Raw genomic sequence first — 115,343 nt, forward strand, 5'->3', positions numbered from 1 at the left:
CTGATGGCGCTGCTCACGATTCTTTCGACGCTCTACGCGGGCACGGCGTGGTACTACATCGACCTCGCCGAGAACCCACTCGACATCGTTCAAGCCCTCCCCTTTACCCTCGCCATCCTGGGCGTACTCGGCGTTCACGAGTTCGGCCACTACATCATGAGCCGGTACCACGACGTGGACGCGAGTCTTCCGTACTTCATCCCGTTCCCGACGCTCATCGGGACCATGGGCGCAGTCATCCGGATGCGCGGGCGGATGCCAGACCGCAAGGCGCTGTTCGACATCGGCGTTGCTGGCCCGCTCGCTGGCCTCGTCGCTGCGGTCGTCGTTACCGTCATCGGCCTGTTCATGGACCCCGTCGTCGCCCCCGCCCACGTTCTGAACGACCCGGGCGCGGTGCAGGTGCGGTTCAACAACCCAATCCTCCTCGAGTGGATTGCCGCCGCCGTTGGCCAGCCACTGGAGTACGCGGACCCCGCGAAGTCCGTGAATCCCGTCGTGATGGGCGGGTGGGTCGGCTTCTTCGTCACCTTCTTGAACCTGCTCCCAGTTGGGCAACTGGACGGCGGCCACCTCGTGCGCTCGATGCTCGGTGAACGCCAGGAGACGCTCGCGGCGTTCGTCCCCGCAGTCCTCTTCGGCCTCGCGGGCTATCTCTACTACTTCCAGGACGCCTCGAACGCCGCCGGCATCTGGTTCTTCTGGGGGCTGTTCGCGATGGGAATTGCCTACGCCGGGCCGGCCCAGCCGGTCCACGACGACCCGATGGACGCAAAGCGCATCGCTGTCGGCATCCTGACCTTCGTGCTCGGCATCCTCTGTTTCACGCCGATTCCAATCGAGTTCCTGAGCTAATCCGGGCCGCCGTGGGTGTACCCCCGGTCAGGAAGCGAGTCTCCATCCATCTCGACGCCCTTTTCAGTGACTTCGCCGATGCGAGTCAGCGGGTCTGGACACGCGGCGACGGCCGCCTCCCACGACGCTTCGGGAACCGTCAGAAGTAACTCGAAATCTTCGCCGAAAAAGAGGCTCAGTTCGCGTCGGTCTGCCGCGTCCGCGGCGAGTTCGGAGACGGCGGCCGTGACGGGTATCGACGCCTCTTCGACGGTGAATCCACAGTCACTCGCTTCTGCGAGTTGGTGTAGCGAGCGTGCGAGGCCGTCGCTCACATCCATCATGGCCGACGCGTGAGGCGCGAGCGCGACGCCCGCGGCCACGCGCGGCGTGAACTGGAACAGGTCGTTCGCCCGCGTCACGTCGTCCTGTTCGAACAGCCTGAGTGCGGCGGCTGACTGACCGAGTGCGCCCGTGACGGCCACCACGTCGCCGGGTTCTGCACCCGACCGCAACACGGGTGTGTCCGTCTCGCCGAGCGCCGTCGTCGCCACGGTGAACTCGGTGTGGGTGTCGAGGTCGCCGCCGACGTACTCCGCGCCGACCGCCTCGCACACGTCGCTCGCGCCCGAGAGAAAGTCATCGAGTTCGGCCGCGTCGAAGGCGGGAGCGGCGTAGACCGCGACGGCGGCCGTCGCCTGTGCGCCCATCCCGGCAACGTCTGAGAGCGACGCGCCGACGGCGCGCCACCCGGCGGTGTAGCGGGTCGTCCCCTCGGGGAAGTCCGTCCGCTCGTGCAGCATGTCGGTGGTGATGACCTGTCCGTCCACGACCGCGGCGTCGTCGCCCGCGGCCGCGAGCGTCGCTTCGATGCGCGAAAGGGCGGCCCGCTCGTCCATACCGAGTGCTTTCCCGCGAACCGAGAAAAAGGCGCGTGGTCCGCGTGTAGTCGGAGGGTTGAAGCGCCCCACCGCCGTTCGTGTCACCACATGGGCCTCGACGCCGACGTTCGAACGATTGCACTCGGATTTTTGAGCGCCATCGTCGTCCTCGCCGTCGTGTTCTGGCTCGTCGGCATCGACGCCATCCTCGCTGCACTCTCGACGGCGAACCCGCCGATTCTCGTCGGCGTGCTCGTCTCCGGGGCCGTCTGGATCGTCGCGTGGGGACTCGCCCTCTGGACCGTCGTGACGGTGTTGAACGGCCCGATGAACGCGTTTCACGGCGTGATGCTCTACTCGGCGGCTATCTTCGCCAACAACATCACGCCCTTCGGACAGGCCGGTGGCGAACCGTTCAGCGCGCTCCTCATCTCGCGGACGACCAAGACGAACTACGAGACGGGTCTCGCGGCCATCGCCAGCGTAGACGCCCTCAATTTCGTCCCCTCCATCGGCCTCGGCCTCGTCGCCGTGGGCTACTTTCTGACCACGGCGACGGTCGGCGGTCGCCTCGAAATCGCCGTCACGGCCGTGGGCGTCCTCGCCGTCGCGGTCCCGGTGGCTGGCTTCCTCCTCTGGCAGAAGCGCGACGCAGTCAAGCGCCGGGCTGTGGGCGCGCTCACGCCGACGGCGCGGGTCATCGCTCGGGTGCTCCCTCGCGTCAAGCCGCCCGAACGCGAGAGCGTCATCCGGCGTATCGACACCTTCTTCGCCTCGCTCGAGCGCGTCGCCGCGAGTCGGCGGACGATGGCGCAGGCGCTTGGCTTCTCCGCGCTCGGCTGGCTCGCGCTCGCTACGTCGCTGTGGTTCGCGCTGCTCTCGCTCGGCCACGCCGTGCCCTATCCGGTCGTGTTGCTCGTCATTCCGCTCGGGAGCGTCGCGAGCATCACGCCGCTGCCTGGCGGCCTCGGCGGTGTGGAGGCGGTTCTCGTCGGTTTGCTCGTCCCGGTCACGAGCCTCGACCCGGCGACGGCGGGTGCGGCGGTCATCCTCCACCGCCTCGGGACGTACTGGCTGCCAACGGCGCTCGGCGGCGGGGTGGCGGCAGTCATCGCCAACCGGACGTGAAACAGTGAATTTAAACCTCGTGCGACGGAAGGCGTAGCCATGCCAACGCTCTATGACGTGCCGGCAGATGCGCTCATCGAGGCGCTCGCCGAACGTCTTGCCGACGAGATCGAGGAGCCCGAGTGGGCCGCCCTCGTGAAGACAGGTGCCGACCGAGAACTGCCACCAGAGCAGGACGACTTCTGGTACCTCCGCGCCGCGAGCCTCATGCGCAAGGTCGCCACGGACGGCCCCGTCGGCGTCGACCGCCTCAGCACGGCCTACGGCCAGTCGAAGAAGGGCTCGAACCGCTATCAGGTCGCTCCCGCGCACAAGGGATCGGGCAGCAAGAAGGTCATCCGCACCATCCTCCAGCAGTTAGAGGAGGCGGGCTACGTCGGCACCGAGGGTAGCGCCGGGCGCATCGTGACCGCAGAGGGTCGCAGCCTCCTCGACTCCGTCGCGGGCGACGTCATGGAAGAGTTAGACCGCCCCGACCTCGAACGCTACGCCTGAGACCGTCTGCCGGCGTTCTCCGGTCGAGCACGTGTGACGTGCCTCCGTAATTGTTTTGCCGACCAATCTGTAAGTGACAGCCATGAGTGGCGCACCGGACGAAGACGAACTCGAGGAACTTCGACGCAAGAAGATGCAGCAACTGCAGGAACAACAGGACCAGGGCGGGCAAAACGAAGCCGCCCAGGAGGCTCAGCGCCAGCAGGCTGAGGCCCAGAAGAACGCGATGCTCCGGCAGTACCTGACCGACGGCGCGCGAAAGCGCCTGAACTCCGTGCGGATGTCGAAGCCGGATTTCGCAGATCAGGTCGAACAACAGATTCTCGCGCTCGCCCAGAGTGGCCGCCTCGGCGGACGCATCGATGAAGACCAGATGAAGAACCTGCTGCGCGAACTCAAGCCGGACTCCAAAGACTTCAACATCCGCCGTCGGTGATGGAGGCTGGATTGTTGTTCAGCGGGGGGAAAGACTCCTCGCTCGCCGCGCTCATTTTAGACGAGTTCTACGACGTCACCCTCGTGAGTGCCCACTTCGAGGTGACAGACGCGTGGAAACACGCGCGCAAGACAGCCGAGGCGCTCGGCTTCGACTTCGAGCCCGTGGCCATAGACCAGGAGATCGCCAAGACTGCGGTGGCCCAGATGGTCGACGACGGCTTCCCGCGAAACGGCATCCAGCAGGTCCACAGCCACGCGCTGGAAACCGTCGCGGCGATGGAGTTCGACGCCATCGCGGACGGGACGCGCCGCGACGACCGCGTGCCGAGCGTCTCGCGCGCGCAGGCTCAGAGCCTCGAAGACCGCCACGATGTAGACTACCTCGCGCCGCTCACCGGCATCGGCCGCCGGGCGGTGGACAAGATGGTCGCCCAGACGCTCGAAATCGAGAGCGGGCCGAGCGAGGAGATTCGGAAGGGGGACTACGAGGAGGATTTGCGCGCGCTGATGGTCGAAGCCCACGGCGCGGAGATGGTCGGGAGGGTGTTCCCCGACCACACCCAGACGCGCGTCGTCGCCCGCCGCTGAATCACGCTTTTTCGAGTTTTACCCGGTAGTACGCGTCTCGCTCCCAGCACGTCCCGAGCTCCCACGGCGTCCCGATGAGCGTCTCGCGGAGGCGCGCTCGGCTGAGATAGCAAAAGTGGAGGGACCGCCCTACCAGTCGCTCAATCTCGCCGTCGTCGGTTTCTCGCTCGTACTCGACGTGGAAGACGCGCTGACAGACCCCTTCGCGGGGGTCGGGCCGGTAGCCAAAGCAGTCTTCGGGGGTGAGGTGGGTCGGGTCGTAACCGTCAACGACGGCGACTCCATCCTCGTCCGTCACCCGCGCGAGGTCGCCGAGGAAGGCTGAGACGCCGGCGGGCGACCCCGCGAGTCCGAGTTGCGTGCCGTTCACGAGCGCCGCGTCGAAGGCGTCGCGAGGGAACTCGAGGGCGAACATGTCCATGACACGGACGTCGCCGACGCCACGCTCGCGGGCCGTCTCGACCGCACCCAAACTCGCGTCGATTCCCACGACGTCGCGACCCCTCTCCTCCAACCACGTCGCGTACTGGCCGATGCCACAGCCTACGTCGAGGACGCTCCCCTGGAGCGCGGCGAGCGCCTCGCGCACGTCGTCGTCGAGGTCGTCCATCGGGTGGAAGTAGTTCTCGGCGATGTGCGCCGAGGCCACCTCGGGACCGTCTCGGTAGAGACAGTCACCCCTGAGGCCGCCGTGGTGGAAATCGAGCATCGCCTGGCCGAGCGCATCGCCAGAAGCCATACCGTGATAGAAGCAGCCATATGTAATAAATTCGCTACGATACGCTATCACGTCGCATGCTCCTCCCGCACGAACGAAAGGGTTCAAGCGACCCCTCCACCAACGGGCGGGCATGTACGACCGCATCAAGGGCTTTCGGGACTTCTATCCCGACGAGATGCAGGCCTATCGCGCCACCTTCGACACGCTCGAAGCCACGGCGCAGGGCTACGGCTTTCGTGAAATCGGCACCCCGGCACTCGAACGCACGCAGATGTACGTGGACAAGTCCGGCGAGGAAATCGTCGAGGAACTCTACAGCTTCGAAGACAAGGGCGGCCGTGACATCGCGCTCACCCCCGAACTGACGCCGACCGTCGCGCGGATGGTCGTCGCCAAACAGCAGGAACTCGCGAAGCCAATCAAATGGTTCTCGACCCGGCCGTTCTGGCGCTACGAGCAGGTCCAGCAGGGTCGCTTCCGCGAGTTCTACCAGACCAACATCGACATCTTTGGCTCCGCGGAACCGGAGGCCGACGCAGAGGTCATCGCCACCGCCGCGGACGCGCTCACCAACCTCGGCCTCGAAAACGAGGACTTCGAGTTCCGCGTCTCCCACCGCGACATCCTCGGCGGCCTGCTCGAATCGTTCGACACGGACGTTGACACCGAAGAAGCCATCCGCACGGTGGACAAGAGCGACAAAATCAGCCACGCCGAGTACATGGACCTCCTCGTCGCCGCTGGCCTCACCCGTGAACAGGCCGAGCAGTTCGACGACCTGCTCGCGGTCGACCCGGACGAACTGGACGACCTCATCGAGTTCGCCGGAACCGACCGCGTCGAGGAAGCCGTCACGAACCTCCAGAACGTCCTCGACGCCGCAGAAGACTTCGGCGCACGCCAGTACTGCACGCTCTCGCTCGAAACCGCCCGCGGCCTCGACTACTACACGGGCGTCGTCTTCGAGTGCTTCGACTCGACGGGCGAGGTCAGCCGTGCCGTCTTCGGCGGCGGGCGCTACGACGACCTCATCGAAGGCTTCGGCGGCCAGTCAACGCCCGCCGTCGGGTTCGCCGTCGGTGACGCCACGCTCTCGCTCCTGCTCCAGCGCGCCGGTGTCTGGCCGGACGAGGAACTCTCGACGGACTATTACATCCTGCAAGTCGGCGACACCCGCAAAGAGGCCGCCCGAATCGCCCGCGGCCTCCGCGAGCGGGGCCACGTCGTCGAATCCGACGTGTCCGGGCGCAGTTTCGGCGCACAGATGGGCTACGCCGACTCCATCAACGCGGAGACCGTCGTCATCGTCGGCGAACAGGACCTCGCGAACGACGAGGTCACGCTGAAGGACATGAAATCCGGCGACCAGGTGCAGGTCCCAGTAGATGGGTTTCCTGAGGAGTACGACCGACCGACGGTCGCCGACTTCGAATAACTCTCTCTGTCGTTCTCGCGGTTAGAAATCGACAGACAGCGGGCGTTCGCTGGAACAGCCACCACGAACATTTATGTAGGGAAGCGAAGAAGTCTCAGTCACATGTGTCGAACTGAACACACAGTGACGCTCAACCGTGAGCCCGGCGCGGCTCACGGCTGGGTTCCGCGAAAGCTGCATCGACGCTGATTCTACCGTAGTCTTGACTGTACACACGCCCGCATTCGAGCGGAGTGGCGACGCTCTCGGAGGTGAGTCCCGTGCGTCGGAGTAAGACACTCCTCTTCACGCGTAGAGACACTGACACCCGTGAGTGGGACAACGAGACGGTGCAACTCACACTCCGCGCTGGCCTCGTCCGGCAGTTCGGTGGCGGCCTGTACGGATTTACGCCTACCGGAGAACGAGTTCGCCAGCACCTCATCGACCGCATCCACGCGGCGATGACGGCAATTGGCGGACAGGCCATCTCACTGCCCCAACTCCAGTACCGAGACATCTGGGAGCGAAGCGGGCGCTGGGCGAACTTCGAGGACGAGATGTTCACGCTCCAGAACCGCGACGGGCAGGACATGTGCCTTGCACCTTCGCACGAGGAAGGTGTCGTCCACCTCTGTGAGGGGTTCGTCAGGTCGTACGAGGACCTGCCCCTGCTCCTCTATCAGATTTCGACCAAGCACCGGGACGACCACCCCCGAAACGGCCTGCTTCGGACGAAGGAGTTCACGATGAAGGACGCCTACAGCCTCCATGCCTCCCACGAGTCACTCGACGAGTGGTATGACCGCGTGCAGGCGGCCTACTGCTCGCTGTTCGAGGGCCTCGGCATCGATTTCGTCGTCGCCAGTGCCGACAACAGCGTGATGGGCGGGAACGATTCAGAGGAGTTCATCGCGCCTGTCGAGTCAGGAACCGTCGAACTCGTCTACTGTGAGACGACCGACTGTCGCTTCGGAATCACCGACGAATCTCCCCGGAACGACCTGACTGCTGGCAATTCGTGCCCTACCTGTGGGAACGAACTCATCGAGGGCGAAGGCATCGAAATCGGCCACGTGTTCAAACTGGGCACCCGCTACGCAGACGCGATGGATTTCACCATCGACGTGGCAAACGGGTCGAAGCAGTCGGTCGTCATGGGGAGCTATGGCATCGGCGTGGAGCGCCTCATCCACACGCTCCTCGCCCAGCGCAGCGACGAGGCTGGTTGTCGGTGGCCCGCTGAGACAATGGCTCCCTACGCTGTCTCGATAATCCCCCTCCAATACGAGGGAGAAATTCGAGAGGCCGCAGACCGGTTGCACGAGGAGTTGGGAGTCTCGGACACAATCCTGTTCGACGACGACCGGCAGTCCATCGGCGAGCGATTCACCGAGAGCGACCTACTTGGGATTCCCCTGAAGGTGGTCCTTGGAAACCACTTCCTCGAAACTGGGGAGGTCGAACTCGAAACGCGTGACGGTGACAAAGCGTTCGTCGAACTCGACGAGGTGACGGGGCTCCGTGGGTAACGCTCGCTCGTCGAAACTGACACGCTTTTACTTTTCTCGCCCAATGTGCGAGCAATGCGCGCGTTCCGGGTGGCCTACGACGGCAAGCAATACAGAGGCTTCCAGCGCCAGCCACACGGACAGACGGTCGAAGACACGATTATCGAGAGCCTCCGAAAAATCGGGGCGTTCCCTGAAGACGACCCACTCCCACCGCAGTTCACAGCCTCGGGGCGGACCGATAAGGGCGTCTCTGCGCTCGGCCAGACGGTCGCGCTCGAGTGTCCCGACTGGCTCACACCACGGGCGTTCAACGGCGAGTTGCCGGGATCGATTCGAGCGTGGGCGATGGCCAAAGCGCCCGAGGGCTTTCACGCTACCCACCACGCCAAACGCCGCCACTACACCTACCACCTCTATGAGCCGGTGGTGAGCCGCGAGGACGTCGCTGCGGTGCTCGACTCGCTCTCTGGAACCCACGACTACCACAACTTCACGCCCGATTCTCGCAACACAGAGCGCGTCGTGGACGCCGCCGTTTCCCGGGACGGGAACTACCTCGTCTTCGAGATATCCTCGGACGGGTTTCCCCGTCATTTCGTCCGACGATTCGTCTCGCTGGCGCACGAAGTCGTGACGGGACGGCGACCGCGGTCGTTCGTCGACCGAGCACTTTCAGACGAGGTGCTGTCGGGTGGTGACGGCCTCCGCCCCGCGCCGCCCGAACCACTCGTGTTGCGCCACGTCGAGTATCCTCAGTTCGACTTTTCGGTAGACGAGGAGGCGCGAGAGAGTGCCTACCGTGTGTTTTCCGAGCGGTCGCGGTACCATCAGACGGCAACGCGGGTTGCAGACCAACTCCGCCACGGCATGGATGGCTAGCGAAAAACGTCCGAAGGCTTACTTCCCTCTCCGTGTAAGGGGAAGCCATGAGTTCGGTTCCCGAACGAAGCGAAATTTCTGCAGAGCATAAGTGGGACCTCGACAGTCTCTACGCCTCGGTCGACGAGTGGGAGACGGCCTACGAGGAAGCCGAATCCCAAATCGAGGACTTAGAAGAGTACGAAGGACAGGTCACCGACGACGCCGAAACGCTACTCTCGATTCTCCAGCTAGAGGAGGCGGTGATGCGCCGGGTTTCGAACGTCGCCTCCTACGCCCGAATGCGCCGGGACGAGGACACCCGCGACCAAGATGCACAGGCGCTCCTTGGAAAGGCTCAAACGCTCGTCTCGAAGGCGTCAAGCGCCTCAAGTTACATCGAACCTGAACTCCAGCAGTCCACTCGCGACCAGCTCCAGGCGTTCGTTGAGACCGAACCCGAGCTCGCGACCTACGAGCACTACTTCGACGAAGTGCTGCGGATGAAACCCCACACCCGGTCTGCGGAAGTCGAGAACCTGCTCGCCGAACTCGGCGAGGTGACCGGCGCGTCCGGTGAAATCTACAACATGCTCACCAACGCGGACCTCACCTTCCCGTCGGTCGACCACGACGGCGAGGAGGTCACCATCACCCAGAGCAACTTCACCAAACTCCAGCAAGAGCAGGACCGCGACCTGCGCCGGAAGGTGTACGAGACGTTCTACGGCGAGTGGGAGACCATCCGGAACGCGGTGGGGTCCTCGTACAAGAACAGCGTGAAGGCGGACGTGAAGCTCTCTCGGGCACGCAACTACGACTCCGCGCGCGAGGCCGCCCTCGACTCCGCGAACATCCCGGTCGACGTTTACGACAACCTCCTCTCTGTCGTCCGCGACAACCTCGACTTGCTCCACCAGCACGCAGAACTCAAGCGCGACAGCCTCGGCGTGGACGACCTCCAGATGTGGGACATCTACATGCCGATGGTCAACTCAGAATCCCCGGAGATCCCGTACGAGGACGCCCGCGAGTACATCGTCGAGGCGGTGGCTCCGCTCGGTGAGGACTACCAGAACCGCCTCGCGCGCGGACTAGATTCGCGCTGGGTCGACGTCTACGAGAACAAGGGCAAGCAGTCGGGTGCGTACTCCGGCGGAACCTACGACTCCCAGCCGTTCATCCTGATGAACTATCAGGACGACCTGTCGAGCCTGTTCACGCTCGCTCACGAACTCGGCCACTCGCTGCACTCAGAGTACACGAGCGACACCCAGCCGTACGTCTACAGCGGCTACGAAATCTTCGTCGCGGAGGTGGCGAGTACGGTCAACGAATCGCTACTCACCCACCACCTGCTGGAGACGGTCGAAGACGAGAACCTCCGGCGACACATCCTGAACGAGTACTTAGAACGGTTCCGCTCGACGCTGTATCGCCAGACGATGTTCGCGGACTTCGAACACCAGACCCACCAGTTGGTCGAGAACGGCGAACCGCTCACGCCGGACCGACTGGACGGCCTCTATCGCGACCTGAAAAAGGAGTTTTACGAACCGGCCGTCGTGGACGACCACATCGCCCGCGAGTGGATGCGCATCCCCCACTTCTATCGCGCGTTCTACGTCTACCAGTACTCGACGGGCATCAGCGCGGCCGTCGCGCTCACCGAGGACATCTTAGAGCGGGGCGAACCCGCCGCGAATGACTACATCGAGTTCTTGCGCGGTGGCTCTTCGACGTACCCACTCGAACTCCTCCGTGGGGCGGGCGTGGACATGGCCTCGCCGGAACCAGTCGAATCTGCCCTGTCCGTGTACGGTCAGTATCTCGACGAGTTCGCGCAGTTGCAGTAGCTGGCGCTCGAATTTTTATTCTCACCTATTACCAGTATCCTTTCACAGCAAGTGTTGCCGAAATCGACCGCGACCCAAAAGCACTTCTAAGGGTGGGTACTTAGTCGGCGTTGTCTGATGTCACGCAGCCCCTCTCTCCCTGACAGGCCGCGGCTCGACCTGGACAGCGATCTGTCCGATGACGAGCGCCTCGCGGTCTTAGAAGAACACTTCGCGGAGATCCTGCAGGTGAACCGCGAGCTCGGCAACCAACTCGAAAAGACCCAGAACCACGGTGAGAAACTTCGCGAGGACGTTTCGCGACTCGAACGGGAAAACGAGACGCTCAAGACGGCCTCGCTGTACCTCGCCACCATCGAGGACCTTACCGACGAGGGCGTCGTCATCAAACAGCACGGCAACAACCAGGAGGTGTTCGTGGAGGTCTCCCAGCAACTGAAAGACCGCCTCGAAGCCGGTGACCGCGTCGCGATAAACGACTCCTTCGGAATCCAGACGCGCCTCGAACAGGAGACCGACGCCCGCGCACAGGCGATGGAGGTCACGGCCAACCCACAGGTGTCCTATGAGGACATCGGCGGCATCGATGACCAAATTCGCGAGGTGCGCGAGACGGTCGAACTGCCGCTGCTCGACCCCGGCCAGTTCGAAGAAGTCGGCATCCAGCCACCCGGCGGCGTCCTGCTCTACGGCCCACCAGGCACGGGCAAGACGATGCTCGCGAAGGCCGTCGCGAACCAGACCGACGCTACCTTCATCAAGATGGCTGGCTCCGAACTCGTCCAGAAGTTCATCGGCGAGGGCTCCCGGCTCGTCCGCGACCTATTCAAACTCGCAGAGGAAAAAGAGCCAGCGGTCATCTTCATCGACGAAATCGACGCCGTCGCGAGCAAGCGCACCGACTCGAAGACGTCGGGTGACGCTGAAGTTCAGCGGACCATGATGCAGTTGCTCTCTGAGATGGACGGCTTCGACGACCGCGGGGACATCCGCATCATCGCGGCGACCAACCGCTACGACATGCTCGACAGCGCTATCTTGCGCCCGGGCCGGTTCGACCGCCTCATCGAAGTGCCCGAACCGAACGAGGAGGGTCGCCTGCAAATCCTCCAGATTCACACGCGCCGGATGAATCTCGTAGAGGAAATCGACTTCGAGACGCTCGCCGCCGAAACTGAGGGATTCAGCGGCGCGGAGATAGAGAGCCTCTCGACGGAGGCCGGCATGTTCGCGCTGCGTGACGAGCGAACGGAAGTTCGGATGGCCGACTTCGTGGACGCCCTCGACAAACTCACGTCTGACGACGACCCCGTCGGCCAGCCAGTCGCGTTCTACTGAAGCGGAATCGTAACCGCTTACCCCGGTTCGCTGTTTTCCACACCTATGAGCACCATCCGCGTCGTCTGGGGGAGCGGGCGCGCGCCAACGCCCATGGCCTCGTTCGACGCCGCCCTCAAGGCGGCGAATATCCACAACTACAACCTCGTCACCGTCTCTTCAGTGATTCCAGACGACGTGACGGTCGAAGCCGTCGGTACGGCCCCCGACCTCGGTCCCGTCGGCAACCGCCTGACCGTTGTCGAGGGGATGGCAACCGTCTCCCCTGGCGCAGACGAATCCGCGGCGGCCGCCCTCGCGTGGGCGCAGACCCTCTCCGGAAAAGGCATTTTCTACGAAGCGTCGGGAACCGACCCCGAAGACGTTCGCGCCCGCGTCGAGACCGGACTCGAGGCTGGAAAAGCGCTTCGCGACTGGGACTTTGGCGAGTCGCACGTCCGTGTCGAGGCGGCCGAAGCGGACCCCGAGGAGTACGTCACGGCGCTCGTCGTGGCCGCCTACGGCCAGAGCGACCCCATCGTGTGAGAAACTCGCAAGCCGTCGGAGGGTTTTTACCTGCGTAGTCGTAACTGCTGGTAGCTTTTATGTATGGAAACACCCCGTATGCGGGCAACGACAGCACCGACCGGGCGGCGCAACCCCCAGCGCTCACGCCCGACCAGCGCCGGGAACTCAGGCGGGGCGTCGTCGGTGTCGCCGCGCGAACGCGGGAGTTCCTCCCAGACGAGTACGTCATCGGCACGGAACTGACCGCGGGCATGGATGGGACCCCCCACGCCTTCGTTGCGGTTCACCCGCCGATTGGCTCGCCCGTGAGCGCCGGCATCGCCCCCGACGACGGTGACTTCGAGCGCGAAGAGGGCATTATCAGCGCCGAAGACCGCGAGGAAGTCGCTCGCAGTCTCGCCGCACAGGCGGCGCTGCAGGTAAAGCAGTCACTCGATTCCGACGTCGACGCCACCGCCCGCTAGGTCACGGGGTCGGGCGGATTGTAGAACAGTACGTAGCCCATCGCCGCGAGCACGGGCAGCGAGCCGAGAACGACCGAGAAGTGCATCGGGACGGCGAACGCCCAGCCGGCGACGAACCCGACGAGGAGACCGACCGGTATCACCACGAACACGGCGTCGTAAGCCGTCTTGCCCGGCCAGTGGGCCACCACCAACTGGAGGAGGCGGTGAACCGGTCGCTTCAGTACCATCGTATTGGCGAAAACGAACGTATTCCCTTTAACGGTGGTGGCCTGTCGCGGCGTTATTTGCCCCAGAACGGGTCGCGCTTTCGGTGCTTCTGCAGGTACATGCTGAGCGCCTCGCGTTCGTCGGCTGGAATGTCTTCCTTCAGTTCCTGCTCTAAAATCTTCGCGTGCTTCTCGGGGAGCTCGGCCCAGAGCGTGTCGCCTTCGTCGATTTGGCGGCCAACGGTCGGGCCGTCGATGGCGACGCTCACGCGGGTTCCGGCGCGGGCTTCGTCCACGTCCTCACCCTGTTCTTGAATCCCTTTGACCATGCCGACGCGCTTGGGTTCTGCACCCTCGAAATCCACGACGGGCGTGTTGCGCTTGAGCGTTCCAGAGAGGACTTCGACGCCCACCACCGCGGGGTTCGACTGGCGGAAGACGTGGTCCTGGAGAATCTGGAAGCGGGCGGGGCGACGAATCTTGTCGAGCACCGCGGTCTGCTGGGCGCGTTTGATTTCGTCTACGTGTTCCTCGTAGTCGTCGATGAGCTGGTAGATGACGTCGGATTCGAAGATTTTCACGCCGGATTCCTCGGCGCGGCGCTCGGCGTCGTCTAAGACGCCAACGTTGAACGCGAGGACGACCTGATTTAGTTCCTCGTCGGCGGTGGAGGCGACGGAGATGTCGCGGGGAGCCACATCGCCGACTTCGGCGCGCATGATTGGCACTTCGGCTTCCTTCAGCGCGCTCGCAATCGCTTCGAGGCTGCCGAGGGTGTCCGCCTTCACGACCACGCCGTCGTCCGCGGTGTGGACGTCGATTTCGGAGAGTTCGGCCTCGACTTCCTCGATGACCTCCGCGACCGGGCGGTCGCGGACGACGCGCACGGGCGCGCCGGCCATCGCGTCGTCTAAGTCGGGGGCGGCGATTTTGATACCCGCCGCCGCCGTCACTTCGTCGAAACGGTCGAAGCGTTTCTCCGTACGAATCTCTGCGAGCGGACGCGGCTTGAGCAGCGCGCGCACGTCGGTCACGATAGGGTCGTTCTTCCCGCCGACGACGATGGTGTCGCCCTCGCGGACAGAGCCGTTGTAGAGCACCACGTCGAGGGTTGCGCCGAAGCCGCGTTCCTCTTTGACTTCGAGAACCGTCCCTGCGCCGGGGCCGGTCACGTCGATTTCCATGGCCTCCTTCATGTACCGCTGGGAGAGGCCCATGAGGACGGTCAGGAGGTCCGCCATCCCCTCGCCGGTGAGCGCGGAGACGGGGACGACGCCGATGTTCTTCTGGAAGTTCTGGACGCGCCAGTAGAAGTCGGCGGAGAAGCCGGCGTCGCTCATGTTGCCGATGACCTCGTAGAGTTTCTCTTCGAGTTTCCGGCGCGCGCGGTCGGATTGCTTGTCGAAGGTTTCCTGGACGGCGGTGTCCGGTTGGGGGTTCCAGCCGGGGGTTGTGTCGATTTTGTTCGCAGCGACGATGAACGGCGTCTGCGTGCGTTTGAGGATGTCGATAGCTTCGAGCGTCTGTGGCTGGAAGCCGTCGTTTACGTCTACGACGAGGACGGCGATGTCAGCGAGTGCCCCGCCCCGCGAGCGCAGGGTCGAAAACGAGTGGTGACCGGGCGTGTCGATGAACAGCAGGCCCGGCAGGTCGAAGTCGTCTGGGTCGACGAGGTCGCCAGCGATTTCGGAGATGACGTCGAGGGGGACGGCCGTCGCCCCGATGTGCTGAGTAATTGCGCCGGCTTCGCCCTCGATGACGGCGGAGCCGCGAATCTTGTCGAGCAGACTGGTCTTGCCGTGGTCGACGTGGCCGAGGACGGCGACGATGGGGGTCCGCAGTGAGTGTGTATCTGGTGTGTTATTGTCCGACATGAAATCCACCCGTAACAAAGGTTCTTACCTAGACCAGCAATTCTCGGCTTAAAAGTCTTTCAAAAGGCTCTATTGGCTATTCGACCACTTCGAGGATCGCTTCCATGCCGAAACTGCGGTGGGGCGCACAGTAGTACTCGTACGTGCCGGGCACGTCGAACGTGAACGTGAACTCGTCGCCCGACTGATACGTGGTTCCGTTGCCGCCGGGGGTCCCCTCCCAACTCGCCCCATCTGGCTGGGAATTCGGCCGTACGTTGTGACCCGACGAATCGAATGTGAAGGTCACCTCGCCACCGGCCTGCACGGATGCCCGCGTCGGCGAAAAGCGAAGGTTGCCGCCCGGCCCGACGGTGATTGTGATGGCCGACTGAACCGGCGTCGTCTGCTGGGTCGTGGTCTCCGCTGCCGTGGTGGTCGCCTGAGTCGTCTGTTGAGTCGTCGTTTCCGCTGCCGTGGTGGTCGTCTGCGTCGTGGCTTGGGTTGTCGTTTCCGCCGCGGTGGTGGTGTCCTGTGTCGTCGTCCCATCGTCGCCACCGCCCGTACAACCGGTCAGCAGTCCGAGTGTTCCGACCGCGAGGCCATGTTTCAGTAGCGTTCGTCTGTCCATAGGGTGAAATACGTGATGGCGAGGTATCAATTTTCGCTGGTCATGCGGCCGACGGATGTCAGACATCCCCGTGCCGTTTATATGAGTTGACTCAGAACTGGTGGGTATGCCCGAAATACTCGCCGAGAATCTCTCGGGGAAGGCCGTCATGGGGTCAGACGGTGCTGAAATCGGGATGCTTTACAACATCACGATGGACCTCAAGACGGGGTCGCTGAACGACCTCATCGTCGAACCGACCGAACAGACCAACACGCGAAACGTCGACTTCAGCGTAGACGACAGCGGGCGGTTCAAAGTGCCCGTAAACCGCGTTCAGGCAGTGAAAGACCACATCGTCATCCGTCGGTAATGCACGTTCTCGACACGTCGGCCTTTATCAACGAGTACCACACGCAAGCCAAGAAAGCGTCCATCCCCCTCGTCCGCGAGGAACTGGAGGGCGAACACGCGTTCCGTTTCGACGCGATGGAAGGCGCCGGGATGTACATCCACATCCCCGACGACCAATCGGTCGAAACCGTCGAACGCGCCGCCCGCCAGTCGGGTGACTTAGCGGAACTCTCCGCTACTGACATACGCCTCATCGCGGCGGCCTACGAACTGGAAGGCACGCTCGTCACAGACGACTACGCGATGCAGAACGTCGCAGAGCGTCTCGAAGTCACCGTCGAGGTCATCGCTCAGGACGGCATCGAAGAGCAGCGAAACTGGAAGTTCCAGTGTCAGGGCTGTGGGCGCGTCTTCGACGAGAACAAAGAGCGCTGTCCCATCTGCGGGACGGGACTCACACGGAAGAACCCAGGCCGGGCCTAATCGAGCGACTGTAGGCCCGCTTCTACCAACTGCCGGAGCACCTCTGCTTCTGTGAGCCCGTACTCAGCAGACAGTTCCGACACCCGCGCTGCCTGCTGGTCCTCACAGAGAAACGAGTAACGGTGCATGCGCAATGCTACCGCGCTCGAATATTTATACTTCAGTCAGACGGCCGTCACACCGGACTGCCGGCGAGTTGGACGTACAACTGGGCGAACTGAACGGCGTTGAACGTGCCGTGGATGAGGATGGGGACGACGAGGTTCTTCGTCCGGCGGTAGGTCTCTCCGAGCAACAACGAGAGGATGAAGATGACCGCGAGGGTCGTGACCGTCGAAGCGGGGTTCGTCGCGCTGTAGTACTGGGGGATGTGGATGAGGGCGAAGATGATGCTCGCGACGATGACGGCCGCTTTCTCCGAGAAACTGTCGTAGAGCGACTTCTGGACGATGTTTCGGAACACGAGTTCCTCACCCGGGCCGATGACGAGCCACGAGAGCGGAATCAGGACGAGCAACAGCGTCGGGTTCCCCTCTCTGGCTTGCTGTTCGATGCTGCTCTCTGCCCCGGAGAGACCGACCGACTCGAGGATGAGACCGATGACGATGGCCGCCCCGTAGAGGGCGACGATGCCGCCCACCGCGTACGCGAGGTCGCGGCGAGAGGGCCGCCGAATGTCGATGTAGTCGAGGCCGATGTCGCGAATCTTCAGGTAGGCAATCGCCGAGAGGGCGAGTCCGAGGCCGAAGAAGGTGGTGAACACGCCAAACTGGATGGCGAAGCCTGCATCCGCGACGATGGATGCCGGAATGACCGAGAGCGCCATCCCGACGAGGAAGCTGATGAGACCGACCGCCGCGGCCGTCGAGACGTCCTGGACCATTCGCACGAGGTGTTTGGTGGAGACGCCCGCGCCGTCTGCCGCGGCCGCGCCGACCGAGACGAGACCCGCAATCGCCGCGATGGGGAGGCCGCGGCCCACGTCCGGGGTCGGCACGCCGGCCGTCGCTGGCGCGAGGAGGGCGTAGGCGGCTACGCCGACCACGGCGAAACTGGCGGTGCCGGCGAGGGGAGCGCCCCACGACCGGGGAATCACGTCGTGGCGGCGAAGGAGGAAGGCGAGCAACGCAAGCCCGGCGAGGGCTGCACCGGCGACGCTGCCGACGGTCAGACTGGCGACGGAGACGCCGCTTCCCGTCCACGGGAGGAACGCGGCGGCGAGCGCGACGCCAGCGAGCGCGAGGCCCACGCTGGCCGCAGGGCTCTTTGACATACCGGGAGGTAGGCGGGGACGGCTAAAATCGCTACGGTCTCAGCGAATCCACTTGGTCTCTTTGTCGGCGACGGCCTGCGCTTCTGCGAAGTCGCCACCGCCGAGCAGTCCGCGTGCGGCGCGCTTGCCCCACTCGACGGCAGGTTGGGTGAACGTCTCGACGGAGTAGAGTTCCCCCGCGAGGATGCACGCCGCTTCCATGCTGTAGAGCAGGTCGCCGATGCCCACGGCGTCGACGCGGCCGATTTCGATGCGGACGTTCGGCTGACTCGCGGCGGCGAGGGAGGCTTCCGTCGCGCGAAACTCTGCATCCAGCAGTTCACCGAGCGAATTCCCACTCAGGTAGGCGAGTTCCTCCGCACCGGTCTCTGGAATCTCTCGGTCGTCGCGCTCCTGTGAGCGCACGAGCGTGACGAGTTTGTCGTTCGGGCCGGCCCGATAGAGCTGCAACTGCGAGTGCTGGTCGGTCGCGCCGAGGGCGCGCACCGGCGTCTGGCCCATGCCGTCCTTGCCGAGGCTCTCGGCCCAGAGCTGGGCGAACCACTCGGCGAACGGTTCGAGTGCCTCGGCGTAGGGCACCATCGCGTTGATGTGTGCGCCCCGGAGGTCGAGGGCGTAGGCAATCGCGCCGTAGGCGTAGGCCGGGGAGTCGAACAGCGACCCGGAGAGCGACTCCATCGCTCGCTCGCCGCCTTCGAGAACCGCTTCGATGTCGCCGCCAAGGATGGCCGCGGGCACGAGACCGACCGCAGAAAGCGCAGAGAAGCGACCCGGCACGCCGTCCGGAACCGTGAGCGTCGGCAGGTGGTGGGTGTCCGCGAGGTCACGGAGGGGGCCGGACTCGCCGGTGGTGACAATGGTCTGGTCAGTCCAATCGACGCCCGCGGCCTTCATCGCGTCGCGAACGACGAGGAACGTGGCGAGCGTCTCGGCCGTCGTGCCAGAGCGCGAGACGACGTTCACGGCGGTGGTCGCCAGGTCGAGTTCGTCGAGGACGGCGCTCGTGTGCTCTGGGTCCACGTTATCGAGGACGTAGGCGTTCTCGATGCCGAGTGCCCGGGAGATGGTCGCCGCCCCGAGGGCGCTGCCGCCGATGCCGACGGTGAGCACCGACTCGGCGTCGGTGAGCGGAGCGATGGCATCACGAATCTCCGCGGCGTCCGTCTGCGCGGGGAGGTTGAGCGCCTCATACCCGTGTTCGTGCGTCTCTCTGCCGCGTTCGATTCGCTGGTGGGCGCTCTCGACGCGCTCGTCGAGGCGTTCCAGGGCCACTTCGGTCACGCCCGGTTTCGCGACCGAGGCGAGTGCGTTGCCGACGTCCAGTTGCATAGATGGACGCTCGGGTGGAGGGGTAAAATGATTGGTGTAACGCCGTCGTGCGCTGCAGGTTACAACTTCCGGCAGCCCGACGTGCGAAATTTGGCGCGGACTGTCCGCAGGACCGATATCGCGTCGTTTAATCGGCTCCGCTCCCAACTCCCCGATAATGACAGCCAGTGGGACGACCGACGGTGACGACGCCTACAAGGGCGTGTTCGGCGCGATTCCCTACGCGCTTCGCGCAAGCGATTCACTCCTGTTTCGAACCTACGTCGTCGTCGGGTCGCTCGCCGGGTTGTTGGTGACTATCACCATCACGCTCGCGCTGGTCGTCCTCATCGCCGCGACGTCGAACGTTCCCGGTGGGTCGCTCACCCTCTCGCGGGCGTTCTACGTCGTCATCGGCATTCTGGTGCTCGGACCGCTGCTCGCGCCCATCCTGTTCGTCGCCCGCCGCCACCGCCGTCGCTTGCCGGTGAGTGCCCGCTACGACACGCTACTCGCTGCCGCCGGCTACCTGTTCCTCCTGTCGTTGTACGTCGGCCTCGTCATCTCCATTCCGGAGTGTTTCGTCCTCGACGGCGAGACGACCTGCCGTAACTCGCCAACGGGCGTGTTCGGTCCGGTCATCAGCGTCCTCTACGCGCTTCCGGCCATCACGAGTCCACTCCCGCCGCTGTTTGCGGCGTTGCTCATCTTTGCTATCCACCGCAAACTCCGGTAAATTTTGTCGAAAACTTAAGTGTGGCCCTCTCTAGCATCCAGCTATGGGCACTGCATTCGACGATCTCGCGTTCCTCGCTGGATCAGCGAATCGGGCCACCGTCCTCCTCTCGTTGTCGAATCAGCCACGCGACCGTCACGAACTCGAAGCCGAGACGGGTGCGTCGCGGGTCACGCTGGGACGCATCCTCGCCGACCTTACAGACAAGGGGTGGGTTCGAAAGCAGGGCCACACGTACGAGGTGACGGGCGTTGGCAAACTCGTCGCCACGGCGTTCGGCACCTTTCTCGAAACGATGGAGACCATCTCGCAGTTGGGACCGATGGCCCCGTGGCTACCGGTTGAGAACTTCGGCTTCGACATCGAGCGCCTCGACGACGCCCTGGTCACCGTTCCAACGACGGCGGACCCGCTCGCCCCCTATCGGCGGGCGGCTCACACGCAGCGAAACGCGTCGTCGCTTTCGGTCCTCACGAACGCCACCGCCCCGCAGAACATCGAGGTCATTTGGCGGCGAACCACCGCTGGCGACCTGAAAATCGAAGCAATCCTCACCGGCGACGTCATCGACACCATCCGCAGCGACGAACAGATGGCCGCCCAGTTTCGCGACATTCTGGCCTCTGGACAGGCAGAGATCCGTCGCTACTCCGGCGACATCCCGTTCATCGTGTCCATCGCCGACGAGACGGTGGACATCGCCATCGCCGACGAAACCGGGATGCCTCGGGGCCTCATTCAGGTCACAGACGACGCAGTTCGGTCGTGGGCCGAACAGACCATCGCCCGATATCGCGACCAATCGGACCCGCTCACGTGCGACGCTTTCTCTGCCTGACCGGCACACGAAACGCAGAAAACGCACCCGCACCTAGCCACGGGCATGAAAAAGACGGGCACGTTTCTCTGCACCCACGCAGAGGCCGACTCGGCAATTCTTCGAGACGTCACCGACGGCCAGGTTCACACGCTCGGGTCAAATCCCGGCGTCGAAGAGGGCGACGCCATCGAGGGTACCCTCGCGCCCGAACCGCCGATGGAGGTTTCGTGGCAACTCGTCTCCGTCGAGCGCCGTTGGCAAATCCCCGTCGAGCGAAGCGACGAATCGCCGACGAAGTTAGAACGCGACCTCGCCGCAGACCAGGAGGTGGGTGGCCTCACGACCCGCGAACGGGCCGGTATTGGCGAGATTCACGTCCTCACGGTCGAACCGGACATGACCGACTCGGTGGTCGAAGATGTCCTCGAAGACGGCGCAACACTCGAACGCGCCGCTCGTCTCGGCGTCAACCGGGTCGAAATTCGCGCCGCATCCGGCGTCGTCGCGGTGCGCTATCTCCCCTGAGGTGCGCCCTCGCTCTGGACGAGCCAGCCACCTTCGATGCCACAGGCCTCGCGCTCCGTGTACTCGATTGTGGTCGTCTCGCCGACGCGCGTGCCGCCGTCTATCGCCTCGATTCTGAGCGGCACGTCGAGTGAACTCCCACAGCACCCCACGTCCACGAACTCCTCGAAAACGTCGCCGACTGCGGGTTCGCCGAGCGTTTTCTTCAGGTAGGCGCGAAACCACGGCGTGTCGAGTTGGTCGCGGCCCCACCCGCTCAGGTCGGCCGGATACGAGATGTTGACCCGCGTTGCGTCGCTCATAGCATCCCCTTTGGGTGCCATTGCCAAGCAACTTGTGGGTTCCCTGCCGTTTCGTTCTCTCACGACAGAAGGATAAGAAGGCTTATTCGACGGGGATTAGGACCCACAGGTATGGTCGAGTTCGAGGTACCGAAGGTCGATTACACCCGGTACTCCAACCGCCAGTTGGCCGCGGTGCCCCTCGGAGTGCTCGCCGTTGCACTCCTCATCATCGCTGGCTGGTTCGTGATGACGGGTGCGCCGGTCACCCCGGGCATCGCGTTCACTGGCGGCACCGAGTTACAGATACAGACTACTGATTCACCCGCCCAGATCGAGGCGACGTTCGACACGCCGGTCGAATCGATTCAGCCGATTCGGTCGAGTGACAACAGCTACATCGTGACGTTCCAGGCGTCCGGCGAGGACACGTCAGCTGGGGCCATCGAGCAACAGGCCCGCGACGCTGGCTACACCGTCCAGTCCTCACAGAGTCGCTCGCCAAGCTTCGGCGCGGAGACCCAGCGCCTCGCGCTCATCGGCATCCTCATCGCGTTTGGTGGCATGAGCGCCATCGTCTTCCTGCTGTTTCGGTCGTTCGTCCCCTCCATCGCCGTCGTTCTCTCTGCATTTTCCGACATCGTCATTCCCATCGCGCTGATGAACATCTTCGGCATCAAACTCTCACTCGGGACGGTCGCCGCGCTGTTGATGCTCATCGGTTACAGCGTGGACTCAGACCTCCTGCTCAACAACCACATCCTGCGCCGCAGCGGTGACTTCTATGAGTCCACCTACCGGGCGATGCGCACGGGTGTGACCATGACGCTCACGTCGCTCGCGGCGATGACCGTCATGACGATTACGGCGTTCCTCTTCGGGATTCCACTGCTCCCGTCTATCGGTATCGTCCTCGTCTTCGGGCTGACCGCTGACCTGATGAACACCTACATGTTAAATCTGAGCCTGCTTCGCTGGTACAAGTTCGAGGGGGTCGCCCGATGAGCGCCCTCCGCGAAAACTGGCGCATCGTCCTGTTGGTCATCTTCGTCGTGCTCTCTGGGGTGGCGCTGTTCGCGCCGACCGGGAGCGCAGACGACGGCGGCCAGGCCGGCACCGCAGACACGGGGCCGACGAACCTCAAGTACGGCCTCGAACTCTCTGGCGGGACGCGGATTCGCGCCCCGCTCGTCGGCATGACCGCAGAGGATGTCGACGTGACGCCCGACAACGATCGCGAGGTGGAAATCGCCGTCGCGAATCAGCTGAACATCTCGCGAACCGACGTTCGCGCCACGCCCCAGACCCGCACCGTTGAGGTGTTCACGGAGAACGTGACCCAAGCACAGTTCGCCCAGGCACTCCAGGCCGCAGGTCTCTCCGCGAGCGAGGAGAACATCCGCGACGGCGTCACCGACGAGACGCGCCAGACGGCTGTCTCTGTCCTCACGGAGAAAATCAACCGCATCGGCCTCTCTGGAGGGTCGGTCCAGCAGGTCCAGACCACCCAGGAGACGTTCATCCTCATCGAGGTGCCAAACCAGAATCGCACCGAGGTGTTGAACCTCATCGGTGACCGCGGGAAGGTCGAAATCGTCGCCGAGTTCCCCACCGACGCGAACGGCACCACCGAGTATCGACAGGTGTCGATGCTGACGCAGGGTGACTTCGCCGAGATCGGCGCGCCACAGGCGGGCCAGGGCAACCAGCCGTCGTACGTCCCCGTGACGCTCACCGACGAAGCGGCGCAGAACTTCTCACAGGGGATGCAGAACTTCGGCTTCACCAGCCAGCAGGGCGTCCAGAGCTGCCGATACAGCGACACGCCTGACGACCCCGGCTACTGTCTCCACACCGTCGTTGACGGCGAAATCGTTTACTCGGCGTCGATGTCCACGGGCCTCGCGGGCACCATCGCGAACGGCGACTTCGTGAAGGACCCCGGCTTCCGGATGACGACGACGAACGCCTCCGACGCCCGCGCGCTGCAGGTCAACCTGCAGGCCGGCGCGCTCCCAACTTCCCTCGACATCGAGGGCGAGGGGACGACGTACTTCCTCGAACCGGCGCTCGCGTCTGAGTTCAAGCTGTTCAGCCTCATCACGGGCATCATCGCCGTGCTCGCCGTCGCCGGGATGACGTATCTGCGCTACGGCGAGGCGAAAATCGCCGCCCCGATGGTCGTGACCGCACTCTCCGAGGTCGTCATCCTGCTCGGGTTCGCCGCGGCGGTCAACCTCGCGCTCGACCTCTCGCACATCGCGGGGCTCATCGCCGTCATCGGTACCGGGGTGGACGACCTGGTCATCATCGCAGACGAGATTAGCCAGTCAGGCGTGACGACGAGTCGCGTCTTCCGCGACCGCTTCCGCAAGGCGTTCTGGGTCATCGGCGCGGCCGCCGTGACCACCATCATCGCCATGAGTCCGCTCGCGGTGCTCAGCCTCGGCGACCTGCAAGGGTTCGCCATCATCACCATCGTCGGCGTGCTCATCGGGGTGCTCGTCACCCGGCCGGCCTACGGTGACGTGCTCCGGAACCTGATGGACATCGACTGATTGGGCGACCGCTTTTTTCGATTCTTACTCGATGCGCTCGTGTTCGAACGCAACACCAGCCGCGAGGCCGAACGACGCGAGGCCAAAGCCGAGTGCCGCTGCGCCGAACGTGGTCACGCCAGCGAACGCGCCGACGCCGTACACTACCGCGATTGCCAGTAGGACAAACCACGAGGTGGTTGGCGGCGGGGAGACGAGAAACACGACTGCAGGAACGAGTGTGGCAACGAGGACGGAGAGGACGGCGTACGCGGACCGATTCATGTCGAACCGTTCACCGCAGCGTCACTTAATTCACCGCAGTCAGTGGCCGCCGGAGACGAGATTCAGACCGACGATACCCACCACAATCAGGCCGATGAAGCCGAGTCGCGCGACGGTCGCGGGCTCGTCGAACAGGTACATCCCGAGAATCGCCGTCCCCACCGCACCGATGCCGGTCCAGACGGCGTAGGCGGTGCCAACGGGGAGGGTTTCGACGGCTTTCGCGAGGAGGACCATGCTGATGACGAGTGCGACGACGGTTCCGGCAGTTGGGAGTGGCTTCGTCAGCCCTTCAGAATAGCCGAGTCCGATGGCCCATGCGACTTCGAAGAGGCCGGCGACGAACAGCAGATTCCAAGACATCGTCTCTGCGTTGGGAGTGCAGACGGCTATAGCTGCTGGAATCAGCGCGTCGTGCCCTGTGAGGGCGACAGCTTCTGTACGGCTTTGAGGCCGCTGTACACCACTGGCGGGGCGACGACCAGCAACACCAGGAGCAGCGCGAAGAACCCCTCGGCACCTGCCTGAAGCGGAATCATACCAGCAAATTCCCGTTCCAGTATGAGTGTCTTGTGGGCGGTTCAGAACTCGGTGAGTCCTGACTGCTCGCGGGCAGCGAGGACATCCTTGCTCGTCTGCCACGAGGCTCGAGCGCACGCGGGGAGTTCGCCATGCTGCGCAACGTATCCTTCGAGGAACGATTTGGTCGTCGGATCGCTTGGATAGCCGCTGCCGACCTCGCCGTACTCTGCAGCAAGTGTCGCGACGTGAGCGTCGCGGGCGACCTTGGCGACGATGCTGGCCGCGCCCACGACGGGGTGATTTTCGTCTGCATTGTGCTCCGCCCGCAGGGTGACATTCTTGTCCAACTTTCCGGCCACCCGACGGGCGAACCGCGCTTCGTCGGTGTCACAGGCGTCCACGATGCCTTCCATATCGTCTTCGAGGATTTGTCGGAGGGCTTGCGCCTGGGCGCGGACGGTAAGGGTGTTCAGGTCCGTCTCGGGGTCGTCAATCTCGTCGACGCGCACCTCCGCGAGGCCAATACTGACTTTTGGCGACGCTCTGAGGGCTTCGTCCAGTTCCTCGCGGCGACCCGGCGTGAGGAACTTCGAGTCTCTGATTCCGGCCGGGAGGTCGCTCTCGTCGGGCACGCTCACGGCGGCGGCGAACATCGAACCGAGGACGGGACCGCGCCCAGCCTCGTCTGCACCAAAGTGCATCGCATGGCCATCAACGCCAGATGGTATAGTATTTTTCGCCGCGATGTCGCGTCAATCCCAAAAAAACCCAGCCACTGCTGCTCACAGGTCGAGGAACGTCCGCGAGAAGGTACCCTCGATGGATTCCGTTCCCGCCTCCGGTTCACTGACGGCGACGTTCGTGTAGGTGACCTCAGCAAGCACGTGGCGCTGGCCGGGTGGGCATTCGAGTGTCGATTCGGGCGGCGAGAGCGTCAACGAGCCGGTGATTTGGCCGTTCCTCCCGGACGTGAACTCACCGGACGCCTCGACCCTGCCGGTCTCCTCGCGCTTGTTCGCCGCACTCGGGTTCTTCCCGCCGCCGTTGATGCAGGCGTACAGTGCCGACGCGTCGGCACTCGCGGTGACCGTCGTCGTCACGTTCTGGCCCAGTCCGGCTATTTTGAAACTCACACGCAGGTCGCCCCGGTTGTCTGGACCGCTCGCGGACGCGCGGATGAAGTGCGGATTGGCGGCCGCGCCGGTCGTCGCGAAGGCGACGCTCGCGAGGAGCGTCGAACCGGTTACTTTGAGCACGGTGCGTCGTGTTGGTGTCACTCGATCTACGGGTGACGTGCTGGCTGTCATACTTCTTCCCCCGCTGGATTCGCCCCTCGGCAGAGCGGGCCCCTCCAGCACTAGTCCGGTTTCGTCCCCACCCGAAAAGTAATGCCTCACCTTTCGTGTCACTGACCGTCGGTGACGCGACTAATTTCAAATTAACCCGATGGTATTCGTTCGGAGGTAGTACTAATTCGACGATACGTTCTGTCCGCCGCTGAATACTGTTCGAATTTGCTGAATTGGCATCGTGCCACGACTTGCGCGTCGGAGGCGGAGAGTGTCACTTCAACCGGTCCGTTAGCACGGACTTATCGGGTGGCTCAGGCGGACGTTCAGTCGAGGAAGAACTCCTCGCGTTCGAATGGTTCGTCCTCGCCTTCGACGGCGACCACATCGAGCGCCGTCACGACGGCGTTCACGCCGAGCAACTCGGTCAGGCTGGGTTCGGTGCGGCCGTCGTCACCGCTCACGAGTTCTTTGATGTAGAGGCCGCCCGCGCCGTGAATGGTGAGGTCGGCGTGGTACTCGTCTACCAGTTCGCCCTCGATGTCGTACACCGTGCGCTCGCGGGTCAGGTTCGCCCGGCGGTGGTCGACGCGTTTTGGGGTGTACTGTTCGATGGTCGCACCTTCGAGTTTCGAAATCGCCGCCTGCAAGTCCTCCACCGTCACGGGATGGGCGAATTTCACGTCCATGCGGTAGGTCTTCGAGGCGTCGTGTTCTTTGACGCGCTCGACCATCTCGTAGGTGCACGCTCGCAGGCCCTCGACTTCGATTTTCCCGTCGGCTTGCTCGTTGATTTCTGCCTCGAGTGCGGCCATGTCCACGTGGCGCACCTTCGGGTTCGAGATTTCCATCACGAACGGGCGGCCCGTCCCGAGCATCAGGGCGTCTACGTCTTCTCGGCCCGCGCCGTGGAAGGTCGTTTCCTCGCCCTCCATCGCCGCGAGGAGGGGCGGGGCGGCGAGTTGTTCGACGCTCTCGGGATAGCGATAGCCCGACCCGGCACAGACGTGACACGGGTCGCCGCGGATGTAGCCCGTCTCGTTGCACTCAGAGCAGGGCCACTTCGTCTGCGGGATGTCGCGTTCGAGTTTGCGATAGCGCCCGTAGACGAACGTCGAGTGGTTGCGCATCTCGACTGCGTCGCCTTCCAAATCGAGCGTGAACATCACGTGCGGGCGGCCGAAATCGACCTCCGTCTCGGTCAGTCGGCCAATACGCTTGCCCACCTCGCGGTTGAACTCGGATTTGAACTGCTCGCCCGCGTCCTCGGGTAGGCCCGCGCTCTCGCGCAGGAGCAGTTCGTTCTCTTCGATGAGTGGTGGGGTGTGCGTGCCGACCTGGTAGGTGTCGAACTCGATGCCTGCGACCGTCTCGGCGGCGCGCTCGGCCCACTCGTCGAACGTCGCACAGAGCCCCTCACACACCCAGCACTCGGAGACAGCGGTCGGTTCGTAGGGTTCGTCGGCTGCCAATGCCACGGCGGTCCGCAGCGCGTTCCCGCGCTGGTCGTTGGTGAGGCCGAAACTCCGGTCGGCGAACACTCGGCCCAGGCAGGAATCGCAGACGGGGCCGTTCTCGATGACCGCTCGCGCATCGTCGAGAATCGTCATTACACCTCCTGGGTCCCCCTCGAATTAACAGTCTTGGTTTTCCCCTCGGCGCGGACCTGCTGGCTGGACAAAGTATTTACCGATCATGTCGAAACGTCAACTATGGCCCTCGCAGACCGCTCCCTCCCGACCACTGCCGCCGTCTGGCTTGGTGCAGTACTCCTGTTCACCGTCCCAGTCGCCTTCGTGCTGGTGCAGAGTGCGCTGCTCATCACCGACGCGTTCGGTGCGCGAGAGGTGCTCGCCGGACCACTCTGGCTCGCCCTTCTCGCGTTCGCCTTCGTGAGCGGGGCGCAGGTCGCGTCGAACATCGCTGGCGTCCAACTCCACGGCACTGCTCACCTCGACCGCGGGAGTCGCGCCCGTCGCCTCGCACGCCACGGACTGTTCGTCCTCGTCGGCCTCGCGACGCTGCTCGTCGTCGGGTCGCTGTTGCTCGGTATCACCACGTGGAGTCTCGCCACCGGTCGCGCCGTCTCGCTCGCGCTGGTCGGCGCAGTCGCGCTCGCATTGCTCTGGGCGCTTCGCCGGAGCCTCTCGGCGTTCACGAAGGGGCTCCGTGAGCCAGTCGGCAAGGATGGCGACTTGCTGCTCTCAACGACGAAAAAATAGGGAGTTCGGGGTCAGACTGTCGAGAGTCTGATTGTCTCGGTGTCGCGCTTGCCTGCTTCGTCTGTCACCCGAAGAGTCAACTCCAGAATGCCACAGTAATCCAGTTCGACGGCTACTGACTCGCCAGTCTTCTCGTACTCGCCATCGCCGTCGATGTCCCACTCGAATGTGGTAATCGCGCCGTTCTCAGACGTTGACTGCTCTCCACTGAGTGTGACCGTTGTCCCCGAGTCAAAGTCCTTGTTCTCTGCATCCTGCGGGTCACTCGTAATCGTCGCAGTAATGTCCTCCTTCTCGGAGAAGTGGTCGACTGGGATGTGTGCCGCGTCTGGTGTCGTCTGGCTCGATTTGAAGACTTCTACCCAGCCTTTGGAGTCGGCGAGGCGGCCGTTTGAAAAGTCGGTGAGCGTCACGTACAGCCGGTCGTCGACGGGCACACAGCGCCCTGCATTCAGGTTGCCGTGGCCTTCAGACACAGCGTAACTCCACTGCTCTTCGCCAGACTCGGCATCGAGGGCGTAGACGGTCGGTATCGCATTCGTCGAGGCAGACGGGTCTTTCGTCTCCTGTTTGGTTCCGACGTATACCGTGTCTTCGGTCGCCGACACCCGCATCGTCGGCCGAGGTGGGATGAAATTTTCGACGTGCGTACTGAACGTCCACTGTTGCTCCCCTGTCTTCGCGTCGAAGGCGTTGAGCGTGTTGTACTCGCCGCCGTTGTTGTACGCACTCACGAAGACCAACCCATCCCCGACAGTCGGGTCGGTATTCGCCGTTGGCTGGCCGCTCTCGCTTTCGACGGTCGTCTCCGCCTCCCAGACGACCGACCCGTCCTCGGGCGAGAGCGCCCACACTTTGTCAGCATCTGCCGTCTCGGCAAACACTTCCGAGATGTACAGCAAGTCTTCTGTGGCGACGATTCCGCCCGATGCTCCGTCTGGTCTGTCGACGGTCCACTGTACGGTTCCATCCGGACTGAGTGCCATGACCTCGTCTCGCGTCGTCGTGTAGAGGGTGTCTCCCGCGAGGACTGGGCTATCGATTCCGGCGTCCTCGCTTGACTTCTTCCATCGCTCGGTGCCAGTTTCCGCGTCGACGGCGTACAGGGAATCCTCCGTGTCTGTGACGGCGTAAACGGCGCCGTCGTGGACGAGCGCTCTTCCATCCCAGTACGCGCCCATCTTGAACTGCCAGTTGATTTCGCCCGTCTCCGCGTCGAGGGCGAACAGTCCACCGACTTCTGGGTCGGGACCCATCTCGTAGGTCGCCTGCTCTGCACACGCAGTCGGGATGTAGAGCGTCCCGTCGTGGAACGTCGGAGCTGCGAACACCTCGCCAATCTCGTCTTCGTGGTCGCGCTTCCACAGTTGCTCGCCGGAGTCGGTGTCGTACGCGGCGATTGCGCCCTTCGAGTTGTTCGGTTCGCTCGTGGACATCGCGAGATACATCGTCCCGTCGACGACAGTCACTCCCGCGGGGTCTCGTGGGAGCCTGTCGGTCCGCCACGCACGATCCGCGTACGGGCTGGGGCCGGCTCCCGTCGTGAAGTTGGTTCCGCCTACAGTGCCATCGCTGATTGGCCAATCGCTTTCACCGTCGTCTGCCGATTCAGCAGCCATCGCGTTCGTGCCGATGAGGCCTGCTGCGCTTGCCGCGCCGATACCTTTGATGAACGTTCGTCTGGAGGGTCGTCGCATGCGACGAACACAACAAACTTCTAACTACTTACTATGCGGAGAATAATATCACAGTTTACGACGCTTCATCCGATTTCATTCCAGAGAAACCGGAAGAAATCGAAGTCGTGTGGGGGGTTTAGCTCACCAGGAGATCGACGCCGTCGGTCGCCGTTTTCCCGGCTTCGTCGGTGACCCGGAGGAAGACGGTGAGTCTCCCACAGTAGTCAAGCGTGATGTCGGTGCTCTCGCCGGTGCGCTCGTACTCGCCATCACCGTCGATGTCCCACTCGAATGTGGAAATCTCGCCGTTCACGGACGTGGATTCTGTGCCGTGGAGCGTGACTGTCGTCCCGGATTCGTGTTCCGTCTCGTTTGCGTCCTCCGGCGTGGTCGTAATCTTCGCGTGTGGTTTGGCTCGCTTTGGACTGTCATCGGCAAGTCGGTGCTCGTCGTCCGGTCTGGACTCACTCGATTCGAGGACTGCGACTGTGCCTTCTTCGCCGTCGGAAACCTGAACGTAGAGTCGGTCGTGGGCGGGGACTGCGGTCCTCACTAGTCGGCCATTCCGCTGTTCGAAGAATCCGTAGCTCCATTTTTCCTCACCCGATTCTGCATCGAGGGCGTATAAGGCGGCTGGACGGGTGTAGGCGACGTCGTCCTTCGTGCGGACGGTGTCGTGGCGACCGCCTGCGTAAACAGTCTCCGCAGTGACCGACGGCGTTCCTACGAGATGGGCTTCGGTCGTGGACTGCCACTGCTCTTCACCTGACTCGGCGGAGAGTGCGTGAATCGCGCTGACCTCGTTATCTCGGTCGTATGACGAGACGTAGACCAGGTCTTCACTCACTGCGGGACTGCTGAGATGGGTCGGTCTGCTGCCGTCGAAGTTGGCTGCTATCTCCGAATCGATTACAACGTCTCCGTCATCGGCTGAGACGCCAAAGACAGATTCTGTTGGCCCACTCCCCCTCTCTTCCTCTGAGAAGAAGAGCATGTCCTCTGTTGCGGCGATGGTACGGGCATCGGCGCTGATTGGGAGTTTTTCGCTCCATATCTCTGTCCCATCAGTTCCCACTTTCGTGAGAATGCCTGGACCTACTGTCCCGCGATAACGGCCGACATACAATGAATCGCCCACCCGTGCGAGTGCGCCTCCATCAACCCCCAATCGCCACTTGACCGTCCCATCAGGATTGAGCGCGTAGAGGCCGCCCGTGTCCTGATAGACGTCGCTCACAGCGTAGATGGTCCCGTCGTGGACGACAGGGCTGCCTTCCCATCGGTAGGTCTTCTCAAATTCCCACTTCGTCTCGCCGGTTTTAGCGTCAATGGCGAGGAAACCACCCTTCTTTGGCTCCATCGTCTCGTCGTCGCCATACTCGTTGTCTGCGGCTTGCGTGTTCACGTAGAGCGTCCCGTCGGCCACGGTCGGTGCACCGCGAATCGAGCCGAGTTTCTCATTTTTGAACCAGATCTGGTCCCCAGTGTTCGCATCGTAGGCGGCGATTTCTCCGTTCGTCTGCGCGGTTGTATCGTCATACGAACCAGCGACGAACAGCATCCCGTCCGCGACGACAGCTGGATGCGGTGCTTCGGAGATACGAGTTGCATCCTCGCCGTAGAAATCGTCGTCACCCGTGGCGTACGGACCGGGACCGCTCCCCGTCGTGAAACTCGTCCGCCCGTCTGTCCCGTAGGCGGTTGGCCAGTCCGTGCCTGTCTCTTCAGGCTCGGCCGCGATCGCGTTAGTTCCGACGAATGCTGCTGCACTTGCAACACCGATACCTTTTATGAACGTCCGTCTGGAGGGTCGTCGCATGTGTTCTTACGCACATTGTCTTATCCCCTTACTATTGAGCGAATAACATCACAATTGTTAACTTTTCATTTCAATTCAGGACTGTTCAACCGGCTACGCAGTCGATTTCGAGAAAAAGGGAGCGTACCTGTGGAGGGAGGGCCTGCGTCAGCGGGGACTTGCTTAGACCGTAGAGAGAGGGATGCTCTTAGTTGCGGTTTGGCCGGCCTCGTCGGTCACCTTCAGCGTCACGTCGAGAACGCCACAGAAGTCGAGTTCGACGTCGATGGTTTCACCACGCTTTTCGAATTCACCATCGGCGTCGATATCCCACTCGAATTCCTCGATTGCACCATTCTTGGAGGTGGACTCAGACCCGTGAAGCGTCACCGTCGCGCCCGAATCGAAGTTTTTCTCTTCTGCATTCGGTGGCTCCGATGTAATCTTCGGCTCCGGTTTCGGGGCTTCTGGCTTCTGTGGCGTGTCGTCGGCCACGCGGTGGCGCTTGCCGGGTTCTGTGTCGCTCGGCTTGAGGACGCCAACGCTCCCTCGGGAGCCCCACGGTGGAATACCCTCGGTCGAAAGCGTGACGTAGAGTCGACCGTCGGCTTGCGCCGCGGCCAGTGCTTTGAGATTATCGAATTGCGGTGCGAACGCGAAGGCCCACTGCTTCTCACCGGATTCAGCATCGAGGGCGAACTGTGTGGCGTTTCTACCCGTTCCGCCCTGTTTCTCTTGGACGGAGATGAAGCGCCCGCCGACGTACACAGTGTCGTCAGTTACCGTCGGTCGGCTAATGTTGTTGGTCGCAGACGGTCGGCTCACGAGTTCGGCTTCGGTGACGTACTGCCACTGCTCCTCACCCGTCGCTACATTGAGTGCGTGGGCTGCACTCACGGTGTTCTCTTCGTCGTAGGAGGTCACGATCACCAGTCCGTTGCCCGTCGCTGGAGCGCTAATTCGATTCGCCGTACTGTCCGCCATGTCCGGAGCGACCTGCGCTTCCCACGCCACGGAGCCGTCGTCCGTCGAGATGGCCCAGACCGTATCTTTGTCACCCGTCAGGTACAGGTGGTCTTCGGTGGCGACGAGTGTGTCTGCGCGAGCGCCCTCTGCGTCGTAGTCGAAGGTCTGTTTGACGGTTCCGTCCGTCCCGACAGCAGCACCTGCGGTGTAGAGCGTCTCTCCGACACGGGCGAGGGTGGACCCTCCACCGCTGATTTGCCATTTTTCAGTGCCGTCTGGATTGAGTGCATAGAGGCTTCCCTCATGGCGATATCCGCCCGACACGGCGTAGACGGTTCCGTCGTGGACGACGGGGCTTCCCTGCCAGTGTTCGCGCTTTTTGAAGGTCCACTTGCGCTCGCCCGTCTTCTTGTCGAAAGCGAGGAGACCGCCCTTGTTCGGTTCGTAATACGACCCGTCGCTCTGTGGTTCGGCCAGCGCAGACTGCGTCGTGACGTACACGGTGTCGTCGGTCACCGTTGGCGGACCGGTGACCCAGCCGATGTCTTCGGTCTCGTACCAGACCATTCCCTCACCGGTCGCGTCGAACGCCACGACTTCTCCGTGGGTTTCGAATGTGTCCTTGTACTGGGTCGTCACGAACACCGCGCCGTCTTTGACGACGGGTGGGTGGGGGTCGTACTGAAGGGACCCGTCTTGGTTCTCGTTGTGGATGTGGAAGTCGAGGGCAGCGTATGGGCCGAGTCCGCTCTCGCTCGTGTAACTCGTCCGGCCGTCGTCGCTGAACGCGGTTGGCCAGTCTGTCCCGCCCGCTGCCGTCTCGGTAGCCATCGCATTGGTCCCGATGAGACCTGCTGCACCTGCTACGCCGATGCCTTTGAGGAGCGTCCGTCTGGAGGTTCGTCGCATACGACCCTACCCACAATTTATCAGCTACTAACTATTGAGCAAATAATATCACAAATGCCGACTTTTTATCTCAGTTCAGGACTGTTCATCCGTCTAATCAGTCGGTTTCGAGAAAAAGAACGTACGAGTGGAGGGAGGGCCGGAGTCAGCGGGGACTTGCTTAGACCGTAGAGAGGGGGATGCTTTCGGTAGCTGTCTGTCCGGCTTCGTCGGTGACGCGGAGCGTCACGTCGAGCACACCACAGTAGTCCAGTTCGACGTCGATGGATTCGCCGGTCTTTTCGAACTCACCGTCGGCGTCGATGTCCCATTCGTAGGACGAAATTGGACCGTTCTCAGAGGTGGATTCAGACCCGTGGAGCGTCACCGTCGCGCCGGAGTCGAAGTCGCGCTCTTCTGCGTTAGGCGGCTGGGTCGTGATTTTTGGTTCCGGTTTCGGCTTCTCCGGTTTCTCGGGTGTGTCGTCTGCGAGTTTGTGTTCACCGGCAGGTGGGGTCTCGCTTGGTTTGACGACACGAACGACTCCGGCTTCGGACCCGTGTGGCGGGTACCCCTCTCCCGAAAGTTGTATGTAGAGACGATCGTTCGCCTGCGCTGCCGTATTGACCGGAGAATAGCCGTATCCTTCTCGGAATCCGAAGCCCCACCGTTTCTCACCGGATTCAGCATCGAACGCGTATTGAGCAGCACCGGGAATCGGGTCTTTGACGCTCGTAATGTGCGTGCCGCCGGCGTACACGGTGTCTTCGGTGACTGTTGGTCTGCTCACCAGTTCTGCTCCAGAAGTGTACTGCCACACCTCTTCACCGTCCTCTACTGAGAGTGCGTGAAGCGCAGATGCGTTATTCCCAATCGAGGTGACGTACACCTTTTTGCCGTCTGTGGCTGGGGCACTGATTCGGTTCGCTCTACTGTCGCCGTTGTCGGGCGCAACCTGTGTCTTCCACACTACAGACCCATCATCGGGAGAGAGCGCCCACACTGTGTCGGAGAACTCGTTGCCTTTGTCGTAATGCGTTACGAAGAGATGCGTTCCGGTCGCGACAAGTGACTCATTATCCGTGTTTTCTGGAAGGGTTTTCGTCCATTTCTTCGTACCGTCAGTGCTGATAGCTGAGAGCGTCTTGTAGTCGAATGTGTAGAGTGTTTCTCCGACGCGGGCGAGAGTATACCCTCCATTCTCGGTACGCCACTTCACCGTACCATCGGGAGTGAGCGCGTAGAGGTGTTCTTTGCTTACCGCGTAAAGGGTGTCGTCATGGAAGATGGGACTTCCCTCCCACCGCGTGCGCTTTTTGAACTTCCACAAGAGGTCGCCAGTTTCGGCGTCGTAGGCACGAAGTCCACCTTTGTTCGGTTCTCGAACTGTATCGTCGCCAGCCTTCGGTCCATCCGGGTTCGTGCAGACGTACAGCGTACCCGCTGCGACAGTTGGCGGTCCTTCGACGAAGCCAATATCTTCGCCCCGATACCAGACCAAACCATCTCCGGTTGCATCGTACGCGGCAATCTCGCCGTGAGTTTCAAACGAAGTCCAATACTGGGTCGTCACGAATAGTGTACCATCATTCACGACGAGCGGAAGCGGGTCGTTTTCCAGCGGTGGACTGGAGCCCCCATCGTCGATCTCGAAATCGAGGGCTGCGTGTGGGCCAAGTCCAGTCGTCGGAGCGTAACTCGTCCGGCCGTCGTCGTGGAACGCCGTCGGCCACTCCACGTCGTTTGCTTCACCTTCGGCAGCGAGCGCGTTCGAACCGAGGAGGGTTGCAGTGCCTGCAATACCGATGCCTTTGAGTAACGTTCGTCTGGAGGGGCGTCGCATACGACCTGATCCACAATATCTCACCTACTTACTATTGAGCAAATAACATCACGTATGTTAACTATTCACCTGAATTTAGGACCGTTCAATCGGCTCTCGTCTGTTGCTTTCGAAAAAGAGAAGAATATGCGAAGGCGGAGGGAGGGCCTGCGTCAGCGGGGACGGGCTTAGACCGTAGAGAGGGAGATGGAGGTCGTCTGTGTCCTGTCGGAGTCGTCGGTCACGCGCAGGGTCATCTCCAGAATCCCACAGTAGTCCAGTTCGACCTCGATGGATTCGCCGGATTTCTCGAATTCACCGTCGGCGTCGATGTCCCATTCGTATGAGACGATTTCACCAGTGGGCGAACTGGAATCTCCGCCTGAGAGGGTGACTGTCGCGCCGGAGTCGAAGTCCAGTTCTTCGGCATTTTCAGGGTCGGAGGTGATGACTGCGCGTACGGGTTCTTCCTCCTTGTACGGCGTGTCGTCGACGAGCGTGTGCGTGGGACCGGGTTCGCTTTCGCTCGATTCGAGAACGTACACCCCACCAATGTATCCGTATGGGGGGAGCTCCGGTTCCATCACCTGAACGTAGAGGTGGCCGTCTGCCACCGTCGTCGTGTTGACGTAGGTGTCGCTTGCAGTCTCGTCGATGCCGTAACTCCACTGCTCGCTCCCGTCTGCGCGGTTCAGCGCGTAAATCGCGGGCCGAGCGTAGACGGTGCCGACGTACGTAGAGCCGTGTTCGAAGTAGCCAGCATCTCGCTCGTACTTCACGGCATCCTCGGTCGGGTACGTACCGCCGACGTAGACCGTGTTGTCGGTGACTGCGGGGGTGCTCATGAGCTGGGCGGCCGTCGTGAACTGCCACTGTTCCTCGCCAGTTTCGGCGGAGAGGGCGTGGAGGGCGCCAACCCGCTCGTCGTCGTCGTTCTGATAATCGTTATCCGGCGGGGCGGTCGAATCCTCGGAGGCGACGTACACCGTGCCGTCGGCGACGGCGGGTGCGCTCAGGTGGTTTGGCTCGCTGTCAGCGAAGTCGGCAGCGACCTGCGTCTCCCAGACCACGGAGCCGTCATCGGGCGAGAGCGCCCACACCGTGTCCGAGCGTGGATAGCTGTCCTCGGTCAGGTAGAGGTGGTCTCCGTCGGTGGCGAGTGAGGTGGCGTTGATGCCGTCCGGTGGGTCTGCCTTCCACTGGACCGTGCCATCGAGACTGATTTCGGCGACCGTCTCGCTCGTTGCGACGTAGATGGAATCCGCGCCGAGTGCCTGTGATTCGACGGCGACGTCGTCGTCGATAGCGACGCGCCATTGTTCGTCGCCTGTTTCGAGGTCGACGGCGACCGGGCCGAGGTAGACTGTTCCGTCGCGGACGAGCGCGGCGTCGTTCGTCCCGACGTCTTTGTTCACCCAGAGGGTGTCGCCGGTCTCGGCGTCGAGCGCCATGAGGCCGCCGTTCGGTGGAGTTTCGTCCTGGCTATCGCCAGCCGTGTACGCGACTGCGGGGGAGGTCGAGACGAGCACTCGCCCATCCGCTACCGTGACGGGGCCATCGACCGCGCCGATGCTGTCGTCGTTGCGAATCCAGCGTACGCCTTCGCCGGTGGCGTCGTAGGCGGCGACCTCGCCGCTGCTGTCGCCGTAATCGTAGTAGACGACGGTTCCAATGTACGCGGTGCCGTCTGCGACCGTCACCTCGGTCGGGTCCCCGGAGAGATCGTTGCCCGGAGACCAGCTCGGTGCGGCGTACGGACCGGGGCCACTCCCCTGCGTGTAGCCGGTGCGGGCGTCAGTTCCGCGACTCACTGGCCAGCCAGTCCCTTCGTCGGCTGGTGTTGCGGCCATCGCGTTCGAACCGATGAGGCCTGCGGCTCCGGCGATGCCGATGCCTTTCAAAAACGTCCGTCTGGAGGGTCGGACCATGTATTCGACCAGAGATGTGTCGGCATACTAACTATCGGGTGACTAATATCGAATTGGTTAACTTTTTCACATTCATGCTACCGTTTTATTCGAACTACAATGTGGGGTATTTATTGCGTTTGTCTGTGCACAATTCAGCATTTTTCGACGCGGTAGGCCGGATTTTCCGGCAATTAAAATGGCGAAAAGTGTACGCAAGTTATACCGTCGAAAGCGAGATACTGGTCGTTTGGGTAACCTCGGTTTCATCGGTCACTCGCAGGGTCACTTCGAGGATGCCACAGTACTCGAGTTCCACGTCGATGGATTCGCCGGTTTCTTCGTAGTTACCGTCGCCATCGATGTCCCACTCATAGGAAACAATCTCGCCGTTTGGCGAACTCGATTCACTCCCGGAGAGGGTCACCACCGCGCCCGAGTCGAAATCGAGATTCTCTGCATTTTCCGGGTCAGTCGTAATTACTGCCTCGACGGGTGCGGTTTCCTGATACGGTGTATCGTCTACGAGCGTGTGTTCCGGGCCGGGGGCACTGTCGCTTGCGGCGAGCGCGTGGATGCTTCCGACCTCGCCGTTCGGTGGCACTCCTGGACCAGTCACCTGCACGTAGAGGTGGTCGTTCGCCGGGACGGCGGTTCGCACGTAGCTGTCGTCTGCGTTCTCGTCTACGCCGTAGCTCCACTGCTCTGCGCCATCTTCGGTGTTGAGTGCGAACACCACCGGGCGGGCGTAACTCGACCCGACGTATGTCGAACCGTGCTCGAAGTAGCCCAGCTCTTTTTCGTCTTCGACGGATGCTTCGGTCGGGTAGGTTCCTCCGACGTACACCGTTCCGTTGCTGACCGACGGAATGCTTCGCAACTCGGCGGCCGTCGTGAACTGCCACCGCTCCTCGCCCGAGTCTGCGGAGAGCGCGTGGAGTGCGCCGACTCGCTCGTTGTCTTCCGGCGCGTCCGGCCCGTTTGCGGCGCGTTCGGTGCTGTCGTCGCTTGCGACGTACACCGTCCCGTCTGCCACGGCGGGTGCGCTCAGCCGATTTGGGACGCTGTCTTGGAACTCGGCGGCAACCTGTGTCTCCCAGACGACCGACCCATCCTCGACAGCCAGTGCCCAGACCGTGTCAGTGGTTGGTGCCGCGCCGTCGCTCATCGTCAGATAGAGGTGGGTTTCGGTCGCCACGAGGGATGCTGCGTCCGCGCCGTCTGGCATCGGCGTTTCCCACTGGACGGTGCCGTCGACGCCAACTGCGCCAATCGTCTGTGGCGTGGCGACGTAGAGTGCGGCCCCACTCGCCGCTTGGGCACGAATGCTGTTGTCGGTAGCTATCTCCGCCGTCCACTGCACGTCGCCCGTTTCCGTGTCGAGGGCGTAGATTGTCGCCTCTGAGACGGCGTAGGCCATCCCGTCGTGGACGAGCACCGCATCCTCTGGCTCTCGCGGTTCCATGCTCGTCCACAGCGTCTCGCCGGTCTCTGCTGAGAGCGCCATGACGCCGCCGTTCGGCGGAGTTTCGTCCTGTCGGTCGCCGCCCGTGTAGACGACTGCTGGTTTTGCGGCGACGAACACGCGGCCGTCAGCCACGGTCGGGGCCGCCATCACCGCGCCAATCGAGTCGTCAGAGCGAATCCAGCGGACGCCGCCGCTGGTGGCATTGTACGCCGCGACCTCGCCGTGACTCTCGTCGATGTCGTAGGATGCGACCGTGCCGATGTAGGTGGTTCCGGAGGCCACCGTCACTTCGGTCGGGTCTCCGGAGAGGTCGTCGCCGGGTGACCAGCCGGGGGCTGCATACGGGTGTGGCCCCTGTCCTGTGGTGTATCCCGTCCGCCCGGCTGTGCCGCGGCTCACAGGCCAGTCAAGCTCCTCACCGGCCGGAGCGACTGCGAGTGCGTTCGTGCCAAGCAGGCCGGTTGCGGCGGTGATGCCGATACCTTTCAGGAACGTCCGTCTGGAGGGCCGGGACATGTGTTTGACAAAAGACGAATCTCACACCTAACTATAGGTTAGCTAATATCAACTGGGCTGACTGTTTATCTGCGTTTCCGGTGTTTCAGCGCTCCCAGACGGCGAATTTCGGGTTATTATTCTGAACTATTCCATCGCAGTCGCATACGTCTCTCGGGAGGAAAAACAGCGGTCTCATCCGATTGGTGGCGCGTCGTGGCAGTATCCGTGCATGGTTAGGTGGCGATTTCGTCTCCAATTGACTGTACTCGCTCCATCTGTTCGACCATCAACACGCCGTAGATGCCGCGCTTGCTCTCGTCGAGTCGATGCGTCTTGAGATGGTTTCGAGCAAGTTCTTTCAACGTCGTTCGGTCTATTGCCTCCACCCCACTCCGGACGTAGCGTTGGTTACAAACTGGACAGGTGATAATTCCGTACTCCCCCATAGCTTCCGTTTCCCCCGCCACAGCAAGAACCTTGCGGACATTATCGAACGGTGTCATATGGAGAACGCTATAGGGGCGAGTATATTGTCACGAATATCTCGAAAATCTGAGTTACCAGTGTCGACTCATTCGCCGCCGTCACCGACGACGCTGTCGGGGGTGACGAATGCTGGCTGGTTTGCGTCGTCGGCCACGGTGACCACGCGCTGTGGGAACGGGATTTCGATGCCCTCACGCGCGAAGGCGTTGTAGATGCGCTTGTTCATCTCGTGGGTCGCTCGTCCCCGGAGGACGGGGTCGCCAATCCAGCAGAGCAACTCGAAGTCGAGCGCCGAGTCTCCGAAATTGCGAAACCGCACTCGCGGGTGGGGGTCTGCGAGGACGAGTTGTTCGGCTTTCGCCTCCGCCAGCAACACCGCCTCGACCTGGTCTACGTCGGAACCGTAGGCTACCCCCACGGGCAGACGAATCCGGCGTTCGCGCTCGGGCGTCGATTCGTTCACGATGCGCGCCGAATTCAACACGGCGTTCGGGACGGTGACGAGCATGTCGTCGCGCGTGCGGATGACGGTACTCCGAATCGAGATGTCCTCGACGCGCCCGCGTTCGCCCGATTCGAGGACGATGTAGTCGCCGACGGCGTACGTGCCGTCGAAGTAGAGCGCGATGCCGCCGAAGAAGTTCGCGATGGTGTCGCGGGCGGCGAGACCCACGACGATGCCGATGATACCAGCGGAGGCGAGAAACGGCGTGATGTCGATGGCCCAGACGGTGAGCAGGAGGAAGATGGTCGCCCCGAGGATGAGGAAGGTCCAGACGTTCTGGAAGATGGGGACGACGGTCTGGTCGAACTCCCTGCCCGCGGTGACCTCCTTCGAAACCTTGCGCCCGAGACGGGTGAGCGTGAACGCCCAGAGGACCGTAATCACCGAGAGCGTGCCCGCGAGCAGTGGGGCGTCGGTTTCGGGGCCGAACCCGAGTGGAATCGTCGCGATGTACGCCCCGACGAGAACCACGGTGACGTAGAGGGGGGCGTGAATCGTCCGAACGATTACGTCGTCGACTTCGCCCTCGATGCTCCGGGTGAGTCGTGGAATGGCGACTTTCCCACCGAGCTCGACGAGTTTCGCGACGACGAGCGAGAGGGCGACGGTGAGGAGGACACCTTGCCACGGTGGCACCGTGAGGAGCACCTCACGCAGCAACATCCAATATTCCGTCACCGTTGGCATAGCTGACAGTTGGAGAGCGTCGGGATAAAACGTGGTGTCGCCGTCACTCCATCTCGATGAAGATACGGGCGATGTCTTCGAGATTCCCGACGGGCGTAACGTGCGCCGTGTGGTCGGTCAGCAATGGTGGTCCGAGAAACGCAGAAACGGCCCCAAAGTCGTCTGCCTCAATGACGAAGTAGAAGGTGTGTTCGTTGGTCGCGACGTACGCGCCGTGGAGGTGGATGCCCTGTTCCTCTGCGCGGGTGTGCATCGTCGAAATCCAGTCGCGGGCGTCGTCGGCCCGGTCTTCGCGTGCCCAGCAATGGTCTGGGCTGTGTGTGAGTGTTGCAATGAATTGCATGATCGTATTCACGGTTGTCATCATTCGATTCACCCCCTTCCTTCCATTCCCTCTCCCATTTCACCTCTCTGTAGAGGTACGGTTCGCTGGGCGATAATCTCCCGCTCAGGAAATCCGAACCACCTTTGTACTCACGCGAATCTGTCAGGATATGGATTCCTGGCTCCTCGCGCTCGTCGTCGGCATCCTCCAGGGTATCTTCGAGTGGTTGCCCATCTCGAGTGAGGGGAACATCACCCTCTTTCTCACGGCGTTTCAGGGCGTCTCCCCGCACGTCGCCGTCCAGTTCTCGCTGTTCTTACACGCGGGTACGGCCTTCTCCGCACTCGCCTACTATCGCGGTGAAGTCGTCGCTGTGCTCGCCTCGCTTCCGCAGTGGCGACCTGGCGACGCTTTCGACAGCGAGACCGCAGACCTCTCCTTTCTCGTCCTCGCGACGCTCGCCTCCGGCGTCGTCGGCCTCGTCGCTTACGCAGGCCTCATGGACCTCGCGTCTGCGCTCACGGGGAGTGCGTTCGTCGCGCTCATCGGCGTCCTGCTCGTGGTGACGGGCCTCGTCCTGCGCGGGGCAGACCGCCTCTCGCTCGGCGACCGCGAACAACCGTCTCTGCTGGACGCCGTGCTCGTCGGCAGCCTCCAGGGCCTCGCCATCCTGCCCGGTGTCTCGCGCTCTGGTACCACCGCGAGCGCACTCCTCCTGCGGGGCCACGACGGTCCCTCCGCGCTCAGACTCTCGTTTCTGCTCTCCATCCCGGCCGCGTTCGCCGCCGGGGCGCTCACGGTGCTCACGGAGGGCGTTCCCGCCATCGACCCGGGACCGGCGCTGTTCGCCCTCGCCGTCGCCGCCGTCGTCGGTTATCTGACCATCGACGCGCTGATGCGACTGGTCCACCGGGTAGCGTTCTGGGCGGTTTGTGTCGGCCTCGGCGGACTCGCAATAATTGGCGGAATTTTTACACTGGCGTGACCTGTCGCAATATTGTTCTTAGGACAGAACGTTCTTACTCTCTGATGTCAATGGTATGTACATGGGTGTTAGGACAGCCGTCGTGCTGGCGGCAGGGGAGGGGACGCGATTACATCCGTTGACGCGAAACCGTCCCAAGCCAATGCTTCCGGCGGCGAACCGTCCGGTGTTAGCCTACGTCTTTGACGCGCTCATTGACGCAGGAATCGAACAGATTCACGTGGTCGTCGGCTACAAACGCGACCGCGTCCAGGAGTACTTCGGTCACTCCTACCGGAACGTGCCACTATCGTACCACGTTCAGGAGAAACAACTCGGTAGTGGCCACGCCCTCCTTCAAGTTCAAGAGGCGGTCACGGAGTCGATGATCGTCGTAAACGGCGACCGGGCAATCGAACCCGGCATCGTCAAAGACGTCATGGACGCCTACGAGCAGTACGGCACGGCGACGCTCGCCGTCCTCGAACGCGACCACCCGAACCGCTACGGGACGGTCGTCTTAGACGGTGGACGCATTCAGCAACTCGTCGAGAAACCGGATGTGGCCATGTCTCGGCTCATCAACGCCGGCGTGTACGCGTTTGACGCCTCGATTTTCGACGCTATCGACCAGACGCCTCGCGAAGACGGCGAACTCGCGCTCACCGCGACCATCTCCCGCCTCATCGACGAGGGGACGGTGGTTCGCGGCGTGCGCACCGAGGGCATGTGGGTCGACGCGACGTTCCCGTGGGACTTACTCCACATGAACCGCGAACTCCTCTCGCGTGGACGCGTCGAGGAACCCAACCGCAACGGTGAGGTCTGGATCGCAGAGAGCGCGCTCGTCCACGAGGACGCGACGCTCGTCGGGCCCGTCGTCATCGGGCCGGACTGCGTCATCGGGCCGGGGTCGGTCATCGGGCCGAACGTCGCGCTCGGGCGCAACGTCACGATTGGCGCGAACGCGACCATCGAACAGTCGGTCATCGACGCGGACACCCGGGTCGGTCCGGGGAGCATCCTCATCGATACCGTAACTGGACAGGACGTCCACCTCGGGGCGAGCACGATCGTCCCCGGTGGGCCGGCAGACGTGCGCATCAACGCACAGATCTACCAGGACGAAGATCTCGGTGCGGTGTTCGCAGACCGCGTCCGGGCAGAGGGAGCGGTGAGCGTCGCGCCCGGGACGCTCGTCGGCCCGAAAGCCCACCTCCACACGGGGGTGCGGATTTCTGGCTACATCGTCGAAGGGGCAGAGGTGATGAGATAATGTGTGGAATTATCGGCTGCGTTGGCCGTGAGGGGGAAACGTTAGACGTACTGATGAACGGGCTCTCGAAGCTCGAATACCGTGGCTACGACTCGGCAGGTGTCGCGCTCGTGAGCGACGACATCTCCGTCGTCAAGCGCCAGGGCGAACTCGTCAACTTAGAGAACGCCCTACAGGGGACGGACTTGGGCGGGATGATTGGCATCGGCCACACCCGCTGGTCGACCCACGGGCCGCCAAACGACCGCAACGCCCACCCACACCAGGACTGCACGGGCGACGTCGCGGTGATTCATAACGGCATCATCGAGAACTACCAGCCACTGCGCGACGAACTCGTCGAACAGGGCCACGAGTTCAACAGTGACACCGACACGGAAGTCGTCGCTCACCTCATCGAGCGCAACCTGGACGCCGGCATGGCACAGAAGGAGGCGTTCTACGACGCCATCAAGACCATCGAGGGGAGCTACGCAATCCTCGCCGTGTTCGCCGGCCACGACACCATCTACGCCGCGCGCCAGGACTCGCCGCTCGTCCTCGGCATTGCAGAGGACGCGACGTACTTCGGCAGCGACGTGCCCGCGTTCCGCGACCACACGGACAAGGTGGTCTACTTAGAAGACGGTGAAATCGCCGTCATCAACGAACGCGAATGGTACGTCACCGACCACTCGGGGACGCGCCACGAGAAGGAGATTCACACCGTCGAGTGGAACGCAGAGGAGACGGGCAAGAGTGGCTACGACCACTTCATGATAAAGGAGATTCACGAACAGCCCCGCGCCCTGCGCCAGTGTCTCCGCGGCCGGATGAACGAACTCACCGGCGAGATTACCATCGAGGAACTCGGCGAGTTACAGCCCACGGGCGTCCAGTTCGTCGCCTGTGGGACCTCGTATCACGCGGCGATGTACGGCGCGGAACTGTTCCGCGAAGCCGGTATCCCGGCCCAGGCGTTCCTCGCGAGCGAGTTCACCACGTCGCCGCCGCCGACGGGCACCGACCTCGTCATCGGCGTGACGCAGAGTGGTGAGACGGCCGACACGCTCTCTGCGCTGCGCGAGGCGAAACGCCGCGGCGCGACCACGCTCGGGGTTACGAACGTCATCGGGAGCACGGTCTCGCGTGAGTGCGACCACGTCTTCTACATCCGCGCCGGCCCCGAAATCGGGGTCGCCGCCTCGAAGACGTTCGCCTCGCAACTGGCCGCGCTGACGCTGCTGGTCATGGCAACCGCGCCGATGAAATCGACCGAGAAGCGCGACGTCATCGCCGCGCTACGCGACCTGCCAAGCGCCGTCCAGGCAATCCTCGACGAAGCGCCGCTCACCGAGGACATCGCAGCGGAGTACCTCGATGCGGATGCGTACTTCTTCATCGGGCGGGGGCTCAACTACCCCGTCGCGCTCGAAGGCGCGCTCAAGATGAAGGAAATCACGTACAAGCACGCGGAGGGCTTCGCGGCGGGCGAACTCAAACACGGCCCGCTCGCGCTCGTCTCCAGCCAGACGCCGGTCATCGCCGTCGTCACCGGCGACGACGAGATCGCGCGAAAGACCATCGGCAACGTCAAAGAGGTCGAGGCGCGCGACGCACCCGTCATCGCGGTTACCGACGGCCAGTCTGACGTCGAACGCTACGCAGACCACGTCATCCGCATCCCAGAGAGTCACGCGCGCACCGCGCCGATTCTCGCGAACGTCCCACTACAGTTGCTCGCCTACTACACGGCCGCCCAACTCGGGCGCTCTATCGACAAGCCGCGCAACTTAGCGAAGAGTGTGACCGTCGAATAGTCAGTCGCGCTCGTCGTACGCGGGCGGCTCGAACGCCGCGACAACTGCTTTTCCGATTTTCGTCTCACCGAGCTCTCGCCACGTCAGGTCCACCCGCGAGGTGGCGAGCGCGAGCGAGACGACGAGTCCGTAGCCGACGAACCCCGCGGCTGTGAGCGTCCCTGCGAGCGCCGTGGCGAGCAGGCTCGCCGCGAACGCTGTCGCCACCGCGATGCCGCCCAGGCGCAACGGCGCGCGCACGACGGCTTTGTGGGCGGCCTCGATGCCCGTCCGAAGTCCAGAGGACGCAACCGCTGGTGCGAGGCGCTCGGTCAGCCAGTCGAGCGCGGCGATAGCGGGCCCGACAGTCCACGTCTCGCGCAGGTCGATGACGATAACTTCTGGGTCCGGCTCCGCGGTGAGCCAGCGATACAGGGACGACTTGCGGACCGTCTTCTCAATGCCTCGACCTGCGCGAGCGACGAGCGAGTCGTCCAAGGCGCGACCGGTTCGTGTGGCGACCCGAACCAATCGCGACTGCTCGCTCGCGACACGCAATCGTTCGGTCATCGAGTTCTCCTCCAGTAACGATTCAGAATTCATGAATATTTGCCATATTGGGGTGTGTCCTGTTCGTGCGCTATGTCATCTTTACGCGGTCAAAAGAACTTTGGTGTCGCTTATCGAACCAATTCGTATGTGTCATTTGTTAGCGGAGGCAATCATGTTTATAGACTGATTTTTTTACATTAATTTAATGCTAGATATATTAGAATACTTATATATTCTAGTCGCGCTATTAGAAGGTTGTAATGTCCGAAAGCTCAATCAAAGCATACCTGGCAGAGAACCCAAAGATGACCGGCGCGCTGTTCATGCTGATGCTCCTGCTCAGCTCGGTTGGTAACGCGGCAGCGGGTGTCGCGGGCTCGGTTGCTGGCCCCTGAAAACGAAAGTTACAGTTCGCTGTGCGTGATGTCGCTGGACCACCGAAGTTGACCGTCTATTCTAACCGGGAAATCCTCGAGCAAGAAGAGTTGCAAGAGCTCAGACCGGTGGACCTCGAACGGGTCGATTCGCCCAGAGCCGAGGAAGTACTGACCGTTCTCCTGAATGTATGGAACGACGAGACTTCCCATCCCACGGTCCGTCGTCGGGAAGGTCTTCATCGTGACCGTGTAGGTCTCATCGTCGACCCGCTCCAGGTCCCAGAGGAGTGGAATTCCACTCTCAGCCTGCGCAACTGCGAGACTCCCGTCACCCACGACAGCGTACTGGCCACCGACGATGCTCTCGCCTTTGGCGACTTCGAGTGCGGAGGCGAGCGGGAACCCGCCGTTGAGCAGGCGGGCGACCGTCCCACCGATCTTCACCGCGCCGCTGTTGATGACGTCAGAGAGCGTGACGATACCGCCGATGGCTCCCTTCTCGATGAGCGCCATTCCTTGTTCGTAGGACGAACAGGCGTTGAGGAAGAAGGCGTCTACGCCCACCTCGTCGAGGGTGGTCACGTCGAGTTTACCGTCTACGCACTCGAAGCCCTCGGAATCGATGTGGCCGATGTAGTGGAGGAACTCCGTCGGCGTCTGGAGGACGGCTGCGAGTTCCTCGGTCGTGAGGTTGTGCTTGATTTCGATGTCGAACAGTAACTCAGAGCGAGAGCCGTAGACGCGGTCGACGATGTCCCGCTCTTCGTCCATTTGCGGGTCGTTACAGACGACGGTGATGTCGATATCGCCGTCTGAGAGGTCCCGCGCGAGGCGGTTGTGGAACGCCTGCGTGGTGGTCTTGCTCGCACCGAGCGGTGCGCCTTCGCCAATCCAGGCCTGTTCGAGCGACCTGGCTGTCTGTGGCTTTACGTACGACGACGGCGCGGCAGAGGCCGCGGTCCCGCTGCGCATGAAGTTACCGTCGCGCAGGAACTCGTCTACGAGCGCCATTTGCGCCGCGTCCTGTTCGACGCGCTCTGCCTGAGGTGTGCGGACGATTGCGAGGTCGTCGACGAGGAACGGGAGCGTCTCGATGCTCGTCGCTGAGAGCGAGACGTGCGAGGTGAGTTTCCACTCGGGCAAGAACGGGTCGAGCGTCTCGAACGGGATCGAAAGGTACGCTTCGAGTTGGACGGCGAGTGGCTGGTCGTACAACGCCGCGAAGTCGATATCGACGACTGACTCCACTTCGTGGCGCTCGTGGAGGTTCAGTTTGTAGAACCCCTCCGTGCGCGTGATGCAGTCGAGGAAGAACACGTGCTGGAGGAGCGCCTCCACCGTGTTCTCGAAGTCGAAGAGCGTGTCTCCGAGTGGGTACTCGAAGCCGGTGTCCGTGAGGATGCGCGCCGCTACGTCGGGGACGAGTTCAGCACCGAGGTAGTACGCCAGCGGTGCGGCCACGAAGATGTAGCCGGGCTCGGGTGGAATTTCGATGGAGATGCCCGTGTCCGGACGGACGAGTCCCTCTGGAATGTGAAGTTCGTCGCCGAGTTCGACGAGTGGTGGGTGGCCGCGGAGCGTTGGGTACGAGCGTTCCGCGCTCGTCGTTTTGAGCGCAGAGCCGAACGCGGAGATGGCGGCCATCATGTCGAACGGGTCTTCGGTGGTGGTGATGGTCGCAGCGGGGTGCTTGTGGTGTGAGCGCGCGCCGACGAGCACCTCGGTCGGCTGGGCGAAGGAGATGTGGAGTTGTTGGGCGTCGCCGGTGATGGTGAGCGGACCGGTCGTGCGCAGGTAGATTTTCATCGGCGCGCACAGTTCGAGGCTGTAGTCGCCCGCGGGCAGGTCCTCGTTTGCGAAGTGTTCGGCTTCCGCGAGCATCTGGCCGGCTGCATCGCGGACGTATACCGGAATGACAGTCGGCAGGGTGACCTGTGTGGTCGTAATCGAGACGGCCTCGTCGACCGGGAACAGAAACTGCTCTGCGTCCGTCGCGCGCGGCGTGACTGGCGTATCCGTCAACAACGAATAGTGTCGCCGCTCGATGGTGTCTGAAATCTCCAGGCCCGTCCCGCCATCCGTTTTCCGATACGTTATGTACACGTGCGCTCACCTGTCCGATTGCCGGATAGTCCCACACTCCTGACAGTCGTTGTTACCATACTGTTGTATAAAGGTAAAAGTGTATCTACTAACATAGAAACCACGAGAAGCCTCGCTACCCCTCCTCCACAGCATCGAGCGTTAGCCAATCTGTTGTCACGTTTTCGTCCCGGAGATGCCACCGCTGTTGAAAGGTTCCGGCCCGATCGCGGAGTTCGATATGTGCGTCGAACAACTCGGTGTAGAGTTCCACCTCGGTCGGGTCGTCCGTCTGGAGGTAGGCGTGTCCGAGCGCCCGTGCGTGACGGACCCGCCAGCACAGGGCGTGGAGTGCGGCGAAGGTCGCTTTCCGGCCGTGGTACTCGACGAGGGGCGTGAGCGAGTCGATGCAGACGCGCAACTCTGCCGGTTCCGCACCCACTTCGAGGTCGGCGATTGCCTCGAAGGTGGCTGAGATGAGGTCTGCGAGGTCATCACTGTAGACGTACTGGTGGGTCCCGTCAGTAGTGTTCGCCGTCGCGGTTGCTCCTCGCAGGAACGTACAGTGTTCGATGATTCGTGTTTGTCCCGGGTCTGCTGCAACCGGCAGGCGAGCGTCGACGCTCTCTGCGGTGGCGTCGGTCAGGACGAACAATCGTCGCCGCGACAATCCCGGGTCCCCGAGCATCTGACGAGAGACAGCAGTAAAGGCAGCTCGAGGGACACTCCCAGTCACGAGAACCGTGCTTCCCGACTGTTTCAGTCGCGAGAGCGCCCGCCCGAACGCCAGTACGTCCGTCTCCGTTAGCGCACTGGGGTTCATGTATGATACGCACTTTCTGACACCATAATTGTTTCTAAAATTATGATTGTCCGACGAGTGGCTGACATTCCTGTGTCATGTTACCGTTGCACACTCTTTCAACGGGAAAGTATTTAGTGACATGTATAGTTACTCAGAAGTAGAGTAACACATGTCCATTCTCATCACTGGTGGCGACGGCTATCTTGGCTGGCCAACTGCACTCCGCATCGCAGACCGCACCGACGAACGCGTCATTCTCGTCGACAACTTCGCCCGGCGCGGCTGGGTCGAAGAGGTTGGCGCGACGAGCGCCGTGCCCATCATGGGTATCGACCAGCGCCTCGCTGCGGCAGAAGAATCGCTCGGCATCTCGAACCTCTCGTTCGTCGAGGGCGACCTCACGGAGAAGTCGTTCGTCGACCAGCTCCTGTCGGTCCACGAACCGCGCGTCGTCGTCCACACGGCGGCCCAGCCCTCCGCGCCGTATTCGCAAATCAACGGCGAGCGGGCGAACTATACCCAGCACAACAACATGCAGGCGACCCGGAACCTCGTCTGGGGCCTGAAAGAGAACGACCTCACGGACACCCACTTCATCGAGACGACGACGACGGGCGTCTACGGCGCACCGAAGTTCCCCATCCCCGAAGGGTTCGCGACGATGGAGAACGAAGGCGAGCGTGACGAGGTTCCATTCCCGGCGATGGCGGGCAGTTGGTACCACCTCACCAAGGCCCACGACGCGGCCAACCTGCGCCTCGCGAACAAGCAGTTCGGCATCCCCGTCTCTGACGTGCGCACGGCCATCGTTTACGGGACCGAAACCGACGAAACCCGCGAAGACGGCCGTCTCAAGACGCGCTTTGACTTCGATTACTACTTCGGCGTCGTCGCCCACCGCTTCGCCGCCCAGGCAGTTGCCGGCTACCCGCTCACGGTCTATGGCAAGGGCGAACAGCGAAAGCCGTTCATCAGCTTAGAGGACGCCGTCGAAGGTCTCGCACAGCTCGCGCTCACCGACGTCGACGAGCGCCCCGACGACCTTTCCGTCTACAACCAGGTCACGCGCGCAATCAGCATCGTCGAGATGGCAAACACCATCTCCGACGTCGCCCAGGACTTCGGCCACGACGCCGCAGTCGAGCACTTCGAGAACCCGCGCGACGAAGACGAGACCCACCAGATGGAGATTCAGAACGCGAACTACATGGCCCTCATCGGCGAGCAGGCCCAGGACTTCGAGAGCGGCACGCGCGACATCTTCACTTCGCTCACCCGCTACGAGGACACGGTCAAAGCCTACCAAGACCGCTTCCTCCCGAGCGTCTTAGAGGACTGAGCCATGAACGTGCTCGTCACGGGCGGTTGTGGCTACATCGGCAGCGCCCTCATCCCGCTGTTACAGCAACACGACGACATCGAGGAAATCGTCATCCTCGACAACTACTCGCTCGGGTCGCCTCGCAACCTCATGGGCGCACGGCTAGACGAGTCCATCGACTTCCGGCGTGGCGACGTCCGCGAATACGGCGACGTCGAGAGCGCCATGCGCGACGTGGAGACGGTGATTCACCTCGCCGCCATCACGGGCGCAGACAGCACCCACGACCGCCGCGCGGAGACCTTCGACGTGAACTTAGAGGGGACGAAGAACGTCCTCACTGCGGCGCGCAAACTCGCCGTCGAGAACGTCGTGTTCGCCTCCTCGTGTAACAACTACGGACGGGCGACGAGCATGGACTTAGACGAGGAGACGAAGACCGACCCGCTCAATCCCTACGCCGAGTCCAAACAGGCCGCAGAGGAACTGCTGAAGCGAACCATCGAGCAGTCAGACCTTCAGGGCACGGCCCTCCGGATGAGCACGAACTACGGCTACGCGCCCGGCGTCCGATTCAACCTCGTCGTGAATCACTTCGTCTTCCGCGCGCTCACGCGCCGACCGCTCACCGTCTACGGCGACGGCAGCAACTGGCGGCCGTTCATTCACGTCAAAGACGCCGCCCGCGCCTACCTCCACGCCGCGCTCAACCCCGACGACTGGGACCAGTTCGTCTACAACGTCGGGTCGAACGACCAGAACTTCCGCATCGCGGAGGTTGCAGAGGTCGTGAGCGAGGAGGTCGGCGAAGTGGACATCACCTATCTCGAGGACAAACACCCCGGCCCGTCGTACCACGTCAACTTCGACCGGCTCGCGGGCACGGGATTCGAGACCGAGTGGACGCTCCGCGAGGGCGTCCGCGAACTCGCAGACAAATTCAGACAATCATGAGTACGGAATCGCCGCGCGTCGCCATCACCGGTGCCGCGGGCTATATCGGCAGTCGCGTCGTCTCCAAACTACAGGAAGAACACCCAGACTGGGACATCGTCGCACTCGACAACTTCTACCTCGGGCAGGTTCGGGAAGTTGGCGACGTGCGCGTCTCCCACCTCGACATCAGGCATCGCGACCGGCTCGAGGAGAAACTCGAGGGCGCAGACGTGGTCATCCACCTCGCCGCGGTTTCGGGGGTCAAAGACTGCGACCAGAATTCGGATTTAGCCTTCGAAGTAAACGTCCACGGCACGAACAACGTCGCGTGGTTCTGCAAGAAAACGGGCGCGGCGCTCGTCTTCCCGTTCAGCATGGCCGTCCTCGGCGACCCGCAGGCGTTCCCCATCACGGTCGACCAGCCACGCGCCCCGCTCAACTGGTACGGGCGGACGAAACTCCTCGGCGAACGCGCTATCGAGACGCTCGCTGAGGGGGCGTTCCCCGCCCATCTGTTCATGATCTCGAACGTCTACGGCGAACACGACATCGCGGGGACGACCATCTCGAAGAACACGGTCATCAACTTCTTCGTCAATCGCGCGCTCGCCGGCGAGGACCTGACGGTGTACAAGCCGGGGACGCAGGCGCGAAACTACGTCCACGTAAAGGACGTGGCGAACGCCTACCTCCGCAGCGCAGAGCGGCTGGTCGAACTGCGCGAGCGCGGCGAGACGGGCACAGAGAAGTTCGAAATCGCGAGCGACGAGGACCCGAGCGTCCTCGACGTCGCCGAACTGGTCCAAGCGGAGGCCGCCGAGCTGCTCGGGACAGACCTCGACATCAAACTGCTCGACAATCCACGCAGCGAGACGCTCGTCGAATCGTTCACCGTGGATACCACCCAGGCCCACGACGTGCTCGGCTGGGAAGTCCAGCACTCGACCGAAGAGAGCGTGCGCGACTTGTTGTCGGAAGCCGCACACTGACCAGACACTACAGTCGGATTCTCTCCGACACATCAATCTCCGTGTGTGTCTAGTATTTTATCAACTAGTGTTGTAGGTGTCGCTATGACGTTCCACCAGTTCACTCGGAGACAGTTTCTGAGCACCGGAGCAGCGTCACTGTTTGCCGGGTGTGTGGGTGGTGCTGAGCTGACTGCCGAGAAGACTGAAACCGAGACGCCACTGACAATCGCCGTTGGCGACCTCGTCGAAACGCCCTCGTTCAGTTTCGTAGTGAGAGCCGTAACGAAGACGAAGGCACTCACCGACTCCACTCGGGCAGACCGTGGCAACACGTTCGTCGTCATTCGGCTTGCCGCAAAGAACACGGACGACGAGGTCGTCCACTGGCTCCCGAGTAAAGAGCCATACATCGCCGACAGTAACGGCAACGAGTACTATCTGACCGACTCGACGACGACGAACGCCCTCCCGAAAAATCACGATCTTCTCCCGGGTGAGGTTTCTCGGGGCGACGTCGTGTACGAGGTTCCAATGGACGCGGCGGGCCTCACCTACTCTCTCGATTTCACCAACCGTTCGGAGGTAGCGCTTTCAAATGTTACAATCGACCTCGAATCAACGGTAGCATCCGTCACTGATCTCGAACAGTCCCTGGAGACGGTTCATCCCCTGGGCGAACCGGTGTCCAACAATGACGTGCGCGTGACTGTCACAGAGGTTCGTACTGCAACCGAACTCGGTGACGGTATCACGGCAACCGAGGGCCACGAGTTCGTGCTTCCAACCCTCGAAATCACGAACGACCGAACTGACTCGATTCCCATCTCGTCGTTCTGGAACATGCGACTGAAACGTGAGACGGGATTGGTGTACACCGCAGACCTCTGGGCGTGGGAGTCGCTCAGCAATGGATTCGAAGTGGGGAGTCTCGACGTAGGCGAGACCGAACGGGGTGAACTCGCCTTTCACATCTCAATCGACAGCAAAGCGCGTTATTTCATGTTTGACTGGTACAACCTCGATGCCGACTACGCCAAAGCGTTCTGGGCACTCTGACGCGGCTCCTCGTTACGATTCATCGGCGTGCTTGCTTCCCGAGGCAACCGTCTCCACGCCTGGACTGTAGAGATACACCGGGTCGCTCGTCGGGGAGGCAAACCCGTTCGCTCGAAACAGACTGTTCGCACTCCATTCGACGGCCGCTTCCGTGAGCGGCCAGCGTTCGTGACTCACCGCCGCATACCGGAGCGTTCCGTCGATGGCTTCCGTGTAGTAGCGATAGCGTTCGGTCAGGAATGCTTCAAGTGAACCCGGAACAGCGTGGAACTGCTCGCCTCTCGGGCCGTATGTCGCGTGGAAACGTACCGGACGCGCACCCGGATGGACGCGCCGACTCGAAAACTCGACGCGGTCGTTTTTCGCTGAGAGGGAAATCCGGGCGTAATAGTAGGGGAGGTGATGAAACAGGCGCGCCCCGACAACGCCGAGGACGCCCTGTGCGTCGAGGCTGAAAAAGTAGACGCCCGGTTCCCCGTCGTGGGTGACGTAGGTGCGCAAATTGAGCTCTGGGAGTCGAAATCCTGCGAAGTGCGGCGTGCCCGCCGGGCGCACCGCGACGTTCGTAAACGGAACCGCAGAGAGCCACGCCTGTCCGTCGAACGTGTCCACTGAGAGCGAGTCAGGGAGATGGGCCGCGACGAGTTCAGGCCCTACCGGCCAGTTTACGAACAGCACGTGTCGCCACCCCATCGAGACAGGAAGCTGGAGGCGAGAGCGCAGGGCCGTCATCTGTCGAATGATACAGCGGCCGAGGGGATAGCCCTTGGCGCGCGCTCGTGGCACGGGAAGGTGCCGTCACAATGTGGGGACGGTTGGTTGTTTCACAACGATTTAATCGCTGGTTCACAATGCTCCCGTATGACCAGGAGTGGCCATGGTGCTCGCTGACGAATTTATCCGCCTTTTTGGGTCGAATCCCGTCGTCCACGGCCTCGTCGGCGGCCTCGTCATCGCCACGCTCAATCTCTTTGGCGCGTCGCTCGTGCTCGTCTGGCGCAACCCCTCAGAGCGCGCGCTCGACGCCGCACTCGGGTTCGCCGCGGGCGTGATGCTCGCGGCGAGTTTCACGAGCCTTATTCTCCCCGGTATCGAGCAGTACTCGGGAGGCAATCCCATCCCTGTGCTCGTCGGCCTCGCGCTCGGCGCGCTGTTTTTAGATCGCGCAGACGTGCTCGTCCCGCACGCCCACTACCTGCTTTCGGGCCGGTCGCGCCCGGACGCGGCCCACCCTTCGGACAAACTCCCCGTCACGGACGAGCGACTGACGGGCGTCGTGTTGTTCATCCTCGCGATTACGCTCCACAACATGCCAGAAGGCCTCGCCGTCGGCGTCGGCTTCGGGAGCGGGAACGTGGACACGGCCATTCCACTGATGCTCGCCATCGGCATTCAGAACATCCCCGAGGGCCTCGCCGTCTCCGTCGCGGCCATCAACGCAGGCCTCGACCGGCGATTCTACGCGGCGTTCGCGGGGGTTCGCTCTGGAGTGGTCGAGATTCCACTCGCCGTCATCGGGGCGTACGCCGTCCAGACCGTCGCCGAGTTGCTCCCCTACGCGATGGGCTTCGCCGCGGGCGCGATGCTGTTCGTCATCAGCGACGAAATTATCCCCGAGACGCACACGGGCGGAAACGAGCGCATCGCGACGCTTGGCGTAATCGTCGGCGTCATCGTGATGCTCTACCTCGACATCTCGCTTGCGTAATCGTTCTGTGCGACGCGGTCAGTCTGCGTGCCTGACGATGTGCACGTCGTAGCGGGGGTCTGCGGAGACTGGCGCGCCGACGCTCGAAAGCGGCTGTGACACCCGGCCTGCGTTCTCGCTGCCGATGAAGATGATGTCCGCGTCGACTTCTGTGGCCACCTTTCTGACGGTGCGGACGATGTTCATCGTCACCGACGAGTAGGGTTCGTCATCGGGGTCACTCGCGTGTTCGACCCGGAACTTCGCCTCTGGCGCGATGGCTTCGACCCGCTCACGGAGCGTCTCTGCGAACTGTGCTTTATCGAAGCCGTCACCGTTCGCCCACCCGCGTTCCTGGGCGTACGCCTCGTCATCGGGGAGGACGACCAGCGCGACGAGGTCGCGGTCGAGTACCCGGGCGAACTGGGCGCCACGGCGCAACGCAGTCTCTGCGAGCGCAGACCCGTCGAAGGGAACCAGTAGTACCATGTGTTAATCGATGGACGGGTCTGTAATGATTCTTGTTGTGGATTGTTCGCAGATGGTGGGAGTCGATGCCGGGTGATTCTTCAGTCAAGCGTGATGTTCCCTACCTAAAAACGATTCAGCCAGCGTTCAATCCTGGCTTTATCGCGCTGAAATCACCATCAGGCGGCAGTGTCAGACGCCGCTGTGCGCAGGGAGCGCAGACCCTCCTGAAACGGTCGGTAACGAACGTCGAAGGTTATTATAGCCGCCGAGAGAGGGCCTGTTGCGGAGACTCAGGACAATGAATGTATCCAAAGCCGCACTGTTCGGCATGTTGGTCGTTGCGAGCGTCCTCGTCGCGGGGACGACGGGCGTCGCCGCCCAGTCGAACAGCCCTGAAGACAGCACCACAGACGCTTCGGTCGTCGAACTCGGCAGCCACGACATCGTAATTCAAGATCTCACCGTCACGATTCGCGATACCCACGTCCGCGGCACGGGCCTGCCGAGTGAGTCCGTAGACGACGCAACCTACACGATTCAGGAGTCACACGTCTCGACCGACGGCTTCCTCGTGACCGTCGACGGAACGACCTACCGCATCTGCGCGATCGACGTCACCATCGACGACGTCGGCGTCGAACTGCAGAACGTCTCGGTCGGCGAGGCATAAGCTGTCGTTCTCGAAGGTCGTTTTTTGGTGGGCAACGGCGCTGACTACCCGGCCCACCCACCCGTGATGTCCTCGTTGATGCAGTCGCGCCACGTCTCGAAGGCGGACTCGCAGTCCGGCGTTTCGTCGATGTGGGTGATGAATCCCTCGCCGGGCGAGGCGAGTTGCGCTCTACAGAACGGGCATACATATGGGTCGGTCCACGTTTCACTGGCTGCCATGACTGGTCGTGCTCGAAGTGAGTGTATAAGGTTTTCCGGTAAATAATTAATTTGTACTAGTGGTATAAAATGTGCCTAAAATATCGGTCGTAGGTTGATGTTGAATCTCCACACTCGGGTGAAATCCCCGGAAGAGACGTGGTTGTGGAGATTCGAATCTGAGTGTGGAGAGTGGGGACTGCGTAGCATTTTGAGAGTAGTTTATTTCTGAAACTGGCGTATTTCGGTGTTTGCGGTGGGTTACACCCACAAATCTGAGTGTGGAAATCCACCTGAAACACGGCCTTTCAGACCGAAATCGGGGTGTTTTTCCGCTATAGAAACTCCACAATCGGTTTGCGTCTGGCGGTTTTCGATTTGCGGTGTTTTCTGGCACTGATGGCCACCTGTTCTCACTGAACCCCTGATTCGCGCAATCCTGCTTATCAGGGGATAGACGGCACAGAGCGCACTATCTGTGATTCCAATTCGCTTCGCGAAACTCACACCTGTCCCCTCCACACTCAGATTCACAAACACAATAGACGCGTTCTTCCGGGGAAGCAACCCGATTGTGGAGATTCAGTCTCTGATTCTAGAGAGGTGTGGTTAGTGTTGGTGGGGCGTTGGGTGTTTCACGCCGCGTCAAGGGTGGGAGTCAAAATTCGAAATCGTTCGATAGAGCTGCTCAAACCCGAGATGGGCCTGGATTCAGGAGTCAGGTTCTTTCTCCACGTTGGCGCGGAGCTATGTGGTCGTGTCCATCGTAATGAGGTCGACAGAGTGGATTCTAAATCGGTCTCGTAGAGAATATTCCACACACGTCTTCTGTATGCGGGTTTTGCCGACAGGAGGGTTGTTCAATACGCCCAGGACGGTGTCCCTCGGATTGGACCAGCACGACTCAGATTGCTTCTGCGGGGGCACAGGCAGCCATTTTGCATCGATCTTCAGGAATGACGGTTCGGTAATCGTGGTCGATGCGGTCTGTTTCGCCCACAATCAGAATATCGCCCGCGGCGTCGATGTCGACGCAGTCGGGTCACCGTCTGTCATACACAACGAGAAGGTCTGCGGTGTCTCGCTCGATTCGTGAGGCGAGTAGGTCGAGTTCTGCGCCCCCGTTTACGACCGAGGGTATTCTATCATCACCGCTTCTCCTCTCGTGAGAATAATTCTATTGATTATCTAAATCGTGATTTTACTATTTGGGCGTTTATTGGCCCCAAAGGGATGTGGGGCCACCCACCGATTCCACTGAATCCCAATGTCGACACATCTCCTCGACCGACTATAGTACACGAATCGGTCACTGAAACGCGCCCAGTACGAAGCCTTCGAATTCTCGCTCACTGAATGCGATGTCCTCGTTCGTAATGGGGCGACCTCTCTTCGGGTGACCCCGACTTCGAAGGCCTCGAAGCAGTCGAGACGGGTGTCCGCTACCTCGTTTCGACTTGTTGTGCCCCACACTCCGGGCACTGGTCGTGATCGGTGTGGAATCGCGCGCCACACGCCCGACATTCGTAGTCTGCGTCCTCCTCGGCTGCCTGCGTGGCGGTTTGCTTGAACTCCTCTACCGTCCGTCCGACCCGTTTGAAGAAACCCATGTGTTCTCCTCATAGAGGGAAACGGGAAGGATAAGAGTTTATCCGCGAGAGTATGACTTATCTTTAAACAGTGAGAGAATCCCGCCGTTTACGGCGGGGAGGATGTCACGTAGCCCCTGTATCAGTGGAACGCGACCCGCCTCATCACGACTTGGCAGACCACGTCAGTTCGTCGAGCACTCACTCGCTCCGACATCGAAGAACCTCCTCAAGGCGTTCCAGACTCTCCCACAGCACTCGCACAGGCTGGATGCTCCCGAACGATATTCCCTCGTACGTGTACTCCTCACTTGGCGACTCCCGCTCCTGGTAGTGTGCCCAGCTATCGACATGTGGATTCGGCTCATGGTGCCATCCGCAGTCAAACCCAGATTCGTCGCTATAATGTATCGCAAATTCCGGTCGAGCTTCACGAGTTTCGCCCGCAAACCACCGAATCGTTACTGTCCCCGTGCTCGTTGATCCACCAAACACTGTCGGGGTACAGTCAGCTCGCACCCGAGTAAACAGCCCGGGTGGGTACCCTTGTGCCTCATTTACGCCAGGATGTCGCTCCGCGGTTCGCCGTAACTCAAGTAACACCGCATGCGACGCTTCGCCAGCATTATACCCGCTATCAGAGTCGAACACAACTACGCAGGTGCAGGTGCTGGCCCGGAGTATTCCGAGTAGTGTTCGATAGCATCCTCAACCAGACTGAGACGGTAGCAAACAAGCTCCCAATCACTCGCAACTTCCCGATACGCTCGAGTTTCCGCAGCCGAGCCCGTCTGTGCGGCCTGCTCCCATAGCTCACTCGACGACGAGACACCATACTGCTCACGCCACGTCTCTACTTGTTCCTGCAGATCAGCACGTAATGCAACCAGGTCATCGCGGTCACGCCCATCAAGCAAGTCCCTGAGCACTCGCATTCGCGTGTAGAGTGGATCAGGCCGATACACCGTTGCCTGCCCCCTCGAAATGGATTGGAGGGCGTTCATCTCGACGAGCCGTGCGAGGTGACCGCGAGCAGTATTCCCGGCGACGAGCGCTTGGTCTGCTATCCAGTCCGCAGTGCGAGGTTGGTCGAGTGTAACGGCTACCGAGCGGACACGGTCGAACGCGCTGGTATGCTTTTTCCACGCGGTTGCTCCGGGCGCGTCGCCAGTCATACGCATTACTTGCTGGCAAGCTGTAATAATCCTATCGGAGATTCAATTATTTGCACACCCTTGTGCTGAGGTGGAGGTTCTGACAATACCGGTGCGCTCCGTTACCTGGACTGCGTCCGCTCTCGATTGGATCGAATCCACTGACGGCTGGTAGGCTGACTACGCTGTTCTTGAAAACGAATCTTCGTCGAGAAGGCGCTTGCTGGAGCGGCTGTGACAGTGCACACGCCGGGGACGCAGGCTCGAAATTTTGTACACGTGACAGACTGGCGCGAGCGTCTATTCTGCGTGCGGAGTGACTCCTAGAGATACTCAAAGCCAACGAGACGGGAGTCTCAACGGTCGAGCTCATTGGGACCGAACCCTCCTCAGTTGCTGAGATTGCAAACCTCGTTCAACAGCACGCTGAGGCCCTCTTAGGCAAAAACTGTCTCGTCGCTTGCTCGAAACCCCCGAACCAAGACGCTCGTTGCGCGCTTCGACGTCGATACAGCCCGGACTGCCGAGGTACGTAGCTGGGAACAGCCACCACTCAGTCGAAGAGGCAATCAGAGACGGGCTCCGCCGAACTGACAGGCACGAATTGCCGACGTCGCAGTAACTCGAATTTTGCCGTCAGTCTATTTTTCAAAAAACGGTGTGTCAGTCAGAGTGACACGGCATCGCAATGCCAGCCAGGGTCGTGGCCGGTGTCGGCGATGAGCTCTGCTCGACACGCCGGACAGTAGTCGGGGACGGTCGCTTCGGCTCGGGGAACGTACACTCCACCGCCGCACGCTACGCACGCATCAGCCACGATGACCACACAGTCCGCACAGATGTTGAAATCGTCTACGGTGAGGTCACGGAGGGGTTCGAGTTGTTTGTCCAAGTAGTACTCGTCGATGACCGACTGACAACTGTGGCACGGTTTCATAGCGGTACATGCTGGCGGATGTGACCATGGCACAAATAGTTATTCCCCATGATTGGACGTCCCTCACCATCTATTGGTTGCCAGAATCGTGCAAAAGCAAGTATTGACATCTTCAATGAGTGCCCTTGCCTCTTGCAACTCAGTACCTCGCGGAAAATCCCATCCGATCGTGGCAGCGTCGGATTGCAATAGAAACTCACTAAGAACCTCGGGCGATTGGCTTCGCGATACGTTCTTTCGTCAGTAAACTCGTCCCGAAGCAGGACCAATTAAATCTGGCTCTTAGCACCGGTAGTGCTTCTGACACTCACAATTTGGTTATTTCATCTACTTTTCACCTTCTCGCGTAACCACGAAACAGAATACACCTGCGCCAACCTATGTGTCTCTAACCGGAACTGATTCGACGATTTAGATTCCACATGCGTCTCTTGTATGCAGGTTTTGCCGTCAGGAGGGGTTGTTCAAGACGTCGAGGACGGTGTGGCCTCCGGCTTGGGCCATCACGACCCAAATTGCCTCTGCAGGGTCACAGGCGGCCATTTTGGTTCACTTCAATCTTCTAAACGAGTGAAGAACCTTGTATGGGGTGTCTCGTTAGATATGTCCGTAGCTGACCATGTCTGTGTTGAGAAACCTGGATTCGAGAACTTCTTCAAAGGTGGCTTCTATCAGCACAAACTTCCTGAAGAAGTGAGGAAACTCTCTAACTTCCTACGAGGATTTATTTAATAATTATTATAAAGGGGGTTCGAATTCTCTCATCGTAACTCCAACCCTTAATGCGTCTCATCAGTAAGTGAGAAGCAGAACCAATGGCTGCTCTCTCCGTGTTGCTCCCTGTCGCCGCTGACACTGCCTCTTCAGATTTCTCACGAGCCTTCAAGAGCATTCAGGAGCAAACTATCGAGCCTGCGGAGATATTACTCGTCACCAACCAGTCGCTTCCTCGTCCCCTCGAGGCGAGCATTAAGGAAGTGGTCGATGCCAACAATCCAGTCCGTCACGAACATTTTCCCAATGCTCCTGGGCTTGGAGGGGTACTCCAAGCTGGCCTCAAGGTGTGTTCAGAACCGATCGTTGCTAGGATGGATGCGGACGATATTTGTCAGCCGACGCGCTTCGAAGTCCAACTGGAGGTACTTTCGACCACCGACGTGGACGTCGTCGGGTCACACCTAGCGGAGTTCGAAACTGACCCTAACCACCCAATGCGAACTCGAACGGTTCCGCTTACCCATGAGGGGGTCGCGGAGTGGATGCCCTGGCGGTGTCCGCTCAACCATCCCACCGTGATGTTCGACCGGGAGGCCGTCTTGGGGGCGGGTGGATATCGTGACTTTCCGATGATGGAAGACTGGGACATCTGGGCACGGTGTCTCGCGGCGGGGCTTCACTTCTGGAATCTCGATCAGGCACTCGTGCGCGCACAGGTGAGTGACCTCAGCGGCCGTCGCGGCGGACTTGACTATGCGCTCTCGGAGGTGCGGATGGCTCGCCAGCTTCGCGAATTAGGCATCGCCAAGCGTCGAGACACGCTCAAGCACCTGTCCCTCAGAGTCCCTCCTCGGCTCTTCCCCGCGAGCGTGCGCGGAGCGATTTACGCTCGATTCGCTCGCTAGTCAGGACGCGGCTTCCTGTTATTCAACCCGAAAGTAGTAAACGAAGGTTGGCCAATCAATTTGTATGTTGAGCCACCTCGATGACGTCATCACGAAACATCGATCGCTCCTTCAGCGGATGCCGTTCACCCAGGTGGTTGACAAGGCGCGCTATCGGGTACTGGTCGATGAGACAACCGTCATCGATACGGTTCACGGCTATCAGATGTACGTCGATCCCGAGGACACGAGTGTGTCACGCCGCCTATGGAGAGATGGTGACTTCCAGCCTACCCTGACCGAGTATTTCAAGTCGGTCATCGAACCCGGGATGACCGTTGTTGACGTCGGGGCACATATCGGTTACTTCTCGCTTCTGTTCGGTAAACTGGTCGGAACCGGGGGGTGGGTTCGGTCGTTCGAACCGATGCCGCGTAATTTCAGCCTACTTTCTCGCAACATCACGCTGAACGAGTACGACCACATCACTGCAGATCGGCTCGCCATTGCCACAGACATCGGTGAGCAACACCTAGCAGTGAAACGTGGCAACACGGGTGGCCACTCCATCGTTGAGCAGAAACAACAGGACTCAGATACGGTGAGTCAGATTACAGTTGAGACGAAACCACTTGACAGCGTGGTTGATGCCGTGGACGTACTCAAGGTGGATGTCGAAGGAGCCGAAGACCAAGTGCTTCGAGGGGGGATCGCCGTCATCGAAGCTCATCGACCGCTCATAGTCATTGAGTGGAATCCGGACGACTGGCACGTAGATGCCAAGACGACACTTGCTCCACTGTTCGACCTGGGATATGGGATGTACGACCCGGCGACGAACCGCGAACTCACAATACGAGATGCTAACACGAAGGCAGTGAGTGACGTCGTCTTGAACTGTAAGTAGTCACACTCAAACCACGCGGACTCCACTCGACCCGCTTCCTCGCGAATCAATCTGAATTCCAGCCTCTTTGTTAACGAAAGAGTCCGACGAAACCAATAAAGTAAGGTATCTGACTGCGGTAATATAAATCAACATATGTTCATCTCGGAGATGCTGTCCTCTCTCCGGCGCACCGATGGGTCGGTTGACCCGCTTCGACTTGCGCTCTCACTCCTCGTTGCGCTTACGGTGTTTGTCCCGGCCATCGGGATTGGCTTGCAAACAGCACTGGCGGTGCCGTATCCACTGTTACTTCTCACAGGTCTCGTCGGTGCGAGCTACACGGTGGTGGTGTGGTACAAGGGTGAACTCGTGGTTGGGAGTGCTGTCGCCGTCGTCATCCTCTCTATGTTCAACGCAGAAGTACCATTGACGCGACCAGCGGCGCTCTATCCGGGGAACGTTGTCGGTGACGTCGTCCTCGTGCAAGTGCCACTCGCTCTCCTCACGTGCCTCATCCTCTGGAAGGGCACTTCGCGATCCATGCTCGTCGCTCCCACGCTCACGTTTGGCGCGTTCACAGTTTGGAGCCTAATGAGTGCGCTGCTGGGTGCGGGTCCGAACACCGCTATCGCGCTTTCGTTCGCGCTCTACCTCTCGTTCGGTGTCGCGACGCTGGTTACGTTCTCGTGGGTCGTCCGCGATGGACAGCTACCGTTTCGAACTCTATTAATCATCTTTGTCGGGAGCGTAATGGCCCACGTCGGTGTCGCCATCGCCCAACTACTAAATCAGGGCACGTTCGGTCTCACCCGCCTTGGCGAGGGGGCTGATGCCATCATCGCTACCGCAACCGTCCCGCTCGTCGGCGAGGTTGGCTTCGGCACGTTCGTGAGCGGCTTCACTGGCATGTCGTTCCATCTTGCGAACCTCATCGTCCTCATGGTTCCGATGTTCATTGCGCTGGCCTACCGGACGTTCGGCTTCCGGCTGAGCCTCGGAGTTTTCGTCTTAGTCGCGTTCGGGCTGGTTCGCGCCACCACCACAGACGCTGGACGTGGCGGGCTGATGGTCGCCGTCGTCGGCTTCACACTGTTCGTCGCGTGGGCGTATTTCGACGTCATCAAACAGCATGCCCGAGCGCCTGCGTCCAAACACCTGGTGAAGCCAGTATTCGGGTGGGTGGGAGCGATACTCGCGAGCATCCCACTGCTGGTATATCCCTCGTCTGCGACGAGCCAATCATCACACACCAAGGTTGAGAACCCCGTAAAAGGGAACCCGAGCAATGGTGGGGTGGGTGGCGAGACGACTCGCCTCGACGTGCTGTTAGAGCAACTATCTTCGATGTCGATTCCGTTCTTCGATCTTTCGAACCTCGGGGTTCGCGTCCAGCAGTATCTCGTGGGTTTCGACCTGTTCTTTCAATATCCGTTGTTCGGAATTGGCGGCATGAACTACGTCTTGATGGCGAACGAATATGGAGTCCCATCGCGACCAGGGGCGGATCTCCCCTACCCGATTCACAATATCTATATCACCGTTCTGGTCGAGACTGGCTTCATTGGCTTCGCCTTCTACACGCTCACTATTGGCCTCGTCATGCTGTATGGACTTAGACTGTTGCGTGACCCAGCCACTGACCGCCTGCTGGTCGCAGGTGTGATGGGAGGCCTGCTCGGGTCGCTCGGTTTCGCCTTTTGGGACATCTTCCAGTTGTATTCAGTCGTCGGCTTCATCCCGTTCTGGCTGCTCGCAGGCGGATTAGTTGGAGAATACCTGCGAGTTCAGCCCTCAAGCTCGGTTTCAACGAGCTGATCTACCGTCTGTTTGAAGCGTTCCTTACCGAACGCATCTTCGACGTTGGTGAGATCCTTCCTGAGTCGCGCTTGTTCTTTGTCATTGCTGAGAACGCGGTCTATCTTGTTGACTGCGTCGGACACTGAGGTGTAACGAAGCAATTCCTCTTGTCCAACAATCTCTCGTTGGCCACCGCTATCATGGACGAACGGGATTGCCCCGCCTGCGACGAATTCGGCGACTGCGATGCCGAAGTGCTCGTTTCGCATCCCATGGATGCCATACCGGTAGGTGCAGACGAACTCAATGAGTTGCTCGCGACTGACGGAGCCTTCGAGAATCACACAGTTAGTTTCCGCGACGCGCTCGCGTATTTGTTCGTAGTATTCCTCGTCTTCAGGTGGGCCGAGGATGTGGAGGGGGACGTCGTGACCCATCTCGTTGAGCCGCGCGACGATTTCGATGATGACCTTGATGCGCTTGCTTGCGTCGATGCGCCCGATTGCAACGAAGCCAGCCTCGCGCTCGTCCCACGGGTGAGGGTCGAAACCGGTCGTATCCACAGGCGGGTAAACGGGGGTTGGTTTGATTCCGTGGACGATCTCTGTTAGATTCGCCGTCCACTCTGAGTTCGCAAGCAGCGTCGCGTTCTCGGGCGTGTGTCGGTAGTGGCCACTCACGATGTCGGAGATGTCGTCGTAGACCCGGCGAAAGAAACCGCGCGATTCGATGTCGTCGGGGATGGCCCGTCGGTTGAACATCGGGTAGTGAATGTACTGGAGCGAGCAAGTCCCGAAGTTGAACTCGCCGAAGGTACTCACGACAAGGTCGTATTCGGCGAACTCATCACGTAAGGTGGCTCCGAAGATGCTGGCGTGCAATCGCCCGAGACCGCTTTCTGTGATAGCGTCCCAGAACTGGTATGATTTCTTGAGGGCTGTGCCAGCGAGCCCACCATCAGTGATTGCGAGTGGGATTCGAACTGTGGTGTTGAAGTACTGGTTAAGGAAGTCGACGTCGACGTCCGAGAGGGTGTAGAGTGTGAGGTCGTGGTTGTCCTGGAGGGCTTCTATGACGTTCATGCAAACGGCTTCGCCGCCACCAGTTCTGATGATTGGATGGTAAATCGCGATGTTCGCCATCTATCCGAAGTACTCCAGTGTCGCTTTAAGCGTTTTCCGCTCTTGGTGAGAGAATTCTCCGATAGCGAATAGCGAGAGCAGGTAGGCCGTGCCCGCGAGGACTCCCGCGGTGAGTAACCCGACGAGTGAATAACCAATCACGTGATACACGAAGATGGCGACTCCACTAAGTATTGCTGTCCCCACGCACACGTTTCGAATCGTGTCGATTGGCGGTCGCCACGGGATGTGCCGCTCGGTCACGGCGGTCGCGAACATTAAGTAGAAGCCGAAACTGACTAGCGTCGCACCCGCAGCCCCCTCAAAGCCGTATCGGGGAATCGCAAGGAAGTTGAGACCGACGTTCAATAGCGTGGCAACCAACACACCAAAGAACATAGTCCCCGTCTTTTCTTTGACCTCGAGACCCTTGTGGGCGAGCATCGCGAGGTGGAAGAGAAACACGCTGATGGCGATGATCGGAATGATGGTGTGGCCCTCGAAGTAGGCTTTATCGAGCAAGATTCCACTTAGTGCGCGACTCGAAACGGCTACAAGGGCGGTCACTGGAACGCCGACGATGAGGAGATAGCGCGTCATCTCACTCACGGCCGATTGGACCGAGGAAGGGTTGTTACCTTCCCACGTGTTCATGATGATGGAGTGTGATGCCTGGATGACCGGTGCGAGCGCGAGTGGGAGTGCCTTGTTCGCGAGTTCGTAGTTCGAAGCGTACAGTCCAACGGCGCGGCTGTTCATTAGAAACTGGAGGAGGACACGGTCGATGAACGATAGCAGCGTAAATCCCAGCAACCAGCCAATCATCGGGAATCCAAAGGTAACCATCCGCTTCAGGACGGTGCGTTGGACGGCGAAACGGGGGCGTTCGAGCCCCCAATTCCAGATGAGCGAAACGCTCACGACCGTTCCAATCGCCGCGCCAACCATCCACCCGACGGGGTGGTCAAAGACGAGGATTGCGAGTGGGAGGCCGAGCAACAAGTGGCTCCCCGAGTTGCACATCTTGAGGAGTGCCGCGCGCTTGGAGTCAAGGCGTGCCTGCAGGAGCGATTTCGTGACGCTGAAAAGCGACTGGGCGATGACGAGCATCAAGCCACCGGCGAATAGCCAGCGGAATGTCTCATCATCGAACGGTCGGGCGAGATACACCAAGATGCCGACCATGAGTGCCACACCGATTACACTAGCAAGTGAAACGAGTGCGTTCGCTATCAATGGGGCCGTCTCAAGTTCGGGTTCAAGACGGAGGATAGACTGGCCGATCCAGCCTGCGGCGATGGTTGAGGCAACCATCACGAACACCATCGCAAGGGCGTACTGTCCGTATAGGTCGGGTGAGAACGCCCGCGTCAACACGACGATAGCGGCGGTGCCAACCATCGCTGGGAGGATAGCGCCAACGGCGTAGTGGCCGAAATCTTGGAAGAACTGGGTCGTGAGGTTGTCGATTCTTCGATTCACTTAGTCTCTCACCATGTTTATGTTAACTCCGATACTCATACGATCACTTTAGGGCACCTCACACTGGACGGTCGAATATACTTCTCGACTATCCACCAACATCTTAGTACCGCTTTCAGTCGTGACTTCTGGACCAATCGGGTTTTGTGTAGCTACTCGTGATAGCCAAGCGCACGGAGGCGGTTGGTGACGGCTTCGTGGTTCACCTGCTGGGTGCTGTCGTATTCTGTAGGAGTATACGTATCTTTATCTTCGGCTGCGGTTCGAATCCAAGGGACGTGCTTGACCGACTTGAGCGGGACGTTGCCGTGGCCGTAGTAACCACCTTCCCCGAATGCGTTGCCATGGTCTGCGGAGATGACGACAGTCTCTGCGTCTATGTTCGAGAGGAGAACGTCCTCTAAGTGATTCAGTACGTATTTGAGGTTGCTCTTGTAGGCGGCCCACAACTCCGCCTTCGATGCGTCTAGGTCGCCATCGCGATAGCGTTCCCAGAGATCCTTCGGTTGCTCTTCGGTTCCCCAGGAGCCAGCGTTTGGGTCGAATCCTTCGTGCCAGTCACCGCGAATCTCGCCGACGAACGGGATGTGAGGCTGCATGTAGTGGACGATCATGCGTTCTGTGTCGCTTTCCCGCCAAGTCTGAATCGCCCGGTCAGAAATGATTTCCGGGTGAATCGTTCCTTCGGTGTCGTCCCAGCCGTATTTCCAAACCTCATCGAGCGTTATGAAGGGATGGTCGTCGCTGAACACGGTGTCCGTGAACGGATTACCCGTGATATACGCTGTCGATTCGATGTCGTCACGATGTTGGGAAAGTTGTTCACCCGTGAAGTTGCGCACCAACCATTCTTTCGAGTAGCCAGCAAGCGATGGGAACGAGGGAATGCAACTGGGAAGGAAGTCGTAGTCGGCTTTGACCTCGTCCATCAAGTCCACGCGACAGGCGTCGAGAATCAAAAGAACGTCCCAGTCCTCAGTATATATCGACCGTCCCTGTGGGCCGAATCGCTCGAATTTCGGTAGCAGACCCGCCCAGAACTGCCGACCGAACGTCGTCGTGCCTCCCACTTTGCCGCGTCGACGAACCTCGCTCGCGAATTGCGCTCCCCAATACCGGATGTCGACCATTATTGCGGATATTCTTTGAAAAGCCGTTTAGTGTTTGTGTTCAGCAATCGACGTGTCACGTACAGAACCGTGGGCTGATTATTTCGCGTCCACAATTGACTCGATGACAACCCAGAACTGACGGACGACAATTTTCATATCGAACCAAAACGACTGCTTTTGAATATATTCCATATCATACCTTAGCTTAGCCCTTGGTGACGTACTCGAAACCCCATTTATTTGAGCGAGCCCAGTCAACCCCGGCTTCACAAACCATCGCTTACGCCACGCTCCCATCCCATCCTCCAAGTGCAACTCCTCGTTTGTCCAGACAGCTCGTGGTCCGATCACGCTCATATCTCCCTTCAGTATCGACCAGAGTTGTGGAATCTCATCAAGATGCGTGATACGAAGTATTCGACCAATTCGTGTAATTCGCGTATTTTCAGCATCACTGATGGGCGTTGAATCCTCACTTTCCGGGAGCATTGTCCGGAACTTATACACTTGAAATGTCTCCCCGCGCTCTGCAGTCCGCTCTTGACTGTAGAAAATTGGCCCCTTACTATCCAGTTTCACTGCGAGAGCAAGCAATACCATCACTGGCGCTAACACCACCAATCCAACCAGCGAAAACACCACGTCAAACGCCCGTTTGACCATGTAGTCCTGCCAGTCCCAGGGCTCGATATCCACCGCTCGAATCGTTTCGTGGTTCGATCCTTTGGTCAGCACGCCGTCTGCGTGGCGTTCGTGAATCTTTGCGTTCACACCCGTCGCATGGCACGTTTCAAGCGTCCCAAAGAACTCAGCTCTGTCCGTACTCGAAAACGCCAACAAGACAGTATCCACGTCGTACTCGACGAGAATACTCTCCAACCGAGACAATCCTCCGAGACACGGTAGTTCCTCAAAGCTCATACCACCGTCTGCCATCGCCCCGCCCGGTATCCCCGACTGCTTTCGTGCATGATCAATCCCGCGGTCGGGCATCGGCGGCGCGACGTATCCCAACACTGGGAGCTCCGTCTCCTCGAACATCTCCATCATGCCGTGCAGGTCGTCTCCCACCAGAATTGCCTGCTCTCCGACATCCGGAGATTTCCGTATCCCGACGAACCATGCGGGGAGCAGCCCGAACAGCAAACCGACCACCAACAGTAGCGTCGTCCGCGGCAGCCGATAGGTGTAGTCAAAGTAGCCAATCGCCGCGAGCGCCAGCCCAGCGATCAGGACGCGCTTGTGGGTCGTCGCAATCACGTCGAGAATACGCCGTGGCTGGGGCTTGAACAGGGGAAACATCGCGCCGAGCACGACGGCGGTCGTCGTGAGCACTGCCAACGCGAGCGCGCCGCCCGTCAACGTCGTCGCTGGCAGGCGCTCTACCACGGGGAGCATCGTCAGCCCGCGCTGGGCGAGTGGATGGTTGGCCACTTGTACGGCTAACACGGTCAGCAGCGACGTCCCCACGACGCTCGCGATGCGATACGCCCACCCAGAGACCATTGAGAAAATAACTGCACGGAACCAGCATAAATTCTGTGTATGTGACCTAACCGCCAGATGGACAGATGATTGCGGTGACAAAACGCCATCCAGCGTAGGATGACTTCCTGCCTGCAGCCGCCAGACCGTCCTTGACGAACTGTCTCCGTCGCTCGGTCTCACCAAGTGAGACTCAGCGAACCCCTCTATCCACCCTCTCAGCGTCTGTTTACTCGATGACAATCGACGAACTCACAGACGCGGGCATGGCGCAGATGACCGACGACGAGATTCGCGGATTCCTGTCGAGCCAGCACGTGGGCGTGCTTGCGTTGCCGACCGACGGCGCGCCGAGCATGCGACCGTTGTCGTTCTGGTACGACGGAGACCACGGGCTCTACTTCCTGTACATCCTCGGGGACTCGAGCCGTAAGGCGTTGTTGAGCGACGAGGCAGCAGCCGCCCGCTTCCTCGTCTACCGTGCGGAGGCGCTGTTCAACTGGCGCAGCGTGTTGCTCACGGGGACCATCGACGCGGTTCCCGAAACAGAACGCGCCGCATTGGACGCGAAGACAGCCAGCCAGCGCCGTCCCGACCTGTTCAAGCAAGCGCTCGCCACGGCGGAGACGGCGCTCTACCGGTTCGACATCACGGAGTGGACGGGCGTCGAGCACCTCGGGCTCCCGGCTGGGTTTGAAGAACCCACGTCTACCGACTGAGGGGGTCACTCCGAACTACTCGCTTCGAGAGTATTGCGGAATTTCACGTAGAGTGGTCGAGCACAGTACCACCCCGTATCGATCATCGAATCGAAGATTAGTCGTGCTTTTTCGGGGTAAAGTCGTCCTCGCTTCACCAATACTACGAGGAGATACGCTGTTCCTCGTGTTTGCATACCTTCTGTCTCTGCGACGTCTCTCCCATACCGTTCGTCCATTACCGCGATACCGTTTTTCCGACTCGGCTATGTCGAGGACGGCGGTGTCGGCGGCACGTAAATTCGAATTCTGTTGTAATCGTTCGATAAACGGTGTTTGAGTAGCCGAAGAAGCCTCAAAAATGCCCGATTCGATACATTGTTCGACACGTCGAGCATCTTGGTAACCGTTCGGCGCGGCTGAATCGCTATGCTGCACTCGGGTTGGAACATCGGTGGGTCTCTCGGCGGCGTCTCAATTCGGGAGGCGGGTGACGCGGAAGACGTAGTCATCGTAGGCGGCATCGAGGTTCGTTGGGCTCTCCTCGTCGGTGTGAGCTTCGCAGAGATACGCAACGGCTTCGACTGGCCCGTGTCCGGTCTCTTCTAAGTAGCGTTCGAGGACGAGAAACGTGGCGCGTTCAGTGCATCCACGGCGGTGGCACTCGCGAGGCGAATCCGAATACTCGAACACGTCGCCGTTGGCTTCCGTGTACTCTTCGCGGACGACGTCGGGCGGTTCTGATTCGTCCCTGCGAGCCTGTGCCTCTGCGAGGTCTCGCTCGCGCTGTCGTCGCTCCTGGTTGTCGGCCTGCTTCTCACGCCCCTCTTTGGTATCTGCCATCGTTCAACAAATGACCGCTCGGGGGATAACGTTGCGGACGTGCTGCATCGCGGTCGACGAATAACGCCACGACCGCGGTAGCTGGGAGGCGTTCACAACGATACCAAGAAAACGCCCACGGCCGTACGTGGAAACGTGAGGGAGTTCAGCCTTCCCTATCTACGAAGTCACGCATCAATTCCACGCACAGGTCTGGCTTTTCGCGTGGCAGCCAGTGGGCGACGTCGTCGATGACCTGGCACTCCCCGTTCGGCAATCGCACGGCGGCGCGTTCGCTCCATTTCGGGGGGAAGAGTTCGTCCTCTGCGCCGTGTAAGAGGAGCGTCGGCGTCTCGACGTCGCCAAGCCTGTCTGTGTAGACAGTTCGATACCCGGCGCGCGTCACCTCGTGTTTGCGCCAGCTTCGAAATGCCGTCGCGACGCCCGGGCGCTGCAGTTGGTCGTAGAAGGCGTCGACCACGTCCTCGGTGATGGTGTCCATGTCGTGGACGATGCTTCCGAGGCTGGCGCGGGCGAGCGACCGACTGCGCTTCAGCAGGCCAATCGAGACGCGGTTGAACACGGGGGCCTGTGCGAGGACGTAGGTAAGCAGTCCGTTTGGCAACTCTCGGCCGAGGCCGTAGCTGTCGACGAGCACGAGTCGGTCCACGCGGTCCGGGTCACGGAGTGTAAAGCCGAGTGCCACCCCACCCCCGAGCGAGATGCCCGCGAGGGTCGTGTGGTCGAGGCCGACGGCGTCGAGGAAGCCACCGAGCAACTCGACGTGACGGTCGGTCGTGTACTCGATGTCTGGAATATCACTCCGGCCGTAGCCGAGCATATCGAGGGCGTAGACGTGATGCGTCTCCGCGAGCGGTTCGATGACGGCTCCCCACGAGAGGTGTGCGGCGTCTACGATGCCGCCGTGAAGCAGAACGACGGGTGGGCCGCTGTCGCCGGCTTCGAGGTAGTGGAGGTCGTGGCCGGCGACCGAGATGGTGTGACTCTGGACGGCGGTGCTCATGTCGATTTACTTGTCCTTCAGTGTGAAAGGTTCTTGCCCGCTTCGATGCCGGACAATGCTAACTGTTAACGATTCTCGCATCGATGTGCTCTCCATGGCCCAGTCGAATCGGGCCTGTCACGGGGAGGGGGCTATGACATCATCAAGCGACCTAGAGACGATTGCATCGGCGGACGGAACGCAAATCGCATACAAGCGCACGGGACGGGGGCCGCCGCTCGTCCTCGTTCACGGAACGAGTGCGGACCACACGAGTTGGAACGCAATCACGCCCCACCTCGCAGACCACGTCACCCTGTACGCGATGGTTCGACGTGGTCGTGGCAAGAGCGGTGACACAGACGAATACGCTCTCGACCGAGAGGCAGAAGACGTCGCCTCGCTCGTCGAAACTATCGGCGAGACGGTAGTGCTGTTCGGTCACTCCTTTGGGGCGCTTTGTGCACTGGAGGCCGCCTTGCGAACGAACACTCTTCGGGGCCTCGTTCTCTACGAACCGGTGATTCCGGTCGATGGTCACGACCTCTACGACGACCACGTGCTCGCTGAGATGCAATCCCTACTCGACGAGGGAGAGACCGAAGCAATGTTGCTTCTGTTCTTACGCGAGGTCGTGGACCTCTCAGCCGACCAAATCGACGCGCTCCGCGCCTCACCTGCGTGGCCGTCTCGCGTGAACGCGGCCCACACGGTACTGCGCGAGGCGGCGGTAGAGGAGGGGTATGTGTTCGACCCGCGACGGTTTGCCGAGTTGACGACGCCGACGCTCTTGCTCACGGGGAGCGAGAGTGCGGCGTCGATTACCGACGCGACGACGGCAATCGCGAAAGCGCTTCCGAACAGTCGAATCGTCACGCTAGAGGGTCAGGAGCACGTCGCCTACTACACTGCGCCAGAACTGTTTGCCGAGACGGTGCTCGAATTCGCTCGCGAGGTTTCGTAGCGAATATCGGCACGTAGGTGTCCCCTCGTCGAATCAAAAATCTGCGTCTGACAACGCAAACCGATTCGCGTGCGTGAGCGTCGTCCACCCGAGAATCCGCCGGTCGTTCACGGGTCGGCCCACCGACTCGATGGCGTCGAGATACGCGTCGTCGGCCCACTGCGAGTAGGCGAGTTCGTACACCGACGCCCCCTCCTCTCGTTCGGTGTCGGTGTAGCCGTCCTCGCCGAGGCCCCACGCCCAGCCGTCGCTGCTCGCGACGAAGCGTGCGTAGAAGGCAAACGCCTGTCGGAGTGCGCTTTCTGTGCCGCCTTTCGTCCGGAACTCATAGAGGTTCTCGTCGTAGTGGCGGGCGAGTTCTGCGGTCAGGGCGAGGGCTTTCAGGCCGTACAGTGAGTACGAGAGGCCGTCGTCGCGCTGGCGTTCGTATTCGAGGATGCCGTTCGCCTGGAGTTGTTCTACGGCGTACTCGCGCCAGTCGCGGAAGGCAATGCGAAGGGTATTCTGGTCGCCGAGGTACGCGGCGGCGACGGCGCGGGCGAGAATCCACCAGGCGTAGATGTTGTTGCGGATGACGCCCGTATAGCGGTCGAGGCCGCGCCCGGCGTTCATGTCGTCGAGGTACGCCCGCACCCATTCGCGGAAGGTAGCTTCACCGCCGTCGACGGCCTCCCACGCGAGGTGACCCGACACGAAGGAAGCGCCGTAAATCATCGCCGGGATGGTGATGTGGAGTTCGATGGAGAAGTACGCCTCCCCGTTGTTTCGCCCGGAGGGAACCATCCCCGTGCGCGAGTCGAGACACCAGTGGTCGAGCAGCGCGACGGCCTGCTCCGCGTAGCGGTCGTCCTCGGTGAAGGCGTAGGCCAGTCCGAGGTCGCGAATCGCGTGGCTCGTCGTCATCGCGAGGAGGTAGTCGCCGCGGTCTACGCCGCTGGTGGCGAACTGGCGGGCATCGACGCCGGGGGGTGCACCGTTCTCGACGACGCTTCGCGGAGCCACGTCGAGCGCCCGGTCTGCGTCCCGCATGAGCGCGAGGAAGCCGGCGTACCAGGGGTCAGCGCGCGCGGTGACTTTCTCTCTGATACTGGCGAGTTCCCCGATGTCGAGCAACCCGGCATAGAGGACGCGATTCACGTCTGGGGCGGGCGTCGTCGGTGAGGGCGTCTGCGTCGGGGTTTCGTCGTCAGTCGGTGGCTGTGGCGACGGGTCGGGTACGGTGCTCGGCTCTGTTGGCGGCGTGTCACACCCGGCGAGGGCGAGTGCGCCTGCGCCAAGCGCGGTTCGTAACACGTTCCGGCGGGTCCACGGAGCGGGCGCTCGTCGCGCGTCCGTCCTCGGCCGCCCGGGGGAGGTACGTTCCCGTGTGTTCACTCCTGCCACCTCGTTCCTTGCGTGAGTTACCTCACTCGTGTGAGAGAAGGGCAGCCACGAATTTATCTTGAACGCAGGCGCAAAAACCCCGTCCTCAACGAGCGAAGCGCGTATGGTGGGGTAGTCACCAAATTAGGCGAGAAAACCACTGAACTCGTGGGACGAATCGTCGCACAGTGTGTGACCAACTACGATTCGCGTGCCTCAGCTACCAGCTCGCCGTCCGTCTCTGTGCCTTCGTCCCCCGCACTTCGTCGTTCGCTCAGCCGTTCCCAAATCTCGACACATCCTGCACCGGGTTCGATATCCTGTAGGTGCGCTCGGTCAGTCTCCCGAGACTTTTTTATGTTACTCACAATCCTAGTAACGCCGTCTCCGTGATGGATGATAAACGTTTCTCAAAACCCCAATGACTGTTACGGAACGCGACAGATGGTACACAATGATCGACGACGATGCCACGCGGTTGCTCAATCGGCTCGATTTGAAGGAGTATGAACTGACGTCGCTCTACCACCTGCTGTCGCTCGGCCGGACGACCGCGCCGAACCTCGCCGAGGCGACCGGCATTCCCCGGGCGAGAATCTACAGCGTCTTAGAGGAACTCGGTGACAAGGGGTTCATCAAAATCATCCCGGGTCATCCAAAACAGTATCAACCGAAGTCACCACAGGAAATCCTCGCACGGGCAGAAGAGAACGAACGTCAGCGGTTCGAGTCGTATCGAACCTCCCTCGACGAAATTCGTGACGAATTTCTCGAAACATTCGAGCCACGCTATGAGCGTTCCAGTCAGGACATCCGACCTACTGAGGAACTGTTCTGGGCCGTCGACGTGGGCGACCCGAGCGAGACGGAAACACGGTTGCTCTATCAGGATGCCCGCGAAACGGTTTCTGTCCTGACGAAGAGTTTTGAGTACTTCCCCAGTATCGAACCCGCGTTCACCGCTGCTCTCGACCGTGGCGTCACCATCCGCGTACTGTTCTTGCATCCGGACCACCTTACCGACGAGAACAAGCTGGTTCAGCAAGAACGCGTTTCCACGCTAAAGGAGTCGTACCCGGAGGTCTCGGTCCGCTTCAGCAGTGAAAAGCTTCCGTGGCGCGGGACGTTCATCGACCCGAGCATGGCGTACGACTCGGGGCGCGCAATCTTGCTCGTCGAAGAAGTCGACGTCCCCCTCCACATGCGACAGGCTGCCGTCACCGAGAACGCCTCGTTCGTCGCTGGTCTCGACCGCTACTTCGAGCTTATCTGGACCCACGACAGCGTCGACGACCCTGTGCGTCACTAACCGCATGTGTCCCCTCGTTTACGGCGAGGAGGATGTCATTGCGTTTCCACCCGTCAGTCCGTTCGAACCCGATTGTACACCGTGTGGCCACACCGAGAACACTGCCGTGGAGCCGTTCGATACTCCTTTTGGCAGTTCGCACATTCCCAATTCGCCCCGAAGAGTTTGGTGAGAAGACTCATTGGGCAGTGCTTAGCGCACATCACTTATCCACATTTCGGCGCCAAAGATTTTTTACCGTCCCTGTTTTAGGCTTACCTAAAATGGGTGTCCGAAACCTGCTCACATCGCTCCAACCGAAATATCGGCGTGCAGATATTTCTGTCGCGTTGTACGTTGCGGCCTTCGAATCTGCGTCGGCTGACGACGAGGTAGCCTGAGCGGTGGGCTGTGAGCGGCGATGGTGTCTCTCTGGCTCCTCACAGTATGTGTCGAATACGTGACTGTTACGGTATTAGGACGTTCATTCTTAATTCAATATCTGACGAAGAGCAGGTGTATGTCGACACACAGGGGGTTGGAATTTGCAGACCAACCGAGGGAGGATTACACCATTCGATGGTACGACGAATCTGACCGGTCTGCAGTTATCGAGTTGTGCAATCTCGTCTCAAGTAACTGCAGTGAGGCGTGGTTTTCGTGGAAATACGAACAGCTCCCGTATGCAACGCATGTTCCCATTATCGTTGCCGAGAAAGCGGGTGAAATTGCCGCCATTCGCCCGTACATTTCACTGCCCCTCCAGTTGGGTGAGCAGACCGTCCCTGTAGCACAGCTCGTCGACTTAATCGTTCACCCGGACCACCGCCGACAGGGGCTGATGACGACCCTTTCTCGCTCGCTCAAAACCAGTTGCTGGAATGAGTTCGCAGCGACGTTCACGTTCGCGACATCGGCCGCGCGTGACGGCATTCTCAAGATGCAAAACGAACGCTGGACCGACCACGACCTCGGCTCGTTCGTGAAATACGAGCGCATCAACAACATGGCTGCGTTCACCGGGTCCGACACCTCGCCCTCCGTTCGCCTCGGGGCAGCGGTTGCGACGCCAGTCATCAAATTATCACACCATCTCCAAGAGCACTTTTTCACCGTTGACCCAACGATTCGCGTCGACCGCTACGAGTTCGTCCCGGTTTCAACCCTTTCGAGTCTCTATGCGCAGGCACCACCTGCTGGCGCCCACATTCGGCGCGATGACGACTTCTATCGGTGGCGGTTCATGGAACCTGGACAAGAGTTCATCACCTACGTCGCCTCCCGTGAGGAGACGCCGCTCGCAGCCATTGTCGTCGGCACAAAGCGGTCCCCAGACACGCCATCAACTGCCACCCTCGTCGAAGTGCTTCCATCGACGGGTGAGACCGCACTGGATGGGGCGTTTTCTTCGCTCCTTTCGCACATCACCAGCGACTTCGCGACGTACGACCATCTTTGTGCGACCGGTGGCGCGCTTTCCCACCAACTGCTCTCTACGTACGGATTCACACGAAGCGATATCTTCCCCCTCTCTAAATTCACTCACTCAGCGTATCTCCTCGTCTGTCCACTCGGCAGACTCGCATCCGACTCAGCCGCGATAGAACGCCTCACTCACGAAGCGGGATGGGCGACAACGCTCTGTGTCAGATCGCTTGGCTAGCGCGAGAGCGAGGAAATGGCGCGAGCTCGATGGACGCAACGCTGAAATCTCTTCCTACTCAGCCTGGACGCTATCTGACGTGAACTGTCTCCCGTGTTCCGTTAAGAAGCACTTTAATCCCCTTCTCTGCGTATATCGTTGGATCTGCAATGGGGGTATCGAACCCCGACTCCCGACCCAACGGTATCTGAAAGCCGAAGTACTGGGATTCGAACGTGTTCACGCCATTAAAATTCTCACTGACATGGGTTAACTACGTGTAACTCGCGAATACTTATTGAGTATAGTCCCGAGTTGCTGCGTATGAAAGGGGGGAAAGTGCTTGTTCTCGATAGCCAGGGGCCGAATTCGTTAGCCCTGTGTCGAACACTTGGTAAAAAAGGATTGTCCGTGACCGCAGGGGGGTACACACGGTATCTACCTGGAATGCTCTCTAAGTACACTGATGGATGGTACGTCCACCCGGACGTCACGTCAGACCAGACCGCGTTTGTGAACCATCTCTACGACCATCTCGAACAAAACGAGTATGCGGCGGTGTTTCCGGTCATCGACTCGACGACGACGGTTCTGTCGCGGCACAAAACGATGCTCGAGGAGACGGGGACGAAAGTTGGGACCGAAGACTGGGAGACGCACCTCAATGCGAACGACAAAAAACGGTTGTTCGAGTTGGCCGACGGAATTGACGTGCCGAGCCCAGAGACGTTCTCACCACAATCGATTGACGATGTCGCACAAATCGACGAAGCACGAACGTACACCGTCGTTATCAAACCTCGTCGGACGACGTACACGGACGTACGCGGACAGAGTTCCACAAATCGACTTTCGGGCCCAAATTACGTTCGTCCAGACGAGAATCTCGTCGAACGATTCGAGTCGATTATCGGGAAAAAACCGGCGCTCCAGTCTGAGTTCCCACTCATCCAGGAGTATATCGACGGGGTAGAGACGATGGCGACGGTCGGCCTCGCTGATAAGGGGAAACTCCTCACGTTCTTCCAGCACAAGAAATTCCGTGTGTATCCACCGTCTGGCGGCATCGGAGCGGTCCGACAAGGCACCTGGGAGCCACGGATGAAAGAGTACACAGAACGGGTGGTCGAAGCACTCGAGTGGAGCGGTCCGGTGCACGTAGAGTTCATGAAGATGCCGGACGGCGATTTCTACCTCATGGAGGTGAACGGACGGTACTGGGGGTCGCTTGCGTTGACGATCAATAGCGGTGTCGACATCCCATGGCTCCATTATAACCAACTCATCGAGAACCTCTCTATCAAGCGCCGAACACCGATTCGAACCCCAGCGCTTGATGGAGGTGTAGATATCACCAGAACCCAGCCGGTTGCGCCGAACTATCGGACCGATATCAAACAGCGAAAGCTGTTCTATACAGACATCCTCTGGCTTCAAGAACAGCTGTCACGCAATCAATACCAGGCGCTCGTCCCGTTCACCGCCTCGTTTTTCACGACGAAAGAAGAGTTCCTCAATCTAGACGACCCGCTCCCCTTCCTCGGTCTCATCCCTCGTTCGAGGAAGGTCCGGTCTAATCGGAAAAAAGGAATCTCTATGTACTGAGGCACATCGATGAGTTCTCTCTGGCAATTCATTAACGCGGTTGGCCTCGCGCCTCTCGTTCGGAAAAGTTACCTGCTGGTGCGAGCAGCCCCTAAGGGATGGCGCCACCGCGGTCGAATCGGGGACGTCACCGCCGAGTTTGCGACGACCTCGCTGCTCGAATATCAACGGGTGACGACCCTGTTTGGCGAGGAGCGAATCATCGAAGCGCTCTTAGACGACCTGGACGGGAGTGAAATCGTGTGGGACGTCGGCGCGAATGTGGGAATCTACGCCTGTTTCATCGCGAAAAAACTCACGTCGGGGGTTGTCATCGGATTTGAGCCGGAACCGGTTAACGAAACTCGGCTGCAACGCAATCTACAGGCAAACGCACCGCCCGAGAGATGGCAAACGGCCGCGATTGCCCTCTCGAACGTCGATGGGCCCGGCATGTTAGCCTCCGCAGATGACCGAGCGAGGGAAACCGAAGCAGGCGCGGGTCATCACTATCTCTCTGCGACCGATGGCTGGCTCCCTGTTGCGTGTAAACGCGGGGAGACTGTCATCGACGAGGGCCTGCCAGCGCCAACGATCTTGAAAATCGACGTGCAGGGTGCAGAGTTACAGGTCTTAGAGGGGATGGGAGACGCGCTGTCAACCGTCGAGCGCATCTACGCCGAACTCCACACAGAAAAGTGCCCACAACGGTACGGGACGTCCGTCGCGGAAGTCGAACAGTTCCTCCGCGATGCAGGGTTCACGCTTGAAAATCTCGGCACGCCGACCGGGGACCGACATGGCGTCTATTACATTCGTGCCAGCCGTCACACACCGTCTACCGTGTCCTAATGCGTGCTTGCGCTGGCGTTTGCGGACATCGCCGTCACCGTGACCCACCGATGAACAGTGCATGGCTCGAAGCGAGTAGCCGACGTATAACGAAGTCTCGAATTGGCGTGTATCACTCATACAACGCATCGCACTACGCCACCACTGTTGCAATCGATACTCGATTGCGAGACGCTGGAACGATAGTGTTGCACCTGTTCACATATGTCTGCACGCAACGATAACCTCCTCGCACTCCTTGCAAGCTCTGCGCTCGTCTTCCTCGGAGTTGGGCTCTCCTCTGTGTCTCGGTTCGCAGAACGCATCATCATCGCCCGCGCATTTACTCCCGCGGTGTACGGTGAGGTGACCCTCGGCCTCGCCATCATGTCTATCGGTATTACTATTGCGCTCGTTGGCCTGAACCATGGGATGCCGCGGTTCGTCTCGCGCTACGACGACGACCGTGACATCCGGGGTGTCTGGCTCGTTGGCTTTTGTTTTTCGTTGCTTACCAGTTTGGTTTTGGCTGGTCTCATCTTCCTGAACCTCGATTTCATCACCACGTACCTTTTCGACGACGCTGTGTCGACCGACCTGCTCACCATCTTCATCTTGCTTATTCCGGTGAACGTCGCGGTAAACATCGGGGTTGGCTTCCTGCGTGGGATGGAGAACACGAAGTACAAATTCTACGCAGAAGACCTCATCCGCCCTGGCGTTCGGTTGCTATTGCTCATCGTCATTCTTGGTGCGGGGTTCTCTATCATCGCCGTTGGCTACGCCTACGCCATCGCCTCGGTGCTCGGACTGTTCGTCGTCCACTACTTCGCAAACCGTCTCGTCCCCCTGTTCGGGCCGGTCAAAACGCATACACGAGAGATCGTTGTCTATTCACTCCCGCTCACGCTCGCGATGTTCCTCACCGTGTTGCTCACGCAGATGGACACGCTCATGGTGGGCTTTTTCCGCTCTTCGACCGAGGTCGGCCTCTACAACGCCGCCTACCCGCTCGCCAGCAGCCTCCTGCTGTTTATCTCCGCGTTTGGCTACCTGTATCTCCCTATCGTCTCCCGACTCGACGCCGATGGAAACTATGCGGAAATCTCCTCGATTTACCAAGTCACGACGAAATGGGGCTTTATCGCGTCCTTTCCGCCGTTTCTGGCTGTCTTCATCTTTTCAGACGACATCTTGTCGATGCTCTTCTCCCCGGAATACGCCCCTGCTGGGCTTGCCCTTACTATTCTCTCGCTTGGCTTCTTGACGGACGCGGCAATGGGTCACAATCGGACGACGCTCGCGGCACTTGGCTACACGACCCACATGCTGTTTGCCGACATCATCACGCTCACACTCAATCTCGTGTTGAACATTTTCTTGATTCCACGCTACGGGTTTGCGGGTGCGGCCGTCGCCACCTCTGCGGCGTACGTCGCGCGGAATCTGGTCGTGTATCTCGTGTTACGGCTGAAGTTCGGCATCACGCCGTTTTCGCGCATCACCACGACGACGTATCTCGTCGTCCCGCTTGTTCTCGTGCCGATTTCGTATCTCCTCTCGACGGTCATGACGATGACGCCAGTCTCGTTCGTCGCCTTCGTCATCGGAATTGGCCTCGCAGAACTCGTCATCATCACGGTCGCTGGCTGCCTCCAGCCAGAGGACGCCGTCTTCATCGAATTCCTCGAAAAACGGACTGGTAAAGAACTCACGTTCGTTCGCAACCATCTTCCACGAATACCCGAAGAGTGACGGCCTTCGCTGCAAGACCCGCGTGGATACTCACACCCAGTTTCGAGTCCTGTCCCGGTCGGCCACATTGCGCACTCGGATACCGTTCCTATTTTCGGTAGCAATTGGTAGTGGCCCGTGCAAAACGAGTCTCACCACGCATCGCTGGGCTTGGTGCGGAAGGGTTGCTACTGTTGGTTTTCGTCTGTGTCGGGGTGACAGCGGGCGCTATCAAGTACCACCTGCCACCAGCAATCACCTCACTCGACTGTCCGGTAACCGCGATTGGCGCAGTACCGAACGCGAGACGCGAGCCACCGGCAGCATCGAACGCTGCCGAGGATCGCGAAGCGCAGCTTCGCTCACCAGCAGAACGGCTTGCTGGCACGATTTCAAAGTCCCCGATATACGAGGACGTGAAATCGTAGTCCAGCGAAGCCGAATCACTGAAGAACACGCGAGCCACGTTCACCGCACCAACGTCGTCTCGGTCGGCTTGATAGCCACATCGAGCATTGTCACAGGAGAAGTGTCCGCCCCACCACACTTCGTGAGAGTGGTCTGGCGACTTCGTGGTGTGTTCCGTAGAGCCACATCGAGGGCACGAGCGAGACGTGTTAGGCTACCCTGCTTCAACTCACGGCGTGGCCCAGAAACGGATGTTCACAAACCGAACTGCTGGAAACTCACCCTGCTCCCGTAGTTCGTGAAACTTCCCGTGTACGGACAGTCACGTAGAGCGCAGTAGGTAGACGCGCACGTCACCATTCGAATGAACTTGTCCGATACCAGGAGTCGTGTTGAGCGCATCGAACCCCGCTTCTGGGAAGCGGACTCCTTGGTACAGTTGGATCTCTCGTTGGGGGGTCGCCTCTGAGAAAATGATGTACCGGTCTATCGAGTAGTATTCCGTCAGATTACCCGCTGCGAATGCCGATTTCGGGACTTCTGCGTTCGCGCCGGGTACCGATTTCCCTTCGTCTGTCGCGGACGTCCCATAGATGGCCTGGACGTATCGTTCCCGTCCATTGTTGATTCCGGTAATCGGAATTGACGAATCCTGATAGTCGAAGGCGGTTTTGTACCCGTGGAACGCACTCTCGCTTACGTGCGACGTCGGCTGATAGATGAACGGTGAGGAGAACAACGTCACCGTACCTAACGGCAACATGAGGACGAACGCGACGACGACAACCGTTCGCAAGACACGAGCTGACGTTCGCTGCGTGAGCCACTCGAAGCCCCACGCGAGCATGACCGCTCCGAGAATCGTGAGCAATACCATGACAAAGCCGAGATAGCGGAAGCGCTGGGTCGACCCCTGTAGCAACGAGAACAGCAGGAACATCCCGAAAAGCGGCACCATCGAGAGCGTGAAATACCGGATAATGCTATCACCAACGGGATACGAGCCCTGGAATCGCCGACCGAGGCTCAACAGCATGACGAGACCGGCGAGGACGGCAAAGACGAAGCTGAGCAAGAACAGCTTTGCGAACAACTCGGGAAGGCTGCCACCGATTGCAGCAAGTGTCGACTCGCGCTGGGCGATTGCACTGCTCGAGGACACGCCGTAGAACACTGCGTTGATAATTGTCTCGACCGTGCCAGTCGTACGTGGATACCGCGGTGCCCAGAGTAAGAAGATAGTGATGAAGTACACCGTGTGTGCGTAGAGCGGGCGGTGGTTGCTGATGGCGTGTTCGCTGCGCAGCTGCCGGAATACGAGCTGTAAGAACGCAATCGAGACGTAGATGAGGATGACGTTGCCAGCCACCTGCGGGTGGATGAGCAAGATCGCCGCGAGCGCCACCACGAGCAGCACTCCAGACGGATTTATCGAAAGTCGCCATACAGAGACCGACGGTTCTTGTTGCGTGAGATAGCGAACGGTGAGGTAGAGCACGAGTGGGAGGTAGAGAATCGCCTCCGTGCTCGGGTGTGCCATCAGATGAACGCTGATGTTGTTGATGGGCAGTGCGAGCAGTGCGGAGAACACGCCGAACAGGAGGGCGTGTTTGGTTTTGGCGATGAGGTGGACGGTCAGCCCCGTAAAGAGGACAAACGAGACGAAGTAGGCAAGCACGAGGAACTCCGTCGCTCGTTCGAGGGACATCCCGGCGACCTGCGCGATGAACAACATCGCGGTGTGGATGCCCGGATACAGGAAATTGAGGGGGCTGAGCGCGCCACTTTCGATGTCGCGCATCCACCCAAGGTGAGTGAGCGAGTCGCCCGCGCCGACGAAGAAGTAGCCGCGAATGATCGGGAGCGCCGCAACCGCGACGATGGCACTTGCCACGAGGAGTATCGCGAGGGTTCGAATCCGGTTCGTTGGTGTGACAAACCAGGCAACGAGCAGTCCACAAACGACGGCGATACCGATACCTGCCCAGAACCCATCTGGCGTGGCGGCGTAAATCGAGACTTCGTAGGCTGTTGCGGGCGATTGATAGGCGCTCACAATTGCGAGATAGAGTGCGACGAACCCCACAATGAGCGCGAATTTACTGGCTCGTATCTGAGTCGAATGATCCTGAGAAATATCTCTGGCCAATCGCTCTCGAGTGCTATGAGTCATAAGTGTGTGTCTTGGTTCGTATTGCCCTCCTTCGAGTTTTGTTATGGATAGCTTACTCTTGTGTGCACGTACCCTTCGCACAGAGCGGTTGCGAGAGTTCCGGCAACCCAGTCGGTCGGTGATTGATTCGAGGAGAACGCCCACGACTTTAGTCGTGGGAGGATGTCAACAAGAATTGCTCAGCGCTTCGAGAGAACGTGTTCATACACCTCATGAATGCGCTTTCCCATCCGTTCTGCACTCATCTCGTGGATAACCTTCTCTCTGCTCTCGGGTCGTTTGCCTGATTCGATAATCGAGAGCAACCCGTCGATGAGTTCTTCGTCGGTCTCGCCTACCGTGGATGGCGAGATACCTTGCAGCTGGTCTCTAAGGTCTCCAACTGCCGCAGCGACGACGGGGAGGTTGCAGGCGAGGGCTTCTTTCGTTGCGTTTGGCGACCCCTCGCGTTTTGAGGTGAGCAACAGCACATCTGCTGCGTTCATGTAGAGGGGCATTTGCTCATGTGGAACGCGGTACACCGTTTGCAGATTGAGTGTTCCGTCGAACTGTTCACGGGCAGCGCCAACGATGCGTTCTGCTCGTGGAAAATTCTTGACTTCCTTCGATGCCGCGTAGGGAAAGAGTACGTAGGTCGCGTCCTGGTCCCAGCCGAGTGCCTCTCGTGCCTCGCCACGGTCTATCGGCTTGAATCGCGTCGTGTCGACGCCGTGTGGGATAATGTGACAGTCCCGTCCGAGTTCGTCGGCCATCTCCTGGGACATGACGATAACGGCGTCTGCATATCTCGCGCAGAGTTTGCTGATTGGGCCGAACGTCCCCATCAGGTCGGACCCCCACAGCGACAACACCACCGGGAGGTTCGGCTGGAACACGGCGCCTGGTGCGGTCAGCCCGGAGTTGGCGTGAATGAGGTCGTAATCGCCGAACGATTCCTTCGTTGCACTGCTGAAAAAGCGAATATAGTCGGTCACTGGGCGCGTTTCCGCCTTCTCGTTGGTCTTCGGACGCTTTGGAGAGACAGCGAGGGTTGTACACGCGATGCCACGCTGTTCAAGAGAGCGAACTTGCTGTCTGAAGAACGTCGATTCGCGACTCGTCACGAGGTTCAGAACCCGGAGCTGTTCGTCGTGTCCTTCAGTTACCATGCGTGCCGGTCGGGTTTGATGCGCCATTAGTTATGTACTCTCCACAGCTGTGGCTTGGTCGCCAATCGTTTGCGGACTGTGTTTGATTTTAGGTCCACATCGGGTGTTTGAACTGACTACGGCTGACTGAATGGTGGCAGCGTCGGCAGTTATCGACGACGTGCTTCCTGTCATGACCGCTGGTGGCGGCTGACTCTCTCACAGCCTGTGCAAACCTCTCTAAACCGCTGGTGGCGACACGTGACTGACATACTGACAGTCTGCCGTTCACGGTGGCATTACACCTCATTATTGTTTTGTTATGAGTCGCCTGACGAGAGCCGTGAAAGGTAGTGTCGGATTCATCCCCGCGCTAAAGCACGGGGCTTTCTCCTTGAACTTCCGTAATCTCAGACTAACAATTGCGTGGGTCACCCACCAATCGCGTCTCTCGGAGCGTTCTGTCTCCGTGCGGATTCCTTCGCTATGGAGCCATCTCTGTGTTTACCGCTCTGTGTCGTACTCGCGTCGCGAGTGCCTCATCTCGAAGCGAAAACCGGTCAGCACCGATTAATTCCATCCGTCAACCGTTAAGATATTCATTCTTAACCTACTGTATCACCACCTTACTATCATATGGCAATACATGAGAGGAACGCACCGCTTGAACCGATGGGTGGGGAGTACACCATCCGTTGGTACGAAGATGGAGATGAAGCCGCGTTCGTTGACCTCTACAATATCGCATTCAGTGGGTGCAGCCCCGAATGGTTTGACTGGAAATATAAACAGCTCCCGTACGCTGACTTTGTCCCAGTCATTGTCGCCGAAAAAGACGGAGAGATCGGGGGGTTTCGCCCGGTGTTGCCGCTCCCGATAACAATCGGTGACCGCACCGTCATGTCCATCCAGCTCGTCGACCTGATGGTCCACCCGGACCACCGCCGACAGGGGCTCATGACGAAGATGTACGACTGGATGAAATTCGAGTGTTACGACGATTACGCAGTCACGTTCACCTACGCGAACGAAGCGTCTCAGCGTGGTATGCTGAAGATGAACGATGACATGATAACCTACCACGATCTCGGGCCGTTCATCAATTACAAACGTCTCCAGAATTTGCGGGCACTTACCTCGCCAGCACAGCCTGCTGTCCTCCGGATTGGCGCACGGGTTGCAAATCCCATTTACCGCCTCAAAAACCGCCTCCAGGACCGACTGAAACTCATCGACAAGAGCATCACGGTCACACGCCACGATACAGTCCGCCCCGACATTCTCGTCGAGATTTATGAATCTATTACGACAGATCAACCACACCTGAAGCGTGACGAAACCCTCTACGAGTGGCGATTCGATGAACCAGACAAGGAGTTCGTGATGTACTCTTCGAGCCGAAATGGCGTCAGAGATGCGGCTATCGTTGTCGGTGTCAATACGGATTCGGCTGGAATCAAAAGCGCACACCTTACCGAAGTGCTGCCGCTCGCGGGAGGAGAGGTCCTCGGCGCGTCCTTCTCGAGTCTTCTCGCACGTATCATGAAGGATTTCGACGATGTGGATATTATCTCTGCAACGGCGAGCACTATCCCACACCGCGTCCTCTCGGCCTATGGATTCCTCCGCTCTGATTCGGTCTTCCTCTCGCCGTTCACCGACGGTGCGTGGTTCCTCGTTGGCCTCCTCGGCGCGCCCGAGGCGGCAGACCCGGAAATCGCACGCACGCTCATCGCAGAGACCGGCTGGAACACGACCTTCTGTGAACGACTGCTCGGCTGAGCTGCCATCGTCGCTCCTCGCAGCTGTTTTCTGTTGCTGTGGGGTCCACATAACGCTGTGTTCTGAGCCGGTTCCAATCGGTAGTCGACCCATAACGAAGCCCCGATTCGACCTGTAGAAGAGTAGATCGCGACGATACGGGACCACCCAGTCGTCGCCCCTTTGAGTATGTCTACACGCAATGATAACCTCCTGGCGCTGCTCGCAAGCTCTGCACTCGTCTTCGTGGGCGTCATCCTCGCCTCCGTTTCCCGACTGGCAGAACGCGTCGTCATCGCGCGCATGTTCGACCCGGCCGTCTACGGCGAGGTGACTATTGGCCTCTCGATTATGGTCATCGGCTCTACGCTCGCGCTCGTCGGCCTGAACCACGGGATGCCGCGCTACGTCTCTCGGTACGACGACGACCGTGACATCCGCGGCGTGTGGTTGGTTGGCTTCGTCTTCTCGTTGCTGACGAGTCTCGTCGTCGTCGGCGCGCTGTTGGTGAACATCGACGTGCTCACGCGCTACTTCTACGACGACGCGGTCTCGACCGACCTCCTTCGGCTGTTCATCCTCATCATCCCGCTCAACGTCGGCTTCACGATTGGCATTGGCTTCCTGCGTGGGATGGAGAACACGAAGTACAAATTCTACGCAGAAGACCTCATCCACCCCGGGATTCGGCTGGTCTTGCTCGTCACGATTCTGGCGGCGGGCTTTTCGATTCTCGCCGTTGGCTACGCCTACGCCATCGCCGTCGTCATTGGCTTGCTCGTCGTTCACTACTTCGCAAACCGTCTCGTGCCCCTCGTCGGCCCCGTGAGAACGCACTCTCGCGAACTGGTCTCCTACTCCGCGCCGCTCATCCTCGCGATGTTCCTCACCGTGTTGCTCACGCAGATGGACACGCTCATGGTGGGCTTTTTCCGCTCTTCGACCGAGGTCGGCCTCTACAACGCCGCCTACCCACTCGCGAGTAGTCTTTTGCTGTTCGTCTCCGCGTTTGGCTATCTCTACTTGCCCATCATCTCGCGGCTCGACGCAGCGGGGCTTCGCCACGAAATCTCGGCCATCTACAGTGTGACGACCAAGTGGGGCTTCGTCGCCACCTTCCCTGCGTTCCTCGCGGTGCTCGTGTTCGCAGACGACATCCTCACAATGTTCTTCTCCACCGAGTACGCCCCTGCGGGCATCGCGCTCGCCATCCTCTCACTTGGCTTCTTCACGAGCGCGACGATGGGTCACAATCGGACGACGCTCGCCGCACTTGGCTACACGACCCACATGCTGTTTGCCGACATCATCACGCTCGCGGTCAACCTCGTGTTGAACGTCGTCCTCATCCCTATCTACGGGTTTGCGGGTGCGGCCGTCGCCACCTCTGCGGCGTACATCGCGCGGAATCTGGTCGTGTATCTCGTGTTACGGCTGAAGTTCGGCATCACGCCGTTTTCGCGCATCACCACGACGACGTACGTACTCATCCCGCTTGTGCTCGCCCCGCTTGGCTACCTCGTTTCCACCGTCGTGACGTTCTCTGTGCCCCTGTTGGTCGCATTCGTCGTCGCAATTGGCCTCGCAGAACTCGTCATCATCACGGTCGCTGGCTGCCTCCAGCCAGAGGATGCCGTCTTCATCGAATTCCTCGAAAAGTCCATCGGCAAGGAACTCACCTTCGTCCGCAACTACCTGCCAGCGGCAGTCGAGGAGTAGCGTCGTACAACGAGCGGTCTGGGCAGTCGATTTCTACAGAGAAAACAAGGCGAGTGCCTCGGGGTCGTCCGAAACGGCGCAGCCGCTTCGTGATAACGAGAGACCGGAGGTCGCTCGACTACTTGCCCTCGAGGTACTTCACACGCTATCCATTCGCGTTAGAGCAACCACGAACTCGAGCCACAGAACTGTTGTTGAAACCGAATGTAGAGGGCTTCATCTGCGTTGACTCGATCTCGAGGAACAGTTCGTCGTTCGGCTCACCGGGACAATCCAGACAGAACAAATAGTATCGCAGCGTGTACTTGTGTCTGACCTGCTATCTCAATATCCGTCACACCAGTTGAAAACCGTCCGCTCAGCGCGGGAGGCTGATGGTCACGTTTTCGCTCACGAACTCAGATTGGTCGACGACCACCGGGATTTTCGTCACGGCAATCTCGACGTTTCGCAACAGCGTGTTGTTCGCTCGCAGCAGGTGGAAGCCGTCGCGGTTCGCCCCCGACTGGACGATGCTCACGTCTTCGAACACGCAGTTATCGCGGTCGACGATGCGGATGGCGGCGTCGCCCCTCGCGTCGCCTCGTATCCTGACTGACTCACAGTGGATACTTCCATCACTGTTGTTGCTATCGAGGGTCTTCGCGTGAATCCCGGGGACGCCGTCTGCGGAAGTGATGATCTGCGTGTTGCGAATCGTCGCAGATTCCATGAGTGATTCGATGACGATTGCGCCCTCGCTGTAGGTCACGTCGAAAATCTCGATGGTGCAATCTTCGACGAGGACGGACGCCCCGTTGCGCAGCCGAATTCCGCGCATATTCTGAAATCCTGGAGGCGATGCATCGCACAGAATGTACACGCCTCTGACCACGGCTGGACTGCTCACGCGGACGTTTGCAATCCCGTTGTTCTGGTAGAACCCACCGATGACGTTAATCGGCCCGACCGAACTCGAGGCGTAGAGTCCATTGTTTGGGAATCCAATGATGTGGCAGTCTTTGAAGGTGAGCTCCCCGTGGTTATCTGGTCCCACGAAACAGCCTGCCGGGAACGCGTCCATATCACCGTCGTTGTGCAGTTGGAGGCGCTCTACGAGTCCCGACCCCGACGGATCGGTCACACTGAAGCGCGCTGTTCCACTGGAGCCAATTGCAATAATGTCCTTGATGAGGAGCCCGTCGGTGACTGCGACTTGGAGCGGACGGGGTGACGTGTTCGGCTCGCTGAAATCGAATCGAATACCGGCGAACAGAAACGACGTTGCCACAGGCTCTCGGATGGAGCCGATATTGAACAAGTATCTGTCGTATCCGGCTGGTGGAACGATAATGGCACTGTTGCCGACGATACCGAAATTCTCGAAGGCACGCAGTTCCCAGATGTCGTCCATCAGGTATCGCCCATGTGGGAAGTACAGGGCCGTGTTTGAGCCAGCGTGCTCGGTGAGCAAGGGAAGGATCGATTCGGTTCCAGTTGGGTCAGCGCCGACGTCGACCATGTTCACGACCGTTTCGAACTGACTCAAATCGTAGGGCAGTGGCCGTGGTGTGGGTTCGGGTGGCTGTTGGGTAGGTGTCGTGTCTGGGGTTTCGGTCACCTGCGGTGGCGTCCGATTGAACGAACACCCTGCAAGCGCCCCCGCGACGGCGAGCGACCCGAGTCGCAGGACATCGCGGCGGCTGGGTCGAATCCCAGACTGTTCTGTCATGCTCATAGATTCGCGAGAATTCGTTTTGTTATAGCGCGGCTAACGCTGCAAAAGGCCACAGACACCCAGTGTAGCCTACATCTTAGAGCGCAGTCGGCGCTGGTGACAGTCTCGTATTTCCCTCACGACCAACCGAAAAAACGTGCCTTATTCGATGTAACCGAGTCCACGCAGACGGTTCTCGACGTCGGTGAAGTCGTCGCTGACCGTGGCGACGGCCGCGTTCCTCGCGTACGTCCCCGTTCTGACGGCCGTCTTTCCGGGTGTCGAATCGGGCGTGAAGATCTCTGCGAGCACCCGTCCGTCGGTGTGCTCTGGGATTGACTCTCCGAGGCCGTGGAGGACTGTCGGTGCGACGTCGTATACGGTTGCCTCACGCGTCCGCGCACCGGCTTGCACGTCGGCTCCCCACGCGAAGAAGATACCTTCAGGAAGGTGGTTGGCTGCCATCTTGGTCGGCGAGATGATGTCGCCGCTGAGCGCCGCAGAGATATCGTAGCCGGGCCGGGGTTCGACGACGAGGTCCGGCGAGTCGGGGTCGGTGGGGAACAGGTCGTCCCCGTCGAACACCTCAACCATCTGGTCGCCGGTTTCGGGGTCAGTGACCGCCTCGAACAGCGCCTTGACCTGCCGTTTGACGGCGGGCACTTCGACGGGGTCTACGACACCTTCGAGGAACCTGTGTGTGTCGTTTACGTACACCTCGCCGAGCGCGTAAACGAACGCCGTCGTCTGTGAGTAATCAACGTCGAACAGCGGGTGGTCGCCCGGAATCTGCTTTGCCACCTGCGTCGTGAACGACTGGGGCAGGTAATCGACGACCATCTCCTCGTCGATGCCGACTTTCCCGAGCGCGCCCATCACGCCGTCTTTGGTGACGCCAAGGCGAGAGAGTGCGCCGCGAACGCCGCGCTGTTTGCGGGGTTCAAGGAGCCCCTCTTGTTCCAGCAACACGTTCAGGGCGACCCGCTTGTGAACCGGACCGAAGCCGTGGTCGGAGACAACGTAGAGCGTTGCGTCTCGTTCTTTGGTGTACGCCATGACCTCGCCGAGGATGTCGTCTAAGGTCTGGTAGTGGGCGAGCAACACGTCGTCGTCCCAGATGAGGTGCTGGAGGCGGTCGGGGGCGGTGTAGACGAAGAAGAACAGCCGCCAATCCTCTCGCTCCATGAGCAGGCGCATCAGCTCGCGACGGTTGTGAACGAGCGTCCCGAGGTCCGTGAGGAACTGCTCTTTCGCGTTGTAGTACTGACTCCAGTTGAGCGCGATGCGGTACTCGGGAATCCGGGCGACGAGCTCGTCACAGAACGCTGGTGGATAGGTGAATCCGGGGCCAATCTGTGGCGTCATCATCCCGGCGACGATGATGCCGTCTATCTCGCGAGCCGGGTACGTCATCGGGACGTTGCCAACGAGTGCCGGCGAAACCATATCCCAGAGTGCCGGGTACTGCAGGTCGTTGCCCGTGTACACCTGATGGGTGTAGTTTTCGGTGAGCCGTCGGAACCCGTAGATGCTGTGTTTGTCCGGGCGAACGCCCGTCGCGATCGAAGGCCACGCGAGCGGCGTCGTCGCAGGGGTGGTGCTGTCGAGCGAACCTGCCGCGCCGTCTGCCATAAGCGTCGCGAAATGTTCGAGCTCTCCTGCTTCGACCCACTGTTCGATAAGATACCACGGAACGCCGTCTAAGCCGAGGACGAACGCTCTCGTTTGAGTTTGTTGGTTCATGATATATGACTGCTTGAAAGTCGCCGTTCGCGTCGTCTCATAGACGGAGCGAAGCGGTTCTCCCGCGTGTTCGTGATTGCAATTCAGCCGGATTTCATTTTGTTATGCGCGAATTACGCACTCATCGTCGAATTCTGACTCTGGTTAGCCTCCGTATTCTGGTGGAGTAAGTAGACGCGAACGTCACCGTTCGTGTGCACCTGTGCGATGTCTGGCGTCGAATCCAGGTGGTTGAATCCGGCTTCCGAGTAGCGCACCCCTTTGTACACGTCGAGTTCGAGTTGCGTGTTGACGTCACTGAAGATGATGTACCGACTCTCGTCGTAGTAGTTCAACAGCGTGCCGCCGTCGAACGCATTCTTTTCCACCACCGCGGACGACCCGGGAACGAAGTCGTCTTCGTTCACGAACGGCGTCCCGTAGTACGCGTGAACGAACCGCTCTGGGCCGGCCTGAATACCAGTGTACGGAACGTTCATCGCCTGATAGTCGAAGGCGGTCTCGTAGCCGTGCATCTGCATCTCCGTGACCTGTTGTGACGGCTGGTAGATATACGGCGATGCAAACACCGTCATCGTGCTCAGCGGTAACAGGACCACGAACACGAGGACTGCGACCGTTCCGAGCGTGCGCGTAGAGGTGCGCTGTGAGAGTCGGTCGAACGCCCACGACAGCATGACTGCCCCGAGGATGGTGATGAGCACCATGATGAAGCCAAGATAGCGGAAGCGCTGGGTCGACCCCTGTAGCAACGAGAACAGCAGGAACATCCCGCCGAGTGGAATCATCGAGAGCGTGAGATACTTGATGATGCCGTCACTGGACGGGAACGACCGCTCGAACGTCTTTCTTAAGTTCAGCCCCATGAGCAGCGCGGCGAGCGCAAGGAAGACGGCGCTCACGAAGAACAGCTTTACGAACAGCTCTCCGAGGCTGCCACCGATTGCCGCGAGTGAGGCACCGCGCTGGTCGATGGCGCCGGTCTCCGTGACGCCGAACAGGATGGCGTTGACGATGGTGTCGAGCGTCTGGGTGGTGCGCGGGTTGCGCGGTGCCCAGAGTAAGAAGATGGTGATGAGATACACCGTGTGTGCGTAGAGCGGGCGGTGGTTGCTGATGGCGTGTTCGCTGCGCAGCTGCCGGAACACCAGTTGTAAGAACGCAATCGAGGCGTAGATGAGGATGACGTTGCCAGCCACCTGCGGGTGGATGAGCAAGATCGCCGCGAGCGCCACCGCCAGGAGAATCGCAGACGGCGTAATTGAGAGCCGCCCGACCGAGATAGCCCCCTCTGTGTTCGTCAGATAGCGAACGGTGAGGTAAAGCACGAGTGGGAGGTAGAGAATCGCCTCCGTGCTCGGGTGTGGCTGTAAGTGGACGCTGATGTTGTTAATTGGTAACACGAGCAGGGCGGAGAACACACCGAACAGGAGGGCGTGTTTGGTTTTGGCGATGAGGTGGACAGTCAGTCCCGTAAAGAGGACAAACGAGACGAAGTAGGCGAGCACGAGGAACTCTGTCGCTCGTTCGAGGGACATTCCAGTGACCTGCTTGATGAACAACGTAGCGGTGTGAATCCCTGGGTAGAGGAAGTAGACGGGATTGAGGACGCCGTTTTGGATATCTTTCATCCACCCGAGGTGAGTGAGCGCATCGCCCGCGCCGACGAAGAAGTAGCCCCGAATGATCGGGAGCGCCGCAATCGCGACGAGCACCACGACAGCGAGCGCGAGCGCGAGCTTTCGCAGGTGATTCTCGGGGGATACCCACCACGAAACGGTGAGTGCCACGAGCATCGCGATGGCCATACCGGCCCAGAAGGCGAGCGGCGTCGCGTCGTAAATCGAGATTTCGTAGGCTGTTGCGGGTGCATTGTACGCTGACACGAGGCCGACGTAGAGTGCGACGAACCCCACAATGAGCGCGAATTTGCTCGTGCGCCCCCTCGATTGGGCGTGCTCTGCGGGGTAGTCAGTAGTCTGTGGCTGGCGGATGGATCGAGTCATAGCTGTGCGTTACCTGTCATAGCCTCGCAGTCAGTTTTGTTATGGGTCTCTTACCACACCTCTCGGGCGAGCGACTGGCTCGGGAGTCGGATTCGGTGGAAGAGCGGACCCGTATCGATTCTTGGGGTGGGAACGCTGTCTATAACAATACGACTGGCACGCGGAGATATGCCAACGAATGCTACAGTTAACCTCACAGGGGACCACGCCAGTAGGCGGCGCAGAACGGGTGGTGTCTGCGGGCGAATCGTCCTCGACCGACCCCACGTTCTGGCTGTGTCTCACCCACGACGTAGACCGGCCGTACAAGGGCTACCAGTCGCTCTACTACGCGCTCAAACAGCGCGACCCGTACCACCTGCAAACGCTCCTGCCGAACGTCAACCCGTACTGGCAGTTTGAGAACATCATGGCCCTAGAGGAGTCGCTCGGGGTCCGCTCTGCGTTCTACTTCCTGAACGAGAAACGCCTGTTCCGGGACAAACCGCCCCGTGAGTGGCTCAACCCGAAGAGCTGGCAGCTCTACGCCGGGCGCTATGACATCCACGACCCGGCCATCGTCAACGTCATCCGACGGCTCGACGAGGGGGGCTGGGAGGTCGGCCTCCACGGCTCGTACGACTCGTACAACGACTTCGAACGTCTCAAATTCGAAAAGGAGACGCTCGAAGCCATCCTCGGCCACGAAATCGTCGGCGGCCGCCAACACTACCTGAACCTAGAGATTCCAACGACGTGGGAGTACCACCGGGAACTCGGCCTCAAATACGACGCCTCGCTCGGGTCGAGCAGCGAGTACGGGTTCGACCACGGCTACGACGTCCACCGCCCGTTCGACGACGACTTCGTCGTGTTCCCGCTCGCCTACATGGAAAACGCGATTCCCGATCCCGGCGTGGACTTCGAGTTCGCCTGGCAGGAGTGCAAGCGCGTCCTCGACGAAGCGTACGAAAACCGCGCCGTCATGACCATCCTCTGGCACCCGATGAAGTTTGCAGCGCGCGACTTCCCCGGCCAGCGAGAACTCTACCAGCGCATCATCGAGTACGCCCAGGCGCTCGGCGCGTGGGTCGGCCCACCGGGGGAGCTTTATGCGCAGCGCTCGGCGCGATTTGAAGCCGAGGTTGCACCTGACCGGGCGCGGTCATAGGCGACGCATTTTCCAGTCGAATGGCTCTGCTGAACGTTAGACGGGAAGTCCCTTTTTGTAGACTATCCAGTACGAGAGAGGAATCGTTATCAGCAGAATTACTGGAATGGTACGAACCTGAGTGAACGGGTCCGGAGGAGTCAGCATGGCACCAACGCCAAAACCGAGGCTGACCAGCAACACAGAGACGATTAGAAACTGCGTCCACAACCGTTGGTTCATATGTAGAATATGTTGTTTGATATATATTACTCTGTCCCACACGCTGCTGAAAACTCACTCTCTGTCAAACACCTCAACTGAAACCGCTGGTCACAATTCCACCGACGAAGAAACCTCAGTTCGCTTCGAGCACTTGCTCGTAGACGGCGTGGATGCGTTCGGCCATCGACTCGAGGCTCATCGTCTCGATTGCCCACTGTCTGCTCTCCGGGAGGTGGTCTGCGGTCAACAGCGCCAGGAGGCCCTCGGTGAGTTCCTCGTCCGTGTTGGCGATGACGGCTGAGCCAACACCGCCGAGTTGCTGCTGGATGTCGCCGACGTCCACCGAGACGACGGGCAGGTTGCAGGCGAGGGCTTCTTTCGTCGCGTTCGGTGACCCCTCGCGCTTGGAGGTGAGCAACATCACATCTGCTGCGTTCATGTACAGTGGCATATTCTCGTGTTCGACTTTGAACACGGTTTGCAGGTGGATGTCTCTGCCGAGGCGCTCTTGCGCGGCCGTCACGACGCGCTTTGCCCGCGGGTAGTCTTTGATTTCCCGGGAGGCTGGATAGGGAAAGAGTACGTACGTCGCGTCCTGGTCCCAGCCGAGTTGTTCGCGGGCGACCGCTTTGTCCATCGGGCGAAACAGCTCGGTGTTGACGCCGTGGGGGATGACATGACAGTCCATCCCGAGTTCGTCGGCCATCTCCTGGGACATGACGATGACAGCATCGGCTCGCCGTGCGCAGAGTTTGCTGATCGGGCCGAACGTCCCCATCAGGTCTGACCCCCACAGCGACAACACCACCGGGAGGTTCGGCTGGAACACCGCGCCTGGTGCGGTCAGCCCGGAGTTGGCGTGAATGAGGTCGTAATCGCCGAACGATTCCTTTATCGCGCTGCCGTAGAACCGAACGTAGTCGGTCGGAGGGCGGGTCTCTTTGATATCGTCTGTCATCAAGCGCATCTCTGAGACGCCGAAGTCCGTACAGTCGACGCCCCGTTGTTCTAATGCGTGAACCTGCTGTTTGAAAAACGACGCCGATGGGCTCGTCACGAGGTTCAGGACGCGAAGTGGCCGATTTCTCTTTTCGATGGACAGCGACTGTGCCGACGTGTGTTTAATCATTGTGGTTCTGTAACTTCTCCGGACGGTGATTCCACGACAATTTGTCGGGGACGTTTCTGCCCGCTTGCTTTCCAGATGAGTTCAACGAGCTGGGCGGTCACGTCGCCTTTCTCGGCGAGCAGTACGTCGCGCTTTTCGCGCCACAGTGTTTTCGTTTCTGGTTGTTCGACGATAGCTTTCACCTTAGCCAGTGCGGCCACCTCGTCCGCGTACGCGAACATGAGACCGTAGTGGTGTTCGAGTTCGTAGAAGATGCTCTCTGAGTCCTTGCTCACCATCGAACTCACGCGAACGGCGGGTGTCCCGAGGATGGCAGCTTCAGAAGACATCGTTCCCGAGTCACCCACGTAGAGGTCCGCATAGTAGAGCAGGTGGTGGACGAGATGCGAGGGGATGGGGAGTTGATACTCGGCGAACTCCTCTGGGAGCGGACTCTCGCTCGTGATGTACACTTTCCCGTGGGCCGAGAGGTACTCGACGAGTTCGCGCTTGCCGTCGGGAGAGAGACCCGTAAAGCCCACGTCGTGGAAGGCGTCCCAACCGGCGAATCGGAGGACGAAGTAGGTCTCCTCCGGGTCCACGCCGAACTGTTCTAACGCCGCCGGGTCGGGCGTGAAGTAGTTCGGGTGCAGGTAGGCCAGCTCTTGGAAGTCCATCAGGTGGTGGTCGACGCCGTCGTGTGGCGGTTCGATGCTCGGTGGCGTGCAGTACACGTCGATGAACGGGTGGGTGAGCACGGCGTAGGCGCGGTCGATAGCCGGCGACTTGATTTCCGTGTCCATGACGATGACGTTTGGCGCGCGAAGGAGCTTCGAGACGTGGACGAGCGGCGGGTTCAGCCGGCCGACGACGACGTCGGGGTTGAACTTTCGAGCTGTGTTGAGCATCCGCACCTCGCGGACGGCCCACTCCGCGAACAGGCCAAGCGTTCCGGGTCGCCGACCCGAGAGGGGGATGTGCTTGATGTCGTAGGCGTCCAGTAGTTCCGTGGTCATCTCCTTAGTGCGCGAGGTGACGAGCACGTTGACGCCATCGGCTTCGAGTTCCCAGATGGCGTGCTTGAACAGGTGTACGTGGGCGGGGTGATTGATGTCGAAGAGGACGTTCATCGGTCAGTCTCCTGTCCACTGGCGAGCTGGTAGCGCGAAGCTTCACTCGAATTCCACGTCCACTGTTGCTGACATCGTGACTGCCAGACTGTCAGTATGATACTCATGTTGGTGATGCTACGCCGGATTTTTGTTTTGTTATGTGTGGCCTGACGAGGCACGAAAGCCGGGTTTAACGTTCTTTTTATCGCGACTGTCGTCAATCAAAGCCGATTTCCATCACTCACACGCGCGTGAAAAGTAGCATACAGTGACCGTCACCACTGCAGATATCGGTCCGCAACACGGCCAATTCGACTGTTTTACCGGCGAGTGGTCATCAATCCTACCGCTTTGAAACGCACTGCACGGGCGGGTGTTGACACAAAAGTTATTCCAAATCGCAAATGCCAGTATTTCCCGAAATTCTGCAAATAGAGGCTATGAGGCGGTTGATTACGGGTTGGAATTCATGTATCTGGTCGTGAAAAAATGGTAGTTCGCACGGGGTTGGTTGTAGTTGGTAGTAATTATGCCCGAACTCACTTTAGGTGGACGCAGATTCCTCAAACATGGAACGACGCAGTGGTGAGAAACTCGGTAGAAATAAGCAATTAATCAACCGTCGCAACTACCTCCGCGCAGTCGGAGTCGGTGCGATGTCTCTCGGTGCGCTGGGCGCTGCAAGTGGCACTGCAGCGGCCGCGGAGTATGAGACGATTAATGTCGGTGCGGGCGAGGACAAAACGCTCAACGTTGGGAGCGGTGAGACCTTAGAAAACGTGCTCATTGACGTGAGCGCATCCGGTGCGGATTTGCTGATTAAAGCAGAAGGTAACGACTGGACCATCCGGAATGTTGGTATCAAAGGACAGTTCGACGTCGGTGAAGATGGTGGTCACGGGTACGTCATCCGTTTTGACGGGAACGGCGTCATCGAGAACGTCTACCTCGGCGACGGGTTTACGTTCGGGAAATCCTCAAAGGGCGCGATGCTCTCTGGTCCGGAACACGCCGGTCACGTCACGATTCGTAATTGCTATGTCGCTGGGTGGAGCGACAACGCGATCTACGCGGCCGGGTCCGGTCGCGTCACTGGCCCCGGGCAGACGGACGGGCAGGGCGGCAATTACACGTTCGAGAACTGTTATTTCCGCGACAACAACATCTCCCACCTCCGCCTTGCGGCGGACGGGACCACGGTCAAGGGGTGTGTGTTCCACAACACCAACCGCGTGCGCCCCGAGATGAACACGTCGGCGGGAGATTCCGACGTCGTGAACAGTCGTGGCATCTACACCGGGTATGGCGACCCCTCCCAGGTCATCACGGTCGAGGACTGCGACTTCAACATTACCGGCCAGAACACGTGTAACTCGGACGAGTGGGACTACAGCGCCTGTGGCGCATCCGTGGCCCACTCGGGCACGCACAGCACGTACGGCGAGTGTAGTACCGTTCGATTCGTTGAGTCTCGCATCAACGGCCAGACTCACGGCGACCATGTCGAGGTTCGCTCTTCGACCGAGACGGGGGCAGATGCGCCGAACATTTCGGTTCCTGCGGGCGTCCCCCAGTCCGCAGAGGAAGCAGCAGGCGGGAGTGCAGCAAGCACCCAGAGCGAACCCGAGACGCAGACGGCAGACGACACCGGTTCGAGCGACCAGTCGAACGTCCTCTCCATCCGCGGCGTGAAAGGTGAGGTCACGAATTACGAACTCGTCGTCTCTGGCAGTCTTTCCCAGAGCGAAGCTAACGACGCGACCATCGACGAAGAAGAGCGCGTTAAGGAATCCAGTGCGACCGGTGCGGTCGCGGGTGGTACCGACAGCTACGAGTTTGGCGGAGAGCTCGAGACGCTCTCGCTCGATGGCGAAGCGACGATCACGCTGAACGGCGAAGAAATCGACCCCGAAGATTACTAAGCGCTCTCGCAATCTGCGCGAACCGTTTTTTCGCACTCACGGTGACCTGGTGAGCAATACTTCGACGCGAGTACCTTCGGCTCACGCTGAGAGGATGTCATCGAGGCGTGTCTGCTGGCTCTACTCGAGGCGTTTCTTCATGAAGTGAAAGCGTACGCACCCACCGCAGGTGCGCGCACACCGTGTACACCCTCGAACAGTCATCAGTCGTGAGGTCACGAAAGCCATACATAGCCCGTTAATCCGCTCCTAACCTATCTTCTTTCCCGACTCGTTTGCGGTCGGGACTCAGCGATTTGTGATATTCAGAAACGCGTGAATATTAATTGAAATCCAGCCTTTCAGTCGTGAAAATATGTAAACTGGTACGTACCTGTTGGTATCTGGTATCGAAGTCGGCGGAAATCTCTTTTATAGGACGTAAATTCCTCAAACATGGAACGACGCAGTGGTGAGAAACTCGGCAAAAATGATAAATTAATCGACAGACGGGACTACCTCAAGGTTCTTGGCTCATCCGTTGTGGCGGCGAGTGCCGTGAGCGCTGCAAGTGGCACTGCAGCGGCCGCGGAGTACGACACGATTACTGTCGGCCAAAACGAGCGCCGAAGTATTTCGGTTGGAAGCGGTGAGACCTTAGAAAACGTGCTCATTGACGTGAGCGCATCCGGTGCGGACCTGCTGATTAGAGCAGAAGGCGACAATTGGACCATCCGGAATGTTGGTATCAAAGGACAGTTCGACGTCGGTGAAGACAACGGCTATGGCTACGTATTCCGTTTCGACGGGAACGGCCTCATCGAGAACGTCTACCTCGGCGACGGCTTCAAATGGGGTATCTCGAGTAAAGGTGCGATGCTCTCTGGTCCGGAACACGCCGGTCACGTCACGATTCGTAATTGCTATGTCGCTGGGTGGAGCGACAACGCGATCTACGCCGCGGGTTCGGGCCGTGTGAGCGGTCCTGGTCAGACGGACGGGCAGGGCGGGAATTACACGTTCGAGAACTGTTATTTCCGCGACAACAACATCTCTCACCTTCGCCTTGCGGCGGACGGGACCACGGTCAGAGGGTGTGTGTTCCACAACACGGGCAACGTTCGGCCAGAGATGAACACGTCGGCGGGAGATTCCGACGTCGTGAACAGTCGCGGTATCTACACCGGGTACGGCGACCCCTCCCAGGTCATCACGGTCGAGGACTGCGACTTCAACCTCACTGGGACAAACACCTGTAGCACCGACGAATGGGACTACAGTATCTGTAGTTCCTCGGTCGCCCAGTCGAGTACGCACAGCACGTACGGCGACTGCAGTACGGTAAGCATCGAGAACTCCCGCATCAATGGACGTACTATCGGTGAGTTCGTCGAGGTTCGCTCTTCGACCGAGACCGGGCCAGACGCGCCGAACATTTCGGTTCCTGCGGGCGTCCCCCAGTCCGCAGAGGAAGCAGCAGGCGACAGCGCGTCGTCGACTGACAGCACGACCACTACCTCTGACAGCATTACGGATACAACGGACACCTCTACGGGGAGTGTCCTCTCTATCACGGGCGCAGATGGGCAGGTTACGAACTACGAGTTCGCTGTCACGGGCTCACTCGAAAAGAGCGACGCGAACAACGCAACGATTGACTCTGGTGATGAACTCTCAGGGTCGAGTGCGACCGGTGCGGTCGCAGGCGGCACCGACAGCTACGTGTTCGAGGGTGATTTTACCACGTTCACCCTCGACGGTGCGGCCACGGTTACGGTTGATGGGACGGAGGTCGACCCTGCGGACTTAGTTACTGCAGAGTCGACCGATGAACCAGACGTTCTGAGTATCACTGGTGACCAGTCTTCCAGTGTCGTCAGATACGAAGTCACCGTGAGCGACGAGATTACGAAAACCACGGCCAACGACGCGACGAAAGACCCAAGCGACGACATCTCGGGAACGACAGCCGAGGGAGCCGTTGGTGGCGGGACTGACAGCTACGAAATTGTCGGTGACATCCTCAACCTTACTCTCGATGGACCGGCGACGGTGACACTCAACGGCACGGAAATTGATCCCAGCGATTTCGGTTTCGATAACGTCATCACTATCTCTGGTGGCAGTCCGCAGAACCAACTCGAATACGAGTTCTCGGTCAGTGATGGCCTTCAAAAAAGCGACGCCAACAATGCGACCATCGATTCTGAGGACCAGATCTCTGGTACCACTGCTGCCGGGAAAGTTGCAGGTGGTTCCGACAGCTACACGTTCGCCGGTGAAATCACGAGCTTCGATGGGGCTGCCGACCTGACGGTCACAGTGAATGGTTCGGCGGTAGATCCAAGCTCCCTCTAAGCACCGTTAAACGACGGTTAAACCACTACGTGCCAGTCTATTTTTTTCAAGCGTAACTTCACGAACGATACAGTGCCCACAGCGCGCGGAAGCCTGCCCATAACAAGGTACCAATCCGTCTTATTGCTATCCAGAACGGGAGCGTGTGCAGCCGTTCGGGAATGAATTTACAATGACTGATGAATCGACGTGGGGACATGACTCCTCATATATGCAAATTCCAGGGATGGACCTGGGGGTGGGTCTCGTGTACCTTCTGCTCAGCATCTCTTTCGTGATGTACGTAAACGATACGGTGATTCGGACGCTCATTGGGTTGCCGCTCATCCTATTCGTCCCCGGATACACGCTCTTGTTGGCGTTGTACCCACACCGACACGTAGTTAAAGAACAGGTGGACGGCTGGACACTTGACGACGACCTCGAAGGGTCGGTCCCGGTAAACAGGTTCGTCAGCGAACGTGGTCTCAGTCTCGGAACGAGACTGGCGCTTTCATTTGGGCTCAGCCTCGGATTGCTCGCTCCACTCGCAATAGTGTTGTCAGTGCTTGGCTTTGCGTTTACACTCGAAACGCTACTTGGCAGTATTAGCGTCTTCATCCTGATTACACTCGTCGTCGGGTCGATTCGCCGAAGAGCAGTCGCTCCCGAGGACCGATTTGTGTTGCCGATCGAAGCGTGGTTCTCCCACGTTTCTTCGGCGCTGTTCAACGCCGATACCAAAGTTGATTCCGCATTAAACCTCGCGCTCGCCATCGTCGTCATCATTTCGATGGTCGGCTTTGCCTACGCCCTTGCCGTGCCCAACTACGGCGAACAGTACACCGAATTCTCGCTCGGAACGCAGACAGCTGCTGGTCAGTTTAAGTTCACCGGCTACCCAACCCAGTTCGAACAGGGCGTTCCCCAGGAGTTGGTCGTCGCCGTTTCCAACCAAGAAGGTGAGAACACCAAATACACCGTCGTCGTTGAACTCCAGCGGGTCGAAACGGGTGACGGTTCAGTACAGGTCATAGAACGCGAGGAACTCACCCGCTTTACGGGTTCCGTAGAAGACGGCCAGACCTGGTATCAGGACCATGAACTTACGCCCACGATGACGGGCGAAGACCTCCGACTGAGCTATATGCTATATAAGGGGGATGCACCAGCTGCGCCATCGACTGAGAACGCCTACCGGAACCTGTTCATCTGGGTGACGGTTGACGAATCTACCTAACCGGTTGCCTTCCGCTCCGCTTTTCTGTGGTACTCTTCCTTTCCAGTCACGACTCGATTTGTTGGCGCCGCTCGCAGATTGCTCGCCTGGAAACGCAGCACACGACTCGTCGCGTGATGGTGTTCAACTTCTCGCACATTTAGTCAGTGCCCCGAGAGCCGCTAACAGAGCGACCCACGAAGCAGCCCGCCAACGATCGGCAGGTTACAAAAAAACGACTCGACGGTCCGTGTGACCTGGTCGAAGGCCGCGTTCTCGAACGTCAGCACCTCGACCGCGTCGGAGTAGACAAAGCCCGGTTCGGGGCCGCCCGCGGCGGCGAAAATGCGGTTGCCGAGCGTCGCGACGCCAAGGCCGTGGCGCGGCGTGGGCATGTCCGGGAGCGCGGACCAGGTATCTTCTGCCGGGTTGTACACTTCGACCTGTGAATTCGTTCCGTTTGGACTTTCCCCGCCCATGACGACGATGACACCGTTTACGGTCGTCGCCCCGAAACCGCTTCGGGCGGTGGGCATGGCGGCGACGGCCTGCCACTCGTTCGTCGTCGGGTCGTACCGTTCGGTCGTCCGAAGGTTCGAAAACAAGTTCCCCGTCCGACCGCCGATGGCGTAGAAGTTTCCATCGACGACGGCGGCGGTCAGATGTTCTCGCGCGGTGGGCATGGCCGGACCACTTGACCACGTATCTGCCTCTATGTCATAGATTTCGAACGCGTTGGTGACGTCGTCGATTCCCACGCCGCCGGTGGCGTAGATGCGCCCGTCGTGAACCGCTGCGGCGAGCGCGCCACGGACCGTTGGCATTGGCTTGCGCTCTGTCCAGGTCGAACCGTCGAATTGATAGACTGTGTTCACCGGGTCCCACTGGTTCTGGTAGCCTCCGACGACGTAGATGTTCCCGTCGTGCGCTACCGCCGTCGTGTGGTGGAGACCAACGGGCAGTGGTGGCCCCACCTCCCAGGATCCGACGTTCGGGTCGAAAATCGCGACCGTCGTGCTGGCGACGCGACCGGGCTCAATGCCCCCGATGACGTAGAGTTTGTTGTCGAGAACGGTGGCGATAACCTCGGTTCGCTCGGTGGCCATAGGGACCCCTGGTTCCCATGCAGTTTCCGCTTCGTACGGCGGTGGCGAGATGACCGACGAACAGCCAGCTACCGAGGTCATCGCACCGAGAATAAATCCGGTCGTGGCGAGGAAGTTTCTCCGCGTGGTGCGATATTGAGGCGATGTACAGTCGTGGTTTCCGTTGCGATAGTATGTCGTGTCCATTACCTAATCTGATGCCGATTGTGCGGGTGACTCTCCGTTGTTTACCTGAACTGCAGACTGGATGCATCCTTCCTGCGTGCTGGCCTGGTTACCATTTGTCGGCGTGTTCGCCGATTTGACGATGTAGCCGCTGCTCCCCGGGCACGCGTAGTTCCCGCGTGGGTTGTAGTGCCAGGTCATGAGCCCGTAATCTTGTGAGTGCTCTTTGACGAACGTCTCGAAGGCATCGTTCCAGCCGATGTGATTAGACACCATGATACCGCCTGGACGCAGGTACTGCCAGGCGAGTTCGAACTCGAATATCATACTCGAGACAGCGTGAGAGGAGTCGTGGTGGAAGAAGTCAATCTCCTCCAGCCGAGCAAGCAGCGGCGGCAACTCTAGCTGTGGCTTCCCGGAGATGAGTTCCCACCGGTTGCGCAGGTGGTCGGGGATTATCCAGCCAGGTTCCTTCCCGGCCGGGACGATGTGCGTCCCCTCTTCTGCACACGAGGGTCGCCCGCGGTAGTAGCCTCTCTGCGTGAACTGGTCGATGTCGGCGGTTCCATCGCTCAGATATTCTGAGTAATCGATCGAGTAGAGTCGCCCCGACCCGTTTGCTTCGAGCGCAGCGAGAATCGAAAGCGTCGAGACGCCGCTGTACACGCCGGTTTCGACGATAACTTCGGGTTTGTACTCGCGGATGAGGGCGTACATCCGAATACACTCGTCTTTGTGCGCGTCGAACATCGAGACGCCCTGTGGGAGTTGTTTTATCCCTTCAAATATCGATGGACCGATGAGACTTTCGTTGAATTCTGCCTCGTAGGCTTTCATCGGTGCTTCGGACCCGAAAAAGCGTGTCGAGAACGCTTCGGTAGTGTCGAGCGTCTTTTTGCGATCTTTCCACGAGAATTTCGGGTTGAGTACGTAGTACCACTTCCGAAGCGCGGACTGGTATACTTCTGGTGTCTGCAAATACATCTGGTTGATTTTGTCCTGGAACACGTGGAATCACCCTCTGGCCGTCCCCTAAGGGGGTACAGCAATCAGTTTGAATCACTAATTACTTCGGAAACATAGTGTATAGTTAACGACACACTATGTACCGATGGGAGTTCCTACCGGGCGACCGCTCGCGCTAATTCACTGTTAAAATAGGCGGGAAAACGTGCGGAAACCGACCGTGAGGGCTGGTAGGTTCTGCGTTACAAAGTGTATCTCCCACATAGACAGGGTGAACGCACATGCGTATTGAGCAATTGAACCTGTCTGAGTGGGGGGATGCCCTCCCCTCTACGGGCTTTGAGGTGTTTCACACACAGGAAGCGTTGGGTGTGATGGCAGACCACGCGTCGGGCGAACTGCAGCTGTACGGTGGATTCAACGGCGAGGAACCGGTAGCCTTGCTTCCAGTGTTCGTCCAGGAGCGACCCTTCGGTCGTGCCATCGTGTCGCCACCTCCCGCGATGGGCGTGCCCCATCTCGGCCCTCTTCTGATGCCGAACAGCCCGAAACGACGAAAACACGAGCAACTGAACCAGGAGTTCACCGAAGGCGTGTTGGAGGAACTTGATGCGGACAACTCGCGGACGCTATTTCGCATGATCTGCTCGCCGGACTACCACGACCCGCGGCCCTACCGCTGGGGTGATTTCCGTGTCTCGTCTGATTTCACGTATCACCTGCCCATCGAAGGCGAGTCGCTCGATTCGATCCAGAGTTCGTTCAGTCGCAGCCTCCGGACGGAGATTCGCCGCATCGACGACCTCGACATGACCCTCAGCGTAGAGGGTATCGAAACGGCAAAGCAGATTTACGAAGACCAAGTCGCTCGCTACGCAGAGCAAGGTGAGACGTTCACGCTCACGTGGGAGTACGTCCGCGACCTGCTTCTCGCCCTCGGCGACAGAAGCCGCGTGTACGTCGCTCGCGACGGCGATGGCAACTACCTGAACGGCATCATCGCGCTCTACTCGAACGACAAAGTGTACTACTGGCTGGGCGGCATGCGCGCCACCTACGAGAACGTCAGCGTGAACACGTTGCTCCACTGGGCGATCATCAGCGACGTCGCTTCTGACCCGGCTTTAGCGAGCGTAACGACCTACGATATGGTCGGCGCGAACACCAAACGCCTCTGTGCGTACAAATCGAAGTTTGGCGCACAGCTCGTCCCCTACTACGTCGTCGAGACGAACAGCCCGTTGATGGACGTTGCGAAGACGGCCTACAATGTCGTCAAACGGTAACGATTGCACTGTGTTTTAGCCCCCTCTTTCTTCTGAAATCCGCTCTTACTGAGGGTGTTGCAGACGTATTTTGTGAGCGTAAAATCGCATTCCAGCAGAGGGATACCAACGTTTCACCATCGTTCTGCTCGCCTATCATGCCAACGCGAACCCAAACGTGTCCGATTAATCTGGTTTTATAGATTCAAGCCATGCCTGCTGATTTCTAACTCGGATATAACAATCAGTACACTCTTCGCTTTTAGACTATGATGTTTCGCATAGCAATCAGCGGGGACCAACGGCTGGTCTACGCTGTTCTCGATTCATTCGGGGGGACGCGATGAGCGACCCGCTCATCTCCGGCCAGACCGTGCTCGTCACGGGTGGGGCGGGGTTCATCGGGAGCCATCTCGTCGATGCGCTCGTCTCGACGAACGCCGTACGCGTACTCGATGACTTCTCTACGGGGTCGCGGGCGAACCTGCCGTCCGAAGTCACCGTCTTCGAAGGCGATGTTCGCGACGTGTCGATGCTCAGAGACGCGATGGACGGGGTTGACCTCGTCTTCCACGAAGCCGGGTTCGTGAGCGTGAAAGGCTCCATCGAAGCCCCGTACTTCAGTAATCTCGTGAACGCCAACGCCACGGTCGCGGTCCTTGAACTCGCCCGCGAGTACGACGCCCGCGTGGTGACGGCATCGAGTGCGGCAATCTACGGCGCGCCCGAAGTCGTCCCCATCGGGGAGGACGCACGGACCGCGCCTGATTCGCCCTACGGTATCGACAAACTCGCGTCTGACCACTACGCGAGAGCTTACAACCGACTCTACGGGCTCGACACGGTTGCGCTGCGCTACTTCAACGTCTACGGCCCGCGCCAGACGGCTGGCGACTACAGCGGCGTCATCAGTACCTTCGTCAAGCAAGCCACGAACGGCGGTCCGATTACGGTCCACGGCGACGGGTCGCAAACGCGCGATTTCGTTCACGTCTCGGACGTAGTCCAGGCGAATCTGCTCGCCGCAACCACCGACCATACAGGACAGGCGTTCAACGTGGGGACGGGCCAGGCGCTCTCGATTATCGAACTCGCAGAACTGATTCGCAACCTCGCAGACTCGGGGGTCAAGATTCAGTTCACCGAACCGCGAACCGGCGATATCAAACACAGTTGTGCAGATATCACGCGCGTTCGCGACGACCTCGGCTTCACCGCTCAAGTGCCACTCGACGTTGGCCTTCGAGGGCTCGTCGAGGGGGCACAGAACGTACAGACGATCAACTAATCTCGCTCGGACTGCGGTTGTCTGGGGGAACTACCAGAGGGGAACATACAGATGTATAACGGAAAATCAATTGGCGTCGTAATCCCGGCCTACAACGAACAGGGATTTGTAGGGGATGTAATCGAATCAGTGCCAGACTTCGTCGACCGAGTGTACGTTATCGACGACGGCTCGACTGACAATACGTGGGCGGAGATTCAGGAGGCGGTCGAAACGAGCCGAACCCTCTCGCTCAAACGGGTGACAGATGGCGGCTCGAACGCGGATCGCGTCGTTGCGATTCAACACGCGGTAAACCGCGGTGTCGGTGGGGCCATCAAAACGGGGTATCTTCGCGCGCGCGACGACAACGTCGATATCGTCACCGTCCTCGGCGGGGACGGGCAGATGGACCCGGACCTACTAACGCTGGTCATCGACCCGATTGCGGACGGCGACGCAGCGTACGTGAAAACGAACCGACTGCTCAGACCCGCCCACCGCAAATCGATGCCGAAGTTCCGCTACGTCGGGAACGTCGTTCTCACTTACCTCACGCGTATCGCGAGTGGTTACTGGGGAATTGGCGACCCGCAAAGTGGGTACACGGCCATCTCTCACGAGGCGCTCGACACCGTCGATATCGAGAACATGTACGAGTTCTATGGCTACTGCAACGACTTGCTGGTCCGGCTCAACGTCTACGGACTTCGTGTCGTTGACGTGCCGATGCCCGCTATCTACGGCGACGAAGTGAGCCACATTCGCTATTCGACGTACATTCCGAACGTTTCGAAGATGCTGTTCAGAAATTTCCTCTGGCGCCTCAACGCGAAGTACCTCCAAAATGGTCTGTACTCCGTCGTTGGCTGCTACACGCTCGCCGTCGTCGTCGGACTCATCGCGCTACTCGCTACGCTCGTCGGGGGTGTGGGGATTTCGCGGCTGTCCACTGCGGTTGGGGGCCTCGTGGCTGTGGCGACCCTTCTGTTGCTGGCGATGGCCAGCGACAAACGTGCAAATGCCCACCTCAACGGGGCGCGTTTTCCAATCGAAGACAGTGGTGTAGACGCTGTCACAGGACGGTCACAATCGAACTGACCTCCTGTCTTTCATCGAGTTCTTTTTCCCATACAAATCGGGCTGTTAATGCCCATTCGGCCATAAAATCAATCAAAATCGTTCGTACATGAAAGACAGTCGCGAATAGTTGAATATTTTCAGACGGAAGATTTATGTAATTTTCGGTAGCTTACCCCACGTAATGGCACGCGAACTGGGACGAAACCGATACATCGTGAGAGCGGCGGCACCGGGGAGACCCGCGTCGTCGGCTTTCAGCACCCTGCAGTACAGGAGAAGACTCACCCGCGACTGGGCAGCGGACCGCAAGTGGGTCAAAACGCAGTCCGCAGTCGACTATCATCGATGAGCCGGACTATGGAGACACAGACCGTGGACGATTGGGATGACGTGAGCTACATCATCAGCTCACAGTATCGAGTCGTCGTCTTGGGACAACTCGCAGAGGGCCCATCAACACCCTCGCGACTGGCGAGCGACTCTGATAACGCGATTTCACACATTTCGCGGGCGCTCGGAGAGCTTCGTCGCCGGTCGCTCATCGAACTGCTGGTTTCAGAACAGCAGAAAAAAGGCCGCGTCTACGGCATCACGGAGGACGGCGAGAAACTCTGGGACATCATCGACTCGAAGGGCCTCGTCTAAAGACAGGAACCCTCGTGGCCACTGCTGGTCAGCGTGAGTACGATAGAACGCCCCACCCCGGGGTCTCGTTTAAACCGTCGAGAGTGTAATCTCGGTCGTGTCCGTCATCCCTGCCTCGTCTGTCGCGGTGAGGATAATCGTGAATTTGCGACAGGCGTCGAGCATCAGTCGCGTCTTCGTACCGGTCGCGTCAGTGGTACCGTCACCCGTGAGGTCCCACGCAAACTTCACGATGTCACTGTCACCGGCTTCAGAGCCAGTGGCGTCGAGTTCGACAACGGTTCCCTTCTCCAAATTCGCGTCCATCGCGTCTGCTGGGTCGGTCGAAATCGTCGCCGTTGGGGGTTCTTTCGGTTCGGGTTCTGGCGTGTCTTCTGGCGTGTCTTCTGGCGTGTCTTCTGGCGTGTCTTCTGGCGTGTCTTCTGGCGTGTCTTCTGGCGTGTCTTCTGGCGTTGACGTCGTGGTCTGTTTTGTGCCGTCGAACAGTTCTTCACCCGTAACTCGTCGGGTTATCACCGAGTGCCACTTGATGCGCGTCGAGAGGTCGATATCGGTGGAGACGGTTTCGACGAGAAACCCGTCTGCACCGGCGTCGCGCGATGCTTTGTGGACGAGGAGGCCCGTCGGCTCCGTGTCAGGGCTCGAGAAGCCACCGAGTTTGAAGTGGTAATTCGAGTTGTCGATCCAGCGGTTGTTGATGAAGTTCACGGCGTCTTCAGCGTCGCGCGTTGCCGTCTCTCCGTCCGAGTGGAAGACGGTTTGCCCTACGCCGTCGATATCGTCGCCGTCGTAGCGTTCCTGTGATTCGTGGAGGTCGAGGACGGTGCTTGGTTCGTACTCCTCTACAACGCCCCAGATAGCCTTTGCAAGCTCTGTCTCCGGCTCATCGCCGGTCGGGAACTGTCGATTGAGGTCGCCATTTTCGCCCGTTCGAGTGCTTCGTTCGATTGCCACTTCGTTTGCGCGTGGAATTACGACGAGTGTTCCAGATTCGATGTCCCACTCTGCGATCTGTGCGGCAGCTTCGTAGCCGGCCGTTTCGTTCCCGTGGAGTCCACCAACTACGAGAACGGTCTGGCCGTCGCTTGCGCCGTGGGTCACGAACACTTCAGTCTCGTGTTCGGTGCCTTCGAGCAGTAAAAACGAGTCGCGGGTTGCCTTCGCGCTGGACGTCGCCTGAACGAGGCCTGCGCCACCAAGCGCAGCACCTGCCAGCGCAAGAACGGTTCTTCGGGGGTAGTTTATATCTGACATCCCATGCGTGTGTTCGTGCTACCCACTGATTATTATCGAGTGTATAATATGGATATTCTTTCACTTTTGTATCTCAAAAGCAAATAAATCTATTTGACAAGAACGTTTGACAGAAAATTTGTATAGTATTTTCTGGAATAATCTATATTTTCTATTGTTTTTTCGCTGGTAGTTTCACCTTTAGGTCTAGTTCGCTTACTCCTCAGCTATAAACTTTTGAGATGTTGGGGTGTACGTCGTCTCACTTACATCCGACAGGCAGCCATCCCAGGGCTGTAATTCATCTCACTGCTGGATGCGCACACGACCAAGGTTTCGATTATGTGCCCGACTAGATTGTTCAGCTCTGAAAGATACTCTGATTATGACGGAGTTCACATTCGTTGATAAAATACAAATCTCTGACTAATTTCTCTCAGTGATAGTCTTCTACGAAGAGGAGTAGGATTTAATTAAATGGCGTGCAGGGAACTGAATTCTCGCTCGACCAGATTATATATTTATGTTGGGATTTATTTTGAGAAAAAAAATCGAGAGCACAGAAAACGTCAGCACATGCGGATGCAGAGAGATCCGTTGGGCTGCTACGGCGGTAGGTCCACCTGTTAGACGTGTGATTCGAGTGCACTCAGGAATGGGCCTGTCCTGTGATGCTGAACGTTACCTTGACCTCCTCCCGCACCTAAAGACGCGGGAATCACCTTCACCGTTACGTCACTCTCGTCGCGTTCGGCCCCTCCAGTTAACACGTTGATCCGAGAACTGTCGCCAATGACTGCTACCGGAGTCGAATCCAGTCTTCTCTCACTGCTCGCCGTGTTCATCCTCGCGGCGGGCGTCGGCATCTTCGTCGCCAAGGTGGGACGATTCCCGTACACAATCGCGCTCTTGCTCGCGGGACTCGCCGTCTCGATCCTCGGTGTCGAAGTCGGCCTCGAACTCTCACACGACCTCATCTTGCTCGTCCTCCTCCCGCCGTTGCTGTTCGAGGGCGCGGCGACCACCGACTTAGAACGGTTCAGAGCGAACATTGTGCCGATTCTCGTCCTCGCGATCCCCGGGCTCATCGTCTCGGTGCTCATCCTCGGGTACATCGGGCAGTTCGCCTTCGGCTTTCCGTTGCTCATCGCGCTCCTGTTCGCCGCCACTATCCTCCCGACCGACCCTGTTTCCGTGCTCGCGTTGTTCGAGGAGCTGGGTGCGCCTCGCCGACTCTCCATCCTCGTCGAGGGTGAAAGTCTATTGAACGACGGGGTTGGCGTCGTCGTTTTCTCCGCCTTGCTCGCCATCATCCTGGAGTCGGGAACCGACCCCTCGGCGCTGTTCACTCCAGAGAAACTCGGCACCGTGGGCGTAGATATCGTCGTCGCCAGCCTCGGCGGCCTCGTCGTCGGTCTCACTGCGGGCTACGCCGTGTTCCGCGTGATGGCGAATCTAGACGAGCACATGACCGAAATCGTTCTCACGCTGATTCTCGCCTACGGATCGTTCCTGCTGGCGGAGCACTATCTGCATGTAAGTGGCGTCATCGCCACCGTCGCAGCGGGCCTGTTCATCGGGAACCGAGGCGCAGAGTACGCGATGAGCCCGCAGACGAAGATTGCGGTGTTCAACACCTGGGAGACGGCCGCATTCCTGGTGAACACGCTCATCTTCCTGCTCATCGGCGCAAAAACGCCCGTGACGCAGTTGCTAGAGCACCTCCCGCTCATCGCCGCCGCAATCGTCCTCGTCGTTGCGGTTCGCGCGACCATCGTCTACCCCTTCGTCTCGCTCACGAATTGGCGGCTCGAAACCACCGTGCCCCGCTCGTACCAACACGTCATGGTTTGGGGTGGCCTGCACGCCTCCATCCCCATCGCGCTCGTGTTGGGGCTGCCGCCGAGTATCCCGTTCCGCGAGGAGCTTCGGGCGATGGTGTTCGGCGTTGCTGCGTTCAGCCTGGTCGTTCAGGGCCTGTCGATGAAGCGCCTCCTCGATGCCCTCGACATCGTCACTCGGTCTGAAGAAGAGGAACTCTACGAACTGCTCGTCGGGCGTGCCCGAGCGGTGGACAACGCCCTCGACGCGGCGGAGGACCTGCGCCGGACGGGTGCGATTCCGCCGGACGTGTACGAACAGTTCACCGGTGAGTACGAGAAGGAAAAAGAGGACCTCAACCGGACCATCTCCTCGTTGCTGTCCTCGTATCCCGAAATCCACCGCGAAGAACTGCTCATCGGGGAGCGACAGGTGCTGAAACGCGAGAAGAGCGCCATCATGGACGCTATGCGCACCGGGACGCTGAGCGACGACGTGGGCGAGCAACTCTTAGAGGAAGTCGACGTCAAACTCAGCCGCGTGAACGCCGGTGAGAGCACGGTCACCGCCTCACCGGAGGAAGAAGGCTACGAGGAGTTCTGGCGGACGAAAGTCGAGGAGTTCGGCCTCGACGCGAACCCGCGTGGCTCCCCCGAGTGAGCGCGGAACTGGCCGCGAACAAAACCCGTAAACCCTGGGGTCACAGAGCCTCGATAGATGCGCTGGCCCTACCGTCGCTCGGTCCTCGTCCTCTGTACGCTGGCGTTCTTCGGCACGATGGTCGCCCGCCTCGTCATCAGCCCCGTCGTGCCCGCGATAACGGCCAGTTTCGACGTCACCAACAGCGCCGTCGGTGCAGCACTCACGGGGATGTGGATGGCCTACGCCCTCTCGCAGTTCCCGAGTGGCGTGGTCGCAGACCGCTACGGTGAGCGCAAGGTCATTTTAACTGCCGTCGGCCTCACCGCCGCCGCGAGCCTACTGCTCGCCTTCTCGCCTTCGTTTCTCACGTTCGTCGTGTTCGTCGTCCTGCTCGGGGCTGGAGCCGGTCTCCACTACAGTCCCGCGACGATGCTGCTCACTCGGCAGTTCGACACCATCGGGCGGGCCATTGGCTTCCACGGTGCTGGTGCACCCGCTGCCGGCCTGCTCGCCCCGGTCGCCGCCGCCTACGTCGGGTCCATCTACGGGTGGCGTTACGCACTCGCCCTCGGTGCGCTGGTCGCCTTGCCGGTGTTCGCGGTGTTCGCCTGGCGCGTGCGCCCGACGGCACCGGCGAACCCAGACACGTCGATGCGCGACCAGTTCTCGCTCGGCCCGGTGGTCTCGCTGCTGTTCCGCCCGCACATCGCGTTCATGGTCGCCCTCGCCGTCCTCGGGGCGTTCTCGTGGCAGGCGACGGCGTCGTTTCTCTCTGCGTTTTTCGAGCAGTATCAGGGAACCTCACGGACGACCGCTGGCCTTGTGTTCTCGGGATACTTCGTCGTTCAAGGATTCGCCCAGCCGATGATGGGCAGTCTCTCTGACCGCATTCCACGTGACATCGCGGTCGCGGTGTGCATGGGTGCGGCGCTGGTCGGCTACGGATTGCTCGTCGTGGGCGAGTCGTGGCTCACCCTTGGCGGCGCAATCGTCTGCATCGGCATCGGGATGAGTTGGGGCGCGCCCTTGCAGGCGCGACTCATGGACGCGCTCGCCGCCACAGAGCAGGGGGCGGGATTTGGCTTCATGCGCACCATCTACATCCTCATCGGCGCACTCGGTAGCGTCGTCGTTGGCACCCTCTCTGACGTGGCTGGCTGGGCACTCGCGTTCACCGTCCTCGCCGGCGTGATGGGCCTTGGCGTGGTAGGCATCCTCACGAATCGAGCGTTCAATCTTGGACTCTGACAAAAAGACGAGAAAAATCCGTGACTGGGGAACGCTTGGAAACAGATATAAACACGATACGTTCTGGTAAATAACCAATTATCTGTCATACTTATCCGCCGCGTAATAATGGTGGTAAGGGGGGTAGCCCCGAGTATGCGCGGTCTCTCGACTGTAAAGTCCCTCGTGACGGGTAAGCGAGGCAAAGCCAACCTGATACTGATGTTGCTCGGTGCTGCCCTCTTCGGTGCGACGGCGACCATCGTGCTCGCATCGCTCGGCCCCTCTGCCCCGGTCGAAAACCCGGTCGCCGACGAAACGGAAACGGCGACGATTAGCCAGACTGCCACGGCGGAAGCGACCACGTCCACCCCTGCGCCAACGGCGACCACCACCACGACTACGACGACACCTACGACTACGACTGCGACGACCACTGACGACCCGTTTGCGACGACCACGACTGAGGACCCGTTCGCCACCACGACGACCGAAGATCCGTTCGCGACCACCACGACGCCGAGCGAAGACGCCCAAAAGGAACACGAGGAGTTTCAGCAGACGCGTGAAGAACTCCAGGCCGAACACGACGAGCTCGTAGAGCGCCACGAAGAACTCAAGGAGGAACACGAGTTCCTGAACCGCA

104 protein-coding genes and 1 pseudogene (2 of these 105 only partly in view) are annotated in these 115,343 nt (G+C 60.0%); 54 read left to right on the top strand and 51 right to left on the bottom strand.

Annotated features, from left to right (window positions below; translation table 11 throughout):
* Positions 1-855, top strand: the 3' portion of a protein-coding gene (locus tag P1M51_RS00900) for a site-2 protease family protein (protein ID WP_276246303.1). The gene continues 264 nt to the left of window position 1, outside the view; 855 of the gene's 1,119 nt are visible here — the last part of the coding sequence; its start codon lies off the left edge, out of view; the stop codon is at positions 853-855.
* On the opposite strand, the gene thiL is transcribed toward P1M51_RS00900, so the two are convergent.
* Entirely contained in the window at positions 852-1,733 is an 882-nt protein-coding gene (gene thiL / locus P1M51_RS00905; protein ID WP_276274749.1) for a thiamine-phosphate kinase, read from the bottom strand. The genes P1M51_RS00900 and thiL overlap by 4 nt on opposite strands.
* Positions 1,734-1,823: 90 nt before the next feature.
* On the opposite strand from thiL, the gene P1M51_RS00910 reads away from it, so the two are divergent.
* From P1M51_RS00910 to P1M51_RS00925, 4 genes are all read left to right on the top strand, one after another.
* Positions 1,824-2,843, top strand: a complete 1,020-nt coding sequence (locus tag P1M51_RS00910; protein WP_276246305.1) for a lysylphosphatidylglycerol synthase transmembrane domain-containing protein — start codon at positions 1,824-1,826, stop codon at positions 2,841-2,843.
* A 39-nt stretch (positions 2,844-2,882) separates the two neighbouring features.
* Complete coding sequence (locus tag P1M51_RS00915; protein ID WP_276246306.1) at positions 2,883-3,338, top strand: 30S ribosomal protein S19e; 456 nt, start codon at positions 2,883-2,885, stop codon at positions 3,336-3,338.
* An 82-nt stretch (positions 3,339-3,420) separates the two neighbouring features.
* On the top strand, positions 3,421-3,774 hold the full coding sequence (locus P1M51_RS00920) for a DNA-binding protein (protein ID WP_276246307.1): 354 nt from the start codon (positions 3,421-3,423) through the stop codon (positions 3,772-3,774).
* Positions 3,774-4,364: an asparagine synthase-related protein gene (locus P1M51_RS00925; RefSeq protein ID WP_276246308.1), complete on the top strand. Its 591-nt coding sequence runs from the start codon at positions 3,774-3,776 to the stop codon at positions 4,362-4,364. Before P1M51_RS00920 ends, P1M51_RS00925 begins: the two co-directional genes overlap by 1 nt.
* Before the next feature lies 1 nt (position 4,365).
* Here the strand turns inward: P1M51_RS00925 and P1M51_RS00930 are convergent, their stop codons facing one another.
* Positions 4,366-5,103, bottom strand: coding sequence for a bifunctional 2-polyprenyl-6-hydroxyphenol methylase/3-demethylubiquinol 3-O-methyltransferase UbiG (locus P1M51_RS00930; RefSeq protein ID WP_276246309.1), 738 nt, complete (start codon positions 5,101-5,103; stop codon positions 4,366-4,368).
* A 112-nt stretch (positions 5,104-5,215) separates the two neighbouring features.
* On the opposite strand from P1M51_RS00930, the gene hisS reads away from it, so the two are divergent.
* The 7 genes from hisS (at position 5,216) to P1M51_RS00965 (ending at position 13,036) form a co-directional block, all read left to right on the top strand.
* On the top strand, positions 5,216-6,520 hold the full coding sequence (hisS, locus tag P1M51_RS00935; RefSeq protein ID WP_276274750.1) for a histidine--tRNA ligase: 1,305 nt from the start codon (positions 5,216-5,218) through the stop codon (positions 6,518-6,520).
* A 260-nt stretch (positions 6,521-6,780) separates the two neighbouring features.
* A complete protein-coding gene (locus tag P1M51_RS00940; protein ID WP_276246311.1) occupies positions 6,781-8,031 on the top strand; it encodes an aminoacyl--tRNA ligase-related protein in 1,251 nt (416 codons plus the stop codon).
* A gap of 54 nt (positions 8,032-8,085) precedes the next feature.
* Positions 8,086-8,892, top strand: coding sequence for a tRNA pseudouridine(38-40) synthase TruA (truA, locus tag P1M51_RS00945; protein WP_276274751.1), 807 nt, complete (start codon positions 8,086-8,088; stop codon positions 8,890-8,892).
* 47 nt (positions 8,893-8,939) lie between these two features.
* A complete protein-coding gene (gene pepF / locus P1M51_RS00950; RefSeq protein ID WP_276274752.1) occupies positions 8,940-10,727 on the top strand; it encodes an oligoendopeptidase F in 1,788 nt (595 codons plus the stop codon).
* Positions 10,728-10,844: 117 nt separating this feature from the next.
* Positions 10,845-12,065 carry a proteasome-activating nucleotidase gene (locus P1M51_RS00955; protein WP_276246314.1) on the top strand — a complete coding sequence of 407 codons (1,221 nt, stop codon included), beginning with the start codon at positions 10,845-10,847 and terminating at the stop codon, positions 12,063-12,065.
* 45 nt (positions 12,066-12,110) lie between these two features.
* Entirely contained in the window at positions 12,111-12,590 is a 480-nt protein-coding gene (locus P1M51_RS00960; protein ID WP_276274753.1) for a pyruvoyl-dependent arginine decarboxylase, read from the top strand.
* Between the two features lie 59 nt (positions 12,591-12,649).
* Positions 12,650-13,036 (top strand): DUF5811 family protein, encoded by a 387-nt coding sequence (locus P1M51_RS00965; RefSeq protein ID WP_276274754.1) that lies wholly within the window; start codon positions 12,650-12,652, stop codon positions 13,034-13,036.
* Here the strand turns inward: P1M51_RS00965 and P1M51_RS00970 are convergent.
* The 3 genes from P1M51_RS00970 to P1M51_RS00980 all read right to left on the bottom strand — a co-directional run bounded on the left by P1M51_RS00970 (position 13,033) and on the right by P1M51_RS00980 (position 15,729).
* On the bottom strand, positions 13,033-13,266 hold the full coding sequence (locus P1M51_RS00970; RefSeq protein ID WP_276246317.1) for a hypothetical protein: 234 nt from the start codon (positions 13,264-13,266) through the stop codon (positions 13,033-13,035). The two genes, P1M51_RS00965 and P1M51_RS00970, sit on opposite strands and share 4 nt — an antisense overlap.
* A gap of 53 nt (positions 13,267-13,319) precedes the next feature.
* Positions 13,320-15,119 carry a translation initiation factor IF-2 gene (infB, locus tag P1M51_RS00975; protein ID WP_276246318.1) on the bottom strand — a complete coding sequence of 600 codons (1,800 nt, stop codon included), beginning with the start codon at positions 15,117-15,119 and terminating at the stop codon, positions 13,320-13,322.
* A 76-nt stretch (positions 15,120-15,195) separates the two neighbouring features.
* Positions 15,196-15,729: a plastocyanin/azurin family copper-binding protein gene (locus P1M51_RS00980; RefSeq protein ID WP_276246319.1), complete on the bottom strand. Its 534-nt coding sequence runs from the start codon at positions 15,727-15,729 to the stop codon at positions 15,196-15,198.
* 106 nt (positions 15,730-15,835) lie between these two features.
* Here P1M51_RS00980 and P1M51_RS00985 point away from each other — a divergent pair, with 106 nt between their 5' ends.
* Together P1M51_RS00985 and P1M51_RS00990 are read left to right on the top strand one after the other, a co-directional pair.
* Complete coding sequence (locus tag P1M51_RS00985) at positions 15,836-16,081, top strand: PRC-barrel domain-containing protein (RefSeq protein WP_276246320.1); 246 nt, start codon at positions 15,836-15,838, stop codon at positions 16,079-16,081.
* Positions 16,081-16,545: an NOB1 family endonuclease gene (locus tag P1M51_RS00990; RefSeq protein WP_276246321.1), complete on the top strand. Its 465-nt coding sequence runs from the start codon at positions 16,081-16,083 to the stop codon at positions 16,543-16,545. The genes P1M51_RS00985 and P1M51_RS00990 overlap by 1 nt, the downstream gene beginning before the upstream one ends.
* Here the strand turns inward: P1M51_RS00990 and P1M51_RS00995 are convergent.
* The 3 genes from P1M51_RS00995 to P1M51_RS01005 are packed head-to-tail and all read right to left on the bottom strand — an operon-like array spanning position 16,542 to position 19,147.
* Entirely contained in the window at positions 16,542-16,673 is a 132-nt protein-coding gene (locus tag P1M51_RS00995) for a CopG family transcriptional regulator (protein ID WP_276274755.1), read from the bottom strand. The genes P1M51_RS00990 and P1M51_RS00995 overlap by 4 nt on opposite strands.
* A 47-nt stretch (positions 16,674-16,720) precedes the next feature.
* The gene (locus tag P1M51_RS01000; RefSeq protein WP_276274756.1) at positions 16,721-17,818 is read right to left on the bottom strand and encodes a CPBP family intramembrane glutamic endopeptidase; all 1,098 of its coding nucleotides are present in this window, start codon (positions 17,816-17,818) and stop codon (positions 16,721-16,723) included.
* A 39-nt stretch (positions 17,819-17,857) separates the two neighbouring features.
* Entirely contained in the window at positions 17,858-19,147 is a 1,290-nt protein-coding gene (locus tag P1M51_RS01005) for a glucose-6-phosphate isomerase (protein WP_276274757.1), read from the bottom strand.
* Between the two features lie 157 nt (positions 19,148-19,304).
* On the opposite strand from P1M51_RS01005, the gene P1M51_RS01010 reads away from it, so the two are divergent.
* The 3 genes from P1M51_RS01010 to P1M51_RS01020 are packed head-to-tail and all read left to right on the top strand — an operon-like array spanning position 19,305 to position 21,207.
* A complete protein-coding gene (locus P1M51_RS01010) occupies positions 19,305-19,862 on the top strand; it encodes a hypothetical protein (RefSeq protein ID WP_276246325.1) in 558 nt (185 codons plus the stop codon).
* A 43-nt stretch (positions 19,863-19,905) separates the two neighbouring features.
* The gene (locus P1M51_RS01015; RefSeq protein ID WP_276246326.1) at positions 19,906-20,700 is read left to right on the top strand and encodes a winged helix-turn-helix domain-containing protein; all 795 of its coding nucleotides are present in this window, start codon (positions 19,906-19,908) and stop codon (positions 20,698-20,700) included.
* 45 nt (positions 20,701-20,745) lie between these two features.
* Positions 20,746-21,207 carry a DUF5812 family protein gene (locus P1M51_RS01020; RefSeq protein ID WP_276246327.1) on the top strand — a complete coding sequence of 154 codons (462 nt, stop codon included), beginning with the start codon at positions 20,746-20,748 and terminating at the stop codon, positions 21,205-21,207.
* On the opposite strand, the gene P1M51_RS01025 is transcribed toward P1M51_RS01020, so the two are convergent.
* The gene (locus tag P1M51_RS01025; RefSeq protein WP_276246328.1) at positions 21,195-21,509 is read right to left on the bottom strand and encodes a hypothetical protein; all 315 of its coding nucleotides are present in this window, start codon (positions 21,507-21,509) and stop codon (positions 21,195-21,197) included. The two genes, P1M51_RS01020 and P1M51_RS01025, sit on opposite strands and share 13 nt — an antisense overlap.
* Positions 21,510-21,620: 111 nt before the next feature.
* On the opposite strand from P1M51_RS01025, the gene secF reads away from it, so the two are divergent.
* Both secF and P1M51_RS01035 read left to right on the top strand, forming a co-directional pair.
* Positions 21,621-22,493: a protein translocase subunit SecF gene (secF, locus tag P1M51_RS01030; protein WP_276246329.1), complete on the top strand. Its 873-nt coding sequence runs from the start codon at positions 21,621-21,623 to the stop codon at positions 22,491-22,493.
* Positions 22,490-24,046 carry a preprotein translocase subunit SecD gene (locus tag P1M51_RS01035; RefSeq protein ID WP_276274758.1) on the top strand — a complete coding sequence of 519 codons (1,557 nt, stop codon included), beginning with the start codon at positions 22,490-22,492 and terminating at the stop codon, positions 24,044-24,046. Before secF ends, P1M51_RS01035 begins: the two co-directional genes overlap by 4 nt.
* Before the next feature lie 24 nt (positions 24,047-24,070).
* Here the strand turns inward: P1M51_RS01035 and P1M51_RS01040 are convergent, their stop codons facing one another.
* From P1M51_RS01040 to P1M51_RS01065, 6 genes are all read right to left on the bottom strand, one after another.
* Positions 24,071-24,310 carry a hypothetical protein gene (locus tag P1M51_RS01040; protein WP_276246331.1) on the bottom strand — a complete coding sequence of 80 codons (240 nt, stop codon included), beginning with the start codon at positions 24,308-24,310 and terminating at the stop codon, positions 24,071-24,073.
* Between the two features lie 39 nt (positions 24,311-24,349).
* Positions 24,350-24,673: a multidrug efflux SMR transporter gene (locus tag P1M51_RS01045; protein ID WP_276246332.1), complete on the bottom strand. Its 324-nt coding sequence runs from the start codon at positions 24,671-24,673 to the stop codon at positions 24,350-24,352.
* A 41-nt stretch (positions 24,674-24,714) separates the two neighbouring features.
* Positions 24,715-24,849 (bottom strand): hypothetical protein, encoded by a 135-nt coding sequence (locus P1M51_RS01050; protein WP_276246333.1) that lies wholly within the window; start codon positions 24,847-24,849, stop codon positions 24,715-24,717.
* A 42-nt stretch (positions 24,850-24,891) separates the two neighbouring features.
* Positions 24,892-25,533, bottom strand: coding sequence for a ribonuclease HII (gene rnhB, locus P1M51_RS01055; protein WP_276246334.1), 642 nt, complete (start codon positions 25,531-25,533; stop codon positions 24,892-24,894).
* A gap of 81 nt (positions 25,534-25,614) precedes the next feature.
* Positions 25,615-26,139, bottom strand: a complete 525-nt coding sequence (locus tag P1M51_RS01060) for a hypothetical protein (protein WP_276274759.1) — start codon at positions 26,137-26,139, stop codon at positions 25,615-25,617.
* A 308-nt stretch (positions 26,140-26,447) separates the two neighbouring features.
* Positions 26,448-27,731 (bottom strand): tRNA pseudouridine(54/55) synthase Pus10, encoded by a 1,284-nt coding sequence (locus P1M51_RS01065; RefSeq protein WP_276246336.1) that lies wholly within the window; start codon positions 27,729-27,731, stop codon positions 26,448-26,450.
* A gap of 102 nt (positions 27,732-27,833) precedes the next feature.
* On the opposite strand from P1M51_RS01065, the gene P1M51_RS01070 reads away from it, so the two are divergent.
* Positions 27,834-28,343 carry a hypothetical protein gene (locus P1M51_RS01070; RefSeq protein WP_276246337.1) on the top strand — a complete coding sequence of 170 codons (510 nt, stop codon included), beginning with the start codon at positions 27,834-27,836 and terminating at the stop codon, positions 28,341-28,343.
* 11 nt (positions 28,344-28,354) lie between these two features.
* Here P1M51_RS01070 and P1M51_RS01075 read toward each other — a convergent pair whose 3' ends face one another.
* The 9 genes from P1M51_RS01075 to P1M51_RS01115 form a co-directional block, all read right to left on the bottom strand.
* A complete protein-coding gene (locus P1M51_RS01075) occupies positions 28,355-30,040 on the bottom strand; it encodes a PQQ-binding-like beta-propeller repeat protein (protein ID WP_276274760.1) in 1,686 nt (561 codons plus the stop codon).
* Between the two features lie 118 nt (positions 30,041-30,158).
* A complete protein-coding gene (locus tag P1M51_RS01080; protein WP_276274761.1) occupies positions 30,159-31,841 on the bottom strand; it encodes a PQQ-binding-like beta-propeller repeat protein in 1,683 nt (560 codons plus the stop codon).
* A 162-nt stretch (positions 31,842-32,003) separates the two neighbouring features.
* Positions 32,004-33,695 carry a PQQ-binding-like beta-propeller repeat protein gene (locus P1M51_RS01085; protein WP_276274762.1) on the bottom strand — a complete coding sequence of 564 codons (1,692 nt, stop codon included), beginning with the start codon at positions 33,693-33,695 and terminating at the stop codon, positions 32,004-32,006.
* A 160-nt stretch (positions 33,696-33,855) separates the two neighbouring features.
* Entirely contained in the window at positions 33,856-35,517 is a 1,662-nt protein-coding gene (locus tag P1M51_RS01090; protein ID WP_276246340.1) for a PQQ-binding-like beta-propeller repeat protein, read from the bottom strand.
* Between the two features lie 167 nt (positions 35,518-35,684).
* Entirely contained in the window at positions 35,685-37,424 is a 1,740-nt protein-coding gene (locus tag P1M51_RS01095) for a PQQ-binding-like beta-propeller repeat protein (RefSeq protein WP_276274763.1), read from the bottom strand.
* Between the two features lie 199 nt (positions 37,425-37,623).
* Complete coding sequence (locus P1M51_RS01100; protein WP_276274764.1) at positions 37,624-39,387, bottom strand: PQQ-binding-like beta-propeller repeat protein; 1,764 nt, start codon at positions 39,385-39,387, stop codon at positions 37,624-37,626.
* Between the two features lie 215 nt (positions 39,388-39,602).
* Positions 39,603-39,815, bottom strand: coding sequence for a hypothetical protein (locus P1M51_RS01105; RefSeq protein ID WP_276246343.1), 213 nt, complete (start codon positions 39,813-39,815; stop codon positions 39,603-39,605).
* A 125-nt stretch (positions 39,816-39,940) separates the two neighbouring features.
* Positions 39,941-41,047, bottom strand: coding sequence for a mechanosensitive ion channel family protein (locus P1M51_RS01110; RefSeq protein ID WP_276274765.1), 1,107 nt, complete (start codon positions 41,045-41,047; stop codon positions 39,941-39,943).
* 43 nt (positions 41,048-41,090) lie between these two features.
* A complete protein-coding gene (locus P1M51_RS01115) occupies positions 41,091-41,390 on the bottom strand; it encodes a DUF3303 family protein (RefSeq protein ID WP_276246345.1) in 300 nt (99 codons plus the stop codon).
* 151 nt (positions 41,391-41,541) lie between these two features.
* Between P1M51_RS01115 and P1M51_RS01120 the strand changes: the two genes are divergently transcribed.
* The 3 genes from P1M51_RS01120 to glmS all read left to right on the top strand — a co-directional run bounded on the left by P1M51_RS01120 (position 41,542) and on the right by glmS (position 45,411).
* Positions 41,542-42,357: an undecaprenyl-diphosphate phosphatase gene (locus P1M51_RS01120; protein WP_276246346.1), complete on the top strand. Its 816-nt coding sequence runs from the start codon at positions 41,542-41,544 to the stop codon at positions 42,355-42,357.
* Between the two features lie 61 nt (positions 42,358-42,418).
* Positions 42,419-43,612: a bifunctional sugar-1-phosphate nucleotidylyltransferase/acetyltransferase gene (glmU, locus tag P1M51_RS01125; RefSeq protein WP_276274766.1), complete on the top strand. Its 1,194-nt coding sequence runs from the start codon at positions 42,419-42,421 to the stop codon at positions 43,610-43,612.
* Positions 43,612-45,411 (top strand): glutamine--fructose-6-phosphate transaminase (isomerizing), encoded by a 1,800-nt coding sequence (gene glmS / locus P1M51_RS01130; RefSeq protein WP_276274767.1) that lies wholly within the window; start codon positions 43,612-43,614, stop codon positions 45,409-45,411. The genes glmU and glmS overlap by 1 nt, the downstream gene beginning before the upstream one ends.
* Here glmS and P1M51_RS01135 read toward each other — a convergent pair whose 3' ends face one another.
* Complete coding sequence (locus P1M51_RS01135) at positions 45,412-45,960, bottom strand: hypothetical protein (RefSeq protein ID WP_276274768.1); 549 nt, start codon at positions 45,958-45,960, stop codon at positions 45,412-45,414. It abuts the gene before it with no gap.
* Positions 45,961-46,202: 242 nt separating this feature from the next.
* On the opposite strand from P1M51_RS01135, the gene P1M51_RS01140 reads away from it, so the two are divergent.
* Positions 46,203-46,337 carry a hypothetical protein gene (locus P1M51_RS01140; protein WP_276246350.1) on the top strand — a complete coding sequence of 45 codons (135 nt, stop codon included), beginning with the start codon at positions 46,203-46,205 and terminating at the stop codon, positions 46,335-46,337.
* A gap of 9 nt (positions 46,338-46,346) precedes the next feature.
* Here P1M51_RS01140 and P1M51_RS01145 read toward each other — a convergent pair whose 3' ends face one another.
* Both P1M51_RS01145 and P1M51_RS01150 read right to left on the bottom strand, forming a co-directional pair.
* Entirely contained in the window at positions 46,347-48,422 is a 2,076-nt protein-coding gene (locus P1M51_RS01145) for a hypothetical protein (protein WP_276274769.1), read from the bottom strand.
* 115 nt (positions 48,423-48,537) lie between these two features.
* A complete protein-coding gene (locus P1M51_RS01150; protein ID WP_276246352.1) occupies positions 48,538-49,224 on the bottom strand; it encodes a hypothetical protein in 687 nt (228 codons plus the stop codon).
* 151 nt (positions 49,225-49,375) lie between these two features.
* Between P1M51_RS01150 and P1M51_RS01155 the strand changes: the two genes are divergently transcribed.
* The 4 genes from P1M51_RS01155 (at position 49,376) to P1M51_RS01170 (ending at position 53,490) form a co-directional block, all read left to right on the top strand.
* Positions 49,376-50,545, top strand: a complete 1,170-nt coding sequence (locus tag P1M51_RS01155) for an NAD-dependent epimerase/dehydratase family protein (protein WP_276246353.1) — start codon at positions 49,376-49,378, stop codon at positions 50,543-50,545.
* A 3-nt stretch (positions 50,546-50,548) separates the two neighbouring features.
* Positions 50,549-51,481 carry an NAD(P)-dependent oxidoreductase gene (locus tag P1M51_RS01160; protein ID WP_276246354.1) on the top strand — a complete coding sequence of 311 codons (933 nt, stop codon included), beginning with the start codon at positions 50,549-50,551 and terminating at the stop codon, positions 51,479-51,481.
* Positions 51,478-52,452 (top strand): NAD(P)-dependent oxidoreductase, encoded by a 975-nt coding sequence (locus P1M51_RS01165; protein ID WP_276274770.1) that lies wholly within the window; start codon positions 51,478-51,480, stop codon positions 52,450-52,452. Before P1M51_RS01160 ends, P1M51_RS01165 begins: the two co-directional genes overlap by 4 nt.
* 84 nt (positions 52,453-52,536) lie before the next feature.
* Entirely contained in the window at positions 52,537-53,490 is a 954-nt protein-coding gene (locus tag P1M51_RS01170; protein WP_276274771.1) for a DUF4352 domain-containing protein, read from the top strand.
* 12 nt (positions 53,491-53,502) lie between these two features.
* Here the strand turns inward: P1M51_RS01170 and P1M51_RS01175 are convergent, their stop codons facing one another.
* Positions 53,503-54,183: a YqjF family protein gene (locus tag P1M51_RS01175; protein ID WP_276248454.1), complete on the bottom strand. Its 681-nt coding sequence runs from the start codon at positions 54,181-54,183 to the stop codon at positions 53,503-53,505.
* A gap of 184 nt (positions 54,184-54,367) precedes the next feature.
* Here P1M51_RS01175 and P1M51_RS01180 point away from each other — a divergent pair, with 184 nt between their 5' ends.
* Positions 54,368-55,198, top strand: a complete 831-nt coding sequence (locus P1M51_RS01180) for a ZIP family metal transporter (protein WP_276274772.1) — start codon at positions 54,368-54,370, stop codon at positions 55,196-55,198.
* A gap of 18 nt (positions 55,199-55,216) precedes the next feature.
* On the opposite strand, the gene P1M51_RS01185 is transcribed toward P1M51_RS01180, so the two are convergent.
* Complete coding sequence (locus tag P1M51_RS01185) at positions 55,217-55,666, bottom strand: universal stress protein (RefSeq protein ID WP_276274773.1); 450 nt, start codon at positions 55,664-55,666, stop codon at positions 55,217-55,219.
* A gap of 280 nt (positions 55,667-55,946) precedes the next feature.
* Between P1M51_RS01185 and P1M51_RS01190 the strand changes: the two genes are divergently transcribed.
* Complete coding sequence (locus P1M51_RS01190) at positions 55,947-56,318, top strand: hypothetical protein (protein WP_276246359.1); 372 nt, start codon at positions 55,947-55,949, stop codon at positions 56,316-56,318.
* Between the two features lie 44 nt (positions 56,319-56,362).
* Here the strand turns inward: P1M51_RS01190 and P1M51_RS01195 are convergent, their stop codons facing one another.
* The 4 genes from P1M51_RS01195 to P1M51_RS01210 all read right to left on the bottom strand — a co-directional run bounded on the left by P1M51_RS01195 (position 56,363) and on the right by P1M51_RS01210 (position 60,198).
* On the bottom strand, positions 56,363-56,539 hold the full coding sequence (locus tag P1M51_RS01195; protein WP_276274774.1) for a hypothetical protein: 177 nt from the start codon (positions 56,537-56,539) through the stop codon (positions 56,363-56,365).
* Positions 56,540-57,960: 1,421 nt separating this feature from the next.
* Positions 57,961-58,128, bottom strand: a complete 168-nt coding sequence (locus P1M51_RS01200; RefSeq protein ID WP_276274775.1) for a hypothetical protein — start codon at positions 58,126-58,128, stop codon at positions 57,961-57,963.
* A gap of 632 nt (positions 58,129-58,760) precedes the next feature.
* Complete coding sequence (locus P1M51_RS01205) at positions 58,761-59,282, bottom strand: ArsR family transcriptional regulator (RefSeq protein ID WP_276246362.1); 522 nt, start codon at positions 59,280-59,282, stop codon at positions 58,761-58,763.
* A gap of 646 nt (positions 59,283-59,928) precedes the next feature.
* Positions 59,929-60,198, bottom strand: coding sequence for a hypothetical protein (locus P1M51_RS01210; RefSeq protein WP_276274776.1), 270 nt, complete (start codon positions 60,196-60,198; stop codon positions 59,929-59,931).
* An 815-nt stretch (positions 60,199-61,013) separates the two neighbouring features.
* Between P1M51_RS01210 and P1M51_RS01215 the strand changes: the two genes are divergently transcribed.
* The 3 genes from P1M51_RS01215 (at position 61,014) to P1M51_RS01225 (ending at position 64,503) form a co-directional block, all read left to right on the top strand.
* Complete coding sequence (locus tag P1M51_RS01215) at positions 61,014-61,820, top strand: glycosyltransferase (protein WP_276246364.1); 807 nt, start codon at positions 61,014-61,016, stop codon at positions 61,818-61,820.
* A gap of 64 nt (positions 61,821-61,884) precedes the next feature.
* Complete coding sequence (locus tag P1M51_RS01220; RefSeq protein WP_276246365.1) at positions 61,885-62,706, top strand: FkbM family methyltransferase; 822 nt, start codon at positions 61,885-61,887, stop codon at positions 62,704-62,706.
* Between the two features lie 135 nt (positions 62,707-62,841).
* Positions 62,842-64,503: an O-antigen ligase gene (locus P1M51_RS01225; protein ID WP_276274777.1), complete on the top strand. Its 1,662-nt coding sequence runs from the start codon at positions 62,842-62,844 to the stop codon at positions 64,501-64,503.
* On the opposite strand, the gene P1M51_RS01230 is transcribed toward P1M51_RS01225, so the two are convergent.
* The 4 genes from P1M51_RS01230 to P1M51_RS01245 all read right to left on the bottom strand — a co-directional run bounded on the left by P1M51_RS01230 (position 64,473) and on the right by P1M51_RS01245 (position 69,706).
* Complete coding sequence (locus P1M51_RS01230; protein ID WP_276246367.1) at positions 64,473-65,627, bottom strand: glycosyltransferase; 1,155 nt, start codon at positions 65,625-65,627, stop codon at positions 64,473-64,475. The two genes, P1M51_RS01225 and P1M51_RS01230, sit on opposite strands and share 31 nt — an antisense overlap.
* Positions 65,628-67,088: a lipopolysaccharide biosynthesis protein gene (locus P1M51_RS01235; RefSeq protein WP_276246368.1), complete on the bottom strand. Its 1,461-nt coding sequence runs from the start codon at positions 67,086-67,088 to the stop codon at positions 65,628-65,630.
* 152 nt (positions 67,089-67,240) lie between these two features.
* The gene (locus tag P1M51_RS01240; protein ID WP_276246369.1) at positions 67,241-68,218 is read right to left on the bottom strand and encodes a hypothetical protein; all 978 of its coding nucleotides are present in this window, start codon (positions 68,216-68,218) and stop codon (positions 67,241-67,243) included.
* A gap of 78 nt (positions 68,219-68,296) precedes the next feature.
* Complete coding sequence (locus P1M51_RS01245) at positions 68,297-69,706, bottom strand: sugar transferase (protein WP_276274778.1); 1,410 nt, start codon at positions 69,704-69,706, stop codon at positions 68,297-68,299.
* A gap of 215 nt (positions 69,707-69,921) precedes the next feature.
* On the opposite strand from P1M51_RS01245, the gene P1M51_RS01250 reads away from it, so the two are divergent.
* Positions 69,922-70,404 (top strand): pyridoxamine 5'-phosphate oxidase family protein, encoded by a 483-nt coding sequence (locus P1M51_RS01250; RefSeq protein ID WP_276274779.1) that lies wholly within the window; start codon positions 69,922-69,924, stop codon positions 70,402-70,404.
* Between the two features lie 5 nt (positions 70,405-70,409).
* Here the strand turns inward: P1M51_RS01250 and P1M51_RS20075 are convergent, their stop codons facing one another.
* The 3 genes from P1M51_RS20075 to P1M51_RS01260 all read right to left on the bottom strand — a co-directional run bounded on the left by P1M51_RS20075 (position 70,410) and on the right by P1M51_RS01260 (position 72,229).
* Positions 70,410-70,622: a DUF3368 domain-containing protein gene (locus tag P1M51_RS20075; RefSeq protein WP_369685310.1), complete on the bottom strand. Its 213-nt coding sequence runs from the start codon at positions 70,620-70,622 to the stop codon at positions 70,410-70,412.
* Positions 70,623-70,857: 235 nt separating this feature from the next.
* Positions 70,858-71,226 (bottom strand): hypothetical protein, encoded by a 369-nt coding sequence (locus tag P1M51_RS01255; protein ID WP_276274780.1) that lies wholly within the window; start codon positions 71,224-71,226, stop codon positions 70,858-70,860.
* 145 nt (positions 71,227-71,371) lie between these two features.
* A complete protein-coding gene (locus tag P1M51_RS01260) occupies positions 71,372-72,229 on the bottom strand; it encodes an alpha/beta fold hydrolase (protein ID WP_276274781.1) in 858 nt (285 codons plus the stop codon).
* A gap of 133 nt (positions 72,230-72,362) precedes the next feature.
* Between P1M51_RS01260 and P1M51_RS01265 the strand changes: the two genes are divergently transcribed.
* Positions 72,363-73,172: an alpha/beta fold hydrolase gene (locus tag P1M51_RS01265; protein WP_276274782.1), complete on the top strand. Its 810-nt coding sequence runs from the start codon at positions 72,363-72,365 to the stop codon at positions 73,170-73,172.
* Between the two features lie 33 nt (positions 73,173-73,205).
* On the opposite strand, the gene P1M51_RS01270 is transcribed toward P1M51_RS01265, so the two are convergent.
* Positions 73,206-74,465 carry an alginate lyase family protein gene (locus tag P1M51_RS01270; RefSeq protein ID WP_276274783.1) on the bottom strand — a complete coding sequence of 420 codons (1,260 nt, stop codon included), beginning with the start codon at positions 74,463-74,465 and terminating at the stop codon, positions 73,206-73,208.
* A 523-nt stretch (positions 74,466-74,988) separates the two neighbouring features.
* Between P1M51_RS01270 and P1M51_RS01275 the strand changes: the two genes are divergently transcribed.
* The 6 genes and pseudogenes from P1M51_RS01275 (at position 74,989) to P1M51_RS01295 (ending at position 81,634) form a co-directional block, all read left to right on the top strand.
* Complete coding sequence (locus tag P1M51_RS01275) at positions 74,989-75,843, top strand: TrmB family transcriptional regulator (RefSeq protein WP_276274784.1); 855 nt, start codon at positions 74,989-74,991, stop codon at positions 75,841-75,843.
* Between the two features lie 499 nt (positions 75,844-76,342).
* Positions 76,343-76,645, top strand: a pseudogene (locus P1M51_RS20080) (hypothetical protein); the annotation flags it as partial.
* Positions 76,646-76,663: 18 nt separating this feature from the next.
* On the top strand, positions 76,664-77,485 hold the full coding sequence (locus P1M51_RS01280; RefSeq protein WP_276274785.1) for a hypothetical protein: 822 nt from the start codon (positions 76,664-76,666) through the stop codon (positions 77,483-77,485).
* A 390-nt stretch (positions 77,486-77,875) separates the two neighbouring features.
* Positions 77,876-79,069: an ATP-grasp domain-containing protein gene (locus tag P1M51_RS01285; protein ID WP_276274786.1), complete on the top strand. Its 1,194-nt coding sequence runs from the start codon at positions 77,876-77,878 to the stop codon at positions 79,067-79,069.
* Positions 79,070-79,147: 78 nt separating this feature from the next.
* Positions 79,148-79,900: an FkbM family methyltransferase gene (locus tag P1M51_RS01290; RefSeq protein WP_276246379.1), complete on the top strand. Its 753-nt coding sequence runs from the start codon at positions 79,148-79,150 to the stop codon at positions 79,898-79,900.
* Between the two features lie 204 nt (positions 79,901-80,104).
* Positions 80,105-81,634 (top strand): flippase, encoded by a 1,530-nt coding sequence (locus P1M51_RS01295; RefSeq protein WP_276274787.1) that lies wholly within the window; start codon positions 80,105-80,107, stop codon positions 81,632-81,634.
* A gap of 709 nt (positions 81,635-82,343) precedes the next feature.
* On the opposite strand, the gene P1M51_RS01300 is transcribed toward P1M51_RS01295, so the two are convergent.
* Positions 82,344-84,107 carry a hypothetical protein gene (locus tag P1M51_RS01300; RefSeq protein WP_276274788.1) on the bottom strand — a complete coding sequence of 588 codons (1,764 nt, stop codon included), beginning with the start codon at positions 84,105-84,107 and terminating at the stop codon, positions 82,344-82,346.
* A gap of 266 nt (positions 84,108-84,373) precedes the next feature.
* Positions 84,374-85,342 (bottom strand): glycosyltransferase, encoded by a 969-nt coding sequence (locus P1M51_RS01305; protein WP_276274789.1) that lies wholly within the window; start codon positions 85,340-85,342, stop codon positions 84,374-84,376.
* Positions 85,343-85,957: 615 nt separating this feature from the next.
* On the opposite strand from P1M51_RS01305, the gene P1M51_RS01310 reads away from it, so the two are divergent.
* Complete coding sequence (locus tag P1M51_RS01310; protein ID WP_276246383.1) at positions 85,958-87,103, top strand: GNAT family N-acetyltransferase; 1,146 nt, start codon at positions 85,958-85,960, stop codon at positions 87,101-87,103.
* Positions 87,104-87,271: 168 nt separating this feature from the next.
* The gene (locus P1M51_RS01315) at positions 87,272-88,801 is read left to right on the top strand and encodes a flippase (protein WP_276246384.1); all 1,530 of its coding nucleotides are present in this window, start codon (positions 87,272-87,274) and stop codon (positions 88,799-88,801) included.
* A gap of 358 nt (positions 88,802-89,159) precedes the next feature.
* Here the strand turns inward: P1M51_RS01315 and P1M51_RS01320 are convergent, their stop codons facing one another.
* From P1M51_RS01320 to P1M51_RS01330, 3 genes are all read right to left on the bottom strand, one after another.
* The gene (locus P1M51_RS01320) at positions 89,160-90,512 is read right to left on the bottom strand and encodes a hypothetical protein (protein WP_276246385.1); all 1,353 of its coding nucleotides are present in this window, start codon (positions 90,510-90,512) and stop codon (positions 89,160-89,162) included.
* A 147-nt stretch (positions 90,513-90,659) separates the two neighbouring features.
* Positions 90,660-92,240: an alkaline phosphatase family protein gene (locus tag P1M51_RS01325; protein ID WP_276246386.1), complete on the bottom strand. Its 1,581-nt coding sequence runs from the start codon at positions 92,238-92,240 to the stop codon at positions 90,660-90,662.
* A 113-nt stretch (positions 92,241-92,353) separates the two neighbouring features.
* Positions 92,354-94,246 (bottom strand): hypothetical protein, encoded by a 1,893-nt coding sequence (locus tag P1M51_RS01330; protein ID WP_276274790.1) that lies wholly within the window; start codon positions 94,244-94,246, stop codon positions 92,354-92,356.
* Positions 94,247-94,424: 178 nt separating this feature from the next.
* Between P1M51_RS01330 and P1M51_RS01335 the strand changes: the two genes are divergently transcribed.
* On the top strand, positions 94,425-95,396 hold the full coding sequence (locus P1M51_RS01335) for a polysaccharide deacetylase family protein (protein ID WP_276246388.1): 972 nt from the start codon (positions 94,425-94,427) through the stop codon (positions 95,394-95,396).
* Positions 95,397-95,733: 337 nt separating this feature from the next.
* On the opposite strand, the gene P1M51_RS01340 is transcribed toward P1M51_RS01335, so the two are convergent.
* Both P1M51_RS01340 and P1M51_RS01345 read right to left on the bottom strand, forming a co-directional pair.
* Positions 95,734-96,729: a glycosyltransferase gene (locus P1M51_RS01340; protein WP_276274791.1), complete on the bottom strand. Its 996-nt coding sequence runs from the start codon at positions 96,727-96,729 to the stop codon at positions 95,734-95,736.
* Positions 96,726-97,838: a DUF354 domain-containing protein gene (locus tag P1M51_RS01345; protein WP_276274792.1), complete on the bottom strand. Its 1,113-nt coding sequence runs from the start codon at positions 97,836-97,838 to the stop codon at positions 96,726-96,728. Before P1M51_RS01345 ends, P1M51_RS01340 begins: the two co-directional genes overlap by 4 nt.
* Before the next feature lie 551 nt (positions 97,839-98,389).
* Between P1M51_RS01345 and P1M51_RS01350 the strand changes: the two genes are divergently transcribed.
* The 3 genes from P1M51_RS01350 (at position 98,390) to P1M51_RS01360 (ending at position 103,298) form a co-directional block, all read left to right on the top strand.
* Positions 98,390-99,742 carry a hypothetical protein gene (locus P1M51_RS01350; RefSeq protein WP_276246391.1) on the top strand — a complete coding sequence of 451 codons (1,353 nt, stop codon included), beginning with the start codon at positions 98,390-98,392 and terminating at the stop codon, positions 99,740-99,742.
* Positions 99,743-100,177: 435 nt separating this feature from the next.
* Positions 100,178-102,079 carry a hypothetical protein gene (locus tag P1M51_RS01355; protein ID WP_276274793.1) on the top strand — a complete coding sequence of 634 codons (1,902 nt, stop codon included), beginning with the start codon at positions 100,178-100,180 and terminating at the stop codon, positions 102,077-102,079.
* Between the two features lie 211 nt (positions 102,080-102,290).
* Entirely contained in the window at positions 102,291-103,298 is a 1,008-nt protein-coding gene (locus tag P1M51_RS01360; RefSeq protein WP_276274794.1) for a DUF1616 domain-containing protein, read from the top strand.
* A 161-nt stretch (positions 103,299-103,459) separates the two neighbouring features.
* Here the strand turns inward: P1M51_RS01360 and P1M51_RS01365 are convergent, their stop codons facing one another.
* Entirely contained in the window at positions 103,460-104,464 is a 1,005-nt protein-coding gene (locus tag P1M51_RS01365) for a kelch repeat-containing protein (RefSeq protein ID WP_276274795.1), read from the bottom strand.
* A 108-nt stretch (positions 104,465-104,572) separates the two neighbouring features.
* Positions 104,573-105,532, bottom strand: coding sequence for a class I SAM-dependent methyltransferase (locus P1M51_RS01370; protein WP_276274796.1), 960 nt, complete (start codon positions 105,530-105,532; stop codon positions 104,573-104,575).
* A gap of 263 nt (positions 105,533-105,795) precedes the next feature.
* On the opposite strand from P1M51_RS01370, the gene P1M51_RS01375 reads away from it, so the two are divergent.
* The 4 genes from P1M51_RS01375 to P1M51_RS01390 all read left to right on the top strand — a co-directional run bounded on the left by P1M51_RS01375 (position 105,796) and on the right by P1M51_RS01390 (position 109,774).
* Positions 105,796-106,800 carry a GNAT family N-acetyltransferase gene (locus P1M51_RS01375; RefSeq protein WP_276246396.1) on the top strand — a complete coding sequence of 335 codons (1,005 nt, stop codon included), beginning with the start codon at positions 105,796-105,798 and terminating at the stop codon, positions 106,798-106,800.
* 322 nt (positions 106,801-107,122) lie between these two features.
* A complete protein-coding gene (locus P1M51_RS01380) occupies positions 107,123-108,067 on the top strand; it encodes an NAD-dependent epimerase/dehydratase family protein (RefSeq protein ID WP_276246397.1) in 945 nt (314 codons plus the stop codon).
* A 51-nt stretch (positions 108,068-108,118) separates the two neighbouring features.
* Positions 108,119-109,147, top strand: a complete 1,029-nt coding sequence (locus P1M51_RS01385) for a glycosyltransferase family 2 protein (RefSeq protein WP_369685311.1) — start codon at positions 108,119-108,121, stop codon at positions 109,145-109,147.
* Positions 109,148-109,474: 327 nt separating this feature from the next.
* Positions 109,475-109,774, top strand: coding sequence for an ArsR family transcriptional regulator (locus tag P1M51_RS01390; RefSeq protein ID WP_276246399.1), 300 nt, complete (start codon positions 109,475-109,477; stop codon positions 109,772-109,774).
* Between the two features lie 69 nt (positions 109,775-109,843).
* On the opposite strand, the gene P1M51_RS01395 is transcribed toward P1M51_RS01390, so the two are convergent.
* Entirely contained in the window at positions 109,844-111,028 is a 1,185-nt protein-coding gene (locus P1M51_RS01395; protein ID WP_276274798.1) for a succinylglutamate desuccinylase/aspartoacylase family protein, read from the bottom strand.
* A gap of 771 nt (positions 111,029-111,799) precedes the next feature.
* Between P1M51_RS01395 and P1M51_RS01400 the strand changes: the two genes are divergently transcribed.
* The 3 genes from P1M51_RS01400 to P1M51_RS01410 form a co-directional block, all read left to right on the top strand.
* Positions 111,800-113,488 carry a Na+/H+ antiporter gene (locus tag P1M51_RS01400; RefSeq protein WP_276246401.1) on the top strand — a complete coding sequence of 563 codons (1,689 nt, stop codon included), beginning with the start codon at positions 111,800-111,802 and terminating at the stop codon, positions 113,486-113,488.
* 57 nt (positions 113,489-113,545) lie between these two features.
* A complete protein-coding gene (locus tag P1M51_RS01405) occupies positions 113,546-114,718 on the top strand; it encodes an MFS transporter (RefSeq protein ID WP_276246402.1) in 1,173 nt (390 codons plus the stop codon).
* 108 nt (positions 114,719-114,826) lie between these two features.
* On the top strand, positions 114,827-115,343 hold the 5' portion of the coding sequence (locus P1M51_RS01410; RefSeq protein WP_276274799.1) for a hypothetical protein. Its footprint extends 281 nt past the window's final position; the window shows 517 of its 798 coding nt (coding positions 1-517); the start codon lies at positions 114,827-114,829; the stop codon falls past the right edge of the window.

Source organism: Haladaptatus sp. QDMS2 (assembly GCF_029338295.1).
GTDB lineage: Archaea > Halobacteriota > Halobacteria > Halobacteriales > Halococcaceae > QDMS2.

Coding starts and splice junctions, on each gene's coding strand:
- P1M51_RS00995 (WP_276274755.1), bottom strand. CDS start 16,673: ATGCACCGTTACTCGTTTCTCTGTGAGGACCAGCAGGCAGCGCGGGTG.
- thiL (WP_276274749.1), bottom strand. CDS start 1,733: ATGGACGAGCGGGCCGCCCTTTCGCGCATCGAAGCGACGCTCGCGGCC.
- P1M51_RS01185 (WP_276274773.1), bottom strand. CDS start 55,666: ATGGTACTACTGGTTCCCTTCGACGGGTCTGCGCTCGCAGAGACTGCG.
- P1M51_RS01395 (WP_276274798.1), bottom strand. CDS start 111,028: ATGTCAGATATAAACTACCCCCGAAGAACCGTTCTTGCGCTGGCAGGT.
- P1M51_RS01045 (WP_276246332.1), bottom strand. CDS start 24,673: ATGTCTTGGAATCTGCTGTTCGTCGCCGGCCTCTTCGAAGTCGCATGG.
- P1M51_RS01335 (WP_276246388.1), top strand. CDS start 94,425: ATGCTACAGTTAACCTCACAGGGGACCACGCCAGTAGGCGGCGCAGAA.
- P1M51_RS01155 (WP_276246353.1), top strand. CDS start 49,376: ATGTCCATTCTCATCACTGGTGGCGACGGCTATCTTGGCTGGCCAACT.
- P1M51_RS00990 (WP_276246321.1), top strand. CDS start 16,081: ATGCACGTTCTCGACACGTCGGCCTTTATCAACGAGTACCACACGCAA.
- rnhB (WP_276246334.1), bottom strand. CDS start 25,533: ATGCACTTTGGTGCAGACGAGGCTGGGCGCGGTCCCGTCCTCGGTTCG.
- P1M51_RS00925 (WP_276246308.1), top strand. CDS start 3,774: ATGGAGGCTGGATTGTTGTTCAGCGGGGGGAAAGACTCCTCGCTCGCC.
- P1M51_RS01240 (WP_276246369.1), bottom strand. CDS start 68,218: ATGGTCGACATCCGGTATTGGGGAGCGCAATTCGCGAGCGAGGTTCGT.
- P1M51_RS01355 (WP_276274793.1), top strand. CDS start 100,178: ATGGAACGACGCAGTGGTGAGAAACTCGGCAAAAATGATAAATTAATC.
- P1M51_RS01340 (WP_276274791.1), bottom strand. CDS start 96,729: ATGATTAAACACACGTCGGCACAGTCGCTGTCCATCGAAAAGAGAAAT.
- P1M51_RS01105 (WP_276246343.1), bottom strand. CDS start 39,815: ATGGGGGAGTACGGAATTATCACCTGTCCAGTTTGTAACCAACGCTAC.
- P1M51_RS01245 (WP_276274778.1), bottom strand. CDS start 69,706: ATGGTCTCTGGGTGGGCGTATCGCATCGCGAGCGTCGTGGGGACGTCG.
- P1M51_RS01260 (WP_276274781.1), bottom strand. CDS start 72,229: ATGAGCACCGCCGTCCAGAGTCACACCATCTCGGTCGCCGGCCACGAC.
- P1M51_RS01040 (WP_276246331.1), bottom strand. CDS start 24,310: ATGAATCGGTCCGCGTACGCCGTCCTCTCCGTCCTCGTTGCCACACTC.
- pepF (WP_276274752.1), top strand. CDS start 8,940: ATGAGTTCGGTTCCCGAACGAAGCGAAATTTCTGCAGAGCATAAGTGG.
- glmS (WP_276274767.1), top strand. CDS start 43,612: ATGTGTGGAATTATCGGCTGCGTTGGCCGTGAGGGGGAAACGTTAGAC.
- P1M51_RS00965 (WP_276274754.1), top strand. CDS start 12,650: ATGTATGGAAACACCCCGTATGCGGGCAACGACAGCACCGACCGGGCG.
- P1M51_RS01140 (WP_276246350.1), top strand. CDS start 46,203: ATGTCCGAAAGCTCAATCAAAGCATACCTGGCAGAGAACCCAAAGATG.
- P1M51_RS01085 (WP_276274762.1), bottom strand. CDS start 33,695: ATGCGACGAACCTCCAGACGGACGCTCCTCAAAGGCATCGGCGTAGCA.
- P1M51_RS01165 (WP_276274770.1), top strand. CDS start 51,478: ATGAGTACGGAATCGCCGCGCGTCGCCATCACCGGTGCCGCGGGCTAT.
- P1M51_RS01325 (WP_276246386.1), bottom strand. CDS start 92,240: ATGAACCAACAAACTCAAACGAGAGCGTTCGTCCTCGGCTTAGACGGC.
- P1M51_RS01095 (WP_276274763.1), bottom strand. CDS start 37,424: ATGGTCCGACCCTCCAGACGGACGTTTTTGAAAGGCATCGGCATCGCC.
- P1M51_RS01175 (WP_276248454.1), bottom strand. CDS start 54,183: ATGGGGTGGCGACACGTGCTGTTCGTAAACTGGCCGGTAGGGCCTGAA.
- P1M51_RS01170 (WP_276274771.1), top strand. CDS start 52,537: ATGACGTTCCACCAGTTCACTCGGAGACAGTTTCTGAGCACCGGAGCA.
- P1M51_RS20075 (WP_369685310.1), bottom strand. CDS start 70,622: ATGGACGAACGGTATGGGAGAGACGTCGCAGAGACAGAAGGTATGCAA.
- P1M51_RS01135 (WP_276274768.1), bottom strand. CDS start 45,960: ATGACCGAACGATTGCGTGTCGCGAGCGAGCAGTCGCGATTGGTTCGG.
- P1M51_RS00985 (WP_276246320.1), top strand. CDS start 15,836: ATGCCCGAAATACTCGCCGAGAATCTCTCGGGGAAGGCCGTCATGGGG.
- P1M51_RS01255 (WP_276274780.1), bottom strand. CDS start 71,226: ATGGCAGATACCAAAGAGGGGCGTGAGAAGCAGGCCGACAACCAGGAG.
- secF (WP_276246329.1), top strand. CDS start 21,621: ATGGTCGAGTTCGAGGTACCGAAGGTCGATTACACCCGGTACTCCAAC.
- P1M51_RS01065 (WP_276246336.1), bottom strand. CDS start 27,731: ATGACGATTCTCGACGATGCGCGAGCGGTCATCGAGAACGGCCCCGTC.
- P1M51_RS00955 (WP_276246314.1), top strand. CDS start 10,845: ATGTCACGCAGCCCCTCTCTCCCTGACAGGCCGCGGCTCGACCTGGAC.
- P1M51_RS01375 (WP_276246396.1), top strand. CDS start 105,796: ATGCGTATTGAGCAATTGAACCTGTCTGAGTGGGGGGATGCCCTCCCC.
- glmU (WP_276274766.1), top strand. CDS start 42,419: ATGGGTGTTAGGACAGCCGTCGTGCTGGCGGCAGGGGAGGGGACGCGA.
- P1M51_RS01195 (WP_276274774.1), bottom strand. CDS start 56,539: ATGGCAGCCAGTGAAACGTGGACCGACCCATATGTATGCCCGTTCTGT.
- P1M51_RS01215 (WP_276246364.1), top strand. CDS start 61,014: ATGGCTGCTCTCTCCGTGTTGCTCCCTGTCGCCGCTGACACTGCCTCT.
- P1M51_RS01220 (WP_276246365.1), top strand. CDS start 61,885: ATGTTGAGCCACCTCGATGACGTCATCACGAAACATCGATCGCTCCTT.
- P1M51_RS01150 (WP_276246352.1), bottom strand. CDS start 49,224: ATGAACCCCAGTGCGCTAACGGAGACGGACGTACTGGCGTTCGGGCGG.
- P1M51_RS00960 (WP_276274753.1), top strand. CDS start 12,111: ATGAGCACCATCCGCGTCGTCTGGGGGAGCGGGCGCGCGCCAACGCCC.
- truA (WP_276274751.1), top strand. CDS start 8,086: ATGCGCGCGTTCCGGGTGGCCTACGACGGCAAGCAATACAGAGGCTTC.
- P1M51_RS01225 (WP_276274777.1), top strand. CDS start 62,842: ATGTTCATCTCGGAGATGCTGTCCTCTCTCCGGCGCACCGATGGGTCG.
- P1M51_RS01295 (WP_276274787.1), top strand. CDS start 80,105: ATGTCTGCACGCAACGATAACCTCCTCGCACTCCTTGCAAGCTCTGCG.
- P1M51_RS00980 (WP_276246319.1), bottom strand. CDS start 15,729: ATGGACAGACGAACGCTACTGAAACATGGCCTCGCGGTCGGAACACTC.
- P1M51_RS01025 (WP_276246328.1), bottom strand. CDS start 21,509: ATGAGCGACGCAACGCGGGTCAACATCTCGTATCCGGCCGACCTGAGC.
- P1M51_RS00970 (WP_276246317.1), bottom strand. CDS start 13,266: ATGGTACTGAAGCGACCGGTTCACCGCCTCCTCCAGTTGGTGGTGGCC.
- P1M51_RS01380 (WP_276246397.1), top strand. CDS start 107,123: ATGAGCGACCCGCTCATCTCCGGCCAGACCGTGCTCGTCACGGGTGGG.
- P1M51_RS01120 (WP_276246346.1), top strand. CDS start 41,542: ATGGATTCCTGGCTCCTCGCGCTCGTCGTCGGCATCCTCCAGGGTATC.
- infB (WP_276246318.1), bottom strand. CDS start 15,119: ATGTCGGACAATAACACACCAGATACACACTCACTGCGGACCCCCATC.
- P1M51_RS00930 (WP_276246309.1), bottom strand. CDS start 5,103: ATGGCTTCTGGCGATGCGCTCGGCCAGGCGATGCTCGATTTCCACCAC.
- P1M51_RS01200 (WP_276274775.1), bottom strand. CDS start 58,128: ATGGGTTTCTTCAAACGGGTCGGACGGACGGTAGAGGAGTTCAAGCAA.
- P1M51_RS01275 (WP_276274784.1), top strand. CDS start 74,989: ATGATCGACGACGATGCCACGCGGTTGCTCAATCGGCTCGATTTGAAG.
- P1M51_RS01070 (WP_276246337.1), top strand. CDS start 27,834: ATGGCCCTCGCAGACCGCTCCCTCCCGACCACTGCCGCCGTCTGGCTT.
- P1M51_RS01345 (WP_276274792.1), bottom strand. CDS start 97,838: ATGAACGTCCTCTTCGACATCAATCACCCCGCCCACGTACACCTGTTC.
- P1M51_RS01265 (WP_276274782.1), top strand. CDS start 72,363: ATGACATCATCAAGCGACCTAGAGACGATTGCATCGGCGGACGGAACG.
- P1M51_RS01180 (WP_276274772.1), top strand. CDS start 54,368: ATGGTGCTCGCTGACGAATTTATCCGCCTTTTTGGGTCGAATCCCGTC.
- P1M51_RS01160 (WP_276246354.1), top strand. CDS start 50,549: ATGAACGTGCTCGTCACGGGCGGTTGTGGCTACATCGGCAGCGCCCTC.
- P1M51_RS01280 (WP_276274785.1), top strand. CDS start 76,664: ATGACGACCCTTTCTCGCTCGCTCAAAACCAGTTGCTGGAATGAGTTC.
- P1M51_RS01010 (WP_276246325.1), top strand. CDS start 19,305: ATGACAGCCAGTGGGACGACCGACGGTGACGACGCCTACAAGGGCGTG.
- P1M51_RS01050 (WP_276246333.1), bottom strand. CDS start 24,849: ATGATTCCGCTTCAGGCAGGTGCCGAGGGGTTCTTCGCGCTGCTCCTG.
- P1M51_RS01350 (WP_276246391.1), top strand. CDS start 98,390: ATGGAACGACGCAGTGGTGAGAAACTCGGTAGAAATAAGCAATTAATC.
- P1M51_RS01230 (WP_276246367.1), bottom strand. CDS start 65,627: ATGGCGAACATCGCGATTTACCATCCAATCATCAGAACTGGTGGCGGC.
- P1M51_RS01320 (WP_276246385.1), bottom strand. CDS start 90,512: ATGACAGAACAGTCTGGGATTCGACCCAGCCGCCGCGATGTCCTGCGA.
- P1M51_RS01210 (WP_276274776.1), bottom strand. CDS start 60,198: ATGAAACCGTGCCACAGTTGTCAGTCGGTCATCGACGAGTACTACTTG.
- P1M51_RS01115 (WP_276246345.1), bottom strand. CDS start 41,390: ATGCAATTCATTGCAACACTCACACACAGCCCAGACCATTGCTGGGCA.
- P1M51_RS01090 (WP_276246340.1), bottom strand. CDS start 35,517: ATGCGACGCCCCTCCAGACGAACGTTACTCAAAGGCATCGGTATTGCA.
- P1M51_RS01080 (WP_276274761.1), bottom strand. CDS start 31,841: ATGCGACGACCCTCCAGACGGACGTTCATAAAAGGTATCGGTGTTGCA.
- P1M51_RS01400 (WP_276246401.1), top strand. CDS start 111,800: ATGACTGCTACCGGAGTCGAATCCAGTCTTCTCTCACTGCTCGCCGTG.
- P1M51_RS01060 (WP_276274759.1), bottom strand. CDS start 26,139: ATGACAGCCAGCACGTCACCCGTAGATCGAGTGACACCAACACGACGC.
- P1M51_RS01205 (WP_276246362.1), bottom strand. CDS start 59,282: ATGACTGGCGACGCGCCCGGAGCAACCGCGTGGAAAAAGCATACCAGC.
- P1M51_RS01310 (WP_276246383.1), top strand. CDS start 85,958: ATGGCAATACATGAGAGGAACGCACCGCTTGAACCGATGGGTGGGGAG.
- P1M51_RS01330 (WP_276274790.1), bottom strand. CDS start 94,246: ATGACTCGATCCATCCGCCAGCCACAGACTACTGACTACCCCGCAGAG.
- P1M51_RS01370 (WP_276274796.1), bottom strand. CDS start 105,532: ATGTATTTGCAGACACCAGAAGTATACCAGTCCGCGCTTCGGAAGTGG.
- P1M51_RS01250 (WP_276274779.1), top strand. CDS start 69,922: ATGACAATCGACGAACTCACAGACGCGGGCATGGCGCAGATGACCGAC.
- P1M51_RS01405 (WP_276246402.1), top strand. CDS start 113,546: ATGCGCTGGCCCTACCGTCGCTCGGTCCTCGTCCTCTGTACGCTGGCG.
- P1M51_RS01100 (WP_276274764.1), bottom strand. CDS start 39,387: ATGTCCCGGCCCTCCAGACGGACGTTCCTGAAAGGTATCGGCATCACC.
- P1M51_RS01015 (WP_276246326.1), top strand. CDS start 19,906: ATGGGCACTGCATTCGACGATCTCGCGTTCCTCGCTGGATCAGCGAAT.
- P1M51_RS01190 (WP_276246359.1), top strand. CDS start 55,947: ATGAATGTATCCAAAGCCGCACTGTTCGGCATGTTGGTCGTTGCGAGC.
- P1M51_RS01385 (WP_369685311.1), top strand. CDS start 108,119: ATGTATAACGGAAAATCAATTGGCGTCGTAATCCCGGCCTACAACGAA.
- P1M51_RS01315 (WP_276246384.1), top strand. CDS start 87,272: ATGTCTACACGCAATGATAACCTCCTGGCGCTGCTCGCAAGCTCTGCA.
- P1M51_RS00915 (WP_276246306.1), top strand. CDS start 2,883: ATGCCAACGCTCTATGACGTGCCGGCAGATGCGCTCATCGAGGCGCTC.
- hisS (WP_276274750.1), top strand. CDS start 5,216: ATGTACGACCGCATCAAGGGCTTTCGGGACTTCTATCCCGACGAGATG.
- P1M51_RS01020 (WP_276246327.1), top strand. CDS start 20,746: ATGAAAAAGACGGGCACGTTTCTCTGCACCCACGCAGAGGCCGACTCG.
- P1M51_RS01390 (WP_276246399.1), top strand. CDS start 109,475: ATGAGCCGGACTATGGAGACACAGACCGTGGACGATTGGGATGACGTG.
- P1M51_RS00920 (WP_276246307.1), top strand. CDS start 3,421: ATGAGTGGCGCACCGGACGAAGACGAACTCGAGGAACTTCGACGCAAG.
- P1M51_RS01305 (WP_276274789.1), bottom strand. CDS start 85,342: ATGGTAACTGAAGGACACGACGAACAGCTCCGGGTTCTGAACCTCGTG.
- P1M51_RS01005 (WP_276274757.1), bottom strand. CDS start 19,147: ATGCAACTGGACGTCGGCAACGCACTCGCCTCGGTCGCGAAACCGGGC.
- P1M51_RS01075 (WP_276274760.1), bottom strand. CDS start 30,040: ATGCGACGACCCTCCAGACGAACGTTCATCAAAGGTATCGGCGCGGCA.
- P1M51_RS01000 (WP_276274756.1), bottom strand. CDS start 17,818: ATGTCAAAGAGCCCTGCGGCCAGCGTGGGCCTCGCGCTCGCTGGCGTC.
- P1M51_RS01035 (WP_276274758.1), top strand. CDS start 22,490: ATGAGCGCCCTCCGCGAAAACTGGCGCATCGTCCTGTTGGTCATCTTC.
- P1M51_RS01360 (WP_276274794.1), top strand. CDS start 102,291: ATGCAAATTCCAGGGATGGACCTGGGGGTGGGTCTCGTGTACCTTCTG.
- P1M51_RS01110 (WP_276274765.1), bottom strand. CDS start 41,047: ATGCCAACGGTGACGGAATATTGGATGTTGCTGCGTGAGGTGCTCCTC.
- P1M51_RS01365 (WP_276274795.1), bottom strand. CDS start 104,464: ATGACCTCGGTAGCTGGCTGTTCGTCGGTCATCTCGCCACCGCCGTAC.
- P1M51_RS00910 (WP_276246305.1), top strand. CDS start 1,824: ATGGGCCTCGACGCCGACGTTCGAACGATTGCACTCGGATTTTTGAGC.